The sequence below is a fragment of the Novosphingobium sp. JCM 18896 genome (assembly GCF_025938095.1).
Lineage (GTDB): Bacteria > Pseudomonadota > Alphaproteobacteria > Sphingomonadales > Sphingomonadaceae > Novosphingobium.
This window is the reverse complement of sequence record NZ_JAPCZF010000001.1, coordinates 902,792-1,014,103: the sequence shown is the minus strand read 5'-3', so window position 1 is coordinate 1,014,103 and position 111,312 is coordinate 902,792. Positions and strand designations below refer to the sequence as shown.

108 protein-coding genes, 1 tRNA gene and 1 pseudogene (2 of these 110 only partly in view) are annotated in these 111,312 nt (G+C 67.2%); 58 read left to right on the top strand and 52 right to left on the bottom strand.

Annotated elements, in window-relative coordinates; all coding sequences use genetic code 11:
• On the bottom strand, window positions 1-377 hold the 5' portion of the coding sequence (gene rsmI / locus OLX23_RS04885) for a 16S rRNA (cytidine(1402)-2'-O)-methyltransferase (RefSeq protein WP_264443437.1). It extends 451 nt beyond the left edge of the window; 377 of the gene's 828 nt are visible here — the first part of the coding sequence; its start codon is at window positions 375-377; the stop codon falls past the left edge of the window.
• 39 nt (window positions 378-416) lie between these two features.
• Here rsmI and OLX23_RS04880 point away from each other — a divergent pair, with 39 nt between their 5' ends.
• From OLX23_RS04880 to OLX23_RS04830, 11 genes are all read left to right on the top strand, one after another.
• Window positions 417-1,583 carry a penicillin-binding protein activator gene (locus OLX23_RS04880; protein WP_264443436.1) on the top strand — a complete coding sequence of 389 codons (1,167 nt, stop codon included), beginning with the start codon at window positions 417-419 and terminating at the stop codon, window positions 1,581-1,583.
• A 221-nt stretch (window positions 1,584-1,804) separates the two neighbouring features.
• The gene (parE, locus tag OLX23_RS04875; RefSeq protein ID WP_264443435.1) at window positions 1,805-3,820 is read left to right on the top strand and encodes a DNA topoisomerase IV subunit B; all 2,016 of its coding nucleotides are present in this window, start codon (window positions 1,805-1,807) and stop codon (window positions 3,818-3,820) included.
• A gap of 25 nt (window positions 3,821-3,845) precedes the next feature.
• Window positions 3,846-5,102: a class A beta-lactamase-related serine hydrolase gene (locus tag OLX23_RS04870; protein WP_264443434.1), complete on the top strand. Its 1,257-nt coding sequence runs from the start codon at window positions 3,846-3,848 to the stop codon at window positions 5,100-5,102.
• An 89-nt stretch (window positions 5,103-5,191) separates the two neighbouring features.
• The gene (locus tag OLX23_RS04865; RefSeq protein ID WP_264443432.1) at window positions 5,192-6,040 is read left to right on the top strand and encodes an AAA family ATPase; all 849 of its coding nucleotides are present in this window, start codon (window positions 5,192-5,194) and stop codon (window positions 6,038-6,040) included.
• Window positions 6,041-6,044: 4 nt separating this feature from the next.
• The gene (gene bla / locus OLX23_RS04860) at window positions 6,045-6,890 is read left to right on the top strand and encodes a subclass B3 metallo-beta-lactamase (protein WP_264443431.1); all 846 of its coding nucleotides are present in this window, start codon (window positions 6,045-6,047) and stop codon (window positions 6,888-6,890) included.
• The gene (locus OLX23_RS04855) at window positions 6,887-7,315 is read left to right on the top strand and encodes a GFA family protein (protein ID WP_264443429.1); all 429 of its coding nucleotides are present in this window, start codon (window positions 6,887-6,889) and stop codon (window positions 7,313-7,315) included. Before bla ends, OLX23_RS04855 begins: the two co-directional genes overlap by 4 nt.
• Entirely contained in the window at window positions 7,312-7,740 is a 429-nt protein-coding gene (locus OLX23_RS04850) for a GFA family protein (RefSeq protein WP_264443428.1), read from the top strand. Before OLX23_RS04855 ends, OLX23_RS04850 begins: the two co-directional genes overlap by 4 nt.
• A gap of 4 nt (window positions 7,741-7,744) precedes the next feature.
• Window positions 7,745-8,926, top strand: coding sequence for a vWA domain-containing protein (locus tag OLX23_RS04845; RefSeq protein WP_264443427.1), 1,182 nt, complete (start codon window positions 7,745-7,747; stop codon window positions 8,924-8,926).
• A gap of 17 nt (window positions 8,927-8,943) precedes the next feature.
• Window positions 8,944-10,182, top strand: a complete 1,239-nt coding sequence (locus OLX23_RS04840) for an MFS transporter (protein ID WP_264443426.1) — start codon at window positions 8,944-8,946, stop codon at window positions 10,180-10,182.
• Between the two features lie 46 nt (window positions 10,183-10,228).
• On the top strand, window positions 10,229-11,029 hold the full coding sequence (gene ygiD / locus OLX23_RS04835; protein ID WP_264443424.1) for a 4,5-DOPA dioxygenase extradiol: 801 nt from the start codon (window positions 10,229-10,231) through the stop codon (window positions 11,027-11,029).
• A 38-nt stretch (window positions 11,030-11,067) separates the two neighbouring features.
• On the top strand, window positions 11,068-11,871 hold the full coding sequence (locus tag OLX23_RS04830) for a lipid II flippase Amj family protein (protein ID WP_264443423.1): 804 nt from the start codon (window positions 11,068-11,070) through the stop codon (window positions 11,869-11,871).
• A gap of 130 nt (window positions 11,872-12,001) precedes the next feature.
• On the opposite strand, the gene OLX23_RS04825 is transcribed toward OLX23_RS04830, so the two are convergent.
• Genes OLX23_RS04825 through OLX23_RS04815 form a run of 3 tightly spaced genes read right to left on the bottom strand, consistent with a single transcriptional unit; the run spans window position 12,002 to window position 14,056 of the window.
• Window positions 12,002-13,204, bottom strand: a complete 1,203-nt coding sequence (locus OLX23_RS04825) for a DUF1343 domain-containing protein (protein WP_264443422.1) — start codon at window positions 13,202-13,204, stop codon at window positions 12,002-12,004.
• Entirely contained in the window at window positions 13,201-13,746 is a 546-nt protein-coding gene (locus OLX23_RS04820; RefSeq protein ID WP_264443421.1) for a DOMON-like domain-containing protein, read from the bottom strand. The genes OLX23_RS04825 and OLX23_RS04820 overlap by 4 nt, the downstream gene beginning before the upstream one ends.
• 7 nt (window positions 13,747-13,753) lie before the next feature.
• Window positions 13,754-14,056 (bottom strand): GIY-YIG nuclease family protein, encoded by a 303-nt coding sequence (locus tag OLX23_RS04815; protein WP_264443420.1) that lies wholly within the window; start codon window positions 14,054-14,056, stop codon window positions 13,754-13,756.
• Between the two features lie 258 nt (window positions 14,057-14,314).
• Here OLX23_RS04815 and tyrS point away from each other — a divergent pair, with 258 nt between their 5' ends.
• The 5 genes from tyrS (at window position 14,315) to OLX23_RS04790 (ending at window position 18,990) form a co-directional block, all read left to right on the top strand.
• Window positions 14,315-15,544 (top strand): tyrosine--tRNA ligase, encoded by a 1,230-nt coding sequence (tyrS, locus tag OLX23_RS04810; protein WP_264443419.1) that lies wholly within the window; start codon window positions 14,315-14,317, stop codon window positions 15,542-15,544.
• Between the two features lie 106 nt (window positions 15,545-15,650).
• A complete protein-coding gene (locus OLX23_RS04805; protein ID WP_264443418.1) occupies window positions 15,651-15,989 on the top strand; it encodes a PilZ domain-containing protein in 339 nt (112 codons plus the stop codon).
• A gap of 104 nt (window positions 15,990-16,093) precedes the next feature.
• Window positions 16,094-17,362: an MFS transporter gene (locus OLX23_RS04800; RefSeq protein ID WP_264443417.1), complete on the top strand. Its 1,269-nt coding sequence runs from the start codon at window positions 16,094-16,096 to the stop codon at window positions 17,360-17,362.
• Complete coding sequence (cysK, locus tag OLX23_RS04795; protein WP_264443416.1) at window positions 17,359-18,276, top strand: cysteine synthase A; 918 nt, start codon at window positions 17,359-17,361, stop codon at window positions 18,274-18,276. The genes OLX23_RS04800 and cysK overlap by 4 nt, the downstream gene beginning before the upstream one ends.
• Before the next feature lie 12 nt (window positions 18,277-18,288).
• A complete protein-coding gene (locus OLX23_RS04790; RefSeq protein ID WP_264443415.1) occupies window positions 18,289-18,990 on the top strand; it encodes a dienelactone hydrolase family protein in 702 nt (233 codons plus the stop codon).
• A 43-nt stretch (window positions 18,991-19,033) separates the two neighbouring features.
• Here OLX23_RS04790 and OLX23_RS04785 read toward each other — a convergent pair whose 3' ends face one another.
• From OLX23_RS04785 to OLX23_RS04765, 5 genes are all read right to left on the bottom strand, one after another.
• Window positions 19,034-19,312 (bottom strand): hypothetical protein, encoded by a 279-nt coding sequence (locus tag OLX23_RS04785; protein WP_264443414.1) that lies wholly within the window; start codon window positions 19,310-19,312, stop codon window positions 19,034-19,036.
• 177 nt (window positions 19,313-19,489) lie between these two features.
• Entirely contained in the window at window positions 19,490-21,139 is a 1,650-nt protein-coding gene (locus tag OLX23_RS04780; protein WP_264443412.1) for a hypothetical protein, read from the bottom strand.
• A gap of 16 nt (window positions 21,140-21,155) precedes the next feature.
• Window positions 21,156-22,958 (bottom strand): acyl-CoA dehydrogenase C-terminal domain-containing protein, encoded by a 1,803-nt coding sequence (locus OLX23_RS04775; protein WP_264443411.1) that lies wholly within the window; start codon window positions 22,956-22,958, stop codon window positions 21,156-21,158.
• 13 nt (window positions 22,959-22,971) lie between these two features.
• Window positions 22,972-23,355: a phosphoribosyl-AMP cyclohydrolase gene (gene hisI, locus OLX23_RS04770; protein WP_264443410.1), complete on the bottom strand. Its 384-nt coding sequence runs from the start codon at window positions 23,353-23,355 to the stop codon at window positions 22,972-22,974.
• 373 nt (window positions 23,356-23,728) lie between these two features.
• On the bottom strand, window positions 23,729-24,469 hold the full coding sequence (locus tag OLX23_RS04765) for a ComF family protein (RefSeq protein ID WP_264443409.1): 741 nt from the start codon (window positions 24,467-24,469) through the stop codon (window positions 23,729-23,731).
• A gap of 47 nt (window positions 24,470-24,516) precedes the next feature.
• Between OLX23_RS04765 and OLX23_RS04760 the strand changes: the two genes are divergently transcribed.
• A complete protein-coding gene (locus OLX23_RS04760) occupies window positions 24,517-25,260 on the top strand; it encodes a class I SAM-dependent methyltransferase (RefSeq protein WP_264443408.1) in 744 nt (247 codons plus the stop codon).
• On the opposite strand, the gene ppdK is transcribed toward OLX23_RS04760, so the two are convergent.
• From ppdK to OLX23_RS04745, 3 genes are all read right to left on the bottom strand, one after another.
• Window positions 25,257-27,920 carry a pyruvate, phosphate dikinase gene (gene ppdK / locus OLX23_RS04755; protein WP_264443406.1) on the bottom strand — a complete coding sequence of 888 codons (2,664 nt, stop codon included), beginning with the start codon at window positions 27,918-27,920 and terminating at the stop codon, window positions 25,257-25,259. The genes OLX23_RS04760 and ppdK overlap by 4 nt on opposite strands.
• A gap of 143 nt (window positions 27,921-28,063) precedes the next feature.
• On the bottom strand, window positions 28,064-30,160 hold the full coding sequence (glyS, locus tag OLX23_RS04750) for a glycine--tRNA ligase subunit beta (RefSeq protein ID WP_264443405.1): 2,097 nt from the start codon (window positions 30,158-30,160) through the stop codon (window positions 28,064-28,066).
• Complete coding sequence (locus tag OLX23_RS04745; protein ID WP_264443404.1) at window positions 30,157-31,071, bottom strand: glycine--tRNA ligase subunit alpha; 915 nt, start codon at window positions 31,069-31,071, stop codon at window positions 30,157-30,159. The genes glyS and OLX23_RS04745 overlap by 4 nt, the downstream gene beginning before the upstream one ends.
• 123 nt (window positions 31,072-31,194) lie before the next feature.
• Here OLX23_RS04745 and OLX23_RS04740 point away from each other — a divergent pair, with 123 nt between their 5' ends.
• The 6 genes and pseudogenes from OLX23_RS04740 to ychF all read left to right on the top strand — a co-directional run bounded on the left by OLX23_RS04740 (window position 31,195) and on the right by ychF (window position 36,788).
• Complete coding sequence (locus OLX23_RS04740) at window positions 31,195-32,142, top strand: TraB/GumN family protein (RefSeq protein WP_264443402.1); 948 nt, start codon at window positions 31,195-31,197, stop codon at window positions 32,140-32,142.
• Between the two features lies 1 nt (window position 32,143).
• The gene (locus OLX23_RS04735) at window positions 32,144-33,010 is read left to right on the top strand and encodes a TraB/GumN family protein (RefSeq protein ID WP_264443401.1); all 867 of its coding nucleotides are present in this window, start codon (window positions 32,144-32,146) and stop codon (window positions 33,008-33,010) included.
• 120 nt (window positions 33,011-33,130) lie between these two features.
• Entirely contained in the window at window positions 33,131-33,745 is a 615-nt protein-coding gene (locus tag OLX23_RS04730) for a 50S ribosomal protein L25/general stress protein Ctc (protein ID WP_264443399.1), read from the top strand.
• 52 nt (window positions 33,746-33,797) lie between these two features.
• Complete coding sequence (gene pth / locus OLX23_RS04725) at window positions 33,798-34,367, top strand: aminoacyl-tRNA hydrolase (protein ID WP_264443398.1); 570 nt, start codon at window positions 33,798-33,800, stop codon at window positions 34,365-34,367.
• A gap of 84 nt (window positions 34,368-34,451) precedes the next feature.
• A pseudogene (locus OLX23_RS04720) lies at window positions 34,452-35,099 on the top strand (SDR family NAD(P)-dependent oxidoreductase); the annotation flags it as partial.
• 588 nt (window positions 35,100-35,687) lie between these two features.
• Window positions 35,688-36,788 (top strand): redox-regulated ATPase YchF, encoded by a 1,101-nt coding sequence (ychF, locus tag OLX23_RS04715; RefSeq protein WP_264443737.1) that lies wholly within the window; start codon window positions 35,688-35,690, stop codon window positions 36,786-36,788.
• 146 nt (window positions 36,789-36,934) lie between these two features.
• Here ychF and OLX23_RS04710 read toward each other — a convergent pair whose 3' ends face one another.
• Window positions 36,935-37,333, bottom strand: coding sequence for a MerR family DNA-binding protein (locus OLX23_RS04710; protein ID WP_264443397.1), 399 nt, complete (start codon window positions 37,331-37,333; stop codon window positions 36,935-36,937).
• 45 nt (window positions 37,334-37,378) lie between these two features.
• On the opposite strand from OLX23_RS04710, the gene OLX23_RS04705 reads away from it, so the two are divergent.
• From OLX23_RS04705 to OLX23_RS04695, 3 genes are all read left to right on the top strand, one after another.
• Window positions 37,379-38,131, top strand: a complete 753-nt coding sequence (locus OLX23_RS04705; protein ID WP_264443396.1) for a glutaredoxin — start codon at window positions 37,379-37,381, stop codon at window positions 38,129-38,131.
• A 16-nt stretch (window positions 38,132-38,147) separates the two neighbouring features.
• Window positions 38,148-39,449, top strand: a complete 1,302-nt coding sequence (locus tag OLX23_RS04700; protein WP_264443395.1) for a hypothetical protein — start codon at window positions 38,148-38,150, stop codon at window positions 39,447-39,449.
• 186 nt (window positions 39,450-39,635) lie between these two features.
• Complete coding sequence (locus tag OLX23_RS04695; protein ID WP_264443394.1) at window positions 39,636-40,562, top strand: hypothetical protein; 927 nt, start codon at window positions 39,636-39,638, stop codon at window positions 40,560-40,562.
• Here OLX23_RS04695 and OLX23_RS04690 read toward each other — a convergent pair.
• Together OLX23_RS04690 and mutL are read right to left on the bottom strand one after the other, a co-directional pair.
• A complete protein-coding gene (locus OLX23_RS04690) occupies window positions 40,508-40,975 on the bottom strand; it encodes a hypothetical protein (RefSeq protein WP_264443393.1) in 468 nt (155 codons plus the stop codon). The genes OLX23_RS04695 and OLX23_RS04690 overlap by 55 nt on opposite strands.
• 68 nt (window positions 40,976-41,043) lie before the next feature.
• Window positions 41,044-42,900 (bottom strand): DNA mismatch repair endonuclease MutL, encoded by a 1,857-nt coding sequence (gene mutL, locus OLX23_RS04685; RefSeq protein WP_264443392.1) that lies wholly within the window; start codon window positions 42,898-42,900, stop codon window positions 41,044-41,046.
• A gap of 187 nt (window positions 42,901-43,087) precedes the next feature.
• Between mutL and OLX23_RS04680 the strand changes: the two genes are divergently transcribed.
• The 6 genes from OLX23_RS04680 to OLX23_RS04655 all read left to right on the top strand — a co-directional run bounded on the left by OLX23_RS04680 (window position 43,088) and on the right by OLX23_RS04655 (window position 49,095).
• A complete protein-coding gene (locus OLX23_RS04680; protein ID WP_319641292.1) occupies window positions 43,088-44,134 on the top strand; it encodes a rod shape-determining protein in 1,047 nt (348 codons plus the stop codon).
• A gap of 24 nt (window positions 44,135-44,158) precedes the next feature.
• Complete coding sequence (mreC, locus tag OLX23_RS04675; RefSeq protein ID WP_264443389.1) at window positions 44,159-45,067, top strand: rod shape-determining protein MreC; 909 nt, start codon at window positions 44,159-44,161, stop codon at window positions 45,065-45,067.
• Entirely contained in the window at window positions 45,067-45,624 is a 558-nt protein-coding gene (gene mreD, locus OLX23_RS04670) for a rod shape-determining protein MreD (protein ID WP_264443388.1), read from the top strand. The genes mreC and mreD overlap by 1 nt, the downstream gene beginning before the upstream one ends.
• Window positions 45,621-47,711 carry a penicillin-binding protein 2 gene (gene mrdA / locus OLX23_RS04665; protein ID WP_264443387.1) on the top strand — a complete coding sequence of 697 codons (2,091 nt, stop codon included), beginning with the start codon at window positions 45,621-45,623 and terminating at the stop codon, window positions 47,709-47,711. The genes mreD and mrdA overlap by 4 nt, the downstream gene beginning before the upstream one ends.
• Window positions 47,708-48,820 (top strand): rod shape-determining protein RodA, encoded by a 1,113-nt coding sequence (gene rodA / locus OLX23_RS04660; RefSeq protein ID WP_264443386.1) that lies wholly within the window; start codon window positions 47,708-47,710, stop codon window positions 48,818-48,820. Before mrdA ends, rodA begins: the two co-directional genes overlap by 4 nt.
• Before the next feature lie 199 nt (window positions 48,821-49,019).
• Window positions 49,020-49,095: transfer RNA gene (locus tag OLX23_RS04655), tRNA-Lys, on the top strand.
• Between the two features lie 28 nt (window positions 49,096-49,123).
• Here the strand turns inward: OLX23_RS04655 and OLX23_RS04650 are convergent.
• Window positions 49,124-49,264 (bottom strand): hypothetical protein, encoded by a 141-nt coding sequence (locus OLX23_RS04650; RefSeq protein WP_264443385.1) that lies wholly within the window; start codon window positions 49,262-49,264, stop codon window positions 49,124-49,126.
• A gap of 83 nt (window positions 49,265-49,347) precedes the next feature.
• Window positions 49,348-50,529 (bottom strand): acyl-CoA dehydrogenase family protein, encoded by a 1,182-nt coding sequence (locus OLX23_RS04645; protein WP_264443383.1) that lies wholly within the window; start codon window positions 50,527-50,529, stop codon window positions 49,348-49,350.
• Window positions 50,530-50,638: 109 nt separating this feature from the next.
• Between OLX23_RS04645 and OLX23_RS04640 the strand changes: the two genes are divergently transcribed.
• Window positions 50,639-51,622, top strand: a complete 984-nt coding sequence (locus OLX23_RS04640) for a phosphotransferase family protein (protein WP_264443382.1) — start codon at window positions 50,639-50,641, stop codon at window positions 51,620-51,622.
• An 11-nt stretch (window positions 51,623-51,633) separates the two neighbouring features.
• On the top strand, window positions 51,634-52,803 hold the full coding sequence (locus OLX23_RS04635; protein ID WP_264443380.1) for a hypothetical protein: 1,170 nt from the start codon (window positions 51,634-51,636) through the stop codon (window positions 52,801-52,803).
• 4 nt (window positions 52,804-52,807) lie between these two features.
• Here the strand turns inward: OLX23_RS04635 and OLX23_RS04630 are convergent, their stop codons facing one another.
• The gene (locus OLX23_RS04630; RefSeq protein WP_264443379.1) at window positions 52,808-53,890 is read right to left on the bottom strand and encodes an NAD-dependent epimerase/dehydratase family protein; all 1,083 of its coding nucleotides are present in this window, start codon (window positions 53,888-53,890) and stop codon (window positions 52,808-52,810) included.
• 143 nt (window positions 53,891-54,033) lie between these two features.
• Between OLX23_RS04630 and OLX23_RS04625 the strand changes: the two genes are divergently transcribed.
• Entirely contained in the window at window positions 54,034-54,429 is a 396-nt protein-coding gene (locus OLX23_RS04625) for an MAPEG family protein (RefSeq protein WP_264443378.1), read from the top strand.
• A 110-nt stretch (window positions 54,430-54,539) separates the two neighbouring features.
• Here the strand turns inward: OLX23_RS04625 and OLX23_RS04620 are convergent, their stop codons facing one another.
• The 6 genes from OLX23_RS04620 to OLX23_RS04595 form a co-directional block, all read right to left on the bottom strand.
• Entirely contained in the window at window positions 54,540-56,072 is a 1,533-nt protein-coding gene (locus OLX23_RS04620) for an AMP-binding protein (protein ID WP_264443377.1), read from the bottom strand.
• Window positions 56,073-56,076: 4 nt separating this feature from the next.
• Window positions 56,077-56,763: a TetR/AcrR family transcriptional regulator gene (locus OLX23_RS04615; protein ID WP_264443375.1), complete on the bottom strand. Its 687-nt coding sequence runs from the start codon at window positions 56,761-56,763 to the stop codon at window positions 56,077-56,079.
• An 8-nt stretch (window positions 56,764-56,771) separates the two neighbouring features.
• Window positions 56,772-57,566 carry a helix-turn-helix domain-containing protein gene (locus OLX23_RS04610; RefSeq protein WP_264443374.1) on the bottom strand — a complete coding sequence of 265 codons (795 nt, stop codon included), beginning with the start codon at window positions 57,564-57,566 and terminating at the stop codon, window positions 56,772-56,774.
• 83 nt (window positions 57,567-57,649) lie between these two features.
• On the bottom strand, window positions 57,650-58,636 hold the full coding sequence (locus tag OLX23_RS04605; protein WP_264443372.1) for a cyclase family protein: 987 nt from the start codon (window positions 58,634-58,636) through the stop codon (window positions 57,650-57,652).
• Complete coding sequence (locus OLX23_RS04600) at window positions 58,636-59,409, bottom strand: SDR family NAD(P)-dependent oxidoreductase (RefSeq protein ID WP_264443371.1); 774 nt, start codon at window positions 59,407-59,409, stop codon at window positions 58,636-58,638. The genes OLX23_RS04605 and OLX23_RS04600 overlap by 1 nt, the downstream gene beginning before the upstream one ends.
• A 16-nt stretch (window positions 59,410-59,425) precedes the next feature.
• On the bottom strand, window positions 59,426-59,830 hold the full coding sequence (locus OLX23_RS04595) for a nuclear transport factor 2 family protein (protein ID WP_264443370.1): 405 nt from the start codon (window positions 59,828-59,830) through the stop codon (window positions 59,426-59,428).
• Window positions 59,831-59,967: 137 nt separating this feature from the next.
• Between OLX23_RS04595 and OLX23_RS04590 the strand changes: the two genes are divergently transcribed.
• From OLX23_RS04590 to OLX23_RS04560, 7 genes are all read left to right on the top strand, one after another.
• Window positions 59,968-60,345, top strand: coding sequence for a nuclear transport factor 2 family protein (locus OLX23_RS04590; protein WP_264443369.1), 378 nt, complete (start codon window positions 59,968-59,970; stop codon window positions 60,343-60,345).
• Window positions 60,346-60,351: 6 nt separating this feature from the next.
• On the top strand, window positions 60,352-61,152 hold the full coding sequence (locus OLX23_RS04585) for a sugar phosphate isomerase/epimerase family protein (RefSeq protein WP_264443368.1): 801 nt from the start codon (window positions 60,352-60,354) through the stop codon (window positions 61,150-61,152).
• Window positions 61,149-62,027 carry an SMP-30/gluconolactonase/LRE family protein gene (locus tag OLX23_RS04580; protein WP_264443366.1) on the top strand — a complete coding sequence of 293 codons (879 nt, stop codon included), beginning with the start codon at window positions 61,149-61,151 and terminating at the stop codon, window positions 62,025-62,027. Before OLX23_RS04585 ends, OLX23_RS04580 begins: the two co-directional genes overlap by 4 nt.
• Before the next feature lie 162 nt (window positions 62,028-62,189).
• Window positions 62,190-63,149 (top strand): acyl-CoA dehydrogenase family protein, encoded by a 960-nt coding sequence (locus OLX23_RS04575; protein ID WP_264443365.1) that lies wholly within the window; start codon window positions 62,190-62,192, stop codon window positions 63,147-63,149.
• 1 nt (window position 63,150) lies between these two features.
• Window positions 63,151-64,329: an acyl-CoA dehydrogenase family protein gene (locus tag OLX23_RS04570; RefSeq protein ID WP_264443364.1), complete on the top strand. Its 1,179-nt coding sequence runs from the start codon at window positions 63,151-63,153 to the stop codon at window positions 64,327-64,329.
• Complete coding sequence (locus tag OLX23_RS04565) at window positions 64,329-65,399, top strand: Gfo/Idh/MocA family protein (protein ID WP_264443363.1); 1,071 nt, start codon at window positions 64,329-64,331, stop codon at window positions 65,397-65,399. The genes OLX23_RS04570 and OLX23_RS04565 overlap by 1 nt, the downstream gene beginning before the upstream one ends.
• Window positions 65,400-65,406: 7 nt before the next feature.
• Entirely contained in the window at window positions 65,407-67,062 is a 1,656-nt protein-coding gene (locus OLX23_RS04560) for an AMP-binding protein (protein ID WP_264443362.1), read from the top strand.
• A gap of 35 nt (window positions 67,063-67,097) precedes the next feature.
• Here OLX23_RS04560 and OLX23_RS04555 read toward each other — a convergent pair whose 3' ends face one another.
• The gene (locus OLX23_RS04555; protein WP_264443361.1) at window positions 67,098-67,835 is read right to left on the bottom strand and encodes an SDR family NAD(P)-dependent oxidoreductase; all 738 of its coding nucleotides are present in this window, start codon (window positions 67,833-67,835) and stop codon (window positions 67,098-67,100) included.
• Between the two features lie 298 nt (window positions 67,836-68,133).
• Between OLX23_RS04555 and OLX23_RS04550 the strand changes: the two genes are divergently transcribed.
• Window positions 68,134-70,665, top strand: coding sequence for a TonB-dependent receptor (locus OLX23_RS04550; protein WP_264443360.1), 2,532 nt, complete (start codon window positions 68,134-68,136; stop codon window positions 70,663-70,665).
• 229 nt (window positions 70,666-70,894) lie between these two features.
• Here OLX23_RS04550 and OLX23_RS04545 read toward each other — a convergent pair whose 3' ends face one another.
• From OLX23_RS04545 to OLX23_RS04525, 5 genes are all read right to left on the bottom strand, one after another.
• Complete coding sequence (locus OLX23_RS04545) at window positions 70,895-71,788, bottom strand: alpha/beta fold hydrolase (protein WP_264443359.1); 894 nt, start codon at window positions 71,786-71,788, stop codon at window positions 70,895-70,897.
• A gap of 1 nt (window position 71,789) precedes the next feature.
• Window positions 71,790-73,283, bottom strand: a complete 1,494-nt coding sequence (locus OLX23_RS04540) for a flavin-containing monooxygenase (protein ID WP_264443358.1) — start codon at window positions 73,281-73,283, stop codon at window positions 71,790-71,792.
• 4 nt (window positions 73,284-73,287) lie between these two features.
• A complete protein-coding gene (locus OLX23_RS04535) occupies window positions 73,288-74,283 on the bottom strand; it encodes a Rieske 2Fe-2S domain-containing protein (RefSeq protein ID WP_264443357.1) in 996 nt (331 codons plus the stop codon).
• A gap of 99 nt (window positions 74,284-74,382) precedes the next feature.
• Window positions 74,383-75,609: an acyl-CoA dehydrogenase family protein gene (locus OLX23_RS04530; RefSeq protein ID WP_264443356.1), complete on the bottom strand. Its 1,227-nt coding sequence runs from the start codon at window positions 75,607-75,609 to the stop codon at window positions 74,383-74,385.
• Window positions 75,606-76,724, bottom strand: a complete 1,119-nt coding sequence (locus tag OLX23_RS04525; RefSeq protein WP_264443354.1) for an acyl-CoA dehydrogenase family protein — start codon at window positions 76,722-76,724, stop codon at window positions 75,606-75,608. The genes OLX23_RS04530 and OLX23_RS04525 overlap by 4 nt, the downstream gene beginning before the upstream one ends.
• Before the next feature lie 105 nt (window positions 76,725-76,829).
• Here OLX23_RS04525 and OLX23_RS04520 point away from each other — a divergent pair, with 105 nt between their 5' ends.
• Both OLX23_RS04520 and OLX23_RS04515 read left to right on the top strand, forming a co-directional pair.
• Window positions 76,830-77,687, top strand: coding sequence for an amidohydrolase family protein (locus OLX23_RS04520; protein ID WP_264443353.1), 858 nt, complete (start codon window positions 76,830-76,832; stop codon window positions 77,685-77,687).
• Window positions 77,688-77,955: 268 nt separating this feature from the next.
• Entirely contained in the window at window positions 77,956-78,417 is a 462-nt protein-coding gene (locus tag OLX23_RS04515) for a hypothetical protein (RefSeq protein WP_264443352.1), read from the top strand.
• Between the two features lie 119 nt (window positions 78,418-78,536).
• On the opposite strand, the gene OLX23_RS04510 is transcribed toward OLX23_RS04515, so the two are convergent.
• The 12 genes from OLX23_RS04510 to OLX23_RS04455 form a co-directional block, all read right to left on the bottom strand.
• Window positions 78,537-78,941: a hypothetical protein gene (locus tag OLX23_RS04510; protein WP_264443351.1), complete on the bottom strand. Its 405-nt coding sequence runs from the start codon at window positions 78,939-78,941 to the stop codon at window positions 78,537-78,539.
• Complete coding sequence (locus OLX23_RS04505) at window positions 78,938-79,966, bottom strand: phosphotransferase family protein (RefSeq protein WP_264443350.1); 1,029 nt, start codon at window positions 79,964-79,966, stop codon at window positions 78,938-78,940. Before OLX23_RS04505 ends, OLX23_RS04510 begins: the two co-directional genes overlap by 4 nt.
• A gap of 108 nt (window positions 79,967-80,074) precedes the next feature.
• On the bottom strand, window positions 80,075-80,812 hold the full coding sequence (locus OLX23_RS04500) for a TetR/AcrR family transcriptional regulator (protein ID WP_264443349.1): 738 nt from the start codon (window positions 80,810-80,812) through the stop codon (window positions 80,075-80,077).
• Window positions 80,813-80,951: 139 nt separating this feature from the next.
• The gene (locus OLX23_RS04495; RefSeq protein WP_264443348.1) at window positions 80,952-82,979 is read right to left on the bottom strand and encodes an FAD-dependent oxidoreductase; all 2,028 of its coding nucleotides are present in this window, start codon (window positions 82,977-82,979) and stop codon (window positions 80,952-80,954) included.
• Between the two features lie 22 nt (window positions 82,980-83,001).
• Window positions 83,002-83,790: an SDR family NAD(P)-dependent oxidoreductase gene (locus OLX23_RS04490; protein ID WP_264443347.1), complete on the bottom strand. Its 789-nt coding sequence runs from the start codon at window positions 83,788-83,790 to the stop codon at window positions 83,002-83,004.
• A gap of 2 nt (window positions 83,791-83,792) precedes the next feature.
• Complete coding sequence (locus OLX23_RS04485; protein ID WP_264443346.1) at window positions 83,793-84,929, bottom strand: thiolase family protein; 1,137 nt, start codon at window positions 84,927-84,929, stop codon at window positions 83,793-83,795.
• Window positions 84,926-85,357 carry a Zn-ribbon domain-containing OB-fold protein gene (locus tag OLX23_RS04480; RefSeq protein ID WP_264443345.1) on the bottom strand — a complete coding sequence of 144 codons (432 nt, stop codon included), beginning with the start codon at window positions 85,355-85,357 and terminating at the stop codon, window positions 84,926-84,928. The genes OLX23_RS04485 and OLX23_RS04480 overlap by 4 nt, the downstream gene beginning before the upstream one ends.
• A gap of 299 nt (window positions 85,358-85,656) precedes the next feature.
• The gene (locus OLX23_RS04475; protein ID WP_264443344.1) at window positions 85,657-87,351 is read right to left on the bottom strand and encodes an FAD-binding protein; all 1,695 of its coding nucleotides are present in this window, start codon (window positions 87,349-87,351) and stop codon (window positions 85,657-85,659) included.
• Between the two features lie 47 nt (window positions 87,352-87,398).
• Window positions 87,399-88,283, bottom strand: a complete 885-nt coding sequence (locus OLX23_RS04470; protein ID WP_264443343.1) for a crotonase/enoyl-CoA hydratase family protein — start codon at window positions 88,281-88,283, stop codon at window positions 87,399-87,401.
• Window positions 88,284-88,286: 3 nt separating this feature from the next.
• The gene (locus OLX23_RS04465; protein WP_264443342.1) at window positions 88,287-89,987 is read right to left on the bottom strand and encodes a class I adenylate-forming enzyme family protein; all 1,701 of its coding nucleotides are present in this window, start codon (window positions 89,985-89,987) and stop codon (window positions 88,287-88,289) included.
• Window positions 89,988-90,059: 72 nt separating this feature from the next.
• Complete coding sequence (locus OLX23_RS04460) at window positions 90,060-90,842, bottom strand: phytanoyl-CoA dioxygenase family protein (RefSeq protein ID WP_264443341.1); 783 nt, start codon at window positions 90,840-90,842, stop codon at window positions 90,060-90,062.
• 5 nt (window positions 90,843-90,847) lie between these two features.
• On the bottom strand, window positions 90,848-91,894 hold the full coding sequence (locus tag OLX23_RS04455; protein WP_264443340.1) for a cyclase family protein: 1,047 nt from the start codon (window positions 91,892-91,894) through the stop codon (window positions 90,848-90,850).
• Between the two features lie 66 nt (window positions 91,895-91,960).
• On the opposite strand from OLX23_RS04455, the gene OLX23_RS04450 reads away from it, so the two are divergent.
• Window positions 91,961-92,296 carry a hypothetical protein gene (locus tag OLX23_RS04450; protein WP_264443338.1) on the top strand — a complete coding sequence of 112 codons (336 nt, stop codon included), beginning with the start codon at window positions 91,961-91,963 and terminating at the stop codon, window positions 92,294-92,296.
• A gap of 7 nt (window positions 92,297-92,303) precedes the next feature.
• Here OLX23_RS04450 and OLX23_RS04445 read toward each other — a convergent pair whose 3' ends face one another.
• The gene (locus tag OLX23_RS04445) at window positions 92,304-93,608 is read right to left on the bottom strand and encodes an MFS transporter (RefSeq protein WP_264443337.1); all 1,305 of its coding nucleotides are present in this window, start codon (window positions 93,606-93,608) and stop codon (window positions 92,304-92,306) included.
• Between the two features lie 134 nt (window positions 93,609-93,742).
• Here OLX23_RS04445 and OLX23_RS04440 point away from each other — a divergent pair, with 134 nt between their 5' ends.
• The 10 genes from OLX23_RS04440 to OLX23_RS04395 all read left to right on the top strand — a co-directional run bounded on the left by OLX23_RS04440 (window position 93,743) and on the right by OLX23_RS04395 (window position 102,583).
• Window positions 93,743-94,843: an epoxide hydrolase family protein gene (locus OLX23_RS04440; RefSeq protein WP_264443336.1), complete on the top strand. Its 1,101-nt coding sequence runs from the start codon at window positions 93,743-93,745 to the stop codon at window positions 94,841-94,843.
• Window positions 94,844-94,975: 132 nt separating this feature from the next.
• Window positions 94,976-96,358 carry an aromatic ring-hydroxylating oxygenase subunit alpha gene (locus OLX23_RS04435; RefSeq protein WP_264443335.1) on the top strand — a complete coding sequence of 461 codons (1,383 nt, stop codon included), beginning with the start codon at window positions 94,976-94,978 and terminating at the stop codon, window positions 96,356-96,358.
• 80 nt (window positions 96,359-96,438) lie between these two features.
• Complete coding sequence (locus OLX23_RS04430) at window positions 96,439-97,248, top strand: enoyl-CoA hydratase/isomerase family protein (protein WP_264443334.1); 810 nt, start codon at window positions 96,439-96,441, stop codon at window positions 97,246-97,248.
• A gap of 1 nt (window position 97,249) precedes the next feature.
• Window positions 97,250-97,768, top strand: a complete 519-nt coding sequence (locus OLX23_RS04425) for a cupin domain-containing protein (protein ID WP_264443333.1) — start codon at window positions 97,250-97,252, stop codon at window positions 97,766-97,768.
• A gap of 28 nt (window positions 97,769-97,796) precedes the next feature.
• Window positions 97,797-98,654: an enoyl-CoA hydratase gene (locus OLX23_RS04420; RefSeq protein WP_264443332.1), complete on the top strand. Its 858-nt coding sequence runs from the start codon at window positions 97,797-97,799 to the stop codon at window positions 98,652-98,654.
• 2 nt (window positions 98,655-98,656) lie between these two features.
• On the top strand, window positions 98,657-99,490 hold the full coding sequence (locus OLX23_RS04415) for an SDR family oxidoreductase (RefSeq protein ID WP_264443331.1): 834 nt from the start codon (window positions 98,657-98,659) through the stop codon (window positions 99,488-99,490).
• Window positions 99,490-100,293 carry a coniferyl-alcohol dehydrogenase gene (locus OLX23_RS04410; RefSeq protein WP_264443330.1) on the top strand — a complete coding sequence of 268 codons (804 nt, stop codon included), beginning with the start codon at window positions 99,490-99,492 and terminating at the stop codon, window positions 100,291-100,293. Before OLX23_RS04415 ends, OLX23_RS04410 begins: the two co-directional genes overlap by 1 nt.
• A gap of 9 nt (window positions 100,294-100,302) precedes the next feature.
• A complete protein-coding gene (locus tag OLX23_RS04405; RefSeq protein ID WP_264443329.1) occupies window positions 100,303-100,737 on the top strand; it encodes a nuclear transport factor 2 family protein in 435 nt (144 codons plus the stop codon).
• Window positions 100,734-101,150, top strand: coding sequence for a GFA family protein (locus tag OLX23_RS04400; protein ID WP_264443328.1), 417 nt, complete (start codon window positions 100,734-100,736; stop codon window positions 101,148-101,150). Before OLX23_RS04405 ends, OLX23_RS04400 begins: the two co-directional genes overlap by 4 nt.
• Window positions 101,147-102,583, top strand: coding sequence for an aminoglycoside phosphotransferase family protein (locus tag OLX23_RS04395; protein ID WP_264443327.1), 1,437 nt, complete (start codon window positions 101,147-101,149; stop codon window positions 102,581-102,583). The genes OLX23_RS04400 and OLX23_RS04395 overlap by 4 nt, the downstream gene beginning before the upstream one ends.
• An 8-nt stretch (window positions 102,584-102,591) precedes the next feature.
• Here the strand turns inward: OLX23_RS04395 and OLX23_RS04390 are convergent, their stop codons facing one another.
• The 6 genes from OLX23_RS04390 to OLX23_RS04365 are packed head-to-tail and all read right to left on the bottom strand — an operon-like array spanning window position 102,592 to window position 106,978.
• A complete protein-coding gene (locus OLX23_RS04390) occupies window positions 102,592-102,936 on the bottom strand; it encodes a nuclear transport factor 2 family protein (protein WP_264443325.1) in 345 nt (114 codons plus the stop codon).
• Window positions 102,933-104,057 carry a hypothetical protein gene (locus OLX23_RS04385; RefSeq protein WP_264443324.1) on the bottom strand — a complete coding sequence of 375 codons (1,125 nt, stop codon included), beginning with the start codon at window positions 104,055-104,057 and terminating at the stop codon, window positions 102,933-102,935. Before OLX23_RS04385 ends, OLX23_RS04390 begins: the two co-directional genes overlap by 4 nt.
• A 1-nt stretch (window position 104,058) precedes the next feature.
• Complete coding sequence (locus OLX23_RS04380) at window positions 104,059-105,306, bottom strand: cytochrome P450 (RefSeq protein ID WP_264443323.1); 1,248 nt, start codon at window positions 105,304-105,306, stop codon at window positions 104,059-104,061.
• 14 nt (window positions 105,307-105,320) lie between these two features.
• Window positions 105,321-105,749, bottom strand: a complete 429-nt coding sequence (locus OLX23_RS04375; protein ID WP_264443322.1) for a DUF3237 domain-containing protein — start codon at window positions 105,747-105,749, stop codon at window positions 105,321-105,323.
• Window positions 105,750-105,764: 15 nt separating this feature from the next.
• The gene (locus OLX23_RS04370) at window positions 105,765-106,544 is read right to left on the bottom strand and encodes an SDR family NAD(P)-dependent oxidoreductase (protein WP_264443321.1); all 780 of its coding nucleotides are present in this window, start codon (window positions 106,542-106,544) and stop codon (window positions 105,765-105,767) included.
• 14 nt (window positions 106,545-106,558) lie between these two features.
• Window positions 106,559-106,978, bottom strand: coding sequence for a nuclear transport factor 2 family protein (locus OLX23_RS04365; protein WP_264443320.1), 420 nt, complete (start codon window positions 106,976-106,978; stop codon window positions 106,559-106,561).
• A gap of 136 nt (window positions 106,979-107,114) precedes the next feature.
• Here OLX23_RS04365 and OLX23_RS04360 point away from each other — a divergent pair, with 136 nt between their 5' ends.
• Complete coding sequence (locus tag OLX23_RS04360) at window positions 107,115-107,903, top strand: IclR family transcriptional regulator (RefSeq protein WP_264443319.1); 789 nt, start codon at window positions 107,115-107,117, stop codon at window positions 107,901-107,903.
• Between the two features lie 155 nt (window positions 107,904-108,058).
• On the opposite strand, the gene OLX23_RS04355 is transcribed toward OLX23_RS04360, so the two are convergent.
• From OLX23_RS04355 to OLX23_RS04345, 3 genes are all read right to left on the bottom strand, one after another.
• On the bottom strand, window positions 108,059-109,267 hold the full coding sequence (locus OLX23_RS04355) for an LLM class flavin-dependent oxidoreductase (RefSeq protein ID WP_264443317.1): 1,209 nt from the start codon (window positions 109,265-109,267) through the stop codon (window positions 108,059-108,061).
• Window positions 109,268-109,356: 89 nt separating this feature from the next.
• Complete coding sequence (locus OLX23_RS04350; RefSeq protein ID WP_264443316.1) at window positions 109,357-110,526, bottom strand: epoxide hydrolase family protein; 1,170 nt, start codon at window positions 110,524-110,526, stop codon at window positions 109,357-109,359.
• The gene (locus tag OLX23_RS04345) at window positions 110,523-111,020 is read right to left on the bottom strand and encodes a GbsR/MarR family transcriptional regulator (RefSeq protein ID WP_264443315.1); all 498 of its coding nucleotides are present in this window, start codon (window positions 111,018-111,020) and stop codon (window positions 110,523-110,525) included. Before OLX23_RS04345 ends, OLX23_RS04350 begins: the two co-directional genes overlap by 4 nt.
• Before the next feature lie 70 nt (window positions 111,021-111,090).
• Here OLX23_RS04345 and OLX23_RS04340 point away from each other — a divergent pair, with 70 nt between their 5' ends.
• Window positions 111,091-111,312, top strand: partial view of a sulfotransferase family protein gene (locus OLX23_RS04340; RefSeq protein ID WP_264443314.1) — the 5' portion only. The gene runs 957 nt beyond the window's last position; only the first 222 of its 1,179 coding nucleotides appear in the window; it begins with the start codon at window positions 111,091-111,093; its stop codon lies beyond the right edge, outside the window.

Genomic DNA, 111,312 nt, shown 5'->3' with positions numbered 1-111,312 from the left:
GACAGGGTCAGCGCGACGATCACCGCGCTCGGCCCCGGCAGACTGGTCACGGCGATGCCACGCTCGCGCGCGGTCCGCACCAGGCGATAGCCGGGATCGGAGATCAGCGGCGTGCCGGCATCACTGACCAGCGCGACGGGTTCTTCGGCCAGCAGCGCCAGCAGCCGCTCGCGATCGGCCTCGCTGGCGTGATCGTCGTAGCGGATCATCTTCTTCTTGATACCGAGGTGATTCAGCAGCTTGCCGGTCACCCGCGTATCCTCACAGGCTATCGCAGCTACGCCTCGGAGTATCTCCGTGCCCCGGAGCGTTACGTCGCCGAGATTGCCAATCGGCGTCGCGACAATATAGAGACCGGGCAACAGCGGATGTTCCATCGGGCCCTCATGGAGCATGCGAGCGGGGAGCGGCAAGCAATGTTGAGTAGCGCAACGAACCGGCGCCGGTTCATCACCCTGGCGGCGCCTGCGCTTGGAGCCGTGCTGCTAGCGGGCTGTAAGGTCATACCGAAAGGCCCCGTCGATACGCCGCCGCCGCCCGAGCAGGGACCCAGCTCTAGCCTGCCGACCGATTCGGCGCGTCATCGCGTCGCGCTGCTCGTGCCGCTCGCCGGGCCGAACGGTGCCGTCGGCCAGTCGATCGCCAATGCCGCGACGATGGCGCTACTCGATACCAATGCGCAGAACCTGCGCATCACCACCTACGACACCTCGGCCGGGGTGGCGAGCGTGACCGCCCAGGCCGTCGCCGACGGCAACAAGCTGATTCTCGGTCCGCTGCTGTCGGACGACATTCCCGCCGTCGCCGCCACCGCGCGCGCCGCGCGCATTCCCGTGATCTCGTTCTCCAACGACGAGGGCGCGGCGGGCCGCGACGTCTTCATCATGGGCAGCGTGCCCAGCGCTTCGATCGCGCGCACCGTCGAATTCGCGAAAGGCCGCGGGGTCAACCGCTTCGCCGCGCTCGTGCCCAGCGGCGAATACGGCGAGCGTGCCTCGGCCGCGCTGTTCGCTTCGGTTCGCGCCGCCGGCGGTGCCGTCGCCGCGACCGAGAGCTACGATCGCTCGAACACTTCGGTGGTCAGCGCCGCGCGCCGGCTCAAGACCAAGGGGGGCTACGATGCCGTCCTGATCGCCGATGGCGGCCGCTTCGCCGTCCAGGCGGCGGGCCAGCTCAAGACTGCCAGCGCCGCGACGCCGCGCCTGCTCGGCACCGATCTGTGGAGCGGCGAGACCGTGGTCGCGACAACTCCGGCCCTGCGCGGGGCGTGGTTCGCGTCGGTATCCGACGGGCGCTTCCGCCAGTTCTCGGCCAGCTATAAGACGCGGTTCGGCGCCGCGCCTTATCGCATCGCCACGCTCGGCTACGACGCCGTGCTGCTGACCCTGCGCATCGCGCGCGACTGGCGGACGGGCAGCCCCTTCCCGATGACGCGCCTGACCGACAGCGGCGGCTTCATCGGCCTCGATGGCGCCTTCCGCTTCCGCCCCAGCGGCGTGGTCGAACGCGCGCTCGAAGTGCGCGAGGTCCAGGCTGCCGGTGTCGTGCCCGTGAGTCCCGCCCCGGCGCGCTTCGGGGAGTAAGCATTCCAGGTCCTCCCCCATCGGGGGAGGTGGCAGCCCGCAGGGCTGACGGAGGGGGAGCGCGGCCGGCCGCGAACCTCTCGCTTGCCCGCATCCCCTCCACCACCCGCTGCGCGGGCGGTCCCCCTCCCCCGGAAGGGGAGGATCGGGCGCCAAGACGCTGACGATAACCTATGCCTCCGTCTTGCGCCCGGAATCGCGCGTGTTCTATAGGCGTTCGCATGTCCGACGACCTGTTCGAAAAGCTGCCCGCCGCCGTCGGCGGTGAGACCTACGACGGCTCCGCGATCGAAGTGCTCGAGGGGCTCGAGCCCGTCCGCCGCCGCCCCGGCATGTACATCGGCGGTACCGACGAACGCGCGCTGCACCACCTCGCCGCCGAAGTGCTCGACAACGCGATGGACGAGGCCGTCGCCGGCCACGCCAACCGCATCGAATTCGTGCTCGAGGAAGCCGAGGGCGCGGCCGGACGGCTGACGATCATCGACAACGGCCGCGGCATCCCGGTCGACGAACATCCCAAGTTCCCGGGCAAGTCGGCGCTCGAGGTGATCCTCACCACCCTGCACTCGGGCGGCAAGTTCTCGGGCAAGGCCTATGCCACCTCGGGCGGCCTCCACGGCGTCGGCGTCTCGGTGGTCAACGCGCTGTCGGTCAACACGCGGATCGAGGTCGCGCGCAACAAGGAGCTGTTCGCGCAGGAATTTTCGCGCGGCCTGCCGACCGGCCCGCTGCAGAAGCTGGGCGGCACGCCCAACCGCCGCGGCACGTCGGTGGCCTTTACCCCCGATCCCGAGATTTTCGGCGAGGACGCGAAGTTCAAGCCGGCGCGGCTGTTCAAGCTCGTCCGCTCGAAGGCCTATCTGTTCGCCGGGGTCGAGATCCGCTGGAAATGCGCGCCCTCGCTCGCCAGCGACGACGTGCCGGCCGAAGCCGTGTTCCAGTTCCCCGGCGGCCTCGCCGATCACCTGACCGAGCAGGTCGGCGAGCGCGAATGCGTGACCGCCAAGTTCTTCTCGGGCAGCCAGGACTTTGCGCCGAACGACAAGGGCGAGGAACAAGGCCGCGTCGAATGGGCGATCGCCTGGCCGCTGTGGTCCGACGGCTCCTATTCCTGGTACTGCAACACGATCCCGACCCCCGACGGCGGCACCCACGAACAGGGCCTGCGCGCCGCTCTGACCAAGGGTATCCGCGCTTTCGGCGATCTGATCGGCCAGAAGAAGGCCAAGGACATTGCCCCCGAGGACGTCGTCACGGGCAGCGAGATCATGCTCTCGGTCTTCATCCGCGACCCGCAGTTCCAGAGCCAGACCAAGGACCGCCTGACCTCGCCCGAGGCCGCGCGCCTGGTCGAGAACGCGGTGCGCGATCACTTCGACCATTTCCTCTCGGACAATCTCGATCGCGGCAAGGCACTGCTCGGCCACGTCATGGAGCGCATGGACGAGCGCCTGCGCCGCAAGGCGGAGCGCGACGTCAAGCGCAAGACCGCGACCAATGCCAAGAAGCTGCGCCTGCCGGGCAAGCTGACCGACTGCTCGGGCGAGACCGACGCCGAGACCGAGCTGTTCATCGTCGAGGGTGACTCGGCCGGCGGCTCGGCCAAGCAGGCGCGCGACCGCAAGACCCAGGCGATCCTGCCGATCCGCGGCAAGATCCTCAACGTCGCCAGCGCCACGGCCGACAAGATCCGCGCCAACAGCGAGATCGCCGACCTGCTGCTCGCGCTCGGCTGCGGCAGTCGCAAGGACTGCAACCCCGACCTGCTGCGCTACGACCGCATCGTCATCATGACCGACGCCGACGTCGACGGAGCGCATATCGCCACCCTGCTGATGACCTTCTTCTTCCAGGAGATGCCCGAGGTCGTCCGCCGCGGGCACCTCTATCTCGCGCAACCGCCGCTCTATCGCCTGACCGCGGGCTCGACCTCGGCCTATGCCCGCGACGACGCGCACCGCGCCGAGCTCGAGGCGTCGAAGCTGTTCAAGGGCAAGAAGGTCGAAGTCTCGCGCTTCAAGGGCCTCGGCGAGATGAACCCGCAGCAGCTCCGCGAGACGACGATGAGCCCGGCGAGCCGCGGCCTGATCCGCATCACCCTGCCCCCCGAATACGAGGACCGCGCACAGGTGAAGGACCTCGTCGACCGCCTGATGGGCCGCAATCCCGAGCACCGCTTCCAGTTCATCCAGAACCGCGCGAGCGAGATCGATCCCGAGTTGATCGACGCCTGAGGCTCCGGCCGAGAGGGAGATTCCGATGCGCCTGCTGATCGCCGCTGCGCTTGCCATGATCGGAACCGCTGCTCAGGCGCAGATGCCCGAGCAGCGTGTCGCCGACATCCTCGCCACGCTCCAGGCCAAGACGGATCCGGTCGCGGTCTTCGCGCCGCCTTTCGTCGCCGCTGTGCCACCCGCGCAGCTCGCCGTACTGGTCGCACAACTGGAGCGTGAGAACGGCCGCTTGCTCGGCACGGAGGACTTCCGCTCGGAAAGCCCGACGCGGGGGCAGTTCAACCTGCGGTTCGAGCGCGCGACGGCCGTGGCGATCTTTTCGATCGAGGCTGCCGCGCCCTACCGCGTGACGGGCCTGCGCATCGGCGCGGTATCGCCTCTGGGCGATAGCGCCGCGCGCATCGCCGCGGACTTTGCTGCCCTGCCCGGGCGCAGCGGCTTTGTCGTGCAACGGCTTGGCCAGACCGCGCCGATCGCGGCTTCCAACGCCGACGCGCAATTCGCCGTTGGTTCAACCTTCAAGCTCTGGGTCCTCGACGCCCTTGTCGAGGAGATCGCCGCGGGTCGGCATCGCTGGGACGAAGTCGTCCGGCTGAATGCGCGCAGCCTGCCGAGCGGGATCACTCAGGACTGGCCGCCCGACGCGCCGGTCACGGTGGAGACGCTCACCACGCTGATGATTTCGATGAGCGACAATACGGCCACCGATACGCTGATCCGGCTGATCGGGCGCGAACGCGTGGCCGCGCGGGTACGCGCCAGCGGCCACGCTGATCCGTCGCGCATGCTGCCGCTGCTCACCACCGCGGAGGCCTTCGCGCTCAAGTTCTCGCCGGCCTCCCGCGAAGCCTATGCCCGCGCCGACGATGCGGGCCAGGCGCGCATCCTCGCCTCGCTCGATACCGACAGGCTGCTGGCCACGGCTGACCTGACCGCGCTCGACGGCTTGCCCACCGCGATAGACTCGATCGAATGGTTCGCTTCGCCCGAAGACGTCGCGCGCGTGCTCGATGGCCTGCGCCGACGTCGCGATCCGCGCGTGCTGCAGATTCTCGGCGTCGCGCCGACCATGGCCAAGGACCTGCGCGAGCGTTTCGCCTATGTCGGTTACAAGGGCGGCTCGGAAGCCGGCGTGGTCTCGCTGTCCTGGCTCGTGCAGCGCAAGTCGGGCGACTGGATCGTCGTCGCGGCAAGCTGGAACGATCCGGCCGCGGCCGTCGATACTCAGCGACTGGCCGGATTGGCCGAAAGGCTGCTGAGGCTCGCCGCATCGGCGGATTGAAGCCGGCAGCCCCTCCCATTTCCGCGCTTGACCTTGCTGCGCCGCACAACCTAACCCGGCTGAGCAACCGAATTCGACAGGATACCGAAATGCAGCGTTTCGAAGGCACCAGCTCCTATGTCGCCACCGACGACCTCAAGGTCGCGGTCAATGCCGCGGTGACGCTGCGCCGCCCGCTGCTGGTCAAGGGCGAGCCGGGCACGGGCAAGACCGTGCTGGCGATCGAGATCGCCAAGGCCGCCAACGCGCCGCTGATCGAATGGAACGTCAAGTCGACCACCAAGGCGCAGCAGGGCCTCTACGAATACGATGCGGTCGCCCGCCTGCGCGACGGCCAACTCGGCGACGAGCGCGTCCACGACATCAAGAACTACATCAAGAAGGGCAAGCTGTGGGAGGCCTTCACCTCGCCCCAGCTCCCCGTCCTGCTGATCGACGAGATCGACAAGGCCGACATCGAGTTCCCGAACGACCTGTTGCAGGAGCTCGATCGCATGAGCTTCGACGTCTACGAGACGGGCGAGCGCATCGCCGCCAAGGAGCGTCCGATCGTCGTCATCACCTCGAACAACGAGAAGGAACTGCCCGACGCTTTCCTGCGCCGCTGTTTCTTCCACTACATCAAGTTCCCCGACCGCGAGGTCATGCAGTCGATCATCGACGTGCACTTCCCCGGCATTCAGAAGGCGCTCGTCGCCAAGGCGATGGACGTGTTCTACGAGGTGCGCGACGTCCCCGGGCTCAAGAAGAAGCCCTCGACCAGCGAACTGCTCGACTGGCTGAAGCTGCTGCTCAACGAGGACATGCCGCTCGACGTGCTGCAGAACCGCGACCCGACCAAGGCGATCCCGCCGCTGCACGGCGCGCTGCTCAAGAACGAGCAGGACATCATGCTGTTCGAACGCCTGGCCTTCATGGCGCGGCGCCAGGGCAACTGACGCCATGCGCCGGCTGCTGCTCTGCGCCGCGGCGTTTCTCGGGATCGGCGCCTCGCCGTCCGACATCCCCGCCGAATGGGCGCGGCCGACGCGGCCGTTCCATGTCGTCGGGCCGATCTATTACGTTGGCACCGAAGGCATCGCCGCCTATCTGGTGCAGACGCGCGCCGGCCTGGTCCTGATCGACGGTGGCATCGAGGAAGCCGTGCCTGCGGTCGAGCGGTCGATCGCCGAGCTCGGCTTCCGGCTCAAGGACGTGAAGCTGATCCTCGCGACCCACGCGCACTACGACCACGTCGCTGCGATCGCCGGGCTCAAGCGGGACACCGGCGCGGCCTTCCTGTCGAGCCCCGGCGACCGCCGCGCCTATGAAACCGGCACGCCGCCGAGCGAGACCAATTACGGCGTCATCCGCTTTCCCGCGGTGAAGGTCGACCGCGTGGTCGCCGATGGCCGGCCGGTGACTCTGGGCGGCGTGAGCCTGACGCCGGTGTTCACCTATGGCCACACGCCGGGCTGCACGAGCTGGTCGCTGCGTGTGACCGACGTCGAGAAGCCGCTCGACGTGCTGGTGCTCTGCTCGATCACCGTCGCGGGCAACAAGCTCGTCGGCAACAAGGGCTATCCGGGCATCGTCGGTGACTATCGTCGCACCTTTGCCAAGCTGCGTCGCGTGCGCGCCGACGTCGTCCTGCCCGGCCATTCGGACACCACCGACGTGATCGGCCGCGCGCGGCGCCGCGATGTCGGCGAGGCGAATGCCTTCGTCGATCCCGCGCTGCTGCCGCGTCTGGTCGACGAGGCCGAGACGGCCTTCAATGCCACGCTCAAGAAGGAGCAGGGGCAGTGAGCTATACCGGCCATTGCGCCTGCGGGGCGGTGACCGTGGCGCTTGCGGGCGAGCCCTTCGGCGTCGGCCAGTGCTGGTGCCGCCAGTGCCAGCGGATCGCCGCGGGCAGCGCCTCGAACAATGCGATCTTCCGCGCCGATCAGGTGACCACGACGGGCGACCTTACCGTCCACACCTATCCGGCCGAGAGCGGCAACATGTCGATCCAGTCGTTCTGCGCCGCTTGCGGCACGCCGGTGTTCGGTGGCAGCTCGGCATTGGCCGCGGTGGTCGCGGTCAAGCTCGGCATCCTCGAGCAGCCGCACGACCTGCGGCCCGGCATGGTCATGTGGACCAGCGAGGCACCGGCCTGGGCCGTGATCGACCCCGCCCTGCCCCAGTTCCCCAAGTCGCCGCCGATGCCGGCACCCGCGGAGGCGTCATGACCTATACCGGACGCTGCGCCTGCGGGGCGGTAACGCTCGCCATTGCCGGCGCGCCGATCACCGCGCGCCAGTGCTGGTGCCGCCAGTGTCAGCAGATTGCCGCGGGCGGCCCCACGCACAATGCCATGTTCGCGACCCAGGACGTGACGATCGCCGGCGATCTCTCGGGGCACGAATATGTCGCGGCGAGCGGCAACACGATCACCCAGTCGTTCTGCACGGCCTGCGGCACCCCGGTCATGGGGCAAAGCTCGGCGCGCCCGCAGTTCCGCGTGATCCGCCTCGGCACGCTCGACACGCCGCACGACATCAAGCCGCTGATGGCGATCTGGACCGAGGACGCGCCCGTCTGGGCGGTGATCGATCCCACGCTCGAGCAATTCCCGCGACAACCGCCGCCGCCCTCCACTCCCAACCCGAGCTGAGCCCATGTTCTTCAACTTCATCGACGAGCTGCGCGCCGCCGGCATCAAGGCGAGCTTCAAGGAACACCTGACCCTGCTCGAAGCGCTCGACAAGGACGTGATCGAGCAGACGCCCGAGGCGTTTTACTATCTGAGCCGCGCCACCTTCGTGAAGGAAGAGGGGCTGCTCGACCGCTTCGACCAGGTCTTCGCCAAGGTCTTCAAGGGCGTGATGACCGACTACGGCCAGCAGCCGGTCGAGATCCCCGAGGACTGGCTCAAGCAGGTCGCCGAGCGCTTCTTCTCCAAGGAGGAGATGGAGGCGATCAAGGCGCTGGGCGACTGGGACGAGATCATGGAGACGCTGAAGAAGCGGATCGAGGAACAGGAAAAGCGCCATTCGGGCGGCAACAAGTGGGTCGGCACCAACGGCACTTCACCGTTCGGCCATGCCGGCTACAATCCCGAGGGCGTGCGCATCGGCGGCGAAGGCAAGCACGGCCGCGCGATCAAGGTCTGGGAAAAGCGCGACTTCAAGAACCTCGACAACACGGTCGAGCTGGGCACGCGCAACATCAAGGTCGCGCTGCGCCGGCTGCGCCGCTTCGCGCGCGAGGGTTCGGCCGAGGAACTCGATCTCGACGCGACGATCGAGGGCACGGCCAAGCAGGGCTGGCTCGACATCCGCATGCGGCCCGAGCGGCACAATGCGGTCAAGGTGCTGCTGTTCCTCGACGTCGGTGGCTCGATGGATCCGCATATCAAGCTGGTCGAGGAACTGTTCAGCGCGGCCAACACCGAGTTCAAGAACCTCGAGTTCTTCTACTTCCACAACTGCCTCTACGAGTCGGTGTGGAAGGACAACCGTCGCCGCTATTCCGAGCGCACGCCGACCTGGGACGTGCTCCACAAGTACGGCCACGACTACAAGGTCATCTTCGTCGGCGACGCGGCGATGAGCCCTTACGAGATCAGCCATGCCGGCGGATCGGTCGAGCATTTCAACGAGGAAGCCGGCGCGACCTGGTTGCAGCGCGTCATGCACATCTACCCGGCGACCGTCTGGCTCAACCCGGTGCCCGAACGGCAATGGGAATACTCGAATTCGACCAAGCTGATCCGCCAGATCATGGGCGATTCGATGTATCCGCTGACGCTCGACGGGCTCGACGACGCGATGCGCGAGCTCACGCGCAAGAAGCATTGAGCACGGGCGCGCCGTCGATGCGGCGCGCCGTCGCCGCCGCGACCCTGGGCAATGCGCTCGAGTTCTACGATTTCGTCGCCTTCGCCTTCTTCGCCGTGCAGATCGGCAAGGCCTTCTTTCCCTCGGGCGATCCGTTCCTCAGCCTGATGGGCTCGCTGGCGACCTTCGGCGCGGGCTTCGTCAGCCGGCCGCTCGGCGCCTGGGTGCTCGGCGGCTATGCCGATCGGCACGGACGCAAGCCGGCGATGCTGGCCTCGATGCTGCTGATGGGAGGCGGTATCGCCCTGCTCGCGCTGACACCCTCCTACCAGGCGATCGGTCTGGCCGCGCCGGTCCTCGCCGTGATCGCGCGGCTGATCCAGGGCTTCGCGCTCGGCGGAGAGATCGGCTCGGCGACGACCTATCTGGTCGAAGCGGCCGACGAGCACCGACGCGGCCTGGTGATCAGTCTCCAGGGGGCAAGCCAGGCGGTCGCGGCGCTGACCGCCGCCTTGGTCGGGCTCGCGCTGAGCCTCGTCCTTAGCGAAGCCGCGCTCGCCGCCTATGGCTGGCGGATCGCGCTGTTGCTCGGTACGGTGATCGTGCCTTTCGCGCTGATCGTCCGCCGAGCCCTGCCCGAGACTCTGCGGCAGGTGCCGATTGCCGCGTCCGAGGCTCCCGCCTCTCATCGGCGCACGGTGCTCTGCGGCCTGGCGATGATCGGCGCGGGCACGACGGGAACCTACGTGTTCACCTATATGGCGACCTTCGGCCAGAACACCTTGAAGTTCCCGCCCAGCGTCGCGCTGACCGTGCAGGCGCTGATCGGGCTGATGCAAGTGATCGCCACCCTGCTCGGCGGTTGGCTCAGCGATCGGTTCGGTCGCCGCCCGATGCTGATCTGGCCGGCGAGCGCCTTCGTCTGCGCGGTGGTGCCCTGCTTCGCCTGGATCGATGCCGCGCGCGACGCTACAACCTTCGTCACCGCCATGGTCCTGCTCGCTTCGCTTAGCTTCCTCACCCAGGCATCGATCTATGCGACGATCAGCGAAGGGCTGCCGACAAGGATCCGCGCGCGTGGCTTCGCCCTGATCTATGCCCTGCCCGTCGCGCTGATCGGCGGGGCGACGCAGCTCGTCGTCACCTGGTTGCTCGAGGTGACGGGCACGCCGATGGCGCTGGCCTGGTATCTGACCGGGACTTCGCTGATCGGCCTCGTCGCGATGATCCTCGTGCCCGAGACCGCGCCGGTGCGCCGCAGCTTCTCGCGCGCATAGATTTGCTGTCATTGCACGCGGTGCCAGCGCTGCCCATCTCGCAGGCATGACCACGACCCTGCCCGTTCTCTTCCTCGGCCACGGCTCGCCGATGACCGTGATCACCGATGGCCCCGAGCGCCGCGCCTGGCAGGCGTTGGGCCGCGCGTTGCCGCGCCCGCGCGCCATCCTCGCCGTCACCGCGCATTGGGAGACGCAAGGGCGCACCCATGTCACCGCCGGCGCCCAGCCGCGCACGATCCACGACTTCGGCGGCTTCCCTCAGGCGCTCTACGGCATCCGCTATCCGGCGCCCGGCTCGCCCGATCTGGTCGCGCGCGTGACCGACCTGCTCGGCGCTGACCGCGTCACGCCCGACAAGACCTGGGGCTTCGATCACGGCGCCTGGGGTGTGGTCCAGCCGATGTTCCCTGCGGCCGATATTCCGATGGTGGCGATGAGCCTCGATCGCACGCTTTCGCCCACCGAGCACCTCGCCCTCGGTCGCAAGCTCGCGCCGCTGCGCGACGAGGGTGTATTGATCGTCGCCAGCGGCAACGTGATCCACAACCTCGCGCTCTGGCGCCAGGCGGCGGGCACTCTGCCCGACTGGGCGAGCGAATTCCGCGACCGCAGCAATGCCGCGATCCTGTCCAGCGACGACGCGGCGCTGATGAACTTCGCTTCCGACGACCGCAACGCCGCGCTCGCGATCAACAGCGGCGAGCACTACCTGCCGCTGCTCTATGCGCTCGGGGCCAGACGCGAGGGTGACGGCACCGCCTTGTTCAACGACACGCTCGACGGCGCGCTGTCGATGACCTCGGTGCTGATCGGCGATACATCGTTGTTGGCAGACGTAGTGTGATGCTGGCGGAGCGAGCCGCGGCGCGGTAAGCCCGCGGCATGGACGCCCAGTTGCTCATCATCTGCCTGCTCACCGCGGGCATCAACCTGATCGGCACCCTCGCCTATGCCGCGCGCATCGCTGGCGTGCGGACGCGGCGCATCGCGATGAGCTTCGCGCTGTTCAACATCCTCGTGCTGGTGTCGCGCACGTCGAACTCGTTCCTCGGCCCCTTCCTCGCCAAGCGGATCGAGACGCGGATTTCCGACGGCGGCGGCGAGGCGTTGCTCTGGGATTTTCGCCTGATCCTGTTCTCGGCGACGATCGCCGTCGCGCTCGGCATTGCGCTGGTGCCCACGGGGCAACGGATGTTCGCGCGCGCGATCGGCTATTTCCAGAACACCCGTTCGACGGGCAAGATGATCCTGCGCACGGCTTCGCCCGCGGGTCTGCGCGCGATCCGCCAGGCGATCCGCGTGCCGAGCTCGACGCAACTGCGCGAACTGGCCAAGCCGCGCGGCGTGGGCTGGGGCGTGCTGCTGGCCAACTGCATGGCCCAGGCGCTGATCACCGTCGGCGTGCTCGCCTCGCTCTATGCCGGCTATCTCAATCCCGAATTCCGCGTCACCGCCTCACAGCTCTCGGCCGTGATCAACGGCTTCGCGACGATCCTGCTGTTCGCGCTGATCGACCCGCAGCTGTCGGTCATGACCGACGACGTCGTCGAAGGCCGGGTCAGCGAGCCGCTGTTCCGCCGCACGATCGTGTGGATCTCGTTCAGCCGGCTTGCCGGCACGCTATTGGCGCAGGTGTTCTTCGTGCCTTCGGCACAGGCCGTCGCCTGGATCGCCAACCACGTTTGAGTATCTGTTGCGTGCTGCAATCTCTCCGTCGCCCCTGCGAAGGCAGGGACCTAACTGACCGTGCCTTCAGCAGAGCGAGAGCTTGGCTGGGCCCCTGGCGCAGGGGCGACGGAAAAAGTAGGGCTCGGGCTCAGTACAGCAAAAGCGGCCGGATCTCCTCAGCCCACTGGGCCTCGTCCTTACCCGCCAGCGCATCGAGATCGCCCGGCAAGGCCGCCCGATCGTCGACCCATTCGCGCAGAGCCGGACCGCCGTTGATCACGTCGATGGCCAGCCGCTCAAATTCGTACTCGTAGGGGAAGTCGCGCCAGATCGGATAGTCGGGCGCGAGGTTGCGGATTGCCTTGAAGGCCAGCGCCTGCAATCGCCAGGGGCGGAAGGCCTGGTGATCGTAGAAGCCACCTTCCGCATGGATCATAAGGCCGTTGCACAAGGTCTTGGCATGCTTGTGGAACGTCGGCTCGAACCAGCATTCCCGGATCGCCGCGCCGGCCAGCCAGTCGGGTGCCACACGCTGCATCTCGGCGAGCACGGCCTTGGCATCGACATCGGGCGCGCCGAACAGAACTTCGAGCGGACGCGTCGTGCCGCGGCCTTCGCTCAGGGTCGTGCCTTCGAGCATGACCGTGCCGGCATAGGCACGCGCCATGTTGAGATTGGCGGCGTTGGGGCTCGGGTTGATCCACAGCCGCTCCTCGGGCCAGCCGAAGCCGGGAGCCGTGTCGGGCTGCCAGCCTTCCATCGCAATCACGCGGTAGTCGACATCGAGCTTGAAGTGATCGACGAACCAGCGCCCCATCTCGCCCAAGGTCAGCCCGTGACGCATCGGCATCGGCCCGGCGCCGACGAAGCTCTCCTGTCCCGGCAGCAGGGTCGTGCCCTCGATCGGCCGCCCGGCGGGATTGGGCCGGTCGAGCACCCAGACCGCCTTGCCCGTGCCGCTGGCGGCTTCGAGCAGGTAGAGCAAGGTCGTGACGAAGGTGTAGATACGGCAGCCGAGATCCTGGAGGTCGAACAGGAACACGTCGGCGGTGTCCATCATCGCCGCGCTGGGGCGGCGGACCTCGCCGTAGAGGCTGAACACGGGAATCCCGTAGACCGGATCGATCTCGTCGCCGGTCTCGACCATGTTGTCCTGCTTATCGCCCTTGAGCCCGTGCTGCGGACCGAAGGCTGCGGTCAGCCTGACGCCCGGACAGACCGCCAGAGCGTCGAGCGAATGGACCAGCCCCTCGGTCAGCGAGGCGGGATGCGCGATCAGCGCGACGCGCTTGCCGGCAAGCGGCTTGCGCAGGTTCGGGTCCGCCAGCAGGCAATCGATACCGGATTTCATGCGTCTGCGGGTGCCGCAAGCGGCAGAGCGAAGCAAGCCGGGTTGTGAAAATCGGGTGCGCCCGGCGCGTGGGCGATCGCCCAGAACGACTTGGTGCCGTCCTTCTCCTCGATCACGGCCGAGATCCCGGCCCGGTCGCTGCCTTCGAGCAGCGCGGGATCTAGGAGCGCGGTCAGCACGAACAGGAACTGCCCACCCTCACTGGTGACCTCGGGGGGGGGTACGTCCGCGTCGGTCCGGCCGTCGCGATAGTTTTCAAAGTGATAGGCGGCCCAACGCTCGGAGGGCGAGAAGTTGAACTCGCGGTAGCCGGGGCCGTCACGGTCCTTTAGAAACAGTTCGCCGCAAGTCGTCTGCCACAAGTCGTCGCCGCGGCCTTTGCCCGCGAAGGCCGGCACGGCCAGCGCCTCCACCCCCTTGATCACCCAGCGCAGCACGAAGACGCCCTTGCGCGTCTCGAGCCAGCGCACGTCGATGCTCTGCACGCCGCGCGGCGGATGATCGGGATGGGGGACCAGGGAAACCGTCTGATGGACCAGCATGCGTGTTCTATTCCGTTTGAGTGGGATCGCCGCGCTTCCCCTTCGCCAGAACGGAGATTCGCGCCCAATCGCCTCGGATTAACGCGATTTTCTTCGCGCGCGACCATCCCTTGATCTGCTTTTCCGCAGATTTGGCTTCATCGCGCGTCACGAATTCCTGCGACCACACATATTGAACCGGCTGATGATCGGCAGTGAAGCCGGGGAGCGTGCCCGCCTTGTGCTCGGCGATGCGGCGTTCGAGATCATCGGTGTGACCGACGTAGAAATACCCGCCGCGGCAGTGGAGCATATAGGCCCAGAAGGTCATGGACCGAAACTACGGCCGGTTCCGCCAGCGACAATCTCGGGATGGCCCGGAATGGACGCATCTCGCGGAAGACCTGGGCTTACGGCAAGGTTCAGGGCAGCCCTTCGACAAGCTCAGGGTGAGCGGGTTTATAAGGAACACTTTCTCTTCCACCGCTTACCCTGAGCTTGTCGAAGGGCTGCTTTTTCTCCCGCGCACCACCGCGTTCCCAAGCGCGCTTCGCCGTGCTAGGCGCGCGCTTCCCGAAACGAGGCCATCATGACGCAATTCCAGTCCGACCTGCTCCGCCTGCTCGAAGAGCGCGGTTACATCCACCAGCAGACCGATGCCGCGGGCCTCGATGCGCTGGCGGCCAAGCAGATCGTGCCCGGCTATATCGGCTTCGACGCGACGGCACCCTCGCTGCATATCGGCAGCCTCGTGCAGATCATGATGCTGCGTCGGCTCCAGCAGACCGGGCACAAGCCGATCGTGCTGATGGGCGGCGGCACCACGCGGATCGGCGATCCGACGGGGCGCGACGAGAGCCGCAAGATGCTCAACGATGAGACGATCGAGGCCAACATCGCCTCGATCCGCACGATCTTCTCGCGCCTACTCAAGTTCGGTGACGGCCCGACCGACGCGGTCATGGTCAACAACCACGACTGGCTGGGCAAGCTCGGCTACATCGAGCTGCTCCAGGAAGTGGGCACGCATTTCACGGTCAACCGGATGCTGACCTTCGATTCGGTCAAGCTGCGGCTCGAGCGCGAGCAGCCGATGACTTTCCTCGAATTCAACTACATGATCCTCCAGGGCTACGATTTCCGCCACCTCGCGAAGACCGCCGGCGCGCGGCTGCAGATGGGTGGATCGGACCAGTGGGGTAACATCGTCAACGGCGTCGAACTCGGCCGCCGCATGGACCAGACCGAACTGTTCGGCCTGACCACGCCGTTGCTGACCACGGCCGATGGTGCCAAGATGGGCAAGACCGCCGCGGGTGCGGTCTGGCTCAACGAGGATTCGCTGCCGGCCTGGGACTTCTGGCAGTACTGGCGCAATTGCGACGATCGCGACGTCGGCAAGTTCTTGCGGCTGTTCACCGACCTGCCGATCGACGAGGTCGTGCGTCTCGAAGCCCTCCAGGGCAGCGAGATCAACGCGGCCAAGGTCGTGCTCGCCAACGAGATCACGCGGCTGTGTCGCGGCGAGGAAGCGGCAAAGACCGCCGAAGCGACCGCCTCGGCGACCTTCGCGGGCGGTGGGATCGGCGAAAACCTCCCCGAATTCACCGTTCCGGCCGAAGGCGTTACGATCGTCGATGCGTTGGTCGGTATCGGGTTTGCGGCGAGCCGTGGCGAAGCCAAGCGCCTGGTCGCGGGTGGCGGTGCCAAGCTCGAAGGGGTCGCCATCTCCGATGAAAATCACATGATTTCAGGTGATTGTGGGGAAATTCGACTGTCTTCGGGCAAGAAAAAGCACGGCGTCCTGCGCTCGGCATAACGGCAAAAAGCGGCAAATTCCTGCCGGCAGGTCTTTGCCGGTTTACCCAATCTTTGCCTTTCCCCTTCATAGAGGTCCCTCGATCACTTCAAGGGATTAGTACGAGATGGGCGCAGGAGCTCAGCTTTCCGTCACCGACATGCGCCGCGCGATGCGGCATCCGGTCGAACAGCCGGTCATCGGTGAACATCGCCAACTCGGCGACGTGCATCTGCACATCGCGAACATTTCGGCGCACGGTTTCATGGCGACGGGGCAGAGCCCGCTGACGCGCGGCGATCGCGTGGTCATCCGCCTGCCCGTCATCGGCCGGATCGAGGCTCACCTGATCTGGTTGACCGAAGAGCGCGCTGGCTTCCAGTTCGAGCGGATCATCCGCCTCGACGACTTCACCAAGCTGATCGACGCGCTGCAGCCCAACCCGCGCCTGCGCGCGGCGCGCTGAAGCGCACACCGATCGGGCGGAGCGCCCAATCGTAAAGCAATCCTTCTAGGACTGATTGGTTCTTCTTATTGGCAAGACCCCGTGCCCGCTGTCATGCGGGCGCGGTGACTGCGCCCACCTCCCCCCTGCAAATCCGCGACTACCGGTTCTTCTGGCTGACGCGTTTCGCCTCCGTCCTGGCGACTTCGTCGATGGTCGTCGTCATCGGCTACCAGCTCTACGACCTCGCGCGCGGCACCTACGGGATGTCGATCGCCGATGCCGCCTTCCTGCTGGGAGCGCTAGGTCTCGCGCAATTCGTCCCGCTGGCGCTGCTGACCCCGATCGCGGGTGTCGCCGCTGACCGCTTCGATCGCCGCTATGTCGGCGCGGTCGCGCTCGGTATCGACTTGCTGATCGCCGTCCTGCTCGCGCTGACCACGGCTTTCGGCCTGCTGAGCCTGCCGCTGCTTTTCGTCATGGCCGCGATGCACGGTTCCGCGCGGGTCTTCGTCGGTCCGGCGATCAGTTCGATCGCACCCAACATCGTCCCTCCCGAACTGATCCCGCGCGCGATCGCGTTCAATTCGATCGCGATGCAGGCAGGGACGATCGTCGGCCCGGCGATGGGCGGCTTTCTGTTCGCCTCGCACCCGGCCGCGCCCTATTGCGTCTCGGCGACCTTGCTCGCCTGCGCCTGCGTGCTTCTGTCGATGATCCGGCGCCTGCCGCCCGCCGCGAGCAACCGCGGGGTCAATCCGTTCCGCCAGATCCTCGACGGCTTCCGCTTCGTCTGGAACGAGCGCTTCCTGCTCGGTTGCGTCACGCTCGATCTGTTCGCCGTGCTGCTCGGTGGCGCCACGGCATTGCTGCCGGTCTTCGCGCGCGACATCCTCCATGTCGGCCCTGAAGGCCTCGGCCAGATGCGCGCCGCCCCTGCCGCCGGCGCCGCGCTTGTCGCGCTATGGCTGTCGTGGAAGCCGCTGTCGCGCAATGTCGGCGCCAAGATGCTCTGGGCCGTCGCTGCCTATGGCGCGGCGACCGTGGCGTTCGGCCTGTCGCGCTGGTTCCCGCTCTCGCTGCTGTGCCTCGCGGCCTATGGCGCGGCCGACATGGTTTCGGTCTTCGTGCGCTCGAGCCTGGTCCAGCTCAACACACCCGACGCGGTGCGCGGGCGCGTCTCGGCGATCTCGGGCCTGGCCATTTCGGCATCGAACGAACTCGGCGAAATGCAGTCGGGTGTCGCCGCGGCGCTGCTCGGTGCGACGGGAGCGGTTGTCTTCGGCGGAGTCGGTGCGATAGTGATCACACTCGCATGGGCCTTCCTCTTTCCAGAGCTGGCCCGGGCCCGAACTTTCGCACCCCAATATCGCCAAAGGGACCCCGCACCATGAAGGCAGACTCCATCCTCGCCACGATCGGCAACACCCCGCACGTGCGCCTTTCGCGCCTGTTCCCCGACCACGAGGTCTGGGTGAAGTGCGAGCGCGCCAATCCCGGCGGCTCGATCAAGGACCGCATCGGCCTGGCGATGATCGAGGCGGCGGAGAAAGACGGCAGCCTCAAGCCCGGCGGCACCATCGTCGAGCCGACCTCGGGCAACACCGGCATCGGCCTCGCCATGGCGGCCGCGGTCAAGGGCTACAAGCTGATCCTCGTCATGCCCGAATCGATGTCGATCGAGCGTCGCCGGCTGATGCTCGCCTATGGCGCGAGCTTCGACCTGACACCGCGCGAAAAGGGGATGAAGGGCGCGATCGAGCGCGCCAAGGAAATCATTGAGCAGACCCCGGGTTCCTGGATGCCGCAGCAGTTCGATAATCCTGCGAACATCGACGTGCATGTGCGCACCACAGCTCAGGAAATTCTTGCGGACTTCGCCGGCAGCCCAATCGACGTCCTGATCACCGGCGTCGGCACCGGCGGGCACCTGACCGCCTGCGCGGAAGTGCTCAAGGGAAAGTGGTCGGACCTCAAGGCCTATGCGGTCGAGCCGACGCTCTCGCCGGTGATCTCGGGCGGACAGCCCGGCCCCCACCCGATCCAGGGCATCGGTGCGGGCTTCATCCCGTCGAACCTGCACACCCAGGCGATCGACGGCGCGATCCAGGTCGATCCGGCCGAGGCCAAGGAAATGGCCCGCCGTTGCGCGCGCGAGGAAGGCATGCTCGTCGGCATCAGTTCGGGCGCGACCCTGCAGGCGATCAAGCAGAAGCTCGAGGAACTGCCCAAGGGTAGCCGGGTCCTAGGCTTCAACTACGACACCGGCGAGCGCTATCTCTCAGTGCCGGATTTCCTGCCTGAATAAGGACTTGTCGGCATGACTTCGCTCGAACGCGTAGACTATGCCCATGGTCAGACCGCGCTGACCGGATGGTTGGCGCGGCCCGTTGCAGCGCCGCGTGCGGCGATCGTCCTTTACCCGACGATCGCCAATGTCACCCCGGCCGCCGAGCGCCGCGCGCGGATGCTGGCCGAACTCGGCTATCTTGTGCTGATCGCCGACTTTTACGGCGTGGCCGAGGGCGACTGGCCGGCCCTCGCCAAGGACCTGCGCGCCGACACCGATCGCTATCGCGCGCGCCTCGCCGCCGCGGTGGCGACCTTGTCGGCGTATCCCGCGGCGGCGGGCCTGGCGCTGGGCGCAGTCGGCTATTGCATGGGCGGTCAGGCGGCGCTCGAAATGGCGCGCGACGGTCAGGACCTGCGCGTCGCCGCAACCTTCCACGGCTTGCTCGAAACCGGCCGGCCAGCCGAGCCCGGCGCGATCAGGCCGCGGCTATTGGTCTGCCATGGCGACGCCGATCCGATGGTGCCGCGTGCGCAGGTTATGGCCTTTTGGGAGGAAATGGACCGCGCGGACGCCAACTGGCACTTCCACGCCTACAGCGGGGTCAAGCACGGCTTCACCGATCCGGGCAGCGATGCGCGCGGCATTCCGGCTATCGCCTACGATGCCAGCGCCGATCGCCAGTCGTGGGCAGCGATGACCGCGCTGTTCGACGAGGTATTCGCGGACTGATCCCTGGAGCGAAGGACCAGCCCGCGAAACCGGAGCCGCGCAATCAGCGATTGGGCGTCGTAGAATCGGGCTTGCCGTCGCCGTTGGTGTCGTAGCGATCGGGCTTGCCGTCGGCATTGGTGTCCCAAGCGTCGGGCGTGCCGTTCGAATCGCGATCCCAGGCGTCGGGCTTGCCATCGGCATTGGTGTCGAGCGTGGCGGCGGGCTGCGACGTCGCGCTATGGGTGTGGTCGGGGCTGCTTGCCGGTTCGACCGCCTGGGCGACACCCGCGGTCAGCGGCAGAGCGAGCGCCGCGGCGAAAAGCTTGATGAACGATGGCATCGGAAGGTCCCTTCTTGATCCCCGCGTCGCGCTTCTCGCGCAGCGGAGCCGGATTGCCATGCAGCTTGCGATGGTGCGTGGGTCTGGCGGGGCGCGTCGGAAGTCGGGCTCGGCTCGCCCGCAAGGCTGCCCGCTTCGTCGTCAGAGCCTACGAATCGTGGACGGCGATGCCGTCGATCAGGCGAGCCGCGCACGCACGGCCTGGGCGAGCTCGAAGTAGCCCTGGCGGCTCATGTGGAATCCATCGTCGAACAGCCAATCGATGTGGGTTTCGACGTTGACGTCGATATAGTCCATTCGATCAAGGACTTGTGACTGATCGATGAGGAACTGGTTGTAGATTTCGCGCAGGCGCTTCTCGTTGGGATTGGCCTCTAGCTTGCGCGTGTTCTCGAGCAGCACGATCACCCTGCAGTCCGCAGGCGTCATCTCGACGAGCCGCGCCAGCGATAGCCGCACCAGTTCCTGTCGCTGCTCGTGGGTGAACTCGACGAAGCCGAAATTGCGCACGAACCAGAGCCCGCGATCGGACGCGAGGATCTCGCGCACCGCATCCTCGTCGAGCCGCACGGTCAGCCCGTCGCGTCCGCGGAAGTAGTTGATCTCCATCATGCGGTAGAGCGAGACGATCACCGCATCAGCCTGCGCCAGGGCATCGCGCAGCTCGATCAGGTCCTCGAAATCGAAGGCCGGGATCTCGCCGCGCAGGGGGCTCGCGGCGACGGCTTCGCTGTCGTCGAGCAGGATAAAGGGATCGTCGAGCCGCTTGATGATCCCACGGTGCTCGCGGTTGGTGAACTCGCGCGAGCGCCCGCCGCAATAGGTCGAGAGCTGGAGCATGTCGCAGCCGCCGATCAGCACGATCTCGCGATCGCGTAGATGGTCGGCGCTTCGTACCGCCGAGCCGAATTCGATCCAGTCGACCCGCGGATATGCCGCCAGGCCATTGGCCACCGGTGCCGCAATTTCAATCTCGGGTTTCTTCAGGTATTCATAGACATATTGCTCAATCCCCATGTTCATTATTCGACACGAGAACACGAAGTGCTCGAGCCGGTATGTCTTGAGCGTGGCGAGGGTCATGAAGAAGCCGACGACGCCGTAGTCGCCGTACTTGTCCGATGCGCGAACCACGCCGGCCTTGAAGCCGAACCGGCTCAGCTCCGCGACGAATTCGGCGCGTGCTTCCGCGCCGGGCAGGCGCCGTTTGGTGAAGTTGAGCTGGTTCGAACGGTTGATCATTTCGACCACGCGATCGAGGTGCTCCTCGACCGCATAGTCGATCTCGATGCGGATTTCGCTCTGGCGGAGGAAGTCCTCGTTGCCCGCCGCGTGGTTCTGGCGGCGATCGAAGCGATCGGAGAGCGCGCGATATTGGGCAAGGCGCGTCAGGTCCGGGTCGGGCTTGCCCCGAAGATGCGGGCTATCGAGCGCCGCCCGCAGTTCGTCGGGGCTGGCCAGGCATTGCAGGCCCGGGCAGCCAAAGGCGGCCTCGGCGCGCACCGAAGCATTGTCGTCGATGAAGATGACATTCTCGGCACGCAGCTGCAGCGCTTCGACCAGTTCGGCGATGGCGCGTCCTTTGGCCGCAAAGCTGACGCTGGGCAGAACGAAATAATCCCATATATCCAAAGCTCTGAGCTGCATTTCTACAGCGCTTTTTTCGTTCTTCGAGCAGATCGACGAAACGATCCCGCGCGAGGCCAGCAGGCGCACGAGCTCGGAATTGGCGGCGATCGGGGTGATCGCCTCCTCCGAGAGCGTGCCCTGCCAGAACGTGTCGTCGAGATCCCAGACGACGAGCTTGACCTCGTGGGCGATGGTCATCGGCGTGGTCGGACCTTCACGCGGTTTCGAAAGCCTCCGCCGGCAGCGCCATCAGCGCCTCGGCCCCCGCCTCGATCTTGCGACGCAGCGCGCCGGCATCGGGAGCGTAGCGCTCGGCGAAATAGCGCGCGGTGGTCAGTTTGGCCTCGTAGAAGGCCGTATCCGAGGTGCCCGCGGCCAGGGATTCTGTCGAAGCCTTGGCCATGCGTAGCCACATCAGGCCCAGCGCGACGATCCCGGTCAGCTGCATGTACGGCGTCGCGCCGGCGCCGGCGTTGTTGGGATTGGCCATGGCGTTCTGCAGGAACCACATGGTTGCGGCCTTGAGCTCGCCATTGGCCTTCTCGATCCGCGTGGCCACGTCGGCCAGCTTCTCGTTCTCCTTGGCGCTCGCGCATTCGGCATCGACTAGCGCGAAGAAGGCCTGGATCGCGCGGCCGCCCTTGAGCGCCAGCTTGCGGCCGACGAGGTCCATCGCCTGGACGCCGTTGGCGCCTTCGTAGATCATAGCGATGCGCGCATCGCGGACGAACTGCTCCATGCCGTTCTCGACGATATAGCCGTGTCCACCCCAGATCTGCTGCATGTCGACCGCCGTGGCGAAGCCGCGGTCGGTGCCATAGCCCTTGATCACGGGGGTCAGCAGACCGACGAGATCGTCGGCCGCGTCGCGTTCCTCCTCGCTCGGCGCCTGGTGCGCGACGTCGACGAGCAGGCCGCACCAAAGCGCCAGCGCGCGCATGCCCTCGGTGAAGGCTTTGGCGTCCATCAGCATGCGGCGCACGTCGGGATGGACCAGCAGCGTATCGGCCGGAGCGCCGGGTTCGGCGGGTCCGGTCAGCGCGCGGCCCTGGCGGCGTTCGCGCGCGTACTGGGCGCCGTTCTGATAGGCGGCCTCGGCCTGGGCCAGGCCCTGGATGCCGACGCCGAGCCGCGCCGCGTTCATCATGATGAACATCGCGGCGAGGCCCTTGTTCTCCTCACCGACCAGCCAGCCCGTCGCGCCGTCGTAATTCATCACGCAAGTGGCGTTGCCGTGGATGCCCATCTTGTGCTCGATCGCGCCGCACGAGACCGCGTTTCGCGCGCCGAGCGAACCATCGTCGCCGACGAGGAACTTGGGCACGACGAACAGCGAGATGCCCTTGGTCCCGCCGGGCGCGTCGGGCAGCCGCGCGAGCACCAGGTGGATGATGTTGTCGGTCAGGTCGTGCTCACCCGCCGAGATGAAAATCTTGGTGCCGGTCACCGCGAAGGAGCCGTCGGCCTGCGGTTCGGCCTTGGTACGGATCAGGCCCAGGTCGGTGCCGCACTGCGGCTCGGTCAGGTTCATCGTCCCGAGCCACTCGTTGGCGATCATCTTGGGCAGGTATTTGGCCTGCAGCTCGGGCGAGCCCTTGGCGAGCAGCGCCGAGACCGCGCCGTTGGTCAGCCCCGGATACATCGCGAAGGCCTGGTTGGCGGCCGACATGTATTCCTCGAGCGCGAAGCCGAGGACGTGCGGCATGCCCTGCCCGCCGAATTCCTCGGGTGCCGAAAGCGTGCCCCAGCCCGCCTCGCGGAACTGGCCATGCGCGGCCTTGAAGCCCTGCGGCGTCGTCACCGAACCATCGGCGGCGCGGGTGCAGCCCTCGGCATCGCCGCTGGCGTTGAGCGGCGCGAGCACCTCGGCGGCGAACTTACCCGATTCCTCGATCACCGCATCGACGATGTCGGGCGTGACATTGGCGAAGCCGGGAAGATTGCCGTAGCCCTCGAGCTTGAGCACTTCGTTGATGATGAACCGGGTGTCGCGCGTCGGCGCCTTGTAGCTCGGCATTCTGGGCCTCTCCTCAGCCTGCGATCGGGGCGAGTTCGTCGCCTTCGAGTTTGCGATAGAAACAGCTCGTGGCGCCGGTGTGGCAGGCCGGGCCCTCGGGCTTGACCAGCATGACCAGCGCGTCCTGGTCGCAGTCGACGCGGGTTTCCTGCACGCGCAGGAAATGGCCCGAGGTTTCGCCCTTGAGCCAGAGCTTGCCGCGCGAGCGCGAGTGGAAGTGCGCGAGGCCGGTCTCGCGGGTCTTCGCCAGGGCTTCTGCATCCATATAGGCGACCATCAGGATCTCCTGCGTGGTCGAATCGACCGCGATCGCGATCAGCAGGCCCTGGGCGTCGAAGCGGGGCAGGAAGGCGGTGCCCTTCTCGCGATCGCTGGTCGGGGCGGAAGTGGTCGTCATAATCGTGATGATCCTAGGTGAAAGCGGCGCTCGCGCAAACTTGTTGCACGATAACCACAGATGGAGACCAAAATCCATCAACCAAGGCCGAAGGGCTTTCATTTCCGCGCGGTTCCGAGGAAAACGCTCGGGCAGGCCGCGAGGTCTGCAAACCGGAATACGGTGCGGAACAAAGCGCCATGGTTCGGGGATAGGCTAACGCCCGCGCAAGCCTGGGCGAGCCGAATGAGGGATCGGGCGAACTGGCCATAGGGGGTGGCCGGCGAACTGCGAAAGCAGCGTCCACTAGTTTCGTCACGAGGACGCCCGGAGTTTCGGCTCCGGGCGTTTTCGTTTGTGCTTTCGGCCCATTCAGGATGGGCTGGATTGCCGTTCAGCCCGTGGGCAGCGCCTCATCCAATACCCGCGCGAAGCAGGCCACGATCACGGTTTCCGCGCCCGCGCGTTTGAGTGCCGAGACGCAGGCCTCGCTGGTCGCGCCGCTGGTCAGCACGTCGTCGACGAGCACGACTTTCGCGCCGCTCAGCGAGGCTCTGCGCCTGGGATTGACCGCGATCGCGCCCGAGAGCGCCCGTCCACGCGCCTTGGCGCCGAGCCCGCCGAGCGTGGGCGTCGCCTTGCGGCGTTCGAGCAGGTCCACTGCCAGCCTGGCTCCGCGCAACCGGGCGATCTCGCCGGCGAGGAGTGCCGCCTGGTTGAACCCGCGTTGCCACAGCCGCCAGCGGTGCAAGGGTACGGGCACGACGAGCCAGTCGGGCTCGACCATGCTCAACTTGGCGGCCATCAGCCGCGCCATCATCGGCGCGAGCGCGATGCGCTGGCCGTGCTTGAAGGCGAGCACGAGTCGCCGCGAGGCCGCGTTATAGAGGGTGCCTGCGGCGACGCCGTCGTGTTTCGGCGGCTGTGCCAGGCACGGTGCGCAGACCGCTCCGGCGGTGATGCTGTCGCCCATTGGCCGCTGACACAGCCCGCAGGCCGGCTCGCCGGGGATCACCAGTTCGCCCCAGCAGGCGGCGCAGAGCCCGGTCTGCGCGCCGATGCCCTCGCCGCAGAGCGGACAGCGCGGCGGGAAGACCAGATCGGTTACCGGGACCAGGGCTTGGGCGAACCGCATGACGTCAGAGACTAGCCAAGCTGACGCCAGCGCGCCATGGGGCGGTGATGGCCTCCCCGCCCCGGATCTTCGCCCCTGCCCGCCGTCTCGCCGCTCGCCGTCGCATGCTTGCGCTGCAGCAGGTACCCGACGCGCCGCGCTATCTGATGGCCGATATGGTCGACGACGTGCTCGACCGGCTCTCGTTCCTGCGAGTCGAGCCGCGCAAAGCATTGGTGATCGGCGATTTTACCGGCATGCTCGCGGTCGGGCTCGGCCCCGGCACCGAAAGCGTCGAGCCCGCGCGTGGCTTCGACGAAGAGCGACCCTTCGCTTCCGGAGGCTTCGACCTGATCGCCAGCCTCGGCACGCTCGACACGGTCAACGACCTGCCCGGCGCGCTGATTCACTTGCGCGGCGCGCTTGCGCCCGGCGGGCTGATGATCGCGAGCTTCATGGCCGCCGGGAGCCTGCCCGTGCTGCGTGAGGCGATGCTCGCGGCCGATGGGGACCGCCCGGCCCCGCGGATCCATCCGCAAGTCGACGTACGCGCCGGCGGGCAATTGCTTCAGCGCACGGGCTTCGCCGATCCGGTGATCGACAGCCGTTCGCTCGACGTGCGGTTCTCCTCGCTCGAGCGGCTGATCGGGGACCTGCGGGCGCAAGGACTGTCGAACGTGCTCGACCGTGCCGGCCCGCCGCTGGGCAAGGCCGCGCTGGCCCGGGCACGAACCGCCTTCGCCGCGGCGGGCGAAGACGGTCGTACTACCGAGCGTTTCGAGATTTTGACGCTAAGTGGCTGGAAGCGTTAGCCCAAAGCCGCCTGTGCCGCGGCCAGGCGGGCGATCGGCACGCGGTAGGGCGAGGCACTGACGTAGTCGAGCTTCTGTGCTTCGCAGAAAGCGATCGACGCCGGGTCGCCGCCGTGTTCGCCGCAGATGCCGAGCTTGATGTCGGGGCGCGTCGCGCGGCCGCGTTCGGCGGCGAGGCTGACGAGCTGGCCGACGCCGTCGACATCGAGGCTGACGAAGGGATCGCGCGGATAGATGCCCTGCTCGACATAGGGGCTCAGGAAACGCGCCGCGTCATCGCGCGAAACGCCCAGAGTAGTCTGCGTCAAGTCGTTGGTTCCGAACGAGAAGAACCGCGCCTCCTCGGCGATCTCGCCGGCCATCAGCGCGGCGCGCGGCAGCTCGATCATCGTGCCGACCAGATATTCGAGCGTCGCGCCCTTCTCGGCGAAGACCTTGGCGGCGGTGCGATCGACCAGCGCGCGCAGGATTTCGAGTTCACGCTTGGTCGCGACCAGCGGGATCATCACTTCGGGGACCACGGCTTCCCCGCTCGCCGCCGCGACGTCGCAGGCGGCCTCGAAGATCGCGCGCGCCTGCATCTCGTAGATCTCGGGGAAAGTGATGCCGAGGCGGCAGCCGCGATGGCCGAGCATCGGGTTGAACTCGTGGAGCTCGCCCGCGCGGCGCTTGAGCGTCTCGACGCCGATGCCGATCGTCTCCGACAGCTCGGCGAATTCGGCGTCGCCGTGCGGCAGGAACTCGTGCAGCGGCGGGTCGAGCAGGCGGATGGTGACGGGCAGCCCGGCCATGACCTCGAAGATCGCGCGGAAGTCGGCGCGCTGCTCGGGCAGCAGCTTGTCGAGCGCCGAGCGGCGGCCGGCCTCGTCCTCGGCGAGGATCATCTGGCGCACGGCCGAGATGCGGCCGGCGTCGAAGAACATGTGCTCGGTGCGGCACAGGCCGACGCCCTCGGCGCCGAACTGGCGTGCCATACGGCAGTCGTTGGGCGTCTCGGCATTGGCGCGCACCTTCATCCGGCGGTGCTGGTCGGCCCAGCCCATCAGGGTGCCGAAATCGCCGACGAGTTCGGGCTCGATCGTCGGCACCTGGCCGGCCATGATGTCGCCGGTGGCGCCGTCGAGCGTGATGACGTCGCCTTCCTTGAGGCTGCGGTTGCCGATCTTGAGCGTGCGGCTGCCCATGTCGATCGAGATCGCCGAGGCACCCGAGACGCAGGGGCGGCCCATGCCGCGCGCCACCACGGCGGCGTGGCTGGTCATGCCGCCGCGCGCGGTCAGCACGCCCTTGGCGGCGTGCATGCCGTGGATGTCCTCGGGGCTGGTCTCGACGCGGACGAGGATCACCGCCTCGCCGAGTTCGGCGCGGTGCTCGGCGGTGTCGGCATCGAGCACGATCGCGCCCGAGGCTGCGCCCGGCGAGGCCGGCAGGCCCTTGCCCAGCACGTCGCGCGGGGCCTTGGGGTCGAGCGTCGGGTGGAGCAGCTGGTCGAGCGCCATCGGATCGATCCGGCGCACTGCGGTCGCCTCGTCGATCAGGCCCTCGCCGACCATCTCGACCGCCATGCGCAGCGCCGCCTTGGCCGTGCGCTTGCCCGAGCGGGTCTGCAGCATCCACAGGTGCCCGCGCTCGACGGTGAACTCGATGTCCTGCATGTCGCGGTAGTGCTTCTCGAGCAGGTCGAACACGCGCGCGAGTTCGCCATAGGCCTCGGGCATCGCCTCTTCCATCGACAGCGGCTTGGCGTTCGCCTTCTCGCGCGCGTCCTTGGTCAGGTACTGTGGCGTGCGGATGCCGGCGACGACGTCCTCGCCCTGGGCGTTGACCAGCCATTCGCCGTAATAGGCGCGCTCGCCCGTCGCCGGATCGCGCGTGAACGCCACACCCGTTGCCGAGGTGTCGCCCATGTTGCCGAAGACCATGGCCTGGACGTTGACCGCGGTGCCCCAGTCGCCGGGAATGTCGTTGAGACGGCGATAGACCTTGGCGCGGTCCGAATCCCACGAATCGAACACGGCTTGGATCGCGCCCCAGAGCTGTTCGGTCACGTCCTGCGGGAATGGGCGGCCCAGCTCCTTGGCGACGATGTCCTTGTACTCGCCGACGAGCGCGCGCCAGTGATCGGCTTCCATCTCAACATCGGTGTAGAAGCCATTGTCTTCCTTGACCGTTTCGAGCGCATCCTCGAACAGATGATGGGCGATGCCGAGCACCACATCCGAATACATCTGGATGAAGCGGCGGTACGAATCCCAGGCGAAGCGATCGTCGCCCGAGGTCTTGGCCAGACCTTCGACCGTGGCGTCGTTGAGGCCGAGGTTGAGCACGGTGTCCATCATGCCGGGCATCGACACGCGCGCGCCCGAGCGGACCGAGACGAGCAGCGGGTCGGCGGGATCGCCGAACTTCTTGCCGACCGAAGCCTCGATATGGGTCAGCGCCGTGGCGACGTCGCCGCGCAGCGCTTCCGAAAAGTCGGCGCCCGAGGCGAGATAAGCGACGCATTCCTCGGTGGTGATGGTGAAGCCCGGGGGCACCGGCAGGCCGATCCCGGCCATCTCGGCGAGATTGGCGCCCTTGCCGCCGACGATCGTCTTGTCGCGGGTGCGGGCGTCATCGTGGTTCGCACCACCGCCGAAGGTGTAGACCTGCTTGCTCATCGTCGCTTTCCTCACTGGCACTTGGGCCGAATTGGCGCTTGGGGGACGCAGGTGTCGTATGACACCCCATCCTGAGGGGTAGCCTCTAAAGGCTGGGAATCTCCCGGTAATCTCTCAACTGCGATAGGGTGGCGTGCTGGCCGTCACCCTTCGATCTTCGAGAAGTCGGCCACGCCGTGCACGGCCTGGCGGAACCGCGCGAGCAGGTCGAGCCGCGACCGACGCTTGATCTCGTCGCTGTCGTTGACCGTCACGCTATCAAAGAACGAGTCGATCGGCGCGCGCAAAGTCGCGAGCGCGGCCATGGCCGTCGCAAAATCCTCGGCATCCACCGCAGCGGCGGCCTGCGGACCGGCCGCGTCGAGCGCGTCGATTAGCGCCTTTTCGGCGGGTTCGGGCGTATAGGACAGGTCCTGCGCATGGCGCTGGGCCATCTTGGCGGCGATGACGGGCGCGAGATCGGGATCGTCGACCTGGGCCAGCGGATCTTCCTCGCCGGTCCGCGCGATCTCGCCCTCGCTGCCGTGCCAGTCCTCCTTCTTGAGGATATTGGCGGCGCGCTTGTAGCCGGCGAGCAGGTTGGTGCCGTCGTCGGTGCCGACGAACGCCTGCAGCGCATGGACGCGCGCGAGCAGCCGGACGAGATCGTCCTCCCCGCCCAGTGCGAAGACCGCGTCGATCAGGTCGTGGCGGACGCCGGCTTCCTTCTGCTGAACCTTGAGGCGGTCGGCGAAGAAGTCGAGGAGTTCGCCCTCGCCCGCGCTCATGCGCAGGCCGTTTTCGGTGATCAGGCGAATGATGCCCAGCGCCGCGCGGCGCAGCGCGAAGGGATCCTTCGAGCCCGTGGGCTTCTCGTCGATTCCGAAGAAGCTCTGGAGCGTATCGAACTTGTCCGCCAAGCTGACCGCGACCGTCAAAGACGCGGTCGGCACGTCATCGCCCTGCCCGACCGGCTTGTAGTGATCGCAGATGGCATCGGCGACGGCATCAGGTAAACCTTCGGCGCGAGCGTAATAGCCGCCCATAAGGCCTTGAAGTTCGGGAAACTCGCCGACCATTTCGGTGACGAGATCGGCCTTGGCGAGACGCGCGGCCTGTTCGGCCTGATCGGCGTCGGCGCCCTTTACCACACCCTCTTCGACCAGCCAGCGCGCCAGCTTGGCGACGCGCTCGACCTTGTCGGCGACCGTACCGAGCTTTTCGTGGAAGGTGATGCGTTCGAGCTTCTTCGCCTGATCGGCGAGCGCGACCTTGCGGTCCTGCTGCCAGAAGAAGCGCGCGTCGGAGAGGCGTGCGGCGAGGACCTTGCGGTTGCCGTCGACGATCGCCGCACCGCCGTCGCTGGCCTCGATATTGGCCGTGCAGACGAAGGCATTGGCAAGCTTGCCATCCTTCTCGCAGACGAAATATTTCTGGTTTGTGCGGGCGGTTAGCTGGATGACCTCGGGCGGAACCTCAAGAAACTCTTCGTCGAAGCGCCCGAGCAGCGGCACCGGCCATTCGGTCAGGCCGGCGTTCTCGATGACTAGCCCTTCGTCCTCCACCAGGGTCAGGCCCGTGACGCTCGCCGCCTCGGCGGCCTTCGCGCGAACGATGTCCTGGCGTTCCTCGTGGTCGACGAGGACGTGGCAGGCGCGCAGCTTGTCGGCATAGTCGTGCGCGCCGCCGATGGTGATCTCGCCCGGGTGATGGAAGCGGTGGCCCTTGGTGGCATAGCCGGAGACGATGTCGCCGACCGCGGTCTCGACGAGGTCCTCACCGAGGATCGCGACGATGCCCGAGAGCGGACGCACCCAGCGCAGGCTCTCGGTGGAGATCGAGGCGGCGCCCCAGCGCTGCGATTTGGGCCAGGGGAAGGCGCGGACGATCGCCGGGATCGCCTCGGCCAGCACGTCCTTAGTGGCGCGGCCGGGTTTTTCGGTGACGGCGAAATAGATGCCGTCGCGCTCGGTGAGCTGGTCCTGGGTCAGGCCGGTCTTGCGCAGGAAGCCTTCGAGCGCCTGCGGCGGTGCCGAGGTCTTGGGACCCTTGAGCTCTTCGCTGACGGCCTCGGTGGCGAGCGGCAGGTCGCGCGCGATCAGCGCGAGCCGGCGCGGCGTCGACCAGACCGTGATCGCGCCCGGCTTGAGCCCGGCGGCGGCGAGCTGTTCGCGGAACAGCTTCTCGAGGCTGGCGCGCGCGCCGGCCTGCATTCGTGCGGGGATCTCTTCCGAGCGCAGTTCGAGGAGGAAATCGCTCATACCGTCCACCCCGGGAACTTCTCGGCCCATTCGGCCTGGTTCTTCTCGATCCACGCCTGGCAGGCGCCCTTGGCCAGATCGCGTACGCGGCCGATGTAGCTGGCGCGCTCCTGCACAGAGATCACGCCGCGCGCCTGGAGCAGGTTGAACAGGTGGCTGGCCTCAATCGCCTGGTCGTAGGCCGCGAGCGGGATCTGCGCTTCGATGCAGCGCTTGGCCTCGGCCTCGGCGTGCTGGAAGCCCTTGAAAAGCTGTTCGGTATCAGCAACTTCGAAGTTGTACTTCGAGAGTTCCTGCTCGTTTTTGAGGAACACGTCGCCATAGGACACGCCGGCGTCGTTGAACCGCAGGTCGTAGACGTTGTCGACGCCCTGGATGTACATCGCCAGGCGTTCGAGGCCATAGGTTAGTTCGCCCGCGACGGGCTTGCAGTCGAAACCGCCGACCTGCTGGAAATAGGTGAACTGGGTCACCTCCATGCCGTCGCACCAGACTTCCCAGCCGAGGCCCCAGGCGCCTAGAGTGGGGCTTTCCCAGTCGTCCTCGACGAAGCGGATGTCGTGCGCCAGCGGATCGACGCCGATCGCCGCCAGGCTCTGCAGGTAGAGTTCCTGCAGGTTCTCGGGGTTCGGCTTGAGGATCACCTGGTACTGGTAATAGTGCTGCAGCCGGTTCGGATTTTCGCCGTAGCGACCGTCGGTCGGCCGGCGCGAAGGCTGGACGTAGGCGGCCTTCCACGGCTCGGGGCCGAGCGCGCGCAGGGTCGTCGCGGGGTGGAAGGTGCCGGCACCCATGCGCATGTCATAGGGCTGCAGGATCAGGCAGCCCTGCGCGTTCCAGAACGAGTGGAGGCGCAGGATCATCTCCTGGAAGGAAAGCGGTTTCGAACCGGTCAGAGATGGGGCGGACATGGCTCGGGCCTTTGGCGCACGGGGCATGCAGGGTCAACAGGAGTCGGATCACCGGGAAAACGGACTGTAGATTCTGGCAGGCCGTTCATCGACGGGTGAGAATCCGCTGCCTATACCAAGGCCATGCAATCGCTCTTCCGTCGGCTCGCCTGCCTGTTCCTCGCGATCGTCTCGGCGCTGTCGGTCACGGCATCGGCCCAGCCAGCCGCGACCGTGGCCGCTTCTCCCCCTGCCCCGGTTCCTTCCCCGAGTCCGGCCCCCACGGCGGAGAAGATCGCCCCGGCGCTGTGGAAGCTGTCCGACGAGGATACGACGATCTGGCTGTTCGGCACGATCCACGCGCTGCCCGAAGGCATCGACTGGTTCCACGGGCCCGTGCGCGAGGCCTTCGACGGCTCGCAGGAACTGGTCACCGAGATCACCGAGGCCGATCCCACCGAAATGCAGCGGCTCGTGCTCGAGCACGCGGTGCTGCCGCAGGGCCAGTCGCTGCGCGGCCTGCTGACCCCGGCGCAGAAGGCGGCCTACGAGAAGCAGCTCGGCGGGCTCGGCCTGCCGCTCCAGGCTTTCGACGGCTACGAGCCCTGGTATGCGGCCGTGGCGCTCTCGACCCTGCCGCTGATGCGCACGGGCTACGATCCCAAGTTCGGGGTCGAGCAGGTGCTCGACGCGCAGGCCAAGGCGCTCGGCCGCAAGCACACGGGGCTCGAGACCCCGGCCTTCCAGATCGGCCTGTTCGATTCGCTGCCGCTGGACGCGCAGAAGCGCTATTTCGCCGACGTCGTCGAGCAGCTGCCGACCGTGGCCGAGCAGCTCGGCCAGATGGTCACCGCCTGGCGCCGCGGCGATGCCGAGACGCTCGCGAAGCTGATGAACGACGAAGAGGACGATCCAGCGCTGATCGAGATGCTGCTGGTCAACCGCAACAAGGCCTGGGCGCAATGGGTCAAGCAGCGGCTCGATACGCCGGGCACGGTCTTCGTCGCGGTCGGCGCCGGGCACCTCGCCGGGCCGGGCAGCCTGCAGGAGCAGCTTGCCGCGCAGGGCCTCAAGACCACCCGCGTGCAGTGACATGCGCGTGCGCGGCCTGATCGCCGTCGCCCTGGCGGCGCTGCTCGCGGCATGCGCCGCCGAGCCCGAGCCGGCCAATCCGGCGCTCTGGCGCGTGGACGGCGTCCATGGTGAGCGCGGCTATCTGTTCGGCACGATCCACGCGCTCGAACGCCCCGTGCTCTGGCGCTCGGGCAAGGTCGATGCGGCGCTGCGCGACAGCGATCGGATCGTCGTCGAGGTCGGAAATCTCGCCGATCAGGCGGCGCTACAGAAGACCTTCGCCGCCATGTCCAAGAGTCCGGGCCTGCCGCCGGTCTCGGCGCGGATCGACCCGGCGCTGCGCCCGCGGCTTGCCGCGCTGATGAGCAAGGTCGGCGCGCGCGAGGCGAGCTTCACCGGTGTCGAGACCTGGGCCGTGGCGCTGTCGCTCGCGCGCGCCAGCCAGGGGCGCGACGATGCCGGCAACGGGATCGACCGCGCGGTCCTCGCCGCGGCCGAACATCGCCCGGTGGTCGAGCTCGAAGGCGCCGCCGCGCAACTCGGCCTGTTCGATGCCCTGCCCGAAGCGGAGCAGCGCGATCTGCTGAACGCCGTCCTGCGCGACGAAGGCGCGATCGACAACGAGAGCGGCGACCTCGCTGCGGCCTGGCGCAAGGGCGACATGGCCACGATCGAGCGTGAGACCGGCAAGGGCCTGCTCGCCGATCCCGAGCTGCGCGCGGCGCTGTTCACCGCGCGCAACCGCGCCTGGAGCGAACGTCTCGTCGCCATGCTGGGCCAGGGGCAACACCCCTTCGTCGCGCTCGGTGCGGCGCATATGGCGGGGACCGAGGGGCTGCCGGCCCTGCTCGCGGCGCGAGGCTATACGATCACGCGTGTGCAATAGCCGCTGCGGCCTTGCATTTCCGGGACTTTGCCGCTAACCGCGCCCGCTTCCCGTCATGGTCATCCCTGGAGGCGTGACGGCGAAGCATGTGCAATCCAGTGTTTTCGAAAGGCAAGTACCATGAGCGATACGCTTAACCTGCCGGCAGAGACGCGCGAACGGGCTGGCAAGGGAGCCTCCCGTGACCTGCGTCGTTCTGGCCGTGTCCCCGCCGTTGTCTATGGCAACAACGAAGAGCCCCTCTCGATCCACGTCGAGGAGAAGGAACTGGTCCGTCAGCTCGGCACCGGTCACTTCTTCAACTCGATCGTCGAGGTCGAAGTCGGCGGCAAGAAGGTGCGGACCCTGCCCAAGGACGTCGCGTTCCACCCCGTGACCGATCGCCCGCTGCACGCGGATTTCCTGCGCGTTTCGAAGAACGCCAAGGTCCACGTCAACGTGCCCGTGGTCTTCATCAACGAAGAGAAGTCGCCGGGCCTCAAGAAGGGCGGCGTGCTCAACATCGTCCACCATAGCCTCGACCTCGTCGTCGAAGCCGACAAGATCCCCGATGACATCCAGATCGACGTCACCGGCCTGGACGTGGGCGATTCGATCCACATCAACAACATCAAGCTGCCCGCCGGTGCCACCGACGGCAGCCACGAAGCGGACCTGACGATCGCGACGATCGTTGCTCCTTCGGCGCTGAAGAGCGAAGAAGGCGACAACGAGACGCCGGCCGCCGACGCTTGAGAATACCCGTCGTCCCGGTGAAAGCCGGGACGACGACTTTCCGGGGATTTCGATGCAGCTCTGGGTCGGCCTCGGCAATCCCGGTCCGCAATATGCGATGAACCGGCACAACATCGGCTTCATGGCGCTCGACACGATCGCCGAAGTCCACGATTTCGGCCCGGTCCAGAAGAAGTTCCTGGGCTGGCTGCAGGAAGGCCGCATCGCCGGCCAGAAGATACTCCTGCTCAAACCCGCCACCTTCATGAACGAGAGCGGCCGCTCGGTCGGCGAGGCGCTGCGCTTCTACAAGCTCGGCCTCGACGCGCTGACCGTGTTCCACGACGAGCTCGATCTCGCGCCGTTCAAGGTCAAGATCAAGCAGGGCGGCGGCACCGCCGGACACAACGGCCTGCGCTCGATCGACCAGCATCTGGGCGCCGATTTCCGCCGCGTGCGCATCGGCATCGGCCATCCCGGCCACAAGGACCGCGTCACCGGTCACGTCCTCGGCAACTACGCCAAGAGCGAGATGGACGACCTCGCCGACATGCTCGGCGCGATCTCGGCCGAGAGCGAATGGCTGGCCAAGGGCGACGACACGCGCTTCATGAACGACGTCGCGCTGCGGCTGCAGGACTGACGCGAACACTTCGTTACAGTCGCCTAGCTCGACTATCCCCGGCATCGGTATATCCTCCGCGCGTCATCGCAGGAGGTTCAGGCCATGCCCGAGATCACCCGTCGCTCGCTTCTGGCCGGTAGCGGCGCCCTCGCCGCCGCGGCTGCGGTTCCCGGCTCCGCCCAAGGCACCAAGCCGCTCGCGGGCAAGAGCTTCCTCGTCACCGGTACCTCGTCGGGCTTCGGAAACGTCGGGGCGCTGCTTTATGCGCGGCTCGGCGCGCGCGTCTTCGCGACGATGCGCAACCTGCCGCGGCCCGAGGGCGAGGCGCTGCTCAAGGTGGCGCGCGACGAGAAGCTCGATCTCCAGGTCCTGCCGCTCGACGTCCTGTCCGAGGACTCGGTCAACGCCGCGGTCGCCGAGGCCGAGAAGCGCAACGGCGGGCCGCTCGACGCGCTGGTCAACAACGCCGGCATTAACATCGCCGGCCCGGTCGAGGTGCAGGACCTCGAAGCGACCAAGCTGACCTTCGATACCAACGTCTTCGGCCTGCAGCGGACGATGCGCGCGGTGCTGCCCGGCATGCGCCGCCGCAAGTCGGGCCTGATCTTCAACGTCTCGTCGCAGCAGGGGCGGATCATCATGCCCGCGGGCGGGCTCTATTCGTCGACCAAGTTCGCGGTCGAGGCGATGAGCGAGCAGATCGCCTACGAACTCGCGCCGCACGGCATCGAAGTCGTGATCATAGAGCCCGGCGGCTTTCCCACGGGCATCGGCCGGAACCGTGCGCGCTATACTGCGGCGCTGGCAGCGCGGGCCGACGACAAGCACAAGGCCGGCTATCCCGAACTGGTCGCGCAGATGAGCCGGATGCCCGGTGGTGGGGCCGCTCCCGCAGCCCTGCCCCCCCGGCCTGCCCGATCCGATCGAGGTGCCCAGGGCCATTGCCGAGATCGCCGCCCTGCCTGCGGGTACGCGCCCGCTGCGCCGTCCGGTCCATCCGGGCAACAAGCCGCAGCTCGAGATCAACCGCGTCTCGGCCGAGACCCAGCGCGGCCTGCTCGAGAAGAGCCCCTACGCGGCCTGGGGCAAGGCCGTGCTGGATTGACGTTTCTTCATCCTCCCCGGCACGGGGAGGTGGCATTCGCGGAGCGAATGACGGAGGGGGCTCTCCGGGCGGGACGACGTGTTTGCCGGAGAGCCCCCTCCACCATCCCCGCTTGCGCGGGGACGGTCCCCCTCCCCGTACCGGGGAGGATGCAAGGTGTTACGCCTCCCCCGCTGGCCTTTTCCCCCGCACCCCGGTATGGGCGCGCGCTCAAGCATCATTCGGAGCATATCATGGGTTTTCGTTGCGGGATCGTGGGCCTGCCCAACGTCGGCAAGTCGACGCTGTTCAACGCGCTGACCGAGACGCAGGCGGCGCAGGCGGCGAACTATCCGTTCTGCACGATCGAGCCCAACGTCGGCCAGGTCGGCGTGCCCGATCCACGGCTCGACAAGCTGGCCGAGATCGCCGGCAGCCAGAAGATCATCCCCACCCAGCTCGGTTTCGTCGACATCGCCGGCCTCGTGCGCGGCGCCTCGAAGGGTGAAGGCCTGGGCAACCAGTTCCTCGGCAACATCCGCGAGGTCGACGCGATCGTCCACGTCCTGCGCTGCTTCGAGAACGACGACATCCAGCACGTCGACAACAAGGTCGATCCGATTTCCGACGCCGAGACGGTCGAGACCGAGCTGATGCTGTCGGACCTCGAAAGCCTCGAGAAGCGCGTCCCCGCGGCGCAGAAGAAGGCGGCGCAGGGCGACAAGGAATCGAAGGTGATCGCCTCGGTGCTCGGCCAGGCGCTCGACCTGCTGCGCGACGGCAAGCCCGCGCGGCTGACCCAGCCCAAGGACGACGATGAAGCCCGCGTCTTCGCCCAGGCGCAGCTGCTGACCTCGAAGCCCGTGCTTTACGTCTGCAATGTCGAGGAAGAGAGCGCCGCCGAGGGCAACGCCTTCTCGGCCAAGGTGTTCGAGAAGGCCAAGGCCGAAGGCGCCAACGCGGTGATCGTCTCGGCGGCGATCGAGGCCGAACTGGTCGGCATGGATCCCGAAGAGCGCATGGTCTTCCTTGAGGAGCTGGGTCTGCACGAGACCGGCCTCGCGCGCATCATCCGCTCGGGCTACGATCTGCTCCATCTGCTGACCTTCTTCACCGTCGGCCCCAAGGAAGCGCGCGCCTGGACCGTGCACAAGGGCGCCAAGGCCCCCGAGGCCGCGGGCGAGATCCACTCGGACATGCAGCGCGGGTTCATCCGCGCCGAGACGATCGCCTATGACGACTACGTCGCGCTGAACGGCGAGAGCGGCGCCAAGGATGCCGGCAAGCTGCGCCAGGAAGGCAAGGAGTACGTCGTCCAGGACGGCGACTGCCTGCACTTCAAGTTCAACGTCTGAGGCGAGCGTCTGATCTGGAGGGAGCTTGCCGGAGCGCTGGCTTTTGAGCGGGGGCGGGGTACGGGGTGCAAGTCAGGGCACCGGCAAGCACTCGATAAACCCGCTTATCGTACGCCGGTTCCTGAACGCTCCATTTTGGCGGCGATTTAGCGCTCGAAGGCCTCGATGATCGGGCACGGGCCCTCGTCGGACTTGGCGCACTCGCGGGCCAGGCTTTCTAGCGAGCGGCGCGCGGCCTCGAGTTCGGCGATCCGCGCGTCCAGTTCGACGATCCGCGCGCGCGCCATCGCCCGCGCCTTCGGCCGGTCGTTGCTGCGATCGAGGTCCATCAGTTCGCGGATTTCCTCGAGCGTGAAGCCCGCGCGCTGAGCGCCGCGGATGAAGCGTAGCCGGCGCACTTCGTCGTCGCCATAGTGACGCCGCCCTGGCGGGCTCGCGACCGAGCCGGGGCGCGGATCGAACAGCAGGCCCTTGCGCTGGTAGAAGCGGACGGTCTCCACCCCCACCCCGGCGCCGCGCGCCAGTTCCGAAATGGTGAGCGCCATTGCTTGACTCCGTACCGTGGTACGGAAGCTATAGGTTGATTCGTCATGGAACGCCAAGCATCCAAGCCCAAGGCCACGATCTACCGCATGGTCATGGACAAGCACGTCTGTCCCTGGGGAATCCGGGCGCTGCACCTGCTGCGCAGCAGTGGCTACGCGGTCGAGGACCGCTGGCTGACCACGCGCGAGGAGACCGACGCGTTCAAGGCCGAGCACGGCGTCAAGACGACGCCGCAGGTGTTCATCGACGGCCAGCGGATCGGCGGTCACGACGATCTGCGTCGTCATCTCGGCCTCAAGGTCCGCGATCCGCAGGCGACCAGCTACGTGCCGGTGATCGCGGTCTTTGCCACAGCCGCGGGCCTCGCGCTCGCCGCCAGCACCGCGGTGCTCGGCACGCCGCTGACGGTCGTGGCCGGCGAATGGTTCGTCGCTTTCGCGATGATGATCCTGGCCATGCTCAAGCTGCAGGACGTCGACAGCTTCGCGACGATGTTCCTCGGCTACGACCTGCTGGCGCGGCGCTGGCTGCCCTATGCCTGGCTTTACCCGTTCCTCGAATGGTCGGCGGGCGCGCTGATGGCGGCGCACTGGCTCGATCTGGTGTCGATCCCGATCGCGCTGTTCATCGGTACGGTCGGCGCGGTCTCGGTGTTCTGGGCCGTCTATGTCCAGAAGCGCGACATCAAATGTGCCTGCGTCGGTGGATCGAGCCGGGTGCCGCTGGGCTTCGTCTCGCTGGCCGAGAACCTGGGCATGGTGGCCATGGCCGCCTGGATGCTCGGCAAATATCTTTGAAACAATGGAGACTATGATGAAACTGGCTGTCCGTTCGCTCGCCGCGAGCACCCTGGCGATCGCCATGGCTCCGGCCGCATGGGCGCAGGACCACGATCACGGTGCGACGGATCACGCCGCCATGGGCCACACGATGCCGGCTGCCGATGGCGAGGAGATGGCCGAGGCGATGCCGAGCGGCCCGAGCGCGGGTTCGGGCACGGCGCTTCTGCCCGCCAATGAATCGATGCGCGGGCTGCACCTGCCGACGGGCGACTGGATGGTCATGGCGCACGGCTTCGTCTCGGGTCAGTATACCGATCACTCGGGGCCGCGCGGCGACGACAAGGCCTATGTCACCTCGATGCTGATGGTCACCGGCGAGCGCGAGACCAGCTTCGGCCGCGTTCTGCTCAAGTCGATGCTGAGCCTCGAGCCGGCGATGGACGCGCGCGGCTACCCCAATCTCTTCGCCACCGGCGAGACCGCGCGCGGGCTGCCGCTGGTCGATCGCCAGCATCCGCACGACCTGTTCATGGAACTGGCCGCGCGCGTCGACTTCGACTTGGGCGGCGACGACAAGCTGTTCCTTTACGGCGGCCCGGTCGGCGAACCCGCGCTTGGCCCCAGCGCCTTCATGATGCGCGGCTCGGCCCGCTACAATCCCGAGCCGCCGATCACACACCACTGGTTCGATTCGACGCATATCACCTATGGCGTCGTCACCGCCGGCTATTCCTCGCCGCTGTTCCAGCTCGAGGCCTCGGCCTTCCGCGGGGCGGAACCCGACGAACGTCGCTGGGGGATCGAGACGCCCAAGCTCGACAGCTGGTCGGTCCGCGCGACCTTGAGCCCCTCGCCCGCCTGGACCCTGCAGACGAGCTATGGCCAGATCAAGGAACCCGAGGAACTGCACCCGGGCGAGGACGAGCACCGCGTCACCGCCTCGGCGCACTACAATGACGGCAAGGGCTTCGCGGCGATGCTGGCCTTCAGCAACAAGGATCGCCGGCCCAATAACGGTTCAGGGGGCGGTTCGCTCTCGGCCTGGCAGGCCGAGGCGAACTGGGACCTCGACGATCGCAACACGCTGTTCGGCCGGTTCGAGAACGTCGCCAACGACGAGTTCTTCCCCGATCACGCCGATCCGCTGCACGACCAGGTGTTTCGCGTCAGCAAGTTCCAGCTCGGCTACGCCCGGCGTGTGCCGCTGGGGCCGTTCGAACTCGCGCTCGGCGGCTCAGCGGCGCTCTATGCCAAGCCCGATGCGCTCGACGTCGCCTACGGCAAGAATCCCTGGGGCTATACCTTGTTCGCGCGCTTCATCCTCGGGCGCTGATCGGCAACACTAAGATAGATTCCATAAACACTGGAGAAACGGGCGGGCGATAGACTGGCGGGCAGAAGGACGTTGCGAGCCTTGAAGCGGGATGAGACCATAGCCGATCCTTCCCCCCCGTCGGCGCCACCTGCTCCCCAGGACTCGCAGCGCCGGGCGCTGCCGCCCCCGGACGCGATCGCCGCGATGGTCCGCGAGATCGAGTCCGGCCTTGCGGCGGGCCTGCTCGCCGACCACCCGATCGACGCCTATCTGGCGCCTTTCGCCGCGCTGCCCGCCGGCTCGCAGTATCACGCGGTTCCGGCCGAAGCGCGGGCGACCTGCGCGACGATCGAGGCCGCAGGTGGGATGGAGGCGGTCGAGGCCTATCACCGCCTCGTCCTGCTCCATCTGATCGCGCGCGCGGTTGTCGACGGTCCGCCCGCGCCGATGCGCCTGACCTCCGAGGCGCGCGGCGTGCTCGACGATTATCTCGCGCGCGTGGTCGCCGACCTGGGCAAAGGCCGGAAGGGCTTCTTCCGCCACGGCCATGACCCTTTCGCCAAGGACTTCGCGGTCTGCCGCGGCCGCCTGCTGCCCTGCGGGGTCGAGGTGCTCGATCCGCTCGGCGGGATTCCGCGCAGCCTGGCGTTCAAGGGCGGGGCCGGTCAGGCGCTGACCATGGCGCGGATGGCCTGGCGGCTCGGCGGGGTGAAGGCCGTCTGGGGGCTCCATTTCGACCGGCGCCTGGTCAAGGACTTCAACGCCCAGGGCTATGCCGAGCTCTACCTGCGCGTCGCGGACCTGCTCGAAGCCAACCCCGAAATCCGAGGGATCAGTAGCTGGTCGTGGTGGCACGATCCACAGGTGGCCCGGATCAGCCCCGAACTGTCGTTCATCGGCGCCATTCCCGAAAGCGGCGGGGCCTTCGTCATGCGTGTCGGCGAGGACGCCTATGCCACCGCCGACGCCCTGCGCTTCGCGCCGCAGCGCAAGGCGTTGTACGAGGCGGGCCAGTACCGGCCCTGCTTCCACATGCTCGCCTGGGCGCGGCAGGACGTGCTGGCCTGGGCCAAGGCCTATCGCGCGGCGGCTTCGGCCGGTTCCGAGCAACGCAGCATGCCCGCCGCCTGATAGACGATCCGCTCGAAGCTGTCGCGGATCGTCAGGCGATCGGGGTCGCGTTCCAGCTGCGCCGACTGCTGCCGGCCGACGTATTTCTCGTGGATGTTCCCGGCGATCACCGGGCTGCCGCTGTCCGACGCGAGGATCGCCGGCTCGCCATTGAGCTGGAACACCGCCTTGTCGCTGCCGATGACGGCGAGTGGAAAGGCGCCGGGATTGGGATCGGTGAAGAAACCGCAGCCATGCTCCGAGAGGTTGAACAGCCGCCGCACGTTGGGATCGACCACGCCCATTTCGAGCGGTTGGATCGGCGGTTTGCGCTTCTGCACGGCTTCGACCTCGGCGACGGCGCGTGCGTCCGAAGCGGCCTTCTCCGCGGGCGTCTGCCCGCCGCAGGCGCCGAGCAGCGCGAGCGGCATCACGATCAAAGCTAAGCGACCTTTGTTCACGAGTGGACAATGCGCGACGTCGAGCCGTTGTTCCCACACGGTTACTTGCGGCCGAACAGCTTCTCGATGTCGCCGTGTGCCAGCTTGACCCAGGTCGGGCGGCCGTGGTTGCATTGGCCCGATCGCGGCGTGCGCTCCATTTCGCGCAGCAATGCGTTCATCTCGATCACCGACAGCACGCGGCCGGCGCGGACCGAGCCGTGGCAGGCCATCGTCGCCAGGACGTGTTCGAGCCGCTCACCAAGCAGCAGCGCGTCCCCGTTCTGCGCGAGATCGTCGGCCACGTCGCGGACCAGCGCCTGGACGTCGCTCTTGCCCAAGGCCGTCGGCACCGCACGCACGAGCATCGCGGCCGGTCCGAAGCGTTCGACGGCGAGACCCAGCGCGGCGAGGTCCTCGGCCTTTTCCTCGAGCCGGTCGCAGGCGGGCTCCTCGAGATCGACGACTTCGGGCAGCAGCAGAGCCTGGCTCGCGGCGACCGCGCCCTGGGCTCCCGCCGCGCGCAGCCGTTCGAGCACGAGGCGCTCGTGCGCCGCGTGTTGGTCGACGATCACCAGGCCATCCTCAGCCTCGGCAACGATATAGGTGCCAGCCACCTGCCCGCGCGCGACGCCGAGCGGATAGGCTACGGCCTCTTCGGGGATCGCTTCGGCTTCCTCGGCGCGCGCCGAGGGCGGCGCCATCACGGCCTGCTCGTAGCTGCGCCAGCTCTGCCCGACCTCGCTGACGCGCGCTGGCGTTGCGCGATCGAAGCTCGTGAACAGGCTTCCCAGCGGCGCCGGCACAGGTGTCAGCGGAACGTAGGCAGCAGGCGCTGCGACGGGCTCGACCTGCCAGTTGGCCATGGCCCCGGCCGCGGGGCTCTGCGCCGAGCGCTGGCCGGCGCTGTCGAGCGCGTGGCGCAGCGCGCCGACGATGAAGCCGCGCACGAAGGCGGAATCGCGGAAGCGCACCTCGGTCTTGGCCGGGTGGACGTTGACGTCGACCTCTTCGGGCGGAAGCTCGAGGAACAGCGCGAGCACGGCGTGGCGGTCGCGCGCGAGCATGTCGGCATAGGCGCCGCGCACCGCGCCGATCAGCAGCCGGTCCTTCACCGGCCGGCCGTTGACGAACAGGTACTGGTGATCGGCAACGCCGCGATTGTAGGTGGGTAGGCCCGCCACCCCCGTGAGCCGAGCGGACCCGCGCTCGGCATCGATCACCACGCCGTCGTCGGCAAGCTCGCGCGCGACGAGGCGGGAGACGCGCGCGGCAAGCGCCCCATCCCCGCCTTCGCCGGCCTGGACCTGGAGCACGCGGCGGCCGTCGTGTTCGAGCGTGAAGCCGACATCGGGTCGCGCCATGGCGAGTCGGCGGACGACGTCGAGGCAGGCGGCATATTCGGCGCGCGGCGTGCGCAGGAACTTGCGTCGCACCGGCACCTTGCCGAACAGGTCCTCCACCCGGATGCGGGTGCCCGGCGGCAGCGCGGCGGGGCCGTCCTCGGCGACCTGACCGTGGTCGACCACGCGCTTCCAGCCTTCCTGACCGCGTGGCCGCGATTCGATCGACAGGCGTGCGACGCTGGCGATCGAGGGCAGCGCCTCGCCGCGGAAGCCGAGCGTGGCGACCAGTTCGATATGCTCGTCTGGCAGTTTCGAGGTGGCGTGGCGTTCGAGCGCGAGCGCGATTTCCGCGGGACCCATGCCGCAACCGTCGTCGGTCACCTCGATCAGATCGAGCCCGCCGGCGGCGAGCCGGACCGAGATGTTGATCGAGCCCGCGTCGATGGCGTTTTCGACCAGTTCCTTGAGCGCCGAGGCTGGGCGTTCGACCACTTCGCCGGCGGCGATCCGGTTGACGAGTTCCTCGGGCAGGCGTCGGATTACCGGGGAGATTCTTGGGGAGCTTTCGAGCACTTCCACTGCATAGCGACGAAGCGCCGGAAATTCGAGACTGGGGTCCGAAAGCTATCCCCCGATTGCGCCACAAAATTTTGGCCTTTCGCCAAATGCTGCGCTAGGAAGCCGCCTTCCACGCTCACCAGCCGGCCTGCATGCCGCCGCGAGCTTCGCGGTAAGTGCCCGGTAAGTCACGGATATTTTGATGCCCTCGATGATGTCGCGATTCTTCAAGTTCGGCTCGCAGAACATGGCGATCGATCTCGGCACGGCGAACACGCTGGTCTATGTGCAAGACCGCGGCGTCGTCCTGAACGAGCCGTCGGTCGTCGCGATCGAAACGATCAACGGCATCAAGAAGGTGAAGGCCGTCGGCGACGACGCCAAGATGATGATGGGCAAGACGCCCGACAACATCGAGGCGATCCGTCCGTTGCGCGACGGCGTCATCGCCGACATCGAAATCGCGGAAGAGATGATCAAGCACTTCATCCGCAAGGTGCACGGTAAGAAGAGCCTGTTCCGCTATCCCGAGATCGTGATCTGCGTGCCCTCGGGTTCGACCTCGGTCGAGCGTCGCGCCATCCGCGACGCCGCCTCGAACGCCGGCGCAAGCCAAGTCTACCTGATCCTCGAGCCGATGGCCGCAGCGATCGGCGCCGACATGCCGGTGACCGAGCCGGTTGGCTCGATGGTCGTCGACATCGGCGGCGGTACCACCGAAGTCGCCGTGCTGTCGCTGCGCGGCCTCGCCTATACCACCTCGGTCCGCGTCGGCGGCGACAAGATGGACGAGGCGATCGTCTCCTACGTCCGTCGTCACCACAACCTGCTGATCGGCGAATCGACCGCAGAGCGGATCAAGAAGGACTATGCCATCGCCATGGTCCCGACCGACGGCGTCGGCGAGACGATCCACATCAAGGGCCGCGACCTCGTCAACGGCGTGCCCAAGGAAATCACGATCACCCAGGCGAACATCGCCGAAGCCCTGTCCGAACCGATCGGCGCGATCATCGAGGGCGTGCGTATCGCGCTCGAGAACACCGCGCCCGAACTCGCGGCCGACATCGTCGATCAGGGTATCGTTCTGACCGGCGGCGGCGCGCTGATCCAGGGGCTCGACGAGTACCTGCGCGAAGAGACCGGCCTGCCCGTTTCGATCGCCGAGGACCCGCTGTCCTGCGTCGCGCTGGGTACCGGCCGCGCCATGGAAGACCCCGTCTATCGCGGCGTCTTGATGACGGCTTAAGCTGCCAGGAGGGAGAAAAGCTCCATGGCGCCGCCGCCTAACCGGCGCTCCGGATATTCCCGCAGGGCGCAATACGGTACGTTTTTCGGCTACATTGCCGGGATCGTCGGTGCGCTCGTCGGCGGCGGATTCCTGATCGTTTCCATCTTCAATCCCGACGCTTTCGCCGGCCTGCGCGGTGCGGCGGCCGATGCCGCCGAGCCCGGCGGTAAGGTCGTGGCCGTGGGTCGGCGCGAGACTCAGAGCTTCTTCGACGTCGTGCGCGGCTATGCCGTCGCAGGCGTGCGCAATGCCAAGCTCGAACGCGAACTGGCCGAGGCCAAGATCCGCCTCGTCGAGGCCCAGGCCATCGCCGAGGAGAACACGCGGCTCAAGGGCCTGCTTGGTCTTGCCCAGCAGGATCCTGCGCCGGTGGTGACGACGCAACTGGTCGCGGCGACCGGCGGATCGACGCGTCGCTTCGCCACGCTGGGCGCCGGTAGCGGCCGCGGCGTGGTCGTCGGCATGCCCGTGCGCTCGCAGCTCGGGCTGGTCGGTCGCGTCCTCGAGGTCGGCTCCTCGACCGCACGCGTCCTGCTCGTCACCGATACCGAGAGTGTGGTGCCCGTGCGCCGCGCCCAGGATGGCGTCGCGGCCTTCGCACAGGGGCTCGGCGACGGCCGGCTGCAGTTGCGCCTGATCAATCTCGGCATCAATCCGCTGAAACCCGGCGACGTCTTCGTCACGTCGGGCTCGGGCGGGCTCTATCGTCCGGGCATCGCCCTCGCGGCGGTGACCAGCGTTACGCGCGACGGCGCCATCGCGCGGGTCCTGGCCGATCCCGCGGCAACCGAATTCGTCGTGGTCGACCGCGTCTGGGCGCAGCAGGCCGAGCCGGTCGCCACGGCCTCCGGAACGGCAGTCGCGCCCCCGGCAGCACCCGGCCCGCGCTGATGCCGTCGCGTCTGGTCCACGCCGTGCAGATCCGCTTCCAGCGGCGCATCAATCGTGCGCCCTCGCCGCTCGTCGCGCGCAGCGTTCCTTGGCTGTCGATCATGCTGGCCTCGGTTCTGCCGACCTGGCTGTTCCTCGCCTCGGCGCCCTATGTGCCGCCGTTCGGCTTTCTGACCCTGCTTGCCTGGCGCCAGCTGCGTCCGGGGCTTCTGCCCGTCTGGGCCGGGCTGCCGCTCGGCTTCTTCGACGATCTCTACAGCGGTCAGCCGCTGGGCAGCGCGATCCTGCTCTGGTCGATCGCGATGATCGTGCTCGAACTGATCGAGCTGCGTTTCCCCTGGCGCAATTTCGCGCTCGAATGGGCCGTCGCGACCGCGCTGATCGTGGTCTACATCGTTGCGGCATTGGGCGCGGCCAATGCCGGCGGTGGCAGTGCCCATATTGCCTTCCTCGCTCCGCAGATCATTCTCGCGGTGCTGGTCTATCCCTTCGTCGGCCGCGTGGTCGCCGGGCTCGACCGTTTCCGGCTGATTCCCTTCCTGGACATGAGCCGATGAACTGGAAGGCCATCTGGCGCATGCCGACGACCAGCCCGGCGCTGTTGCGGCAGAGCTTCGAGCGCCGCGTCGTCGTGCTCGGTGCGGTCCAGGGGGGCTTGGGCGTGTTGCTGGCGAGCCGCCTCGCCTACCTGTCGGTGGCGCAGAACGAGAAGTACCAGCTCGAGGCCGAGAGCAACCGCGTCAACCTGACGCTGATTCCGCCGCGTCGCGGATGGGTGCTCGATCGCAACGGCGCCCCCCTCGCCTCCAACCGCGCCGATTTCCGCGTCGACGTCATTCCCGAGCGCCTGGTCGACGCTGACAAGACCGTGAACCAGCTCGGCCAGTTGCTCCAGCTGACTGCGATCGAGGTTCAGGACCTCAAGGACAAGCTCGACAAGGCGCACGGCTTCCAGCCGGTCGAGGTCAAGTCCGGGCTCGACTGGGAGCGTTTCGCCGCGGTTTCGGTCCGCTTGCCCGACCTGCCCGGCGTGGTTCCGCAACGCGGGTTTTCGCGCTTTTACCCGACCGGACCTTCGGTCGGCCACCTGATCGGCTATGTCGGCCCGGCTTCGGCCGAGGAATACGAGAAGGACAAGAACCCGCTGCTCGTCACCCCCGGCTACAAGGTCGGCAAGGATGGGCTCGAAAAGCACTACGAGACCTTGCTGCGCGGGCAGCCGGGGGCGCGTCGGGTCGAAGTGACGGCTTCGGGCCGGGTGGTGCGCGATCTCGACACGCGTGAGGACGTCCCGGGCAAGCCGCTGCACCTGACCATCAACGGTCCGCTGCAGGACTATGCGGCGCGGCGGCTCGGCCTCGAATCGGGCGCCGTGGTGGTGATGGACTGCTGGACCGGCGATCTGCTGGCGATGGTGTCGATGCCCAGCTTCGATCCCAACAGCTTCGCCGACGGCATCGGTCGCATCGAATGGAAGATGCTGTCCGACGACGATCACGTGCCCTTGCGCAACAAGGTGCTGCGCGGCCTGTTTCCGCCGGGATCGACGGTCAAGCCGATGGTGGCGCTGGCCTTTCTCGAGGCCGGGCTCAGCCCCGACGACGCGACCAATTGCGGTGGTGGCCTGCGCGTCGGCAACCGCGTGTTCCACTGCTGGAACCACGGCGGCCACGGCAGGGTCGACATGGCCAAGGGCATCTATCAGTCCTGCGACGTCTATTTCTATCACTTCGCCCAGCAGATCGGCATGGACAAGATCGCGGCGATGGCCAAGCGACTGGGTCTCGGCCAGGAATTCCCGCTGCCGGTCGCCGGCCAGTCCTATGGCACGGTTCCCGATCCGGCCTGGAAGATGAAGAAGTACGGCAAGGAATGGGCCGTCTTCGATACGGTCAACGCGACGATCGGGCAGGGCTACATGCTGGTCAATCCGCTGCAACAGGCGGTCATGGCCTCGCGCATCGCCAGCGGGCTGGAAATCATGCCCCGCCTGATCCACGGCGGCAACCAGCCACAGGCCAAGTCGATGGGCTTCAGCCAGGAGCATCTCGACATCGTTCACGCCGCAATGAACGAGGTGGTCAACGGCCGCGGTACGGCAGGTCGCGCCAAGCTGCCGGTCCCCGGCGTGGAGATGGCGGGCAAGACCGGCACCGCGCAGGTCGTCGGACTCAACATCGGCCGCGGCAAGGGCGGCCTGTGGAAGCACCGCGACCACGGCCACTTCATCTGCTTCGCCCCGTTCGACAAGCCGCGCTATGCCGCAGCCGTGGTGATCCAGCACGGCGGCGGTTCGGGCGCGGCCTATCCGGTGGCGCGCGACGTCATGACCTATCTGTTCGATCCCGGTAAGGCGATGGACGTCCTGCTCGAGATGGAAAAGGGCTGGGGCGGTACCCCGCAGGAGCGCATGGCCGCGAAATACGCGTTCTATGCCTCTCAATACGGCGTGAGTGCGCCGGTGGTCTCGCCGCAGGCGCAGGAAAGCGCGGTCGCCGCGGCGGACGAGCCGGTAGCGCCGCGCTCGCAGCCCGAGGTGCGCGAGGCGCAGGCCCCCGCGCCCGAGCCGGTGGTCGAGGTCAGCCCGCCGCCTGCCCCTGCCGCATCGCCCACGCCGGCACCGACGATCGTCCTGCCGCAATGAGCCGTTCGATCGTCCCTGCCACCGTGGCACGCCAGCCCTGGCAGGTGATCCTGCCGCTGACCGCGCTGGTGCTGTTCGGATCGGCGGTGCTCTATTCGGCCGCCGGCGGACATCTCCAGCCGTGGGCGCTGACCCACGTCATCCGCTTCGTGCTGTTCCTCGCCATGGCCGTGGTCATGTCGCGCTTCTCGCGCGAGCTGTTCAAGCTCGGGTCCTATCCGATCTACTTCGCCGTTCTGATCCTGCTGGTGCTGGTCGAGATGCTCGGCGCGATCGGCGGCGGCAGCCAGCGATGGCTCAATCTGGGTTTCATGACCTTGCAGCCGTCGGAGCTGATGAAACCGGCGATCGTGCTGGTGCTGGCGCGGTTCTTCGATGCCTTGCCCGCACCGATGACTTCGAGCTGGCGCGGCCTCGTCCCCGCGGGCGGCCTGATCGCGGTGCCGGCGGCCTTCGTCATCATCCAGCCCGATCTCGGCACCGCGCTGGCGATCTGTTTCGGCGGTTTCGTCGTGATGTTCCTGGCAGGCCTGCCGCTGCGCTGGTTCGTTGCCGGCGGCCTGGCCGGCATGATCATCGCGCCCCTCGCCTATTTCTTCGGCTTGCACGACTATCAGCGCAAGCGCGTGCTGATCTTCATGGACCCGGAGAGCGATCCGCTCGGCTCGGGTTACCACATCACCCAGTCGAAGATCGCGATCGGCTCGGGCGGTATTTTCGGCAAGGGATTCGGTAACGGCTCGCAGAGCCATCTCGAATACCTGCCCGAGGCGCACACAGATTTCGTCTTCGCGACGATGGCCGAGGAATGGGGGCTGGTCGGCGGCCTGTTCGTGCTGCTGGTTTTCTTCCTGGTCTTGCGCTGGGGTCTCGGCGTCGCCCGCAAGGCACCCGATCGATTCTCGCAGCTCCTCGCCGCGGGCATGGTCGCGACGATCTTCTTCTATGCGATGATCAACACGATGATGGTCATGGGCCTGGCCCCCGTCGTCGGTATTCCGCTGCCCTTCATGAGCCACGGCGGCTCGTCGATGATGACCAACATGATCTGCGTGGGCACGCTGATGGCGATCGACCGCTGGCGCGTGCGCCCGTCAGGCCTTTCCTGAGGCACCACCAGGCCGCCAAGGCCAACCGATTCGTCTGCGATTCGGCGTAAAAACACGATATTTTGATTTATTTTCAGATACTTGAAAAAAATTCGAAGAACCCCCTTTCCAGCCGCCGAACAATCGCTATTAGGAGCGCTCCCGAGCGAACGGGTCCGAGCAATCGGCCTGATCGATCGAGTGTCGGAAACGGCAGTGTGGACGCATAGCTCAGTTGGTAGAGCAGCTGACTCTTAATCAGCGGGTCCTTGGTTCGAGCCCAAGTGCGTCCACCACCTTCCCTAAAAATCGCTGAATGGACGGTCAGTGGACCGCGGGCGGATCGCTCGCAGGAAAGCTTTCGTCCAAGGCCTCGTCGAGCGCTTCGTCGAGGTGTTCCTTGCGCTTGCGTTCGGCTTCTTCGGCTGCGGGTGTCGGCTTCTCGGGTGTGTCGGGTGCGGTCACGGCTTGTCCTCCGGGCGATCGTCGATCGCCGGAGGATGCCTTGCCGTCTGGCCGAAAGCCAGCCTGCCAAAGTATGATGGGCCTCAGGCCTTCTTGACGATGTTGCTGGGCACTAGGGTGGGCTGCCCGTGGAGCAGTTGGTTGGCGATGATCGCATAGTGGATCTCGCTCGCGCCCTCGGCGACGCACTGGGCGCGGGCGTCGCGCATGTAGCGGTTGACCCCGGTCGAATCCATGATGCCGCTGCCGCCCCAGAGCTGGAGCAGCTTCACGCAGACGTCGAACATGGTCTCGCAGACGAAGGTCTTGCAGACGTTCGACTGCGCCGGCGCCATCGCACCCGCCTCGAAGGCGCGGACCGTGTCGTAGAGCAGCGCGCGCGCCGCGACGATCTTGGCGTGGCTCTCGGCCAGCCAGTAGGCGATCGGCTGCAATTCGGACATGTCGCGGCCGTAGAGCCGGCGCTGCTTCACGTAGTCGAGCGTCTTGTCGAACAGGCCCTGTGCGCAGCCGACCGAGACCGCGCAATGCGCGAGCAGGTTGGCGGTGTTCGCGGCGCGGTGCGAGAAGCCGCCGCTGAGCAGGTCGCCGAGGATGTCGTCGGGCGCGAGATGGACGTTGTCGAACGAGATCGGCCCGGTGTTGGTGCCGCGCCAGCCGAGCTTGTGCTCGTAGGGCGCGACCTGGAAACCCGCGTCCTCGGCCTCGACGATGACGCAGCCATAGCCCTCGTTGCCGTCGCGGTCCTTCGTCTTGCACATGACGAGGTAGGTCTGGGCCGAGCCCTGGGTGCAGAACAGCTTGGCGCCGTCGAGCCGCCAGCCCTCGCTCTGCGTATCGGGCACGGCCTTGGTCAGGTGTGCGGCGATGTTGGCCGCCCCGCCGGGCTCGCTCTGCGAATAGGCCATCAGCCGCTCGCCGGCCGCCGCCTTGGGCAGGATGCGCTGTTTCTGTTCCTCGGTGCCGAGGATTTCGACCGTCTTCGGGCAGAGCACTATCTGCACGGTCAGCATGCCGGCGAAGGCCGGGCTGGCCTTGGCGATCTCCTCGCTGACCAGGCAGACCGAGACCAGGTCCGCCCCGACGCCGCCGTATGCCTCGCTGGTATAGAGACCGTAGAGTCCGAGTTCGGCCGCCTTGGCGACGAGCTCGTCTGGCGTGCGCTCCTCCATGTCGATGCGGTTGGCGACGGGTTCTACTTCCTTGCGTGCGAAGGTCTCTGCCATGTCGCGCAGTGCGCGCTGATCGTCATTCAGCCAGTCCATCGAATCCCGTTCCTCGATCGTCGTATCGTCGACACGGTATAAAATGAATCATGACAAGTGCAATTCATTGCGTGTAGACAGCTCGTCCCATCGCTCGCATGGAAATGCCATGATCGCCGACCTCGACCAGACGACCCGCGTGCTGCAAGCCATGTTGCCGCAAGGCACGACGATAATCGGCGTGAAGCCGCTGACCACGGGCTTTTCCAACGAGACCTATCTGATCGAGGGTGCCGACCTGATCCTGCGGCTGCCGCCCTCGGCCGGGGCGATGCTCGACGGCCACGACGTGATCGCCCAGGCGGCGATCTACAGCGAACTCGGCCAGGCGCCCGGTGCCCCGCCCGTGCCGCAGATCGTGCTGGCGAGCGAGGATACCCACGCGCTCGGCGTGCCGTTCTTCGTGATGGAGCGCGTCGCCGGCGAATCGATCCACGACCTCGATCTCCAGCCCTGGTTCGTCGAGGGCAGCGACGCGTTCCGCAGCGACATCGCCCACCGCTGGGTCTCGGCCTTCGGCTCGCTGGCGAGGCTGCAGCCGCTCGACGTGCTTGGCGCCCCCGTCTCGCCCGAGGACGATGCGCGTACCTGGCGCGCCTTCGCGGCGGCGGCGAACGCCCCTGCCCTCGTCGCACAGTACGACCGCCTGCTGGCGCGGCCGGCTCCGCGAAGCGGCGCGCCGGCGGTGGTTCACGGCGATACCAAGCTGTCGAACCTGATGTGGCAGGACGGCAAGGTCAGCGCCGTGCTCGACTGGGAGATGGCGCTGAACGGCGAGCCGCTCGCCGATCTCGGCTACATGCTCTACGGCTTCGCCTGCCCTTATCACGGCGCGACGACGCCGCAGAAGCAGCCGGGCATGCCCGATCGCGCGCAGGTCATCGCCTGGTGGGAGGAAGCCTCGGGACGCTCGGCCGAGGGCGTGTTCTGGCACGAGATCGCGCAGATCGGAAAGATCACCGCGATCATCGCCGAGGGCACCAACATGTGGCTGACCGGCCGCAGCGAGGATCCCAAGCTCGCCTACTTCGCGAAGAATCTCGATTACTATCTCGGCGTCATGACGGCGATGCTCGACGGCGGCGACTTCTGAGAGGCCTTTCCATGATCCCGACTATCGCGCCGCTGACGCCGACGGACGAATTCCTCAATCACCAGATCGTCAACACCCACGCCACGGTGGCTTCGGCCGATCGGGCCTGGACCGAGAAGGTCTGGTTCATGCTCGCGCGCAAGGACGGCTCGCTCGCCGCGAGCTTCGGCCTGGGCAAGTATACCAACCGCAACGTGCTCGACGGTTTCGCCGGCGTGCAGAGGGGCACCCAGCAGCGCACCGTGCGCGCGAGCCGGGTGCTGCGGCCGCAGCTCGAGGAGACCTCGGTCGGCCCGCTCAGCTATGAGGTGATCGAGCCGTTCAAGGCGATCCGCATAGCCCTGGCCCCCAATGCCGCGCAGCCGATCGCCTTCGACCTGGTCTTCACCGCGACGATGCCGGCCTTCTTCGAGAAGCGGGATACCGTCTTCGCCGCCGGTCGCGCAGCCTCCGACGTGATCCGCTATCATCAGGCCGGCACGATCACGGGCTGGATCGAGATCGAGGGCGAGCGCATCTCCGTGGCGCCCGAGGACTGGTTCGGCTTCCGCGACCATTCGTGGGGCGTGCGCGAGCATGTCGGCAAGGATCCGAGCGACCTCGTTCCCGGCAACATCGGTGCAACCGGCGGCAGCAAGGCCGGCCAGCCCTATCACTTCAACTGGCTGGTCTCGCAGATCGATCGCCCCGACGGCACGAGCTACGACCTCGCCTACTATTTCCGCGATTTCGGCGGAGAGGGCCCGCCCGAGTTCTTCAGCGGCTACATCAACGAGAGCGACGGCACCCAGATCCCGATCCTCCATCTCTATCCCGAGATCGCCTATCGTCAGGGTGACAAGGCGGCGATGCACGGGAGGATAACCGCGATCGTCGCGGGCAAGGGCAAGTCGGTCGAAGAGCGTGTCTTCGAGATTGAGGCGATCGATCCCGAAATGGGCTTCCGCCTGCTGCCCGGCATGTACGGGCCGTGGAAGGACCAGATTCACGGCAGCTTCAAGGGCGAGGATTTCCTCGACGGCGAGTGCATCGACGACGTCAATGCATCCGAAAAGACCGCCGAGAACTATCGCTGGCAGATCCGCGATCGCCCCGTCCGCATTCGCGAGGGAGCGAACAGCGGCTTTGGCGACATGGAGAGCATCATCATCGGCGAATATCCGGGGGTGACCTTGGTCTGAGCCTTCAGGCTGGTGGCAGGAGCCGCCTTGCCTGCATTTCGGCCAGCCAGCCGCAGACTACGTCCTCGCTGTCGCGGCAGGCGGCGAAGCCGGCCTGGCGCAGCTTGATCGTGCTCAGCAGCGTCGGCAGCCGGATTGCGGTCGCGTCCTTCTGCAGCAGGACGTCGGCATAATGATGGCTCTCGCCGAGGAACCGCGCGAGGTTCAACGCGCGCAGGCCTTCGCGCGCGACGACCCGGTCCCAGATATCGGCGCGCTCGATCAGATAGGCGGCGAGGCTCAACGGTTCGTCGGGACCGGTCTCGACGCCGAGCGTGCGGGCGATCGCTGGCCACGCGGTGCGCCAGGCGAAGACGTCGCCGTTGGTCACGTTGAAGGTCTCGTGGCGCGCCGCGGGGGCTTCCGCCGCCCAGGCGAAGGCCTCGGCGAGCAGCCCGGCATCGACCAGTTCGCCGATCTGCGGCACGCCGCCGGGATAGGCGAAGCTCTTGCTCTCCTCGCGGCGGATCGCGGCATAGGCGCCGATCGCCAGCAGCGGGTTCATCACCGCGCCCCAGGCGCCGCCGACGATCACGCCGGGGCGGAACACGGTCCAGCCCAGGTCATGCGCCCGCGCCCAGTCGCGCAGCAGCTCTTCCTGCAGCCAGTAGAAGTTCGGATGCTCGACCCGCGGTTCTCGCTCGCGCGCGGGCAGGCGCGGCGCGATACCGGCGTGCGCGCCATAGGCCTTGGCACCTTGCAGCAAGGTGACGTGTCGCAGCCCGCGAGCGCTGACTAGGGAGTCGAGCAGGTTGCCCAGCATCGCCCGGTTGAGTTCCATCTGCGCGGGATCGCGCCATCCGACGACGAGACCAGGCTGCTCGGACACCGCTGCGTAGACGACATGGGTGACCTCCGTCAGTTCGCCTGCGGCCGCGCGGCAGGCCGTCGCATCGGTCAGGTCGAGTGCCAGATGGCGCGCGTGGCCCAGCCCGTCGGGTATGCGTCGCGACAGCGCGATCACGCGCCAGTCGGGCAAGGCACCAAAATGCGCGAGGCAGGCCTCGCCGATCACGCCGGTTGCACCGACGACGAGCATCGTCTTCATTGCACCAGCTTGATCGCGGGCCGCATCATGGCAAGCTGCGGCGCGCCATATCGCGGGGACGGTCTATGCCGGCGAAAAGGGGCAAACACGCGCGATTGCGCTAACGACAGGGCTTCGATCGCAAGACCGACGGAGGGGGAACGATGCACACCGAAATTCTGATCCTGGCCTGGGGAGCCGTGCTGCTCTTCGTCCACATCTTCGCCGCGGGGCACGTCAAGACGCGCCAATACGGCACCAAGTGGAACACCGGCGCGCGCGACGAAGCGCTGCCGCCGATGGATCCGATCGTCGGACGCATGGTCCGTGCCCAGGCGAACTACCAGGAGACCTTTCCGATCGCGATCGTGGCGTTGCTCGGCGTCGTGGCCGCTGGGCGGACCGGCGACATGACCGCGCTCGGCGGTTGGATATGGCTCGGCGCGCGCGTGGTCTATCTGCCGCTCTATGCCTTGGGCGTGCCGGTGGTGCGCTCGCTGGTGTTCCTGGTCAGCGTCGTCGGGCTGGCGATGGTGCTCTGGCCGCTGCTCGGCGGCTGATCCCAGACCCGCTCACCCTGAGCTTGTCGACGGGTGCCGGCGCAGCGTTGCGCCGGGTGCTTCGACAGGCTCAGCACGAGCGGGCTGATTGAGCAGGGCGCGAGGCCCTGTCAGTTCTTCCAATACTGGTCGCGCAGCGCCTTCTTGTAGAGCTTGCCCGTGGGCAGTCGCGGCAGCGCGTCGGTGAAATCGACCGTGCGCGGCGTCAACTGGCGGCCGAGCCTTTCGCGCACGAAGTCTCGGATTTCCTCGGCTAGTTCGGCCGACGGTGCCACGCCCTCGGCGGGTTCGACCACGGCCTTGACCTCTTCGCCCAGTTCCTCGTTGGGCACGCCGATCACCGCGACGTCGGCGATCTTGGGGTGCAGCGCCAGGGCATCCTCGATCTGCTGCGGGTAGATGTTCACCCCGCCCGAGATGATCATGAAGGCCTTGCGATCGGTCAGGTAGAGGTAGCCTTCCGCGTCGAGATAGCCGACGTCGCCGACCGTCGCCCATTCGGGGTGCTGTGGGTGTGAGGCGCCGACGGTCTTGCCGTCGTCCTTGTGGTAGGTGAAGCGCGTAACGGTCTGCGCCTCGCCATAGATGATCCCCGGCTCGCCGGGCGGCAGTTCGCGGCCTTGCTCGTCGCAAATGTGGAAGGGCTTGCCCTGCGATCGGCCGACCGATCCCGGATGGTCGAGCCAGTCGCGGCTGCCGATCTTGGCGAATCCGGCCATCTCGGTCGACGAATAGAACTCCTCGATGATCGGGCCCCACCAGGCGATCATCTGGCGTTTGACCTCGACCGGGCACGGCGCCGCGGCATGGATCGCGCTGCGCTGGCTCGACAGGTCGTATTTTGCACGGATCGCGGGATCGAGCTTGAGCATGCGCACGAACATCGTCGGTACCCACAGCGAGTGCGTGACCTTGTGGCGATCGATCAGGTCGAGCGCGGCCTCGGCATCGAATTTGTCCATCATCACCACGGTGCCGCCGGCCTGGGTGACGCCGGTGACGTAGCCGGCGGGTGCCGAGTGATAGAGTGGTGCGGGCGAAAGGTAGATGCTGTCGCCGTCGATGCCGAACATGCCGACTGTCGCCTTCATGCCGGGATTGCCGTCCTTGGCGGAAAGATCGGCGAGCGGCCGCTTGATACCCTTGGGCTTGCCCGTGGTGCCCGACGAATAGAGCATGAAAGTGCCCAGCGGCTCCTCGGCCAAAGGCTCGGCCCGATGGCGTGCGATTGCCGTGTCGTAGTCATTGAAACCCGGCAGCGCGCCGCCGACCGAGAGCTTGACCTCGCAGCGTGAGGCAAGCCGGCCAAGCTCTTCCGACTGGTCGAGCGCGGCCGAGACGATCAGCACGCGTGCATCGCAGTCGTCGACGATATAGGCGGCCTCGGCCGCGGGCAGGAAGCGGTTGATCGGGGTGATGTAGAGCCCCGAACGCATGCCCGCCCAGATCACCTCGAAGAAGGCCAGGTGGTTCTCGAGATAGAGCGCGACGTGATCGCCGCGGCGCAGGCCATGCGCGTGGAGCAGCTGCGCGAGCTGGTTCGAACGGTCGTCGAGCGCCTTGTAGGTCAGGCTTTCGCCCGTGGCAGGGCGGACGACCGCCAGCTTGTCGGGCTGCGTCCGGGCATGGGTGCCGATGTACAAGCGGCTATTCCTTCGTTGCTGCGCTGCTGGGGCGGCGATGGGCGATGACCACGGCCAGGATCTCGGCCTCGGCCGCGATCAGGTTGCGGACATAGGTGCGCTGGTCGTGCTCGGTGAAACCGCCGGTGATGATGCGGAACTGCGGATTGGTGACCACGGTGGCGACGCGCTCGAGCCCGGTCAGCAGCACGCAGGCGATATCGGCATCCTCGCGTAGTCCCGAACCGATCTGATCGGCCAGCAGCCTGATCAGCGGCAGTGTCACGTCGTTGCGGTAGCGCAGGATCCTGAGGTCGCTGGCATCGGCCATGGCATTGCGCATGTGGAGCAGTCGCGCGTGCCGGTCCCAGAAGTCGTAGTGCGCGGTGAGGAAGGCCAAGCAGCATTCGTGCAGCGTTTCGTCGGGCCAGCGCCGGCGCAGGCGCGCGAGATAGGCTTCCTCGGCCGTGTCCATCACGCGCGAGAGAGCGGCAAGCACGAGCTCGCCCATGTCGGGGAAGTAGAGGTAGACGTTGGGCGGCCGGACCTGGGCTTCCTTGGCGACGCCGCTGACGGTCACTGGCGGACCGTCGTGATCGGCGAGCAGTTGGAGCATCGCCGAGATGATCCGCTCGCGCGTTTCCTGCCCCTTGCGGCCGAGCTTCTGACCGATCTGGTTGTGGCTGATCGAGGACTGTGCGGCAGTGGCCATCCAGGCGCTCAGTTCACCATCGAGCGCACGAAGGGCGCGGCCAGGACCTGCTCCTCGCCCAGGCAGTGCCCAACCCCGTGTTCGAGCGTGGCGAGCAGTGCGTCGGGATTGACCGTCGCGGTGGTCGGATAGACGACGCCGAGTGCGAGCCGGCGCTCGCCCAGGCCCTCGGGCAGCAGCATGGCGGTGACGCGGCTGTCCTTGGTGAAGCCCGAATCGCCGGTGACATGACCGAGCTCGCCGCAACGCGCGACGATCTCGTTGAAGTCGGCCAGGTTGAAGCGGTCTTCGGGCGGGGCTTCGGCGTTGAGGCGCCAGAGCATCCGGCTCGCCTGTTCGAGCCCCAGCGAGGACAGCAGCAGCAGGCCGACCGGGCTGGCAGACAGCGGCACGCTGGCGCCGCAGTCGAGCGCACCACTGGCCAGGTCGGCGCCCTGCACCCAGCGGAACAGCTGGACGTGAGTACCGACCACGCCAAACAGGCCGACGCCGGCGCGCGAGGTCTGCGCGAGGCGATCCATGTAGTCGAACAGTCGGCCGCTGGCGATCGGCTCGGGTTGCGCGGCGAAACCAAAGGCGGCGAGCCGCGGCGTCGGCGCATAGGAGCGCGAGGCCGGGTCCTTGTAGAGCAACCCCAGCTCGACCAGCGCGCCGAGCAGTTCGGACGTGCTCGACTGCGGCCGATCATAGCGACGGACGATGTCCATCACCGTCGCGCGCCGGTTCTCGGAAGCGAAGAATTCGAACACTTCGATCACCCGCTTGGCGATCTTGGTCTTATTGGAATCGAGGGCGATGGTCATATGTATCTCCTCACGCGTGTTGCATTAATTCGCAAGCGGCGCGAGTCGTCAATCGAAAAATTAATTCGATTTCTTTTTTCGGGTCATATTGTGGCGATCGGTGTGACCGGCGAGCCCACGGCACCGGGCAGGTTGAGCGGCGGCGCGGTCAGCAGGAAATGGCTGCGGCCGCGCTCGGCCAGCGCCGTCCCGAGCGCGCCGAACCACCAGAATTCGCCGAGATGGACGCCGAGTTTGACCAGGCAATGCGCGTGCAGCGGCATCATCGCCGTGCCGGCGCAGCGGTTCAGCCCGTCGATCTTCTCGACCATCGAATTGTCCGCGCAGATCGCCGCGATCCCCGAGCGGTCGATCCAGTCGAGCAGCGCGCCATCGCTGCCGTCGAGCCCCGGGCAGGCCGCGAGTTCGGCGTCGGACACTTCTGCGCCGTCGCGCAGCAGCAGGTCGGCGTAGCCGGTGTGGATGCAGAGGAAGTCACCCTCGCCCGCTTCCGCGCCCTGCGCGTCCATCGCGCGCATCAGCGCGTCGTAGCCGACCTTCTCCGGGGATCGCCGCAGGTCTACGAGCACGCCGCGCCCCTGGACGCCGGTCTCGGCCAGCTTTTCGATGCCGAGCGCCAGCGCCGCGGGTGCCCGCCCTTCGCCCGGCAGGACGAAGTCGCGATCGATGCGATAGCCGTTGTAGAAGACATGCTCGGCCTCGCCGTCGTCGTCGGCGTCGAAGCGGGTGCCGTAGTGGCTGAGCCCGTCCCACTGCGTCGAATATTGCAGGCCGAGCAGAACCTGGTCGTCGTTGACCACGTCGATCGGGCCGCCGGCGGGCATCCAGTCGTACATCGTGCGGCCGTCGGCGCTGATCGTCGGCGAGAGCACCGGCGGATTGCGCCCGGCGAAGACCTGCTTCTTCGGATGGTCGAGCGGCAGGCTCAGCGGAAAGGCCAGGCCCTCGGTCACGCTCGCGACCGCGGCGAGGCGGCGCGCGGGGGTGATCAAGTTCATCCGGCCGATCTGGTCGTCGTCGCCGAACTGGCCCCAGTTCGAGCCTTCGGGCCGCTTGAGCCAGCGGCGCATCAGCGCAGCTTTCGCTGGCGGATACGGTCGGGCGCGTTGGGCTGGCCGGTGTGCGCCGTCATGCCGCCGTCGGCCGCGACGATCGCGCCGGTCATGTAGGAGGCGTCGTCCGAAGCGAGGAAGGCGGCGACGGCCGCCATCTCGTCGGGCCGGCCCGAGCGGCCGAGCGCGATGCGATCGAACCAGAAGGCGCGGTCGATCGGATCGGCGATCGCGGCGGCGGCCATCTCGGTCTCGATCAGTCCCGGGCACAGCGCGTTGACGCGAATATGGTCGCGCCCGCAGTCGAGCGCGAGCGAGCGCGTGTAGTTCACCACTGCGCCCTTCGAGGCGTTGTAGGCGCCCATCGCATAGTCGCCGACGAGGCCCGAGATCGAGGCCACGTTGACGATCGCGCCGCCACCCTGGCCGCGCATCACCGGGATCGCCGCCTTGCAGAACAGGAACACCGCCTTGGTGTTGATCGCGAAGACCTTGTCCCAGGCATCCTCGCTCATGTCGGGTGTCTCGGCGAGCGCGCCGATGCCGGCATTGTTGACCAGCACATCGAGCCGGCCCCAGCGCTCGATCACCGCGGCGACGGCGGCCTCGACCTCGGCGGCCTGGGTCGCGTCGGTACGGCGATAGACGATGCTTTCGCTCTGCTTGGCCGGCGGATCGAGATCGGCGACGAGCACCTTTGCGCCCTCCGCCACGAGCCGCGCGACGATCGCCGCGCCGATGCCGCGCGCGCCACCGGTGACGATCGCGACCTTGCCTTCGAACCGCATCATGGCATTCCTCTCCCTATCAGTCGTCTAGTCCGGGCGTTACGAGCGCACCGGTGGCCGGCGGCTCGAACGCGCCGGCGCGGTCGATGTATTCGTCGAGCCTTGTGATCAGCCCGTTTTCTATGCGTACGACGATGCAGGCCGGCCAGGCCTTGCGCTGGCCCGACGGCGTGGTCGCGGTCATTACATGCTGCTGGACGAAACCCGTGGGCGTGGCCTGGCGGCGCACGTCGACGAAATCGCGCGCCGGGAAGCCATCGACCAGCCCCCGGTATTGCGCGCGCATCGCGGCTTTGTCGTGCGCCAGGCAATCGAAACCGTGCCATATCTTCGCATCGTCGGAGAGGCAGGCGAGCGCGGCCTCGACCTTGCCCGCGGCCAGCGCGGCGAACATGCGGTCTATCACGGAACCCTGGTCGCTCATGCCGATCCCTCCCTCGTCTCCGCCTTTGCCTCTCGCATCCAAAAAATGGAATAGGCTTTATGCAATCTTATAATCTCGATACCTGCTGAGGCGACGATTCGATGGGCCGCAGGACGACCCCGGCAGAGGAGCCGAGCTTGAACGAAGATCTGACCACGGCGGTGTTGGCGGCAGAGAAGTGTCGCTGCGATGCCATGCTGGCGAACGACAATGCGGCGCTGGCCGATCTGCTCGATCCACGGCTGCACTTCGCCCATGCCACCGGCGCGGTCGACGATCGGGCGGCCTATCTCGCCAAGATGGCGGCGGGGCGGATCGTCTATGTCGGCATCGCCTGGGACGAGGCGCAGGTGACCGCGCTCGCGCCCGATGCAGCGCTGCTCACGGGCCGGATGACCACCGACGTGCGCGTCGAGGGTGTCGACAAGCGGCTCAACAATCGCGTGACGACGGTCTGGGCGAAGGCCGGCGACTGGCGCCTCGTCGCCTTCCAATCGACCCCGCTCGCGGGCTGACCACGCATGCATCCGGCGATCTCGATCAACACGCTGTGCCTGCCGCCCGCGCCGCTCGGCGAACAGGTGGAACGGATCGCGCGGATCGGTGCGGGCGGGATCAGCCCCGAACTCGACCAGGTGCTCGCCTTCGGCGTGGCCGAGAGCGCGCGGGCCTTTCGCGAGGCCGGGCTCGCCGTCGCGACGCTGACCCATCGTGCCTTCGGCTATGCCACCCCGGCCGAGACCGACGCCGCGCGCGAACGCCTGCTCCGCACCATCGGCATAGCGCGGGATGTCGGCGCTGCGACGGTGATCATGACCACAGGCGGTCGCGGCGACCTGAACTGGCCCACCGCCGCCGCGCGCTTTGCCGACGCGATGGCGCCTTGCGCAGAAGCCGCGAGGGCGGCGGGGCTACGGCTCGGTATCGAGCCGACCTCGCACCTCTATGCCGACGTTTCGATCGCACACCGTCTGGCCGATACCCTCGCGCTGGCGCGCGGTGCGGGCATCGCGGTGATGATCGACCTCTTTGCCTGCTGGACCGATGCCGACATCGAGGCGGTGATCGCCGAAGCCGGCGCGGACGTGGCGCTCGTCCAGGTCGCCGACTACGTCTACGGCGACCGCGGCCTGCCCTGTCGCGCGGTGCCCGGCGACGGCGCCGTACCGCTCGACCGGCTGATACCGGCGATCTCGCGCAGCGGTTTCACCGGATGGTACGATCTCGAGGTGATCGGCCCGCGTCTTGCCGCCGAGGGTGTCGAAGCCGGCTTGCGCCGCGCCGCCGAGCATGTCGGCCAGTTCCTGGAGACCGCCCGATGACCGAAGTCCGCACCGCCTTCGACGCCAACAACCACCTCGGCGAGACGCCCGCCTGGTCCGAGGCCGAACAGGCACTGTGGTGGATCAACTGCGAGCACGAGCCCGAACTGCACCGCTGGCACCCCGAATCGAACGAGCACCGCGTCTGGCCGATGCCGCGGCGGATCGGCGGCTTCGTGTTCAAGGCCGACGGCGGGCTGCTGGTGGCGCTGGCCGACGGGCTCTACGATTTCGACCCGGCGAGCGATGATCTTGCCTTCCGCGTGCCCTCGCCCTTCCCGTCGCATGTCCATCTTCATGAATGCGCCTGCGATCGCCAGGGGCGCTTCTGGATCGGCGGTTACGACACCCGGTTCATCGCCGAGCGGGTCTCGGCCGATGCTGCCTATTGCCGGCTCGATGGCGACAGGCTCGTGCCGGTGATCACCGGCGTGCACGTCGCCAACGGCCTCGCCTTCTCGCCCGACGGGCGGACAATGTACGCGGTCACTTCGCCGACACGCCAGGTCGAGGCGTTCGACCTCGATCCCGCGACGGGTAACCTGTCGAACCGTCGGCCTTTCGTCCTGCTCGGCGACGGCGAGGGTTTCGCCGACGGCGCCACGGTCGATTCGGCGGGGGGATACTGGATGGCCAATGTCGCGGCCGGTGCGCTGCGGCGCTATCGCCCCGACGGCACGCTCGACCGGACCGTGCCCCTCCCCTTCTCGAATCCGACCAAGCCGGCTTTCGGCGGACCCGACCGCGCGACGCTGTTCGTCACCTCGACGCAGATGGCGATGCCGCCGGTCACGCCGCCGACCGTCGCCAATGGCGCGGTCTTCGCGCTCGAACCCGGTGAACCCGGGCTTCCCGAAGTGCCTTTCGCGGGCTGAGCGCTGCGGCATTTCATCGTCCCGCCGATCCGATCGGGATAAAATAACCGTCGCCTGTTGCAATTATTTCCCGCCGCCTTAGGAGGGGTTTCGGGATTAATGCATGACATGTGGATCATTTTCACGATGATGAATTGGGGTTCGGGATGCGGGGGACGATGAATGTATCTCGCGCCTGACGGACACGAGGTCGAGATCGCCGAGGCGGCTGCCGCCTTTGTCGCTCAGGCCCTGCCGATCGCACGTCTGCACACGCCCGGCTCGGCGGATCTCGGCCAGGCCGCGCGCCAGCGCTTCGCTGAAATGGGCTGGTTCGCGCTGGCCGTGCCCGAGAGCGGTGGCGGCAGCGGCCTCTCGGCGGTCGAGCATGCGCTGTTCTTCCGCGAGGCGGGACGGCAGTGTGGCCCGGTCGACCTGCTGGCACAGTGCCTCGCCGCCAATCTGACCGGCGATGCCGACATCGTCTCGGGTGCGCGCGGCGTCGCGCTGCTCGTTGCCGATGGTGAGGCCTGGCGCCTGCTCGGCGCGGCCGACAGCGCCCTGGCGCTCCTCGTCACGCCCGACGAGGCCCTGCTCTATCCGCTGGCCGATGCTACTACGACATCGCGGCCGGCGCTCGATCCGGCCAATTCGCTCGCCGTCGTGAGTGCCTTGCCCGATCCCGTCGAGCGGCTCGCCGGCGACCACATCTGGCAGCTCGGCGAGCTCGGCACGGCGGCGATGCTGCTGGGCGTGGCCGAGGCAGCGCTCGACCTGATCGTCGACTATGCCAAAATCCGCGAGACCTTCGGTCGCAAGATCGGTTCGTGGCAGGCCGTGCGCCATCCCTGTGCCGACGTGGCCGTGCGGATCGAAGCGGCGCGCGCGCAGCTCTGGTACGCCGCCGCCGCGACCAAGGAAGGCCGCGCCGACGCCGCTACCCATCTCGACGTCGCCAAGCATCTCGCCAACAGCGCCGCGCTCGCCGCGACCGACACGACGATCCAGCTCCACGGCGGCATCGGCGTCACCGAGGAACACGACGCGCATCTGCTGCTCAAGCATGCGCTGGTGCTGTCGCGGCTGTTCGGCGCCAAGCGCGCGCTGCTCGGCCGCGTGCTCCACGCCGGACTGGAGGACTGACATGGACCTCCACTACACCGAAGCCGATCGCGATTTCCGCGCCCGCGCCCGCGAATGGCTGAAGGCCAACGTGCCGCAGACGCGCCGCCCTGCGCATGGCCAGGCCGGCGCGCAGTTCGATCGCGACTGGCAGCGCAAGCTCCACGACCATGGCTGGGCCGGCGTCGCCTGGCCGCAGGAATACGGCGGCCTCGGCCTGTCCGGCCTGCGTCAGGTGATCTGGTACGAGGAACTGGCGCGCGCCCACGCGCCGCACCATATCAACACGACCTATGTCGCGCTGATGCACGCCGGGCCGACGCTGATCGCGCGCGGCACGCCCGAGCAGAAGGCGTTCCACCTGCCGCGCATCCTTTCGGGCGAGTCCTTGTGGTGCCAGGGCTTCTCCGAGCCCAATGCCGGCTCGGACCTCGCCTCGATCAAGACCCGTGGGCGCATCGAGGGTGACCACATCGTCGTCAACGGTGCCAAGATGTGGACCACCGACGCGCAATATGGCGATTATCAGGAACTGCTGATCCGCACCGATCCCGCGAGCGAGCGCCACAAGGGGCTCACCTGGGTGATCTGCGACATGAAGACGCCCGGCATCGACATCAAGCCGATCCGCACCATGCTGCAGGACGATCACGTCTCGATGGTGTTCTACGACGAGGTGCGGATTCCGCTGGCGAATGTCGTCGGCGAGGTCGGCAAGGGCTGGTCGACCGCGCTTGCGACGCTCTCGTTCGAACGCGGCCTCGGCTTCATCGGCGATCAGCTCGAGCTCTACGAAAGGGTCAATCGCGCGATCGACCTGGCCGGCAAGACCCGGCTCGAGGACGGCCGCCTGGCGATCGGGGACGACGGCATCGCCCAGCGTCTGGCCGCGATCAAGGCCGACTGCATCGCCATCCGCGCGATGACCCTGGCCGATATCGCCGAGACCGACCGCACCGGCGAGCCCGGACCCAAGGGCTCGATGATGAAGCTGATGGTCACGACCACGCACAAGGCTTTGAGCGAAGTCGTCGGCGAGATCCTGGGCTGGTCCTTCCTCGAATTCGACGGCGATCGCATCGCCTATCCCTGGACCTACGACTATCTGTGGTCCTGGGTCTTCTCGATCTCGGGCGGGACCAACGAGATCCAGCGCGAGATCACCGCCGACCGCGTGCTCGGCCTGCCCAAGGCACGCTGATGCTGCGTTTCGGCTTCGCTGGCGCCAATGCCGAGCGCGGATGGGCGCGTGATGCGCACTTCCCCGCGCTGGCGGCCCTGCCCGAGATCGCGATCGCCGCGGTTTCGGCGCGCACGCAGGAGATCGCCGACCTTGCCGCCGAGACCTTCGGCGCGGACCAGGCCTATGCCGATTCCTGCGAGATGGCCCGCGATCCCGCGGTCGATGTCGTTGCGGTGACGGTCAAGGTGCCCGAGCACCGCGCGATCGTCCTGGCCGCGCTCGAAGCCGGCAAGCATGTCTACTGCGAATGGCCGCTGGCGCGCGATCTGGCGGAGGCCGAGGAACTGGCCGCGGCAGCACGCCAGGCGGGAACCCATGTCGCGATCGGTCTACAGGGCGCCAATGCGCTGGCCGTGCGCCATGCCGCCAAGCTGGTGCGCGAGGGCGCGATCGGTCGGCCGCTGAGCCTGCGCGTGGTCTCGTCGACCGCTGGTTGGGGTGCGGTGGCGCCCCCGCACTACGCCTACCTCCAGGACCGCCGCAATGGCGCGACCCTGGCGACGATTGCCGGCGGGCACACGCTTGCGATGGTCGAGGCCGTGGTCGGTGCCTATGCCGAAGTCACGGCGCGCAATTCGATCCTGCGCGACCGGGTCACGATCGCCGGGACCGGCGAGGAGGTCGCGCGGACCTGTGCCAATCACATGCTGATCCACGGACGCCACGCCAGCGGCTGCGTCTCCAGCGTCGAGATCACCGCGGGCGAGCACCTGCCGCTGCGCTTCGAACTACGCGGCAGCGAGGGTACGCTCGAGATCCGCGGGCAGCATCCGGGCGGCTACCAGTGCGGCGCACTGACCGTGACGACGTCGGCGGATGCCGAGCCTCAGCCCGCCTCCAGCCTGGCGGGGCTCGAAGGCGCGGCGATCAACGTCGGCCAGCTCCATGCGGATTTCGCGCGGGACATCCGCGAGGGCACGCGCACCGTGCCCGATTTCGACGTCGCGCTACGCTTGACGCGGCTGCTCGATGCGATCGACATGGCTTCGGCAGAAGGGCGCACGATCGCCCTCGCCGACGGAGAGTGAGGACGGCATGACCTGGACGATGCGGACCGACCCGAGCGGGCTCCAGACGCGCTGGTCGGACGAGCAGGCGCAAGCCTGGCGCGATGCCGGCGACTGGCGGAACGAAACGCTTGCCGATGTCGCACGCGCGGCGGTGGCCGCCGATCCCGATCACATCCTGCTGATCGAGGGAGAGCGCCGGAGCACCCGCGCCGAGGCCTGGGATCAGGCGTTGCGGCTTGCGGGCTTTTTCCAGTCCAAGGGGCTCGAGCCCGGCGACGTCGTCTCGTTCCAGTTGCCCAACTGGACCGAGACCGCGGTGATCGCACTCGCCGCGCGGATCTGCGGGCTGATCGTCAACCCGATCCCGCCGATCTACCGCGAGAGCGAGCTCGCCTATATCCTCGCCGACTGTGGCGCGAAGCTGATCTTCGTGCCGGGGACCTTCCGTAAGTACGACCACCATGGCGCGGTCGAGGCGCTGCGCCCCTCGCTGCCCGCGCTGCGCGACGTGGTCGTCGTGCGCGATGCCGGGGACCTGACCTGGGAGCAGGCCCTCGCCGGCGATCCCGTCGATCCGGACAGCCTGCCCGTGGTCGATCCGGCGGCTGTGCTGATCGTCATGTACACCTCGGGCACCACCGGTCGGCCCAAGGGCGTGCTGCACACGCACTATTCCTACGGTCATCGCGCAAGGACCATGGGCGAGGCCTGGGGCATCGGCCCCGCCGACGTCGTGTTCATGCCCTCGCCCGTCACGCACATCACCGGCGCGCTCTGGGCTTTCGACATGCCCTGGCTGTTCGGCAACGCCTCGGTGCTGATCGACGTGTGGGCGGCCGAGGACGGCATCGACTGCATCGCGCGTAACGGCTGCACCGTCACCGGCGGCGCGACGCCGTTCCTCCAGCAGATGCTCGACGTGGCCCAGGACCGGCCCGAGGCGCTGGCGTCGCTGCGGCTGTTCTTCTGCGGTGGCACCACGGTATCGCCCGACCTGATCCGCCGCGCCAGCTCGGCCTTCCCCGACTGCCTGTTCTTCCGCTGCTACGGCTCGACCGAGATGCTGACCGCGACGCTCGGCATCCGCGACCGCGCCCAGGCCCGGCTCGGCGCCGAGACCGACGGCGAGATCGTCGCCCCGGTCGAGATGCGCATCGTCGATGCCGTGACCGACGCGCCGCTGCCCGATGGCGAGGAAGGCGAGATCTTGGCGTGCGGCCCGGGCCTTTTCGTCGGCTATCTGCACCCCTCGGACAACGAGGGCGCCTTCCTCGACGACGGTTTCTTCCGCATGGGTGATCTCGGCCGCATCGCCGAGGAACGTTACATCGTCATCACTGGGCGCAAGAAGGACATCATCATCCGCTCGGGCGAGAACATCAGCCCCAAGGAGGTCGAGGACCTGCTGGCCGAGCACCCTGCCGTGGCAGAGGTTGCGATCGTCGCGATGCCGAGCGCGGTGACGGGCGAGAAAGGCTGCGCCTTCATCATCCCGCGCGCCGGGCAGACGATCGACCTTGCCGAGATCCGTCGCTTCCTCGACCGAGCGGGCTTGGCCCGGCAGAAGTTCCCCGAGCACGTCGTCCTGGTCGACGACCTGCCGCGCGTCCCCTCGGGCAAGGTGAAGAAGGATGTGCTACGCCTGCGCGCGAAGGAGATCGCAGCGGCGGAGCTGAGCTGAATCGCAATCCTCCCCGGTACGGGGAGGATGATCAGTCACCGCCAGGAAAATCCGCCGTCCACCGGCAGCTCCGTTCCCGTGGTGAAGCCCGAATCCTCGGTCGAGAAGAACAGCGCCGCGCGCGCTACGTCGCCGGGCTCGCCGAGGCGCTTGAGCGCGACGCGATCCTCGGCCCGGGCGGTGTGCTCGGCGTTCTCCCAGAGGTAGCGCGTCATCTCGGTCTTGATCACCCCCGGGCAGATCGAATTCGCGCGGATGTTCGGGCCGAGGTCGAAGGCGATCGCCTTGGTGAACATGGCGAGGCCGGCCTTGCTTGCCGAATAGCCCGCGGTTCCAGCCATCGGCATCAGGGCCGAGACCGAGGCGATGTTGACGATCGTCGCGCGTTCCGGGGCCTGGAGGAACGGCAGCGCCGCCTTCACCACGTTGAACGGGCCGCTGAGGTTGACCGCGAGCATGCGATCCCAGCTCTCGGGCGAAAGATCGGCGAAAGGCACGATGTCGAGAATGCCCGCGGCGTTGACCACACCGTCGAGACCGCCCAGCGCTTCGCCGGCAGCCGCAACCACACGATCCACTTCGGCGCGATCGGCGACGTCGCAGCCATGGGCGCTGGCGCCGAGCTCGGCTGCGATTTCCGCCGCGCCCGCGGCATTACGATCGAGCAATGCCAGCGCGGCCCCCTCGGCCGCGAAGAGTCGCGCGATCTCTCGCCCCATGCCGCTCGCCGCCCCGGTCACTAGTATCTTGCGTCCCGTCAGTTTGGCGCTCACCCGCCCTCTCCCGATCTGTATCCTCACGCCCTGCGGCGCTTTCCCGAATGGCTATACACGGAAATCAACCGGAAAATAGAAAAATGCATCATGGATGGCGCATTGCAATTGACTCGCTTTCGGCGATGCCTAAAAGCGTTTTGACATTGGTGTATTTCAATAATCCGAGTGCGGATCGGCGTCGGGCCTGGCGGTTCGGCGAATGCCTCCGTTCGTCGGTGTCACGGGATATCGGCGTGCGGTTCCAAGGCCCCTGCCCGTCCCGCGCCGATGGCCGGAAAGACAGGGAGAGGGTAACATGAAAAGCCACACGAACATGCGCAGCCGACTGCTGCTTTCGACCACCTTGGCCGCAATCGCCGCCATCCCGGCCCAGGCCTGGGCGCAGAGCGAGACCACCGGGCTCGAGGATATCGTCGTCACCGCGCAGAAGCGCGAGCAGGTCGCGCAGGACGTGCCGATCGCGCTGACCGCGCTCAGCGCCGACACGATCCAGGCTAACCGCGTCGTCTCGGTCAACGATCTCACCGGCCTCGCCCCCGGTCTGCTGTCGCGCCAGAACGCCGGCGCGCTGGGTTCGCCTTCCTTCTCCATGCGCGGCGTCTTCGCCAGCGCCTCGGCACCGAGCCAGGATCGTCAGATCTCGGTCTATCTCGACGGCGTCTACATCGGCGGTACGCGCGGTTCGGTCTTCGATCTGCCCGATACCCAGCGCATCGAGGTGCTGCGCGGTCCGCAGGGTACGCTGTTCGGCCGCAACGCCACGGCCGGCGCGATCAGCGTCGTGACGCGCGACCCGAAGGGTGAGCTGGCCTGGCGCCAGGAAGTCACCGTCGGGAACTACGATCAGCTGCGCGTGCGCACGACGATCGACACGCCGCAGATCGGGCCGTTCTCCGCGTTCTTCACCTATGTCCACGACGAGCGCCGCGGCGACGTGCGCAACCTCGGCGCGGGCACGACTTTCGACTACACCAGCCCCTTCACCAACCAGCAGCTCAAGCGCTCGCCCGAATGGCTCGGCGGCCGCAATTTCGAGAACTTCTTCGCCGCGGTGAAGTTCGAGCCGAGCGACACCTTCTCGGCGACCTACAAGTTCGATTCGACCAGCGGCGACGTCTATCCCGAAGCGCGCGCGCCCGTGGCGATCAATGGCGCCTCGTTCACCGGCAACATGCTGGCCCAGATCCTCGCTGCGCAGCCGGCGGGTGGCGGTCGCTTCGGCCCGGTCGTGCTCAACCCGGGCAACCAGCGCCCCGACGCGACCAACAACGCCTGGAGCCAGGTCGGCTTCCAGAAGTCGTCGGGGCATAACCTGACGATCAACCTGCAGCTGACCGACGATCTCTCGTTCAAGAACATCACCGCCTACCGCAAGTCGGAGGTCTGGGGCCCCTCGACGATCGCGGGCCTCAGCGGGCTCGAGTTCACCGCCGGTTCGGTCGTGCCCTATGCGACCTTCGCGGGCATCAGCGCGCTGTCGGGTGCCGGCGTCAACGTCGCCAATCCGGCCAACGCCGCGCTGGTCCAGGCGACGATCGCCAACATTGCCGCGCAGCTCGGGCCGGCCGTGGCGGGACGTCCCTACTTCGCCGGCTATGAAGGCAATTCCTACGGCAAGGGCCATCAGTGGAGCAACGAGGCCCAGCTCAACTACCGTTCGGACTTCGCCGACCTGACCGTGGGTGCGCTGTGGTATCACTCGAAGGAGCTCAACAGCGGCCTGCCCGGCATGGCGCCGAACTTCGCCTTCGCGATCACGCCGCAACTGTTGCCGCTGGGCAATGTCCAGGACGGCACCTCGATCGCGACGTCGCTCGCGGCCTATATCCAGGGCGAATTCCACCTGTCCGACAAGTTCGACATCGTCGCCGGTGGCCGCATCACGCGCGACAAGAAGCGCGGTGACCTGGTTCGTGGCGGCGTGTTCTCGGGCAGCCGCACGGGCACCGGTGAGATCGTCAGCGGCACCGGCACGGGTGCGCTCACCTCGTTCCCGTTCAATTTCGAGAAGACCAAGCCGACCTTCTCGGTGGGCCTCAACTACAAGCCGAACGACGACGTCCTGGCCTATGCCAAGATTTCCTCGGCCTTCCTGTCGGGTGGTGCGGTCGGCCAGATCAGCTTCGAGCCCGAGACCGTGCTGTCGCAGGAAGTGGGCCTCAAGTCCGAATGGCTCGACCGACGCCTGCGTGTGAACCTGGCGCTCTGGCACGCCAAGTACAAGAACGTGCAGTCGGCGCAGAGCGGCTCGGTGGTGACCTTCAACGGCGTCAACCAGGCGGCTCTGGGCGTGGTCGTCATCAGCAACGGCGAGGTCAACGCCAAGGGCTTCGAGCTCGAGGTCAATGCCGCGCCCGCCGATGGCCTGACCTTCGGTGGCTCGGTCGGCTACACCGACGCCAACCTCAAGAACCCGAGCCCGCTGGTGGCCCAGGGGCGGCCTTACAAGCTGACCGGCGTCGCACCGTGGATCGCCTCGCTCAACGGCCAGTACGTCACGCCGCCGCTGTTCGACGATGCGACGATGTTCTTCCGGCTCGACGCCACCTACCAGGGCAAGTACCGGACGATCCCGTTCACCGACGTGGCGAGCGTGACCCCGGCCTTCGCGCCTTATGAATTCACCGAGGCGCGCTGGATCCTCAACGGCCGCGTCGCGCTGCGTGACTTCAATGTCGGTCCGGCCAAGGGCGAGATTGGCCTGTGGGGGCGCAACCTGACGAACAACCGCTCTGCGCAGTATTTCCTGCAATTCGGCGATTTCGAAGCCAATGCCTCCTACCAGCAGGCCCGGACCTGGGGCGTGGACTTCATCCTCGATTTCTGAGCTTCCCCCGCAGAAGGAAGCGCGCCCGGGTCGAAAGGCCCGGGCGTTGTTTTTGGGGGCGGAGAGCCCTCCCCTAATCGTCATCCTCACCCCATTATCGTCATCCCCGCGAAGGCGGGGATCCATCTCCAGTCCCGCCACCGAACTCTGCCGTAGCGGTCGTGGAGGTCGTGGGAGATGGATCCCCGCTTTCGCGGGGATGACGGGTTTGTGTTTTAGCGTGGAACGCTCAGGCGGCGCGAGCGCAGTTCGCGAGCACGTTGGCGGCGAAGAGGTCGAGCAGGTCGCCCGGCAAGTCGTGCCCCATGCCGCCCACTTCGAGCAGCCAGGCCCCGGGAATGCTCTGCGCGAGATCGAGCCCGGCCTCGCGCCGGATCAGCGGATCGTCGGCACCGTGAACGACGAGCGTCGGCACCGCGAGTTCACGCAAGGCCGGCCGGCGATCGGCCGACCCACGCGCCGCCGCGAGCTGGCGAGCCGGGCCGGCGGGGTTGTAGGCACGATCCGCGGACAGGCCGGCGAACGTGCGCAGCTCGTCCTCGGGCGCTCGATAGAGCGGGCTTCCCAGAGCGCGATTGAGCTTCACCTGGTGCGTGAGAAAGGCCTCGCGGTCGCGCGCCGGATCGGGCGCTGGTTGCGACAGGATCGCCATGGCCTCGGGCTGCGAGGGCGGCAGGTCGATATTGCCGCTCTGCGTCATGAACAGCGCCAGCGAGCGCACGCGCGCAGGGTGTTCGATCGCCAGGACCTGCGCGATCATGCCGCCGAGCGAGACCCCGAGGACATGCACTTCACCCAGGCCCAGCGCGTCGAGCAGGCCGATCGTGTCGGCCGCCATGTCGGACAGCGTATAGGGCAGCACCGGCTCTTCGCCCGCCTGCCGCGCGGCCACCGCGGCGGCGATGTCAGGCAGGCCGAGATGGTCCATGTGGCTCGACAGGCCGATGTCGCGATTGTCGAAGCGCAGGGTGCGGAAGCCGGCGCGCTCGAACCTTTCGATCAGTCCCGGAGACCAGCGGATCAGCTGCGCGCCGACCCCGTGGATCATCAGCAGGACCGGGCCGTCGGCCGGCCCGGAAATCTCGTATTCGATCGTGATGCCGTTGGCCTGGACCCGCGCCATCCTATCTCGGCCGCTCGATGAAATCGCTCCATTGCACGTCGGCGAGTTGCTCCTGCAGTTCGGACAGAGTGCTGGTGTCGAGCGTCGGCGTACCCGTCTTGTCGAGGTACCACGACTGGCAGCCGCCGTTGCCCCAGACCGAATCCTTGGCCTTTGCCCGGATCCCGTCGAGCCAGGCGCGCGCCGGTTCCTCGCGCGGTGCGATCTGGACCTGCTGCTCGACGATGCGGTCGATCAGCTGGAGGATATAGTCGACCTGCGCCTCGGCGATGCCGACCACCGATGAGGTACCGCCGGGCGAATAGGGCCCGTTGATCATGAGAAAGTTGGGCATGTGCGGGATCATGATCGAGCGATAGGACAGCGGCAGGTCGCGCCAGACCTCGTCGAGCGATACCCCGCCCTCGCCCATCACCTGCATCGGCCGTAGATAGGCGTGCGCGTCGAAGCCCGTCGCCAGCGCCAGCACGTCGAGTTCGTGCAGCTTGCCGCTCTCGGTGACCACGCCCTCGCGCACGACGTGGGCGATCGGATCGACCACCACGTCGACGCTCGGGTGCTGGACCGCCTCGTAGAAACCGTCCGAGAAGACGAGCCGCTTGCAGCCGACGGCATAGTCGGGCGTCAGCTTGGCGCGCAGTTCGGGATCGCGGATGCCGGCGAGCGCATCGTGGCAGACCTGGTCGCGCGCGGCGCGCCCCTCGACCGTGCTGGTCGCCGCCTTGCCGCGGGCTTCGGTTTCGCTGCGAAGCTGGCGATAATAGTCGTCCCAACGCCGCTTGGAGAGCCAGAAGCGGAGCTTGGTCCACCACGAATTGGGCGTGTCCTTGACCGGAAACACCCATTGCGCGGTGCGCTGGAACAGCGACAGCCGCTCGACCTTGCCCGCCAGTGCGGTTACGATCTGCGTCGCGCTCGATCCGGTGCCGATCACGCCGACGCGCTTGCCCGCGAGTTCGACCGACTGGTCCCAGCGCGCGGTGTGGAACAGCGCGCCGGCAAAGCTGTCGAGCCCTTCGATTTCGGGCATGACCGGGCGGTGGAGCCGGCCCGTGGCGGCGATCACCACGTCCGCGATCAGGACCTCGCCGTCGCGCGTGGTCACCTGCCACAGGCCATCGCCGAACTCGGCCGAAAGCACTTCGGCGTAGTAACGGATCAGCGGCAGCACGCCGTAGTGGTTCGCGATGCCACGGTAATAGGCCCAGATATCCGCGCCCTTGGCGTAGCGCGAGTTCCACCACGGATTGCGCGCGAACGAATAGGAATAGAGATGCGCGGCGACGTCGCAGGCGACGCCCGGATAGACGTTGTCGCGCCAGGTGCCGCCCATACGCCCGGCTTTCTCGAGGATCACGATGTCGTGATAGCCGCGCTCGAGCAGCTTGATCGCCATGAGCACGCCCGAGATGCCGGCACCGATGATCACGAAGCGGGTATCCTTGCCGCGCGGCGCGGCATGTTCGCGGATCTCGCTCGGCATGGCCTGGGTCATGCCGTCATGCCGCCACGCTCTCGGGCTCGGGATCGTCGAACTGGTAGAACCGCGCGTACTGGCGGCGATAGGCGAGCAGCGGACCGTCGCCCTTGACCAGCATAGGCTGCTCCTGGAAGCGCTTGGCGTTCCAGATCGGAATGTCCTGGGTCACCTGCTTGACCAGGTCGCGGATACGCGCGGCGGTGACGCGCGCCTTGCCTTCGGAGATGTTCGGTGGGGTGAACATCTGCCAGCGCATATGGGTGTGCTCGGCATCGATCGGCGTGACCTGCTGCGCCTGCACGACGTGGCAGACGTCGATGTATTCGACCATCGACTGGCCGGGCCCGACCGCGGTGGTGTCGATCTTGCCGGTCATCGGCCCACGCGGCGTGTTCATCTCGGCGACGACGGTGTTGCGCCGCGTCCAGCCGTCGATCTTGAACTCGCCCTTGGGCGCGAAGGGCACTCCGTGGACCGCGTTGAAGTGCGCGTGGTCCTGGCCGTTCTCGGTGATTTCCTGGACGTGGATGTCGATCACCCAGTCGTAGGTCGAATGGAGCACCCAGTCGCCGTCGGGGCATTCGGGCAGGCGCACGACGTCCCACTTCGGCGCGACCTTCTTCGGATGGTACCAGACGTAGATCACGCCGTCGCTCTCGCTGACGGGCCAGGTCGGCAGGCAGCCGCGCTTGGCCTGGGGCGGGATCACGTCGGTATAGGGAATGTCGGTAACGCGGCCCTGGCCGTCGAACGACCAGTGGTGGAAGCCGCAGCGCAGGTCGTTGCCGACGACCTCGCTGGCGACGCCGAGATGGGCGCCGAGATGCGGGCAGAACGGATCGACCACGTTGGCCTTGCCGTCATGGCCGCGCCAGAGGACGAATTCGGTGCCGAAATAGCGCAGCGTCTTGATCTCGCCCGGCGCGATTTCGCCCGAGGTCGCCACGGCGAACCAGCCGAAGGGGATCGGCAGCTTGGCAAAGCCGCGATCGAGGGGAGAAGTGGCTGCGTCCATCGTCAACTCCTGGCTCCGACTCATAATGAATCAGGCAAATGTCATTCTATCGTGAGCATGCCGCGAGGTCAAAACGTGGCGACGATGTCCAAGCTCGGATCATCGCCCGTTGGGAATCTCACGGAAGGGCACGGTCTTGTCGACGCGCACGTCGCCCGGAAGGCCCAGCACGCGTTCGGCGATGATGTTCTTCATGATCTCGTCGGTGCCGCCGCCCAGGCGCAGCCCCGGCGCCCAGAGGAAGCGGTGCTGGAAGGCGCCGCCCAGCAGCGCCTCGTCGGGATCGTCCATCAACCCCGCATGGTCGAGCACGTCGAGCGCCTTGTCGGTCAGGGTCTGCGCGAGGTTCGACCAGAGCAGCTTGCCGGCCGAGCCCTCGGGCCCCGGCGCCGCGCCCTTCGACAGCGAGGTCAAGGTGCGGAACGACAGCAGCCGGATCGCCTCGGCATCGACGTAGAGATCGGCCAGCCATTCGCGGAAGGCGGGATCCTCCAGCGCCGTGCCGTCCCACGAGGCGACTTGGCCCGCCAGCTTCATCACGTCGCGCCAGTTGAGCCCGGTACCCGAACCTAGCGCGGCGCGCTCGTTCATCAGGGTCGAGATGATGACCTTCCAGCCGCCGCCGAGTTCGCCCACGCGCTGGCTGTCGGGAATGCGCACGTCGGTGAGGAAGACCTCGTTGAGCTCGTTGTCGCCCGACATCATGCGGATCGGCCGGACTTCGACGCCGGGCGTCTTCATGTCGAGCCAGAACACGGTCAGGCCCTTGTGCTTGGGCACGTCGGGATCGGTGCGCGCGACGAGCATGCCGTAGTCGGCGATCTGCGCGCCGCTGTTCCACACCTTCTGGCCGTTTATGACCCACTCGTCGCCGTCCTTCACGGCGGCGCAGCGCACGCCGGCCGAGTCCGACCCGCTCGCGGGTTCGGAGAACAGCTGGCACCAGATCTCCTCACCGCGCACCGCGGGAGGAACGCGCGCGAGCGAGGCCGCGTCCTTGTTGTGCTCCATCAGCGCGGGCAGCAGCATGTGCAGCCCGGTCATGAAATAGGTGAACTGCAGGCCCGCGCGGTTCTCTTCCTGGTTGAAGATCGCCTCCTCGATCGCGCTGCCGCCGGCCCCGCCCTGCTCCTTCGGCCAGGACAGGCAAGCATAGCCGGCATCGGCCTTGGTCGCCTGCCACTGACGCGCGACCTCCTTGTGCGCCGGGTGCCAGTTGCGGCGTTCCTCGGGCGAGAGCCGGCTCAGATCGGGCGCATTGGCGGCGATCCAGGCGCGGACCGTGGCGCGGTAGGCAGCCTCTTCGGGGGTGTCGTCGAAGTTCATGCTGCGGTCTCCAGAGCAAGCTTCAACTCGAGCCGGTCGGCGACCCGGCGCTTCCAGTCGCGCGGTGCACCGAGGATCAGCCCGAGATGCCGCGCGCGGCGGTAGAAGAAGTGACAGTCGGCCTCCCAGGTGAAGCCGATGCCGCCGTGGGTCTGGATGTTCTCGCGCGAGGCCAGCAGGTAGGCGCCCGATCCCGCGACCCGCGCCGCGGCGGCGGCCAGTGGCAGTTCGGGCGCACCGGTCGAGAGCGCCCAGGCGCCGTAATAGGCATTGGCCCGCGCCACCTCGTTGCGCACGAAGACGTCGGCGAGCTTGTGCTTGATCGCCTGGTACGAGCCGATCGGCCGGCCGAAGGCATAGCGTTCGAGCGCATAGTCGCGCGCCATCTCGAGGCAGCGATCGGCCCCGCCGAGCTGTTCGAAGGCCAGCAGCACGGCGGCCCTGTCCTGTACCTGCGCGAGCAGGCCGAGCCCGCCGACGAGCGGCTCTGCGGGGGCATCGCGGAACACGATCTCGGCCGCACCGCGCGTGGGATCGATCGTCGAGACAAGGCGGCGTTCGACGCCGGCGCCGGTGAGGTCGACGAGGTAGAGTCCCGGCCCCTCGTCCGACGAGGCCAGGACCACGGCGCGATCCGCCGCCATGCCGTCGGTGACGGGGAGCTTCGTGCCGGTCAGCCTGCCGCCGGCGAAGCGCGTCGCCACGCGATCGGGCACGAGCACGCCCGGACCTTCGGAAACGGCCAAGGTGCCGATCAGCGCGCCCATGGCCACCTGCGGCAGCAGTTCGCTCTTCTGCGCGTCCGAGCCGCCGAGCAGCAGCGCCTCGGCGAAAAGGTAGACGGTCGAGGCGAAAGGCACCGGTGCGACCGCGCGGCCGAGCTCTTCGGCCAGAGCACAGAGCTCGACGTGGCCCATGCCGATGCCGCCATATTCCTCGGGGATCGCGGCGCCGCACCAGCCCTGCTCGCCAATCCGCTGCCAAAGCGCGCGGTCGTAACCCGCGTCGGGATTCTCCAGCGCCGTACGCACCACGCTCAAGGGCGATACGGCGGAGAGGAAGCGGCGTGCTTCGTCCTTCAAAGCTTTCTGATCGTCGGTATAGTCGAAATTCACGCGTCCATTCTCCCGGCGATACAGCGCACCGCCCACTCGGCTTTACAATACTCCACGCCTGTTGCAATACCGCTGCCAGCGAAGATACCAGAGGAAAGCCGAACAGTGCCACGTCCCCGCGATATTCCCGTGATCGACACGCTGATCGGCTTCCGCGACACGCATCAGATGGGTGTCGCATCGCTCAAGACCGAGTGGAAGACGCACCCGGCCGAATACATGTTCAAGGTGATTCCCGACGAGATCGGCGAAGGCGACGATCGCCTCGCCTCGATCGCCGAGACCCTGGCGCAGATGGACCAGCACAACGTCCGCGTCGGCGTGATCCACATGTCCGACGACCGCGCCGAGGAAGCGCTGCGCCGCCATGCCGACCGCTTCGTCGCGATCCGCCCGGTCGATCCCAACAAGGGCATGGATGCGGTCCGCCTGATCCAGCGCGAATACGACGCCGGACTGCTGCGCGGCGTGTCGTTCTTCCCCTCGGGCCAGAACCCGCCGGTGCCGATCAACGACAAGAAGGCCTATCCGATCTATGCCAAGTGCATCGAACTGGACCTGCCGATCTTCATCAACGTCGGCGTGCCCGGCCCGCGCGTGCCGATGATGCCGCAATGGGTCGGCCACCTCGACGAGGTCGCCTACGATCTGCCCGAGCTCAAGGTGGTCATGCGCCACGGCGCTGAGCCTGACGAGGACCTGGCGGTCAAGCTGCTGCTCAAGTGGCCGAACCTCTACTACTCGACCAGCGCCTTCGCGCCGAAATACTGGCCCGAGGCGATCATCAAGTTCGCCAACTCGCGCGGCGCCGACAAGGTGCTCTACGGCGGCTATTTCCCTATGGGCCTCGAACTCTCGCGCATCTTCGCCGAGATGGACGCGGTGCCGTTCAAGGACGAGGTCTGGGGGAAGTTCCTCTACGATAACGCGGCGAAGCTGCTGAAGCTGCCGGCGCGAGGGTAGATAGCTGTTACTATTGGCTGAGGAATCGTTAGGCTCACATGCTCGCAAATTTCTAGTCGGCCGGTAGTCAGGGCCATGATCGATGTGGAAGAATGACCGGAGTTTCAGTCTGCAGAACGCGCTGCAGCGGTGGCGTAACGTGTTGGCCAACGACCTCTCTCGGCTCGGCCATTCCGCGATCATGGGCCGAAAATTTTCTGGCGGTAGACAATTCGTTTTCGCGCGCACGAGGAAGTCGCCGTTAACGGTCTTGCGTTAGTGAAAGCCCATGAGGAAAGCTCCATTTGTCGCTTTAAAAGCAATAGGCTCAATCTTGCTCGCGGCATCAGCCGCTGGATGCGTGCGTTGGAAGCCGGAAGCCAATGGTCCGCTCAAGCTAACACGAGCTTGCCCTTTAAAGATTGCGCCAACTGTAACGGAATACGGGCAAGCCGGCGTGTATGCGATGTATCACTATGTTGTTCAGGGAGCCTCCAGCAAGGAGATAGAGGTCTTCAAGGATGAAAGCATCCATGTCCGCCCCTTTGCCGTCGCCAATATAATCATGAACTTGAACGGAAAGGACACTATGTTTGTGCGTGGGGGTAAGGCCATGAGGACTCAGCAGCAGATTGATGACGAATTCAAGGTAGCTTGCGGTGCCGGTTCTGAGCATGTGTATCTGACAAACGTGTTCTATCAGCCGTATGATCCCGCTAACCCCGACCCAAAAGAGGTACGGGTGCGTTAACTCGCTCGCTGATCCATTGTGGGATAGTTTGCCGCTGACAAGGAAGAGGCGGATTCAACATAGGTTACGGGGGTGAATACACCAGAAAAATCATTCCTTTCAGCGTCTTTCGAAACGTCCTACCCCCGCGGCGCGCGCGCCATTTCGAAGTCCCGCAAAGCGCGCCAGATGGCCTGGTCGAGCTCGCGGGCCTCGATGTCGTCCTCAAGCTCGACCCTTGCATGAAGCTCGACCAGCAGCGTCCGCAACCGGCTGTTCTCGGCATCCAGTTCGCTGATCCGCAAGCCTGGATCCTTCGAGGCCGCGGCTGCCGCCAGTCCGCCCTGCCCGAGCAGCTCGCGGATGTGCGCGTTCTCGGCGACGCGGATCGCGACGGCGTCGTCGCCGGCGCGGCCGACGATCGCGATCAGCGACTGCGCCATGCGCGCGGCGTCAGCGGCGAAAGCGTCGTTCAGTTGCGGCGCGACCTGGTCGCGCAGCGCGTCGATCACGCCTTCGAGGACGGTGGCTCCGGTCAGCTTCATGCCCCCACACTCCCCATCGCGCCCAGGCGTTCCATACGTTCGAGCATTTCCTTGCGGTGGAAGTGGTTGGCGCGCAGCGCGGTCAGCGCGACGATCATCTCGCGGCTCGTGCCGTCCTCGAAGCTCGCCTCGGCCGTGGTCCAGAGCCCACAGGCCTTGACCGTGGCGAAGAGCCGCCACCAGTCGAGCGCCGCGCGGTCGAGGGTCAGGCCGCTCGCCTGTTCCCAGAGCGCAAGGCCTTCGTCGAGCGGCAGGTGCTTTTCGACCGACCACATCGGGTTGAGCGCCCAGGCCACGTCCTCGAGCGGATCGCCGACGTGGCACATCTCCCAGTCGAGTACCGCGCTGATCGTGCCGTCGGGCACGAACAGGAAGTTGCCGCAGCGGTAGTCGCCGTGGACGATCGCCGGTTTGGCGGCGGCGGGTGGCGGATTGCGCCGCAACCAGCGGATGACGCCGCGCACGATCGGCTCGACCACGGCCTCGCCCGCATCGAGCGCCGCTTCCCAATGATCGAGTTCGCGTTGCCAGTAGGCGCCGTCGGCCTCGCCGCCGCGCAGGCCCGTGAGCCCGAGCGCGCGGTGGTCCTGCGCCGCCAGGGTGCCCAGATGCCGCCAGAAGTTGCGGCCGACCGTCTCGCCCTGGCCTTCATAGGGATCGTTCGAATGGAAGAAGTGGCCGGGCTTGCCGGGCATCAGGTCCATGATGAAGAACGGCCGGTCGAGCCATTGCGGGTCGAGCTCGAGCCAGTGCGCGGTCGGTACGGGCACGCCGCGCCCGGCGAGCGCCGAATAGACGTTGAATTCGAGATCGCGCTCGGCGTTGACCAGCCCGGCCTCGGGCGCGCGGCGCAGGATCAGGCGGCGTTCCTGGTCGCCCCGGTCATCCTGCCACCGCGCGCGGAAGCGGAAGGTCTCCTGGCTGGAGCCGCCGTGGATGCGGGCGAGATCGTCGATCTGGACGTTCTTGGCCGCGGGCATGCGGTGCCCGAGGTAGTCGGCGATGCGCGATTCCAGCGTGGTCATTCCTCGTCCCGGCGAATGCGTGATGTTTTAACGCGTTCTAGCCGGGATGGCCGGACGAGGGCAGTTCAAACGCCCCCGGCCGGTTATATCGTGGTCACGATTACGCGATCACGCCTTCTTCTTCGATGCCTTCTTGTCCGGCTTCGCGGCGCTCTCGATGCCACCGAAGCGGCCCTTGATGAACAGTTCGATCTTGGCCTCGATGTCGGCCTCGGTCGGCGTCGCCTGGGCCCAGCCGAAATAGATCATGACCGTGCGCTGGCCGAGCATCAGGTCGATGAACAGCTCGGCCGACTGGTCGTGATCGCCCTCGGGGATCAGGCCGTTCTCGGCGAGCTGGGTGAACAGCTGCGCGACGTTGCGCGTGAAGCGCGAGAAGATCGCCGTGGCGACCGAGCTCATCAGCTCGGGGAAACGCGCGGACTCGGCGATCATCAGGCGCATCAGCTCGATCGAGCGTTCGCGCAGCGCGACCTGCGACGAATAGTGCGCGGCCTTGCGCAGCGCCGAGACCAGGTCATCGCCGGGCTCGAACACGGGCTTGTCGATCTTGGCCGTGTCGCGCGCGAAGATCACCTCCTGGAAGATGGCCTCCTTGTCGCCGAAGTGCTGGTAGAGCGTGCGTGTGGCGACGCCGGCGACCTTGGCGATGTCGAGCAGGGTCGTCGCCGCATAGCCGCGGTTGACGAACATGTCGGTCGCGACTTCCATGACCTTGAGCTTGCGCCGTTCGAGCTCGTCCGCGGTCGGACGTCCAGCACGGTTGCGCTTGCGCTTCGGCGGTGCCTTGGCGCGGGTGGAAACGGCAGAAGCCTTCTTCGAAGGCGGGGCGACCTTGTCCAACATTCTACCTCGCTAACGGCGGAAAAGCGTGCTTGCGCTGGCGATAATGCAACGCGGCGGCGCGCAAATGATCAATTTTCGTGTTCGAGACAAGCCCCTCAATTGCATATTTTCATCGACTGCGTTGCATTTTCTGTGCCGATCACAAACGCCGGGCGAGATATGCGCTTTCGTGTATCGCATTGCCGTAGGATCGGGGGCTACGGGCGTCGCCGACGACCTGAACCTCGATGCCCGAACCGAGCAGCGCGCGCGACAGCGGATCGTGCGCGACACGGCCCGGCGCGAGGATCAGATGCGCGGCGGCAATAGTCTCGCTGCGACCATCGCCGTGGCGGACCACGATCGTGCCCTCCCCCACTTCGGTCAGTTCGACCTCGGTCTCGGGCGCGAGCCCGGCCTGTCCGGCCCAGAGCATGACGTAGCGCGCGCGCGAGCCGATGTAGGCGGCCGGCGCGAACTTGGCGCGGGGGTCGAGCAGGCGGACCTGGCGGCCCGATCGCGCGAGATCGAGCGCCAGCTCGATGCCTTCGGCCCCGCCCCAGACGACGATCGGCCCCTCGCCCAGCGGCCGGCCGCGTTCGCCGAGGACGCTGTCGATCGTCCGCGCGAAGCCACTGTCGAGCGCCGAGCCGAGGCCCGAGACCTCGGGCAGCGCGGCCTTGGCACCCGTTGCGACGACGACGACGTCGGGCTTCTCGGCCAGAATGCGTTCGACGGTCAGTTCCTCGCCGAGCCGCACCTCGACACCGCGCTTGGCGATCATCGTGCGGAACCACTCGGGCTGGTAGGCGATCTGTTCGACATTGCGCAGCGTGCGATAGTTGCCCGCCCAGTTGAGCACGCCGCCGAGCCGGTCGGACTTCTCGTAGACCGTGACCTTGTGGCCGATCTCGTGTGCGGTCAGCGCATATTCGAGACCGCCCGAGCCGCCGCCCGCGATCAGTACGCGCTTGGGGCGGTTGGTCGGGACCAGGCGGTATTCGCGGTCGCGGCCGAAAGCGGCGTTCTGCGCCGAGCCGGCGACGCCCTTGCCGAAGATGTTGCCTTGGAGCAGCGATGCTCCGGTGCGCGTCGACTTGCGGATCTCGTCCTCGCGGCCCTCGGCGATCTTGCGCGGGAAGTCGGGATCGTCGAGCGACTGGCGGCACGAGGCGAAGAAATCGGCGGCACCGTCGCCGATCATCGTGCGCATCTGGTCGGGCGTGTTGATGTTGCACGATCCCATCAGCGGCATGTCGATGTCGCGCGCCTTCAGGCCTTCGCGCATGCGCTCGATATAGGGCAGGGTCACGAGGTTGGGCACGTAGAAGCCGCCGCCGATGATCTCGCCCGAATTGACTTCGGGATCGCGGCTCTTGGCGGGAAGCATCGAGCCGAAGGTGCAGTCGAGCGCGTCGATGCCCAGTGCGTGCAGCCGCGGCGCATAGTGCTCGATGAAGTAGTCGAGGTCGTAGCCGCCGACGAAGTTCTCATCGCAGACCAGGCGCGGGATCAGCGGGAAGTCCTTGCCGCAGAGCTCCTGCGTGCGCTGGATGATCTGCTCGCAGAACAGGAAGCGGTCGGCATATTCGTCGTTGCGACCCTGGTTTTCGAGCAGCGACAAGGTCACGTGCGGCAGCGAGCCGTGGCAGAAGTGGAACGAGACGTAGTCGTAGCCCGCCTCCTTCGAGCGCCGCGCGGCCTGGGCATAGTCTTCGACCAGGCTCTTGTAGACCTCGGTCGGGACGACACCGGGCTGCTGGTTGCCGATCGGGTACTTGCCGGTCGGGCCCCAGGACACGGTGCCGGGGATCCAGCCCTTGCCGGGTTCGAGCGGGAACGAGGTGCCCGCGCCGACGATCAGCCCGCCATAGAACAGCTGGATGCCCGCGAGCGCGTTGTTGTTGTGGATCACCTCGACCAGTTCGCGCTGCGAGATGATGTAGGTGTCGTCGTAGAAGCCGAGCATGCGCTCGTTGATCAGTCCGTCCCAGCGAACGCAGGTCGCGCCGACGCAGACCGCGCCGAAGCCGCCGGCTGCCAGGGCCTCGTAGGCGCCCACGGCCTGGCGGGTGACGTAGCCGCGGTCGTCCGACATGTTCATCGTCGTCGGCGCGTGAACCATGCGGTTCTTGAAGGTCAGGCCGCGGGTCTGGAACGGCTGCAGCAGGGGATCTGTGGTGGTCACGAAAGGTCCTCTTACGCGCGGGTTATGCACCTTGCGCGCGGTCTACGGAAATGGTGGAGCCGGACACGAAGCTGGCCCGGTCGGAGGCGAGGAACAGCACCATGTTGGCGATCTCATCGGGCTGAGCGGGCCGGCCGGCGGCGAAGACCGCGAGCGTCTTGTCGCGGCCGCCCAGCTTGTCGTCGAACTGGTCGTAGACGGCCTGGGCCATCGCGGTGTCGGTGAAGCCCGGCAGCACGGCGTTGACGCGGATGTCGCCGCCCGCGCGCATGCATTCGAGCGCGGCGCTCCGCGTGAAGTGCGAGATCGCGGCCTTGCTCGCGCCGTAGGAGGCCATGCCCGGATTGCCCTTGAGCGAGGCGGTCGACGAGATGTTGACGATCGCGCCCTTGCCCGCGGGCCGCATGAAGCGCAGCGCCATGGCCATGCCGAACAGCGAGCCGTCGACGTTGACCGCGAAAGCCTCGCGGTAGGTCCGGCTCATGCCTTCTTCGATCCGGTCGAAGCGTGCGACGCCGGCGCTGTTGACCAACACGTCGATCCTGTCCCAGGTCTCGGCGATCCAATCGCCCAGCGCGGTCCAGGCATCCTCGTCGGTCACGTCGAGCGCGCGGGCCGTGGCCTCGCCGCCGTCGGCGCGGATCAGATCGGCAGTCTCTGCGGCGCCCGCTTCGTTGAAGTCGAGCGCCAGCACCGTTGCCCCTGCCGCGGCCAACGCGCGCGCCGAAGCCCGGCCGATGCCCGAAGCCGCGCCGGTGACGAGCGCGATCCGGTCCGTGAGGTCGATCCAGCCTTCCGCCAGTCCACTCATGACTATGCCTTCTCGAGGATGTGGACGCCGGCCGCAGCGCCGAAGCCGAGGACGTGCGACAGACCGATGCGCGCACCGGCGACCTGCCGTGCGCCGACCTCGCCGCGCAGCTGCTCGACGATCTCGACCATATTGGCGACGCCGGTGGCGCCGATCGGATGGCCCTTCGACAGCAGCCCGCCCGAGACGTTGACCGGGATGCGCCCGCCGAGCGCGGTGTCGCCGCTGTCGATCAGCCGCCCCGCCTCGCCTTCGCCGCAGAGGCCCAGGTTCTCGTAGTGGAGGATCTCGGCCGTGGCGAAGCAGTCATGGAGTTCGACGAGGTCGAGGTCCTGCGGGCCGAGCCCGGCCATCTCGTAGGCCTTGGCGGCGGCCAGGCGCGTCACGGAATTGCAGTCGAACATCACCGGATTGCGTGGCTCGTAGGGATCGGAGACGAGCATCGAGGCGCGCACGCGCACAGCGCGGCTCATGCCGATCTCGCGCGCCTTCTTCTCCGAGACGAGGACCAGCGCGGCGGCACCGTCGACGTTGGCCGAGCACATCAGCTTGGTCAGCGGCCAGGCGATCATCTCGCTGGCGAGCACTTCCTCGAGCGGCGTCTCCTTGCGGTAGGCGGCCTTGGGATTCATCGTCGCGTGGTGGTGGTTCTTGACCGCGACCTGGGCGAACTGTTCGAGCGTCGTGCCATAGGCCGCGGCGTGGACCATGCCTGCCTCGGCGAAGACCGCGGGCATCGATTCCGAACCGAACAGCCCTTCGGGCGGCGGACCTTCAAATGGCGCTCCGCCGAGCATGCCGCGCGGGTTCTTTTCCGAACCCACGGCGAGCACGGCGTCGTAGATCCCGCTCTTGATGCCGATGAAGGCCTCGCGCACCGCGGTCGCGCCCGAGGCGCAGGCGTTCGAGACGTTGATGCAGGGCACGCCCGTCTGGCCGATCTCTTTGAGCACCTTCTGGCCGAGCATCGACTGCGCGTTGAAGCACGACGAGGCATAGATCGCGCCGATATCCTTGATCGACAGGCCGGCGTCGTCGAGGGCGCCGAGTGAGGCCTCGGCGCCGAGCTGCCAGTAGGTCCGATCAGGATATCGGCCGAAGGCGATCATGTCGGCGCCGACGATGTAGACGTCGCTCATGCCTGGTTCTCCCGGGGCTGGAAGTGGAAGCCGACGTAGGGCACGCCCTCCTTGTCGTGCGCGCCGCCGGCATCGTCGAACACCAGCGCGACGGGCAGGCCGTGCCGCAGCGCATCCGCATCGACCCCGCGCAAGGTGCCTTTGAGCGTCAGCCCGTCGTCGAGATCGACGATCGCCGAGACGAAGGGCACGGCCACGCCCGGATAGGAGCGATGGACCACCGACCAGGTGTGCAGCCTGCCGGTCTCGACCGCGCGGAATTCGGCCGGCGGGGTCCGGCTCGCGCAGGCGCGGCAGGCCATCGTCCGCTCGGTCACCGCGGCGCCGCAGACGTCGCAGCGGAAGCCGGCGATCCAGGGGCGCGCATCGCCGCCGATGCGGATCACGGTATTGCCGGGCTTGGGTATAACGAGGCTATCTGTCGTCACGCGCTGACTCCTGCGGCGGGCAACTCTGTGATAGCGAAGCTGCTCGCCGAGTAAAGAATGAATAAGAGTCGTTGCAATAAATCGCGGTGACGGAGATTCGCTTTCCCGCACATCGATGCGTTGGTCACTCGACCTTCGCGCCAATACCCAACCGTCGCCACTGCGAAGGCAGGGGCCCAACCAAGCTCTCGTCCTGAAACGGAGGGCGCTTGGAGGCACGGTCAGTTGGGCCCCTGCCTTCGCAGGGGCGACGGTTACAAGATCAAGGGAGACGGCGCTCAGCCTGCTCCCGCTACTCCTTAGGCGATATTGCTCGCATTGGCCGCGTGCTTGGCGGCGATCCAGCCGAAGACGAAGCTCGGCCCGACGCTCGATCCCGCACCCGGATAGATCCGGCCCATGACCGAGGCCGTCGAGATGCCCGTGGCATAGAGCCCCGGAATCACCGAGCCGTCGTCGCGCAGTACGCGCGCGTTCTCGTCGGTGACGACGCCGCCATAGGTGCCGACGTCACCCGGCACCACCGGCGCCGCGTAGAACGGCCCGGTCTCGATCGGCCCCAGCGTGTGCGAGCCATCCTTGCGGTGGAAGTTGCCGAGGAAGTTGTCGTAGGCGCGATTGCCGCGACCGAATTCGCCGTCCACGCCCGCGCGGGCATCGGCGTTGAACCGGTCGATCGTCTGGCGCAGCACCTTGCGGTCGACGCCGATCTGGTCGGCCAGGTCCTCGATCGTGTCGGCCTGCTTGAAGAAGCCGGTTTCGAGCCAGGCCTTGGGCGGCGTGCCGCCGTGATAGTCGTTGCGGCCCTTCTGGTCGCCGATCCACCACGAGTGCACGGCGGGCACGACCTTGTCGCGCTTGAGCATGTTCTGGCAGAACTCCATGTAGGAACCGCCCTCGTTCATGTAGCGGACGCCCGACTGGTCGACGACGATCGAATGCGGCTTGGCATAATGCGTCTGGCCGCCGGCCAACTTGGCCAATGCGACGCCGTTGCCCTGGTTCTCCATGCCCGGCGGGATCGACATCTGGTTGCCGACCATCTCCTCCATCTGGCCGAGCGCTGCGCCGATCCTGTTCATCTCGAGGATCATTTCCCCCGTGCTGCCCGGTGTCGCGGCGGTCCACTTGGCCGAGGTGCCGGGCTGGTACTTGTCGCGCATTTCCTGGTTGTGGCTGAACCCGCCGGCGTTCACCAGCACGCCGAGATTGGCGCCCACCCGCCAGGGCTTGCCGTTCCTTTCGGTGATCACGCCCCGCACCGCGCCGCTTTCGTCCTGGATGAAGCCGCTGACCTTGCTGTCGACGCGCAGGTCGACCCCGGCCTTGAGGTTCGCCTGGAGCATCCGTCCCTGCAGCGCGCCGCCGGCGGTGACCCAGCGCTTGCCGGTCAGCTTCGCCGCGATCATGCGCATGCCGACCTTGAGCATGTCGCGCTTGCCCTTCCACGAATGCTTGGCGAGGCCGATCTCGAAGCCTTCGAACAGGCGCGCCGGGGTGTTGCCGAGGAAGTTGGGTTCGAGCTTGTCGCGCCATTCGCCGAGTTCGTTGCTGTCGAACAGGTCGGCGATCACCGTACGCCCCGCGACCGAGCCGCCCGGGCGATCGTCGTAGTAGTCGGGCCACCAGGGTGCGCGGCCCAGCTTGATGCCGTTGTCGACGAGGAAGTCGACCATCTTGGGGCCCTCGGTGACATAGGCGCTGCGCTTGGCCGGGGTCGTGCCCGGCGCGTCGAGCGACTGGCCCGCGGTCGCCTCCATGTAGGTCATCGACTTCTCGTAGGAGTCCTCGACCCCGGCTTCCTTCATGAAGCGGTTGTTCGGGATCCACATGACCCCGCCCGAGCGCGAGGTCGTGCCGCCGATCCGCGGCATCTTCTCGAGCACGACCACGCTCTTGCCCAGTGAGCGCATGAGCAGCGCCGAGACCATCGAGCCGCCGCCGCTGCCGACGCTGATGAAATCGAAAGTCTCGTCGAATTGCAGGTCGCTCATCGTACTGTCCTCATCCCTTCGGGCTCGTGCGGCCCGTCTTGTTTCGATCAGAAGTATTCGGGCTCGGTCCACCAGGGGTAGTAGTCGGGCATGTCGCTGGAGACCGTGCCCGGAAAGACCGGAGTTCGTTTGTCGAGGAAGGCGCGCACGCCTTCCAGCGCGTCGGGGCTGCGGCCGCGGGCATAGATGCCGCGGCTCTCGACCCGGTGCGCCTCCATCGGATGCGTCATGCCGAGCCCGCGCCACATCATCTGCCGGGTCAGTGCGATCGACACCGGTGCCGAATTCTCGGTCAGCTCGCGGGCCAGCTTGCGCGCCTCGGGAAGCAGGTCTTCGGGCGGCAGGACGCGGCTGACCAGACCCGCGGCCAGTGCTTCGTCGGCGCCGACCGAGCGGCCCGAATAGCACCATTCGAGCGCGCGCGAGATCCCGACGATGCGCGGCAGGAACCACGACGAGCCGACCTCGGGCACCATTCCGCGGCGCGCGAAGACGAAACCGAAACGCGCGGTCTCGCTGGCCAGGCGCACATCCATCGGCAGCGGCATCGTCGCGCCCATCCCGGCGCAGGGGCCGTTGATCGCGGCGATCAGCGGCTTGGTCATGGCATAGAGCCGCAGCGCCAGGATGCCGCCCGGCTCGCGCGCCCATTGCTGCTGATAGACGGTCTCACCCTCGGGAACCGTGCGGCTCGCGGCATCGGGCGCCTTGAAGGTCTCGTCGCCGCGCGACATGTCGGCGCCTGCGCAGAACACGCGCCCTTCGCCGGTCAGGATTACCGCGCGGACGTCGTCGTCGCGGTCGGCACGATCGAAGGCGGTGGTCAGTTCGCGCACCGCGTGTCCGTCGATCGCGTTGAGCTTTTCCGGGCGGGCCAGCGTGATCGTGGCGACGCCGGCGTCGATCTCGTAGCGGAGGGTTTCGAAGTCCATGGCTCAGGCCAACTCGCGCAGAGTCTTGAGGAACTTGCCGCGATCGACCTTGCCCGAGGCCGTGCGCGGCAATGAGTCGCGGGTCAGGAAGACGTCGCGCGGGACCTTGTAGATGGCGACCCGCTGCTTGGCGTGGGCCTTGATCTCGTCCTCGCTCGCCTCGGCGCCGGCTTCGAGCACGGCGGTCACGGCCAGACGTTCGCCCAGGCGTGCGTCGGGCAGGCCATAGGCGATGACCTCCCGCACCGCCGGATGATCGCCGACGACACGTTCTACCTCCGCGCAGTAGATGTTCTCGCCGCCCGAGATGATCATGTTCTTCTTGCGGTCGACAATCGTGTAGATGCCGTTCTCGTCGACCGTGGCGACGTCGCCCGAGGCGAGCCAGCCATCCTGCAGGGTCTCGGCCGTCGCCTCGGGATCGCCGACGTACTCGTTCATCAGCATCGGGCTCGAGACCCAGAGCTCGCCCGCCTCGCCCGGCGCCGCGATCGAGCCGTCGTCGCGGCGCAGTTCGATCTTCACGGTCGGCGCGGCCCAGCCGCAGGCTGCCGGATGGTCGAGGTAGAGGTTGCCGCTGATGTTGCAGGTCTGGGCGGTGGCCTCGGTCTGGCCATAGCCGTTGGCGAGCTGGCAATTCGGCATCCGCGCCTTGATCTCCTCGACCAGCGCCAGGTTTAGCGGCGCGGCGCCGTTGACCATGTAGCGGACGTTGGCGAGCATCTCGGGCGTCGCGCGGGGGCTGCGGAACATGTCGAACAGCATCGCCGGGACGAAGGACAGCCGCGTCATGCCGACATGCTCGATCATGTCGAAGGCGACGTCGGCGTTCCACTTGCCCATGATGTGGATCGTCGTCCCCAGGCTCAGCGCGCGCAGGATCGGCATGATCCCAGAAAGGTGGAACATCGGACCGAGGATCACCGCGGGCGTCGTCATCGCGCGGCGATCGGGCGGCAGCGTCTCGCCGCTCTCCTCCTCGTAGCGAATGTCCTGCAGGGTGCCCATGAAGGCCGCGACCGAGACCGAATGCGCGAGCGCGCCGTGGCTCAGCAGCGCACCCTTCGGGAAGCCCGTGGTGCCCGAGGTGAACAGGATGATCGCGCCCTGGCCCGGCGCGATGTCGGCGGGCGCGAAGTCGAGGCCCGGCTGCGGCGCCGACAGCGCGGCGAAGTCCGCATCGCGGGCGCGCAGCGGCACCTTGGGCTCGCCGATGACGATCCGCGGCCAGGCGGGATCGGGCTGCTCGGCGGTGATCACGTCGTCGCGTTCTGCATCGAGGATCGCCAGCGTGCAGCCGACCTTGTCGATCGCGCGCAGCATCTCCTCGGCCGCGCCGCGGCTGTTGACCAGCGCCGCCACTCCGCCGAGCGCGGTGATCGCCAGCAGCGAGATGATCCATTCGGGACGGTTGGCGGTGACCACGGCCACCGTCGTGCCCTGCCCCACGCTGTAGCGCTCGCGCAGTGTCTGGGCGAGCGCGGCGGCGCGCGCGAAACCCTCGGCATAGGTCAGGCGCGTGTCGCCGTGGACGATCATCAGCCGGTCGCCGTACTGCATGCCCTGGCGATAGAGACCGGCCAAGTTGCGCGGCGCGCCCCGGAACACCTCGTGCACCTGATCGCCGATCCGCTCGGGTACCAGCTCGAAGGCCTTGCCGGGGCCGATCAGCCGCGCGACCAGCGGATCTCGGATATTGCTCACTTCTCCCGGCACGACCGACTCCCGATTAATGCTTTACGCGCGATGCATATCTTCGCTGGCGAGATGTGCAAGTCAGGCGAGCTGCGGGAACATCGGATGGCGGAAAGGATCGCCGTCACGCAGATTGTCGTGCAGCCCCGGCACGTTCGGCGCGGCCGTCCGGCCCGGGCGCGCCTGATAGGTCGCGTCCTCGCCGAAGAAACGCAGGGTCAGCGTGCGGCGCCGTCCCTGCGGCCCCGGTGCGCCGCCGCCGTGGAGCACGCTCGGGTGGAACAGCACGACGTCGCCGGGCTCGGTCGCCCAGCCGTCGATGTTCCAGCTTGCGCGATCGGCCTGGACATCGGGCATGCGCGGCAGGTCGCCGGTCCTGTAGAATGGGTCGGTCGGATCGCCGGGCTTGAACGAGGTGCCGTTGTAGACCGGCCCGCGATGGCTGCCGAGGCAGTATTCGAGCGTCGCCGCGCGGCTGACGGGATCGAGGCTTATCCAGCAGACCGCATGATGTGCGCCGGCGACGGGCATGTAGGGCGTGTCCTGGTGCCACGGCGTGAAGTTCTCGGTCGCTTCCTTGTGGAAGATCTGCTCGTACATGTACCAGACCGGCCCGCCCCAGAGCTCGGCCAGCAGCGGCGCGATCGGCGAGCGGCGGAGCATGCCGTCATAGGCGGCATAGCTGGCCGGGTTCGACAGGTCCTGCCACGAGCGGTCATCGCCGCCCATTGTCGTGAAACCCGGGCCGCGGTTGTCGCGGGTCCATTCGTAGGCTTCGGTCGCATCGGCGATCTGCGCGGGCGAGAGCAGCCCGCGCAGGCAGGCAACGCCGTCGCGGTCCCAGGCGATCTTCAGTTCGTTCATGTCGATCATACCGTGCCCACCCCCGTCACCGGTGATCCCACCGCGCCCGGCAGTCGCAGCGGCGGCGCGGTGAACAGGAAGCGCGAGCGGCCGTTGGCGCGCAGCCAGTCGGCCAGATCGCTGAGCAGGAACATCTCGCCCAGTGGGATGCCCAGCTTGAACAGGCAGTGGTTGTGCAGCGGCACGCGCGAGCCGTGCGGCGTCTCGCGCTTGAAATCGGGCATGCATTCGACCGCCTCGTTGTCCGAGACCAGCGCCACCGCGCCGCTGTCGGTGATCCACTGCAGCAGGCGGTCGTCGAAGCCGTCGAGCCCCGAGCAGCGGTGCGGATCGACGGGTACCGAGACGTCGACATATTGCGCCAGCAGTGCGCGGTCGAAGCCCGTGCGGAAGCAGAGCACGTCGCCCTCCTCGACCTCGACCTTGTCCTCTTCGAGGATCCGCATGAGCCGGTCATAGCCGATCCGTTCGGCCTCGAGCCCGACGTGCGCGAACAGGTCGATCATCACGCCGCGCGCCTGCAGACCGGTCTCGGCCAGGGTCTCGATCCCGAGCCGTGCCGCGCCGTAGGGGCCGTCCTTGGCCGCGCGGTCGTGGAGGTAGTCGAACGGGCCGTGGACGTGATCGTGGGCGCGATAGCCGTTGTAGTAGGTCGCTTCCTCCTCGCCGCGACCGTCGTCGTAGAGGAAGCCCATGTGGCAGAGCGAATCCCACTGGGTCGAATATTGCAGGCTCAGCAGCGCGCGGTCGTCGCAGACCACGTCCTTCTGGCCCGGAAACATGCGGCCATAGGGATAGTTCATCGCCGGATCGTCGCCGCGCATCGAAAACGACATCTCGGGCGGGAAGCGGCGCGGGTTGATCTGCACGCGCGGGCAGTCGAGCGGCAAGGACAGGCAAAAGGCGATCCCCTCGCGCACCTCGGCGGCGGCGGCGCGGCGGCGTTCGGGGGTGATCAGGTTGAGCCGGCCGATCTGGTCGTCGGGGCCGAAATCGCCCCAGTTCGAACCTTCGGGGCGCTGCTGCCAGCGCTTGTCATCCGCCTCTATCATTGAATCTCTCCTGTTGCATTATTCATGCACGGCTTGCATGCCCGGGGCAAGAAGAGGATCGAATCGATGGCCCGTTTTACCTACGCCGTTCTCTCGCGCGCCGTTGCCGGCCGCGAGGAGGAGTTCGTCACCTGGTACCGCGATCGCCACTTCGCCGACGTCCTGCGCATGCCCGGCGTGGTTGGCGGCAAGCTGGTCAGCCTCGACTTCCAGCGGGTCTACGAACTCGACGACGCGCCGCAATGGACCCTGCTGACGCTCTACGAGCTCGAGGGCGACAATCCCGAAAGCGTGATCGATTCGATCCGCGCCGCCTCGGGCTCTGACGACATGCCAATGTCCGACGCGCTTACCAAGGCCGGCATGGTCCAGGCCGCCGGCCGGGTGATCGCTTCGAGCTAAGCGCCGGCTAGGCCGCCGCCGCGCGCATGCGATTGACCGCCGGCGCGGCGAGCAGGACGAACACGCCGGCGAGGGCATAGATCGGCAGGCCGAACAGCATCATCGCCTCGGCCACGCGCGTCTCGGCGCGCAGCACCTCGTTGGTCACCAGCGCGACCGCCGTCGGCCCCAGGCCGAAGCCGATCAGGTTGCCGACGAACTGGTACATCGCGATCAGCAGGCCACGCCCTTGCGGCGGCACCAGGTCGGGCAGCAGCGAATAGCAGGCCGCGCCGATAACCCCCGACAGGATCACCGAGATCGACAGCGCGACGACGATCCCGGGCACGAACTGCGGCTGCAGCAGCGGCAGCAGCACGATCATCTGCCCGACGAGCGCCACGGCGGTCAGCTTGAGGCGCCCCGTCCGCGGATCGCGCCGCGCCGCCCAGTCGCTGAGCGCGCCGCCGATCACCGCCGCGCCGATGCCGCCGATCAGCGAGATCGAGCCGAGCACCATGCCGGTCTCGGTCGGTGTCAGCCCGCTCTGGCGCATGAACACCGCCGGCCACCAGTTGCCGACGCCGTTGCCCGCAACCGCGATCACCACGAAGGCGGCGAAGAGCAGCAGGAACATCGCGCCATGCCGGCGGACGTGGGCGATCATGCCGAAGCTCTCGCCCATGCCCGTGGCGGCGGCGCTTTCGCGCGGCGGTTCCTGCACGAGCAGGAGCAAGGGCGTGGCGACCAGGCTGACCAGGCCCGCGCCAAACAGCGCGAGTTGCCAGGCCGCGAGTTGCCCGACCAGCGGCAGGACGGGCTGGTGATCGGCAAAGGCGTCGAGCAGCGCGCCGCCAACGAGGTTCGCCAGGGCGCCGCCGAACATCGAGGCGGCGAGCAGCAGCGCGGTCGGCTTGCCGCGCTGTTCGGTCGGGAACAGGTCGGCAACGATCGAGATCGCCGCAGGCGCCAGCACGGCCTGGAACGCGCCCAGCGTCATGCGCGCCGCGAAGAAGGTCCAGAAGTCGTGCGACAGCGCGCAGGCGAGGGTCGCCGCGCTCCAGCCGAGCATGCCCGCGATCAGCAGGTTGCGCCGGCTCCAGCGGTCGACGAGGTGGCCCAGCGGGATGCCGATCACCGAGAAGCAGATCGCGAAGGCCAGGCCGTAGAGCAACGAGACCTCGGTATCACTGAGCTGCATCGACGCCTTGATGCCGGGGATCAGCAACAGCAGAATCAGCCGGTCGAGCATGGCCATGGCCCAGACCAGCGCCAGGATCCAGACCGTGCGCCACGCACCCGGTCGCCGCACCGCAGCCTCGCTTGCCGGCATCGTGCTCTCCTTTTGTGTGTTCTCTTGCCCGAGCCTGCCATGGCTGCGATAAAATGCAACGCGATGTTTGCATTGTATCGAGGCGCTGATAGACCCGCGACCGGACTCGCCCACTCTGACCGGAAGATCGCAACGTGAAAAGACCGTTTCGTGTCGCCGTTCCGCAGGCCCGGCTCGACTGGATCGCCGGGCGCGTGGCCGATGCCGTGATCGGCTATGCCCCCGATGACGATGCCGATTGGAAATACGGCACCGATGCGCGCTATCTTGCCGAGTTCCGCGACCACTGGCGCGATCGCTACGACTGGTCGGCGGCCGAGGCGGCGTTCAACGCGCTGCCGCAATACATGGCCGAGATCGAAGGCATCGCGGTCCACTTCTACCACCTGCCCGTGACCACCGGTGAGCCGGGCTATCCGCTGATCCTCAGCCATGGCTGGCCGGGCTCGGTGCTCGAATTCCTCGAAGCGATGCCGTTACTGGCGGCGCGCGGCTACGACGTGGTCGTGCCTTCGCTCCCCGGTTACGGCTTTTCGGGCCGCCCGCCCCGCCCGATCGGTGCGCGCGACATCGCGCGGATGTGGCGGACCTTGATGGTCGATGTGCTCGGCTATCCGCGCTTCGGCGCGCAGGGCGGCGACTGGGGGGCTTCGGTCACCACCGCGCTCGCGCAGGATCACGCCGGCGTCGTCGGGGCCTTCCACCTCAACTATCTCGCGCACCGGCCCAGCGGCGAGATGTCGCCTGAGGAGGCCGACTGGTTCAAGGCGGCGCGGCGGCGGATGAACGACGTCGGTGCCTATTCGAAACAGATGACCACGCGGCCGCAGACGATCGGGCTCGCCCTCGCCGACACGCCGATCGGCTTCGCCTCCTGGGTGCTCGAGAAATACCGCGCCTGGTCGGACAACGACGGCGACATCGAGAGCGCCTTCTCGAAGGACCAGTTGATCACCGCCGTCATGACCTATCTGGTCAGCGACAACGTCCAGGCGTCGATGTGGCTCTACAACTCGATGACCGTGGCGCGACCGACCGATGGTGGTCCCATCGCGGTGCCGATGGGCTTTGCGCGGTTTCCGAAAGAGACCCCACCCCCGCCCCGCGCTGCGGCCGAGAAGCGGTTCAACATCGTGTCGTGGCAGGAGATGCCCAGCGGCGGTCACTTCGCCGCCTGGGAGGAACCCGAGCTTTTCGCCGCCGAGGTCGCGGGCTTTTTCGACCGCTGGCGCTGACCATATCGCCCGCACGCTGCCCCAGCCTTCTGGCGAAAAATAATTCACATGCCGAGATGCATTAATTAGCATCGGTCCGAAGACTGGCGATCCGCGAGGCCCGACTCGCGTCACGCCGGCAGGAGAGAAAAGATGACCCAGGATACCCAGGCCGCGCTTGCGAAGGTCCCGCATCGGGTGACCGAGCCCAAGCTTATCCCGGCCGAGCGCTACTACGACGAAGACTTCTTCAAGCAGGAGAACGAAAAGCTCTGGCCGCACGTCTGGCAGATGGCCTGCCGGCTCGAGGAAATCCCGCACATCGGCGACTACACCGAATACACGATCCTCGACAAATCGGTCATCGTCGTGCGCACCAAGGACGGGGTGAAGGCCTTCCACAACGCCTGCCGCCACCGCGGCGTGCAACTGGTCGAAGGTCCGGGCAATTGCGCCAAGACCGGCTTCATCTGCCCGTTCCATGGCTGGCGCTGGAACGCCGAGGGCAAGAACACCTTCGTCTTCGGCAAGGCCATCTTCGACGAGGCGCTGCTCGACCACGCGCTGATCGATCTGCCGCAGGTCCGCTGCGAGTTCTGGGCCGGCTGCGCCTTCATCAACTTCGACGACGACGCGCCGGGCCTGATCGAATCGCTGGGCCCCGTGGTCGACATCCTCGATGCGCGGCACGTCGATCGGCTGAAGATGGACTGGTGGTACGGCACGGTGCTGCCGACCAACTGGAAGCTCGCGATGGAGGCCTTCATGGAAGGCTATCACGTCATGCGCACGCACCCGCAGCTGCACGATCTGATGCCGGGCAATTCCTACGGTCCCGACGGCAACGAGCCGATCCCGACGCGGAACATGGATTCGCGGATGATGGTCAACAACATGATCGATTTCTACGCCCGGCTTTCCAGCGGCATGGCCGGCATGGTCCATCAGACCGAGGTCGACGTGATCGAGAAGCTGCGCGACATGGAGGTCCCCGAGGATCCGATGCACGCGCTCGGCGCCTTCTTCGCCAAGGCCCAGGCCGACATCACTGCCGACGGCCTCGCCCGCGGCGCACCGATGTTCGACATTCCCAAGGTCAACCAGGAGAAGCCGTTCCACGACGTGGAATTCATGTTCCCGCACTTCTTCCTGCTGCCCAGCTTCGCGGCGATGAGCTCGTACCGCATCCGCCCGCTGACCGCGGAGACCTGCCTGTTCGAGATCTGGTCGCTGGTCCTGCGCCCAGAGGGCGAGGACTACGACACGCCCAAGGCGCCGACGATGCTGCCTTACGATTCCGAACAGTTCCCCGAGATCCCGATGCAGGACTATTCGAACCTGCCGCGCCAGCAGCGCGGACTTCACGCCGGCGGCTTCACCCACATGCGGCTCAGCCACGAGCAGGAAGGCATGATCAGCAACTACCAGCGCCTCGTCGACGGCTATCTCGCCGGGCTCGACGCCGAGACGCTGCGCAAGGGACAGAACGCGGTCAACAGCGGCTATAACGCGCCGATCGTCGACATCGGCTTCTGAGGCCGGCGGATGGGGACTTGCGCGCGCCGTCGCGCCGGTCCCACAATCGCCCCACAACAAGCCATGGGAGCCGAAGAGAGATGACCGAAGAACCGCACATGCTCGTCGAGGTGGTCGAGGAGAACATCCTCGTCGCGACGTTCAACCGCCCCGACAAGCTCAATGCGATGAGCATCGACCTGATGACGATCCTCGACCAGGCGGTCGAGCGCTTCCGCGACACGCCCGAGCTGCGCGTTATGCTGATCAAGTCGCACGGCCGCTATTTCTCGGCCGGTGCCGACCTCAAGGCCAATGGGCCGCAGCGCGAGTTCCCGACCAAGGGTTCGCAGGTGCGCGACCAGCACCGCCGCGGTGCCAACCTGATGCGCCGCGTCTGGGATGAGATGGAATATATCGAGAAGCCGATCGTCGTCGCGCACCACGCGCGCTGCGTCGGCGGCAGCCTCGAGATGAGCCTGTCGTGCGACTTCCGCCTCGCCGCCGAGAGCGCGAGCTATGCCTTTCCCGAGGCCAAGTTCGGCGTGCTGCCCGCAACCAACGGCGTCAGCCGGCTCGTCCGCCTGATCGGTCCGCACTGGGCGCGGCTGCTGATCATGGCGAACATGCCGATCGACGCGCAGGAAGCGCGGATCGCCGGGCTCGTCCACAAGGTCTACCCCGACGCCAGCTTCGAGAGCGACGTCATGGGCTTCTGCCGCCACCTCGCGCAGCAGAACGCCGAGATGATCGGCACGGCCAAGGTCGCGATCGAGCTCGCCCACGATCTCGGCGCGCACCAGGCCGCGGCGGTCGAGCGTCTGGCCAACAGCTCGCTGATGCTGAGCCCCGAATACAAGGACCTGATGGTCAGCCACGTCTCCAATATCGGCAAAGGCAAAGGATACTGACATGGCCGAAGAGCAAGACACGTCGAAGTTCCAGATCTTCCGTGCGAAGGACGCGCCGGGGCTGATGGAAGCCAAGTGCATGACGGTCGAACCGTTCAGCGATACCCAGCGCGCCGGCATGGATAAGGCCATTGCCTCGGGCTATCTCGAGGGCGACGAGATCAAGGTGCTCAGCCAGGTCCCCGGCTTCGGCCTGACCCACGTCTGGTTCAAGCACGGCTATGCGCTGCCGCTGCACAGCCACGATTGCGATTGCCTCTACTACGTGATCGCCGGTTCGCTGATGATGGGCACCGAGGAGCTGGGGCCGCGCGACAGCTTCTTCATCCCCGCGGGCGTGCCCTACACCTACAAGCCCGGCCCCGAGGGGGTCGAGATCCTCGAATTCCGCCACGCCAACGCGTTCAACTTCGTCAACCTGGCGAAGGGCGCGGCCTTCTGGGATCGCGCGGCGGACACGGCGGCCAGCAAGCGCGAGGAATGGAAGACCGCCAAGCGCCCGTCGCTCAACAACGCCTGATCGCCCCAACACTCCCTGAAAGCCTGAAATGACCGAGACCCTGATCCGTTACGAAGACCCGGCGCCCGGCGTCGCCCGCATCGTCCTGGCCCGCGCGGACAAGCACAATGCGATCAACCCGGCGCTGATCTTCGCGATCAACGAAGCCTTCGATCGCGCGATCCGGGACGACAGCGTCAAGGTCATCATCCTGGCCGCCGATGGTCGCAACTTCTCTGCCGGGCACGACATCGCCGATACGGTCGAGCAGTACCAGCAGGCCATGCAGGACGGCGCCCCCGGCGTCTCGACCTGGAGCGGCTTCAACGAGCCGGGCGCGCATGGCTGGTACGCGGCCGAGAAGGAAGGCTACCTCGAAAGCGCGCGACGCGTGCGCAACGTCTCGAAACCGACGATCTGCGCGGTCCAGGGCAAGTGCATCGCCGGCGCGCTGATCTATGCCTGGGTCTGCGACCTGATCATCGCCGCCGACAACGCGGTGTTCTCGGACCCGGTGATCAACTTCGGCATGCCCGCGGTCGAGTGGCTGGGCCACCCTTGGGAACTCGGCGCGCGCAAGGCCAAGGAGTTCCTGTTCACCGCCGACAGCTGGAACGCCGAGGAAGCGCACCGGCTCGGCATGGTCAACCACGTCGTGCCGCTGGCCGAGCTCGAGGACTTCACCCTGGCCATGGCGCAGAAGATCGCGAGCAAGCCCGCCTTCGCGCTCAAGCTGGCCAAGGAGGCGGTCAACAAGACGCTCGACATACAGGGCCAGATGAACGCGATCGACCAGGCCTTCTCGCTCCACCACCTCGGCCACCAGCAGAACTTCCGCCTGTTTGGCTACGGCATGGACACGACCAGCCTGCCGGCTTTCGCCAGCGCACCGAAGAAGGAAGGCTGAACATGGCCGATCACATTGCCGGCAAGTCGATCATCGTCACTGGCGCGGGCTCTGGCTTCGGCAAGCTGACCGCCGAAAAGCTGGCGGCTGACGGCGCGAGGGTGACCTGCGTCGACGTCGACGGCCAGGCCGCCGAGGCCGTCGCCGTGGCGATCCGCGCCCAGGGCGGCGAGGCACAGGCGATCGCCGCCGACGTCACCTCGATCGAGGCCATGCGCGAGGCGGCGCAATCGGCGGTCCTCGCCTATGGTGCGATCGACGTCATGATCAACAACGCCGGCACCATGCCGCTGGCCTTCATCGCCGACCACGCCAGCGCCCTCCCCGCCTGGGAGCGCTGCATCGACATCAATTTCAAGGGCGTGATGCACGGCTCGATCGCGGTCTACGACCAGATGATGGCGCAGGGCCGCGGCCATGTGATCAACCTCTCGTCGATCTACGGCAACCGGCCGACCGCGGGCGCCGCGGTTTATGGCGCGACCAAGGCCGCGGTCGACTATTTCAGCCACGCCTTCCGCCAGGAAGCGCGCGGCAAGATCAAGGTCACGGTGATCAAGCCGACCGGCGTCGTGGCCACGGGCCTGGTCAAGACCGTGGTCAACTCGGCCGCCGGCGCGGGCATCGTCGGGCACCACATGGCGGGCTTCTACGAGGACTATGCCAAGCTCGCCTCGGGCGAGGCGCCCGAGCTCAGCGATCCCGAGAACATCGGCCACGCCTTCCTGACGCCCGAGCACATCGCCGATGCCATCGTCCACGCGGTCAACCAGCCCTGGGGCGTCTCGATCAGCGACATGACGATCCGCGCCTCGGGCGATCACTACGTCAACTGATGGATAGCGCCGCGGACTCGCTCGGCTATGCCGGCAAACGCGTCGTCGTCACCGGCTGCCGCTCGGGCATCGGCGCGGCGACGGCGCGGCTGCTGCTCGACGCCGGCGCCGAGGTGCATGGGATCGACTGGCAGGATAGCGACCTGCCGCTCGCCGCCTTCACCCGGCTCGACCTGCGCGATCCGGCGGCGATCGCCGAGGCGGTGAAGGCGATCGCCGGCCCGGTCGATGCGCTGTTCAATTGCGCCGGCCTGCCGCCGATGCAGCCGCCGCTCGACGTGCTCAAGGTCAACTTCATCGGCACGCGCATGCTGACCGAGGCGCTGCTCGATCGTATGCCTGCGGGCAGCGCGATCGTCTCGGTCGGTTCGGTCGGCGGCGCGCGCTGGCCGCAGCACCTGCCCGAACTGCGCGAGCTCGTCGCGACCGCGGATTTCGCCGCCGCGCTCGCCTGGTGCGAGACGCACGAGCTCGCCCAGGCCGACGCCTACGGCTTCTCCAAGGAGGCCATCGCGGTCTGGACAATGACCGCCTCGGCCCGGACCATAGCCCAGGGCGTGCGGATCAACTGCACGAGCCCGGGTTCGGTGCAGACGCCGATGCTCGCGGCGATCGAGCAGGTCACGCCGAGCGAGCGGATCGACGCCGTCGCCGCGCAGATCGGCCGCCGCTCGACGGCCGCGGAGCAGGCCTGGGTCCTGCTCATGCTCAACAGCCCGCGCGCGTCCTATCTCAACGGCGTCAACCTGCCCGCCGACGGCGGTTTCGCTGCCGCCAGCGCCGTCGCGGTGCGCCAAGCCTAGGGAGATCGCATGACCGAGATCGAGGAACTGATGGCGCGCGAGGAGATCAAGCTCCTAAAGGCCCGCCGCGACCGGGCCGTCGATACCAAGGACTGGGACCTCTACCTCTCGCTCCACGCGCCCGATCACGTCTCGCACAACGAGGGATACCCGCGCTGGGAAAGCGCGCAGGAGATGATCGAAAACGTCAGCCAGTTGCTCGGCCCGCAGACGAAGTCGGTCCATCATTCGCACACGCCCGAGATCACCTTCGAGAGTGACGAGAAGGCCAAGGGCATCTGGGCGATGGAAGACATGATCTTCGACACCGCGACCGACACGATGGTCGTCCACGGCTTCGGCCATTATCACGAGACCTACGAAAAGCGCGGCGAGCGCTGGCTGTTCACCAGTCGCCAGCTCAAGCGCACCCTGGTCAAGACTTTCGACGTGGCCGGCCGATGAGCGCCCCCGTCACCACGCTGACCGGTGGCTGCTATTGCGGCGCCGTGCGCTACGAGGCCGCGGGCGAGCCCAGGCTGCGGGCGCAGTGCCATTGCCGCGAGTGCCAGTACATCACCGGCGGCGGCCCCAACTACTTCATGATGATGCCGGTCGAAGGCTTCCGCTACGTCCGCGGCGAGCCGGCCAGCTTCACCCGCAGCGACATCGACAAGCCCGTCACGCGCCAGTTCTGCGGCACCTGTGGCACCCATTTGGCGACGCGGCTGCCCGATTTTCCCGCGCTCGTGCTCAAGGTCGGGGGGCTCGACGATCCCTCGGCTTTCGGCGGGCCACAGGCGGCGATCTATCTCGTCGATCGCCAGCCCTTCCATCCGGTGCCCGAAGGCCTCGCCCAATTCGAGCGCACGCCATGACCACGCGCAGCCCGCGCGAGCTGATCGAGATCTACTGGGAGCGCGTCTACAACAACGCCGAACCCGAGCTGATCCGCGAGGTCTGCGCCGATCCGATCGTGCGCCACGATCCCGGCGTGGTCACGCCGCTGAGCCACGATGAGCAGATCGTCCGCGTCCAGCGCAGCCTGGCGATGAAGCCGCTGTTCACCCATCGCGTGCTCCATGCCGACGACACCTTCGTGACCTCGGTCTGGAACATGGTCGATCGCGTCGGCCGCGGCATCGCGCTCTGCGGCATCGAGGTGTTCGAGGCGCACGACGGCCGCTTCACCCGCTGCTGGAATTCGAGTTACGAGAAGGGCCTGTGGGGCGAGGATGGCGACGAGTTCGATCCCGCCAGCCTGCCCTCGCCGGCCCTGGTTTCTGCTCCGGGCGAGATCAGCGCCGACTGGTTCCAGCGCGCGCTGGCCGCGGGCGGCGTGGTCGCGCCGCAGCGGCTCGCGATGGAGCCAGAGGTCACGCCAATCGGCCATGGCACCACGAGCGCCACGGTCCGTATCCGCGCGAGCTACAACAGCGGCCATGTCACGGCGCCGGCCAGCGCGATCTGCAAGATCGGCAAGTGGCCCGGCGGTGGCGGCAGCGCCGGCCCCTTCGCACGCGAACGCCAGGCCTATGCCCTGTTCGCGCAGCAGGACGAGTTTCGCGTGCCGCAGCTCTATTTCTCCGCGGGCGACGAGGCCGGGCTGAGCAACCTGTTGATCGAGAACGTCGCAGGCGTCGATCGCGACGACGGTTACTTCGCGACCTGCTCGATCGTCGAAGCCGGGGTAGCCGTTGCCGAACTGGCGCGGTTCCATCGGCACTACGTCGATGCCCCGCTGCCCGATTGGCTCTGCGACTATCGCAACCACCTGCCGAGCTATGTCCGCGGTGCGCAAGTGTTGCGCGACTGGATGGGGGATCGCCTGACGGCGGCGCAATTGGCGGCGATCGACCGGTTGGGCGATCGGGCTCTCGCCTGGCTCGATCAGCGACCGGCGCTGCGCACCTTGATCCACTGCGATCCGCGCATCGACAACATCATGTTCGAGCAAGGCCCCGAAGGCCTGCGCGCCTGCCTGCTCGACTGGCAGGGCGTGAGCAGCGGCGACCCGCAGAGCGATGTCGCCTACCTGCTGGCAACCAGCCTCACCACCGAGGACCGTCGCGCCTGCGAGCGCGCGCTGATCGGCGAGCATGCCATGCTGATGGCGGAGACCACGCCGGGCTACACCCTGCAGACGGCGCTCGAAGGCTATCGCCGCAATGTCGTTTCGGGTCTGTGGATGACCGTGGTCGCCGCGGCCTATGTCGAACACGACGATTACAACGAGAGGCTGATCGCCCTGCTTATCGATCGCACCGTGGCTACGGTCGAGGATTGGGACGGGCTCGCCGCGATCGGGTGAAGCCGCCTCTAGAGCGGCATCGTATAGACTTCGTTGTGCGCGATCAGGCCGTCCTTCAGCAGGACGAAGTCGAACCCGCGAAAACGCTTTCCGCCCATGTCGAGGAACCAGCGCGCGCAAAAGCCGCCTTCGACCGGCCACAGCGCGTCGGGCGCGTAGTGCCAGTCGGGCAGGTGCGGGAACAGGTTGCCGATATAGGCGGTCAGCGCGGCACGCCCGGTCAGCCCTCCGGCGTTCGCCCCGTCGACGTAGGAGCAATCCTCGGCATACATCGCGGCGATGCCGGGCACGTCCTTGTCGGTCCAGGCCTTCAGCCAGGCGATATTGAACCGTTCGAGGTCTTCCTGGGTCATGCGGCACCGTCCGCCATCGCGGCAAACCCTGCGGGCGCATAGGGGCCCAGCACGACCTGCTCGAGCACGCCGATCCCCTGCCGGCTGCCGTCGGTCACACGCACGACCTGCTGGGTGTGGAAGTTGGGCACCTGCAGCATGTCGAGCGCGGCCGGATCGAAGCTCTCGTGCCCCGTGGCCAGTTCGCCCTTCCAGAAGCCGTGGCCCCATTCGGGATGGCCATAGCCGATGCCCTTCATCTGGAACTTGAGGATCGGCTCGAACTGGATCGTGCGCACCGTGTCGTCATGACCGACGAGGTCGATCTCGGCGCCGCGCGCGAGCCGGGTGCCCGGGTGATAGGCGATGCGATGCCGCGCCGTGGCGAGCCGGTTCAGCCGGCCGTCCTCGACCGGGCCGCCGGGCTCGGCAGGGTAGAGCGGCGCGGTCAGCGCCTCGCGGATCAGCGGGCGGCCTTCGACATCGTCGTAGATGATCGCCTGGCTGACGTGATCGTCCCAGAACAGCGGCGCCCAGACGAAGAAGGCGCCGACCTTGCCCGCGGGCGGTGCGCCGCCGGTCTCCGGCTCACCCAGCTTGCGCGCGCCCCACGAGCGGTCCTTGACGCCGAGGCAGGTGTCCTCGCGGACCTGGATTTCGCCCTCGGGCGTGCGGATCGTGCCCGACCAGCGGCCGAACAGGTCGAACCGGGTGGCGTCCATCGTCCGCTTGGCGCCGCTCCACAAGGTCTGGCGGCTTTCCTCGATCGCGGCGGTGCGGGTCGAGAAGGTGAGGTCGCAGGACAGGCCGCTGTCGTTGTCCTCGAGCACCACGCGCGTGCGGCGCATGGGTTCGGGGAGTTCGATCCGAAACGGGCCGACCTGCATCTCGGTCCGCTCGGTGGGCGCGCGACGCGAGGCGTAGAAGCAGTGCTGCAGCTCACCCTTGCGCACCACGCTGAACGCGCAGTCGAGCACGCCGCGGTGCGGATAGAGCCCCATGGCGATCCCGAAATACCATTCGCCGTCGATCGAGAAACCGTTGAACCACGAGCGGTCGTAGGCGTTGCGATCAGTCGTCGCGACGTGCGCGACGGGCTCGGGAGTCTGGTGGATCGGGTAGTCGTCGAGCCGATTGAGCATGTCAGTTCATCACGTAGCGGATCGGCAGACGGATCGGGCCGTTGACGAAGGTCGCCGCGCTCATCTTGGGTTCGCCGTCGAGTTCGACGCTTTCGAGCCGCGGCAGCAGTTCCTCGAACAGGATCTTCATCTCCATCCGCGCCAGCGCCTGGCCCAGGCACAGATGGCCGCCGTTGCCGAAGGCGACGTGGCGGTTGGGCTTGCGATCGACGCGGAAGGCGTCGGGCTCGGCGAACATGCTTTCGTCGCGATTGGCCGAGGCATAGCAGAGCATCAGCCAATCGCCCTTGGCGATGGCCTGGCCGTTGACCTCGGTATCCTCGGTCGCGGTGCGCATGAAGTGCTTGACCGGCGAGGTCCAGCGGATCGCCTCCTCGATCATCGGCCCGATCAGCTTGGGATCGGCCTTGAGCTTGGCGAATTCCTCGGGATTCTGCGCCAGCGCCCACATCGCCCCGCCCGTCGAGGACGAGGTCGTGTCGTGGCCGGCCGTGGCGACGATGATGTAGTAGCCCATGGTGGTCAGCGGATCGAGCGGCTGCCCGTCGACCTTGGCATTGGCGATCAGTGAGGCGAGATCGTCGGTCGGATTGGCGCGGCGGTCCTCGGTCAGCTTGTTGAAATAGGCCATCATCCTGAACAGCGCCGAACGGTCGCGCTCCTGCGGCGGCGGCACGCCGTCGACCAGGTCGTCAGGATCGGCCGCGCCGAACAGCCCCTGGGTGAGCTGCAGCATCAGCGGCTCGTCCTCTTCGGGCAGGCCCAGGATCGCCATGATCACCAGCAGCGGATAGTGCAGCGCGATCTCGTTGACGAAGTCGCAGCGTCCACCCGATGCCGCCATGCGATCGACCGCGCGGCGCGCCAGCTCGCGAACGCGGCCTTCGAGCAGCTTGAGGTTGGCCGGCCGAAACCAGTGCGCGGTCATGTCGCGGTAGACCGGATGCTCGGGCGCATCCATCTGGATCAGTGACTTGACCGTCACCCCGCCGCTCTGCTGCAGGTTACGTTCGATCTCGGCCTGGGTGAACAGGATCGACTGCGGGCCGTTGGTGAACAGGTCGTTCTGGCGGCTGATCTCCATGACGTCGGCATGGCGCGTGACCACGCGGAAGCGATCGTAGCCCTCGGCCTCGACCGTTCCCAGCGGATCGTTGGCGCGCAACCACTTGTAGGCGTCGTAGATCCGCCCGTCCGAATAGGCGCGGATGTCGACCAGCAGGTCACGGATGTCGGGCGGAACGGCCATGGGATCTGTGTTCCTCAGCGCACTTCGTAGAATTCGTATTCGATCCGCGTGCCGTCTGGCCCCGGGATCAGCTTGCCCTTGCCCACGGCCTGCACCGCGTTGAGCCAAGCGTAGCGCTCGTCGCCGGTCTCGAAGACCGGGGCGACATAGGCGTGGAGGCCGTTAGCGCGGTCCGCCAGATTGAGGCGGCCCCCGTAACGGACATAGACCAGGGCATCGTCGTGGGTGCGCAGGGTCATGCGCACGTCGATCTCGCCAATCGTGCCGTTGACCGCCATCCAGTCTGCCGCGGCGGCACCGGCCAGGCTCGCGCGCAGGCGCTCGCCCGCGAATTCGGCCGAGCGCAGTTCGCCGATCGAGCGGTTGCCCGCAGGTCCGGCACCCACCGCCAGCGGCGGTGCGACCTGGACTACGGCGGTACCCAGCGGAACGAGTTCGAGCATCGCGACGTCTCCCTGTTACTTCGCGGCGAAGCGCACGCCGGCATCGAGCCGGATCGCCTGCGCGTTCATGTAGGTGTTGCGGCAGAGCTCGAGCGCGAGGCTGGCATATTCGTGTGGCTCGCCGAAGCGGTTGGGATAGGCGGTCATGGCGCTGAGCCGATCCTTGAGTGCCTGCGGCGCCTGGTTCATCAGCGGGGTCGAGAAGATGCCCGGCAGGATCGTGTTCACGCGGATGCCGAAGCGCGACAGGTCGCGCGCGATCGGCAGGGTCATGCCCGCGATCGCCGCCTTGCCCGCGGCATAGGCCGCCTGACCCATCTGTCCGTCCTGCGCCGCGACCGAGGCGGTGCAGACGATCGCGCCCCTTTCGCCGTCGATCGGATCGAGCGTGGCGCAGCCCGCGGCAAAGCGCGTGATCGTGGCGAAGGTGCCGACAGCATTGAGGTTTACCACGCGCGCGAACTCGGCCGTGGGGAACAGCTTCATCGCCCCGGTCTCGCGATCCTGGCTGACCGTGGTCTTGGCATTGCCGCCGCCAGCGCAGGAGACGAGCACGCGCTCCTGACCATGCGCCGCGCGCGCCTTGGCGAAGGCCGCGTCGAGGCTGTCGTCGGACAGCACGTCGGCTTGGCAGAACAGTGCGCCGGTCTCGGCCGCGGCCTTCTCGCCCGCCTCGGGGTTGAGGTCGAAGATCGCCACGCGGACGCCCGCCTCGCGCAGCGCCTTGACGGTCGCGAGGCCGAGGCCCGAGGCGCCGCCGGTCACCACCGCGGCTATGCTGGAATCGATCTTCATGCCCTGATCCTCTCTTAGTTCGTCGCGAGCAGCGGCGGGGTGCCCGAGCCGATCTTCTGCATCTGCACCTTGGTATGGGCGATCTTCCACCCGTCCGCGGTCCGCACGACGGTGCGGAAGTACCAGCCCATGTTCCAGGCGGCGTCCTCGGCGGCGATGAACAGATAGTTCTGGATCGTCTCGGCGCGATCTCCGTCGAGCGTGATCCGCATCGGTCCGCCCAGGTGGACGCCGTGCGGCGCCTTCGACAGCATGTCGCGCACCGCGTCGCGGCCCTTCAGCTCGCGGCGATAGACCTCGTAGACGGTGTCGTCGGTGAACAGGTCGAGCCATTCCTCGAAGTCGTTGACCTCGAGCCGCAGGCAGTACTCGTCGAGCACCCGGCGTACCGCCAGCTCGTCCGCCAGCCTCTGGAATTCCGCGTCGCTCGGCATCGCTTCCCCGTTCCTCCTCAGGTCGGCAGCGATGACAGAGGGGTTGGACCATTGCAATACATCAGGTTCATTTAGGTGGCGGTTCCGCCGCCACGATGCTTGCCCGGCGATCGCCGGAAAGCCTAGAGTGCCGGCGATGACCCTGATCGCCTCCCGCAGTCCGCGCAGCCCTTCGGCCCACGTTCGCGTCAAGCGGCCTGGCGACCGGCGCAGCCTGTCGCGCTCGGCGACGCGCGCGCTCGACGTGCTCGAGCTGTTCGGGCGCGAGTGCCGGCCGCTGCGTGCGGTCGAGATTTCGCAGACCTTGGGCACGCATCCCTCGACCACCAACCAGTTGCTCAAGACCATGCTCGATTCGGGGCACCTGGCCTTCGACGCGCGCGCCAAGACCTACCTGCCCTCGCCGCGGCTCGCCGAATTCGGCGCCTGGATCATGGCGAGCTACGGCGCCGACGGCCGGCTGCGCGACCTGATGGAGACGGTGCGCGCGGCGACGGGCATGACCGTGACGATCTCCACGCCCAACGACCTGTTCATGCAGTTGATCGACTGCGTCGTACCCGACGGCCAGCGCGGCGAACGAGGGCTCAGCGTCTCGGTGTTCGGTACCGCGATCGGCAGCGCCTATCTCGCCGCGCTCGACGACGACGAGGTCCTGCGGCTCGCCGAGCGCGCGCGGGTGCCTGCGGGCGATCTGCCCGCGGTGCTCCAGGACCTCGCGCAGATCCGCCTGGCGGGCTTCGCCGACGGCGCGACGGCGGGTTCGGACTATTGGTCGATGGCCATGCCGCTGCCGATGCGCGGGCTGCGCGTGCCGACCGTGCTGGGCCTCGCAGGAAGCACAGCGCAGGTGCGCGAGCGGCTTGGCGAATTGCATGCGATCATGCGCGAGGCCGTGGCGAACTGGGTGCCGGCGGGGGGGTAAAGGCCACATCCTCCCCGGTACGGGGAGGTGGCAGCCCGCAGGGCTGACGGAGGGGGCTATCCACCGGACGCCGTGTTCGCCGGAGAGCCCCCTCCACCCCGCCGCTTCGCGTCGCGGTCCCCCTCCCCGTTCCGGGGAGGATCAGAGGGCGATTGCTAAGCCTTCAGCAGCTCGTTCTTCTGCCACAGTGCGCCGGTCTCGGTCTGCTTTGCCGTCACTGCGATCTGCTGCTCGAGCCCCGCTGCCACGCGGTTCGCGCCGCGCTTCCTCAGCTCGGGGATCACCCTGGTTCCCAGCAGCTCGATCGACTTCATGATCGCGTCGTGCGGCAGGTAGCCGAAGTTGAGGTAGCAGAGCAGCTGGTCGACTCCGGCCTCTTCGTAGCGCAGCAGCTTCTGCAGGCATTCGTCGGGCGTGCCGACGATAACCATGTCCTCGCGGTCGAACTCCTCGATGTCGAACTCGCCGCGCGCGCGGCTTTCGAGCAGCGGGAAGGCCTGGGCCTGCTGCTCTGGCGTCAGATGCGCCATCTCCCACTTGAGGTGGAATTCGGCGATGCCCTTGTACCACCACCACATCGACTCCCAGAGCCGGTTGGTACCGAAGCTGTCGCGGCTCTCGGCGCAATGGACCAGGGTATAGACGCCGACCTTGTTGGTATGGACCCCGGTCAGCGGGGTCGCGGTCTTCTGCGCCTCGCGGTAGGAGTCGATCACGAGCTTGAGCTTGTCGAGCGGCTGCATGATCGAGAAGCACAGCAGGCCGCAGCCGTTTTCGCCCGCCATCGTCGCCGAGCTTTCGGTCGAGGCCGCCATCCAGGCCGGCGGGTGCGGGTACTGGTAGGGCTTGGGCGTGACCATCCGCTTGGGGAACTTCAGGTACTCGGAATCCTCCTCGTAGTATTCCTGCTCCCACATCCCGACGACGGTCTTGGCCGCGGCCTTCATCTTCTCCTTCGAGTTCGGGATGTCGACGCCGAAGGCGATCTGCTCCATCGGCGTCGAGCGGCCCATGCCCCAGATGGCGCGGCCGCGCGACAGCAGGTCGACCGTCGCGACCTTCTCGGCGATGCGCGCGGGGTGGATGAATTCGTGCGGCATGAGGCTGACGCCGAAGCCCAGCTTGATCCGATCGGTGATCTGCGACAGCGCGCCGAGCACGACCTCGTTGCACGGCATGTGGCTGCGGTTCTCGCGGAAATGATGCTCGACCAGCCAGACCGCCTCGAAGCCCAGCTTGTCGGCCAGGACGATCTGCTCGATATTGTCGCGATAGACCTGGCGCTCGGCCGAGCGCTGGCCCCAGGGATGCTCGCCCGCCCAGGGCTGGGGCACGTCGAATTCGTAAAGCAGGCCCAGTTCCATCGCCGAAATCCTCTCTTCGTGTCGTTTGCTGAGCGAAGGAATACCGGCGTGGATCGGCGCGCGGCAATCGCGGGCCGGCAAATCCGTATTTACGCAGGCGCGCGCAGTCCGCGGAAGAAGGTGCGAATGTCGGCGACCAGCAGATCGGGCACTTCCATCGGTGCGAAATGGCCGCCTTCGGGCAGCCGCGTCCAGTGCTGGAGGTTGTAGTAGCGCTCGGCCCATTTACGCGTCGGCACGGTCAGCTCGGCGGGGAGGATCGGTATCCCGACCGGCGCCTCGACCACGGGCATGCGGTCGTGCGACGGCGTCCAGGGATTGTGCGCGGCCTCGTAATAGTAGCGGGCCGAGGTGTGATAGCTCTCGGTCACCCAGTAGAGCATGACCGTGTCGATTAGTTCGTCCTTGGTGAAGCGGCGTTCGACCTCGCCCTGGGTATCGGCCCAGGATCGGCGCTTCTCGACGATCCAGGCGAGCAGGCCCGCGGGGGAATCGTTGAGGCCCACCGCGGGCGTCTGCGGCTTCGAGCGCTGGAGCATGAAATAGCCGACCTCCTCGGCCATCATGTGCGCGCTCTTCTGCAGCAGTTCGGCTTCCTCGGGCGCGAAGTCCGCGGGATCGGGCGGGCGCATCGCGGTCATGAAGTCGAGCGGCGCCGGCGTGTGCAGGTGGACCCCGATCACCCTGTCGGCGTGCTTGTGGCCGAGCTGCGCGGAGATGAAGGCGCCCCAGTCGCCGCCCTGCGTGGCGAAGCGATCGTAGCCGAGCCGCGTCATCAGCTCGACCCAGAGATCGGCCGTGGTCCAGAAGTTCTGGCCGGTCTTGGTCAGCGGGGTCGAGAAGCCGTAGCCGGGCAGCGAGGGCACGATGACGTCGAAGGCATCGGCCGGATCGCCGCCGTGCGCCGCGGGATCGGTCAGCGGGCCGATCACCTTGTGGAAGTCCCAGAAGGTCCAGGGCCAGCCATGATTGAGGAGCAAGGGCACCGGGTTCGGTCCCTTCCCCTTCACATGGATGAAATGGACCGGCACCCCGTCGATCGTGGTGCGGAACTGTGGGAAGGCGTTCATCATCGCCTCGCGTGCGCGCCAGTCGTAGCGCTCGCGCCAGTGCTCGGCGAGTTCGCGGACATAGGCGGCATTGGCGCCGTAGGCCCATTGGTCGTTGGCGAAATCGGCGGTCCAGCGCGTGCGCGCCAGGCGGTCGTGCAGGTCGTCGAGCACCGCCTGCGGCACGTCGATGCGGAACGGGTCGATCATGGGCTCGGCTCCTCCACCAGTCCTTCGCGGATCGCTTCCTCGGTCAGTTCGTCGATGCGGTGCCGGATCGTCGCTTCCATCTTGAGGAAGAACGAGGACAGGTGTTCGAGCCGGCGCAGCACCCGCCCCTCGGCCACGGCATCGGCCTGGTCCTGAACCAGATGGCCGAGATCGCCGAGCAAGGTCGCCTGGGCGACGAGGAAGCCCGAATAGCGTTCCGACGCACCATAGCGCACGCGCTTGCTGCCGCGTTCCTTGTGGAGGCTGGCGAGCCCGTATTTCACCAGTTCGCGCGCGGCGACGCTGGCGCTGCTCTTGGCCATGTCGAGGTCGGCGGCGATCGCATCGAGATCGACCGGCTCGGCGCTCAGCAGCAGGTAGCCGTAAAGCCGCGCGAGGGTGGGCTGCATGCCCCAGGGCGTCAGCCGCGCGGCGACGTCCTCGACGAAGCGCCGACGCGATGCATCCGAAGCGGGTTTTGACATATTCGGCATTTGTCGAATATCGTCGAAAGACAGCGGACCGGCAAGCCCCGAGTCCGCTCGAGAAAAACGGGAGAGAACAATGCTCGATGCGGCACAGATCATCGCCGAGGCCGAGGAGCGAGTCGGCGTGGCCGATACCGACGTCGGCGTGCGCGGCAATCTCGAGCGGCTGATCGCCGAGCTCGGCCGCGACTTTCCGATGTCGGACGAGGGCGAGGCCTATGTTCGCAACATGCTGCTCGTCGATACGGTCAACCGTCTCGAAGGCTTGCGCTGGCTGCGCGACTTTCCGGAAATCGCC

Bases quoted from the DNA above. Each gene is read 5' to 3' on its own strand.
- OLX23_RS04880 (WP_264443436.1), top strand. From the start codon at position 417: ATGTTGAGTAGCGCAACGAACCGGCGCCGGTTCATCACCCTGGCGGCG.
- parE (WP_264443435.1), top strand. From the start codon at position 1,805: ATGTCCGACGACCTGTTCGAAAAGCTGCCCGCCGCCGTCGGCGGTGAG.
- OLX23_RS04870 (WP_264443434.1), top strand. From the start codon at position 3,846: ATGCGCCTGCTGATCGCCGCTGCGCTTGCCATGATCGGAACCGCTGCT.
- OLX23_RS04865 (WP_264443432.1), top strand. From the start codon at position 5,192: ATGCAGCGTTTCGAAGGCACCAGCTCCTATGTCGCCACCGACGACCTC.
- bla (WP_264443431.1), top strand. From the start codon at position 6,045: ATGCGCCGGCTGCTGCTCTGCGCCGCGGCGTTTCTCGGGATCGGCGCC.
- OLX23_RS04850 (WP_264443428.1), top strand. From the start codon at position 7,312: ATGACCTATACCGGACGCTGCGCCTGCGGGGCGGTAACGCTCGCCATT.
- OLX23_RS04845 (WP_264443427.1), top strand. From the start codon at position 7,745: ATGTTCTTCAACTTCATCGACGAGCTGCGCGCCGCCGGCATCAAGGCG.
- OLX23_RS04840 (WP_264443426.1), top strand. From the start codon at position 8,944: ATGCGGCGCGCCGTCGCCGCCGCGACCCTGGGCAATGCGCTCGAGTTC.
- ygiD (WP_264443424.1), top strand. From the start codon at position 10,229: ATGACCACGACCCTGCCCGTTCTCTTCCTCGGCCACGGCTCGCCGATG.
- OLX23_RS04830 (WP_264443423.1), top strand. From the start codon at position 11,068: ATGGACGCCCAGTTGCTCATCATCTGCCTGCTCACCGCGGGCATCAAC.
- OLX23_RS04825 (WP_264443422.1), bottom strand. From the start codon at position 13,204: ATGAAATCCGGTATCGATTGCCTGCTGGCGGACCCGAACCTGCGCAAG.
- OLX23_RS04820 (WP_264443421.1), bottom strand. From the start codon at position 13,746: ATGCTGGTCCATCAGACGGTTTCCCTGGTCCCCCATCCCGATCATCCG.
- OLX23_RS04815 (WP_264443420.1), bottom strand. From the start codon at position 14,056: ATGACCTTCTGGGCCTATATGCTCCACTGCCGCGGCGGGTATTTCTAC.
- tyrS (WP_264443419.1), top strand. From the start codon at position 14,315: ATGACGCAATTCCAGTCCGACCTGCTCCGCCTGCTCGAAGAGCGCGGT.
- OLX23_RS04805 (WP_264443418.1), top strand. From the start codon at position 15,651: ATGGGCGCAGGAGCTCAGCTTTCCGTCACCGACATGCGCCGCGCGATG.
- cysK (WP_264443416.1), top strand. From the start codon at position 17,359: ATGAAGGCAGACTCCATCCTCGCCACGATCGGCAACACCCCGCACGTG.
- OLX23_RS04790 (WP_264443415.1), top strand. From the start codon at position 18,289: ATGACTTCGCTCGAACGCGTAGACTATGCCCATGGTCAGACCGCGCTG.
- OLX23_RS04785 (WP_264443414.1), bottom strand. From the start codon at position 19,312: ATGCCATCGTTCATCAAGCTTTTCGCCGCGGCGCTCGCTCTGCCGCTG.
- OLX23_RS04780 (WP_264443412.1), bottom strand. From the start codon at position 21,139: ATGACCATCGCCCACGAGGTCAAGCTCGTCGTCTGGGATCTCGACGAC.
- OLX23_RS04775 (WP_264443411.1), bottom strand. From the start codon at position 22,958: ATGCCGAGCTACAAGGCGCCGACGCGCGACACCCGGTTCATCATCAAC.
- hisI (WP_264443410.1), bottom strand. From the start codon at position 23,355: ATGACGACCACTTCCGCCCCGACCAGCGATCGCGAGAAGGGCACCGCC.
- OLX23_RS04765 (WP_264443409.1), bottom strand. From the start codon at position 24,469: ATGCGGTTCGCCCAAGCCCTGGTCCCGGTAACCGATCTGGTCTTCCCG.
- OLX23_RS04760 (WP_264443408.1), top strand. From the start codon at position 24,517: ATGGCCTCCCCGCCCCGGATCTTCGCCCCTGCCCGCCGTCTCGCCGCT.
- ppdK (WP_264443406.1), bottom strand. From the start codon at position 27,920: ATGAGCAAGCAGGTCTACACCTTCGGCGGTGGTGCGAACCACGATGAC.
- glyS (WP_264443405.1), bottom strand. From the start codon at position 30,160: ATGAGCGATTTCCTCCTCGAACTGCGCTCGGAAGAGATCCCCGCACGA.
- OLX23_RS04745 (WP_264443404.1), bottom strand. From the start codon at position 31,071: ATGTCCGCCCCATCTCTGACCGGTTCGAAACCGCTTTCCTTCCAGGAG.
- OLX23_RS04740 (WP_264443402.1), top strand. From the start codon at position 31,195: ATGCAATCGCTCTTCCGTCGGCTCGCCTGCCTGTTCCTCGCGATCGTC.
- OLX23_RS04735 (WP_264443401.1), top strand. From the start codon at position 32,144: ATGCGCGTGCGCGGCCTGATCGCCGTCGCCCTGGCGGCGCTGCTCGCG.
- OLX23_RS04730 (WP_264443399.1), top strand. From the start codon at position 33,131: ATGAGCGATACGCTTAACCTGCCGGCAGAGACGCGCGAACGGGCTGGC.
- pth (WP_264443398.1), top strand. From the start codon at position 33,798: ATGCAGCTCTGGGTCGGCCTCGGCAATCCCGGTCCGCAATATGCGATG.
- ychF (WP_264443737.1), top strand. From the start codon at position 35,688: ATGGGTTTTCGTTGCGGGATCGTGGGCCTGCCCAACGTCGGCAAGTCG.
- OLX23_RS04710 (WP_264443397.1), bottom strand. From the start codon at position 37,333: ATGGCGCTCACCATTTCGGAACTGGCGCGCGGCGCCGGGGTGGGGGTG.
- OLX23_RS04705 (WP_264443396.1), top strand. From the start codon at position 37,379: ATGGAACGCCAAGCATCCAAGCCCAAGGCCACGATCTACCGCATGGTC.
- OLX23_RS04700 (WP_264443395.1), top strand. From the start codon at position 38,148: ATGAAACTGGCTGTCCGTTCGCTCGCCGCGAGCACCCTGGCGATCGCC.
- OLX23_RS04695 (WP_264443394.1), top strand. From the start codon at position 39,636: ATGGTCCGCGAGATCGAGTCCGGCCTTGCGGCGGGCCTGCTCGCCGAC.
- OLX23_RS04680 (WP_319641292.1), top strand. From the start codon at position 43,088: ATGCCCTCGATGATGTCGCGATTCTTCAAGTTCGGCTCGCAGAACATG.
- mreC (WP_264443389.1), top strand. From the start codon at position 44,159: ATGGCGCCGCCGCCTAACCGGCGCTCCGGATATTCCCGCAGGGCGCAA.
- mreD (WP_264443388.1), top strand. From the start codon at position 45,067: ATGCCGTCGCGTCTGGTCCACGCCGTGCAGATCCGCTTCCAGCGGCGC.
- mrdA (WP_264443387.1), top strand. From the start codon at position 45,621: ATGAACTGGAAGGCCATCTGGCGCATGCCGACGACCAGCCCGGCGCTG.
- rodA (WP_264443386.1), top strand. From the start codon at position 47,708: ATGAGCCGTTCGATCGTCCCTGCCACCGTGGCACGCCAGCCCTGGCAG.
- OLX23_RS04645 (WP_264443383.1), bottom strand. From the start codon at position 50,529: ATGGACTGGCTGAATGACGATCAGCGCGCACTGCGCGACATGGCAGAG.
- OLX23_RS04640 (WP_264443382.1), top strand. From the start codon at position 50,639: ATGATCGCCGACCTCGACCAGACGACCCGCGTGCTGCAAGCCATGTTG.
- OLX23_RS04635 (WP_264443380.1), top strand. From the start codon at position 51,634: ATGATCCCGACTATCGCGCCGCTGACGCCGACGGACGAATTCCTCAAT.
- OLX23_RS04630 (WP_264443379.1), bottom strand. From the start codon at position 53,890: ATGAAGACGATGCTCGTCGTCGGTGCAACCGGCGTGATCGGCGAGGCC.
- OLX23_RS04625 (WP_264443378.1), top strand. From the start codon at position 54,034: ATGCACACCGAAATTCTGATCCTGGCCTGGGGAGCCGTGCTGCTCTTC.
- OLX23_RS04615 (WP_264443375.1), bottom strand. From the start codon at position 56,763: ATGGCCACTGCCGCACAGTCCTCGATCAGCCACAACCAGATCGGTCAG.
- OLX23_RS04610 (WP_264443374.1), bottom strand. From the start codon at position 57,566: ATGACCATCGCCCTCGATTCCAATAAGACCAAGATCGCCAAGCGGGTG.
- OLX23_RS04605 (WP_264443372.1), bottom strand. From the start codon at position 58,636: ATGCGCCGCTGGCTCAAGCGGCCCGAAGGCTCGAACTGGGGCCAGTTC.
- OLX23_RS04600 (WP_264443371.1), bottom strand. From the start codon at position 59,409: ATGATGCGGTTCGAAGGCAAGGTCGCGATCGTCACCGGTGGCGCGCGC.
- OLX23_RS04595 (WP_264443370.1), bottom strand. From the start codon at position 59,830: ATGAGCGACCAGGGTTCCGTGATAGACCGCATGTTCGCCGCGCTGGCC.
- OLX23_RS04585 (WP_264443368.1), top strand. From the start codon at position 60,352: ATGCATCCGGCGATCTCGATCAACACGCTGTGCCTGCCGCCCGCGCCG.
- OLX23_RS04580 (WP_264443366.1), top strand. From the start codon at position 61,149: ATGACCGAAGTCCGCACCGCCTTCGACGCCAACAACCACCTCGGCGAG.
- OLX23_RS04575 (WP_264443365.1), top strand. From the start codon at position 62,190: ATGTATCTCGCGCCTGACGGACACGAGGTCGAGATCGCCGAGGCGGCT.
- OLX23_RS04570 (WP_264443364.1), top strand. From the start codon at position 63,151: ATGGACCTCCACTACACCGAAGCCGATCGCGATTTCCGCGCCCGCGCC.
- OLX23_RS04565 (WP_264443363.1), top strand. From the start codon at position 64,329: ATGCTGCGTTTCGGCTTCGCTGGCGCCAATGCCGAGCGCGGATGGGCG.
- OLX23_RS04560 (WP_264443362.1), top strand. From the start codon at position 65,407: ATGACCTGGACGATGCGGACCGACCCGAGCGGGCTCCAGACGCGCTGG.
- OLX23_RS04550 (WP_264443360.1), top strand. From the start codon at position 68,134: ATGAAAAGCCACACGAACATGCGCAGCCGACTGCTGCTTTCGACCACC.
- OLX23_RS04545 (WP_264443359.1), bottom strand. From the start codon at position 71,788: ATGGCGCGGGTCCAGGCCAACGGCATCACGATCGAATACGAGATTTCC.
- OLX23_RS04540 (WP_264443358.1), bottom strand. From the start codon at position 73,283: ATGACCCAGGCCATGCCGAGCGAGATCCGCGAACATGCCGCGCCGCGC.
- OLX23_RS04535 (WP_264443357.1), bottom strand. From the start codon at position 74,283: ATGGACGCAGCCACTTCTCCCCTCGATCGCGGCTTTGCCAAGCTGCCG.
- OLX23_RS04530 (WP_264443356.1), bottom strand. From the start codon at position 75,609: ATGAACTTCGACGACACCCCCGAAGAGGCTGCCTACCGCGCCACGGTC.
- OLX23_RS04515 (WP_264443352.1), top strand. From the start codon at position 77,956: ATGAGGAAAGCTCCATTTGTCGCTTTAAAAGCAATAGGCTCAATCTTG.
- OLX23_RS04510 (WP_264443351.1), bottom strand. From the start codon at position 78,941: ATGAAGCTGACCGGAGCCACCGTCCTCGAAGGCGTGATCGACGCGCTG.
- OLX23_RS04505 (WP_264443350.1), bottom strand. From the start codon at position 79,966: ATGACCACGCTGGAATCGCGCATCGCCGACTACCTCGGGCACCGCATG.
- OLX23_RS04500 (WP_264443349.1), bottom strand. From the start codon at position 80,812: ATGTTGGACAAGGTCGCCCCGCCTTCGAAGAAGGCTTCTGCCGTTTCC.
- OLX23_RS04490 (WP_264443347.1), bottom strand. From the start codon at position 83,790: ATGAGTGGACTGGCGGAAGGCTGGATCGACCTCACGGACCGGATCGCG.
- OLX23_RS04485 (WP_264443346.1), bottom strand. From the start codon at position 84,929: ATGAGCGACGTCTACATCGTCGGCGCCGACATGATCGCCTTCGGCCGA.
- OLX23_RS04475 (WP_264443344.1), bottom strand. From the start codon at position 87,351: ATGAGCGACCTGCAATTCGACGAGACTTTCGATTTCATCAGCGTCGGC.
- OLX23_RS04470 (WP_264443343.1), bottom strand. From the start codon at position 88,283: ATGGACTTCGAAACCCTCCGCTACGAGATCGACGCCGGCGTCGCCACG.
- OLX23_RS04460 (WP_264443341.1), bottom strand. From the start codon at position 90,842: ATGAACGAACTGAAGATCGCCTGGGACCGCGACGGCGTTGCCTGCCTG.
- OLX23_RS04455 (WP_264443340.1), bottom strand. From the start codon at position 91,894: ATGATAGAGGCGGATGACAAGCGCTGGCAGCAGCGCCCCGAAGGTTCG.
- OLX23_RS04450 (WP_264443338.1), top strand. From the start codon at position 91,961: ATGGCCCGTTTTACCTACGCCGTTCTCTCGCGCGCCGTTGCCGGCCGC.
- OLX23_RS04445 (WP_264443337.1), bottom strand. From the start codon at position 93,608: ATGCCGGCAAGCGAGGCTGCGGTGCGGCGACCGGGTGCGTGGCGCACG.
- OLX23_RS04435 (WP_264443335.1), top strand. From the start codon at position 94,976: ATGACCCAGGATACCCAGGCCGCGCTTGCGAAGGTCCCGCATCGGGTG.
- OLX23_RS04430 (WP_264443334.1), top strand. From the start codon at position 96,439: ATGACCGAAGAACCGCACATGCTCGTCGAGGTGGTCGAGGAGAACATC.
- OLX23_RS04425 (WP_264443333.1), top strand. From the start codon at position 97,250: ATGGCCGAAGAGCAAGACACGTCGAAGTTCCAGATCTTCCGTGCGAAG.
- OLX23_RS04420 (WP_264443332.1), top strand. From the start codon at position 97,797: ATGACCGAGACCCTGATCCGTTACGAAGACCCGGCGCCCGGCGTCGCC.
- OLX23_RS04415 (WP_264443331.1), top strand. From the start codon at position 98,657: ATGGCCGATCACATTGCCGGCAAGTCGATCATCGTCACTGGCGCGGGC.
- OLX23_RS04410 (WP_264443330.1), top strand. From the start codon at position 99,490: ATGGATAGCGCCGCGGACTCGCTCGGCTATGCCGGCAAACGCGTCGTC.
- OLX23_RS04405 (WP_264443329.1), top strand. From the start codon at position 100,303: ATGACCGAGATCGAGGAACTGATGGCGCGCGAGGAGATCAAGCTCCTA.
- OLX23_RS04400 (WP_264443328.1), top strand. From the start codon at position 100,734: ATGAGCGCCCCCGTCACCACGCTGACCGGTGGCTGCTATTGCGGCGCC.
- OLX23_RS04395 (WP_264443327.1), top strand. From the start codon at position 101,147: ATGACCACGCGCAGCCCGCGCGAGCTGATCGAGATCTACTGGGAGCGC.
- OLX23_RS04390 (WP_264443325.1), bottom strand. From the start codon at position 102,936: ATGACCCAGGAAGACCTCGAACGGTTCAATATCGCCTGGCTGAAGGCC.
- OLX23_RS04385 (WP_264443324.1), bottom strand. From the start codon at position 104,057: ATGCTCAATCGGCTCGACGACTACCCGATCCACCAGACTCCCGAGCCC.
- OLX23_RS04380 (WP_264443323.1), bottom strand. From the start codon at position 105,306: ATGGCCGTTCCGCCCGACATCCGTGACCTGCTGGTCGACATCCGCGCC.
- OLX23_RS04375 (WP_264443322.1), bottom strand. From the start codon at position 105,749: ATGCTCGAACTCGTTCCGCTGGGTACCGCCGTAGTCCAGGTCGCACCG.
- OLX23_RS04370 (WP_264443321.1), bottom strand. From the start codon at position 106,544: ATGAAGATCGATTCCAGCATAGCCGCGGTGGTGACCGGCGGCGCCTCG.
- OLX23_RS04365 (WP_264443320.1), bottom strand. From the start codon at position 106,978: ATGCCGAGCGACGCGGAATTCCAGAGGCTGGCGGACGAGCTGGCGGTA.
- OLX23_RS04360 (WP_264443319.1), top strand. From the start codon at position 107,115: ATGACCCTGATCGCCTCCCGCAGTCCGCGCAGCCCTTCGGCCCACGTT.
- OLX23_RS04355 (WP_264443317.1), bottom strand. From the start codon at position 109,267: ATGGAACTGGGCCTGCTTTACGAATTCGACGTGCCCCAGCCCTGGGCG.
- OLX23_RS04350 (WP_264443316.1), bottom strand. From the start codon at position 110,526: ATGATCGACCCGTTCCGCATCGACGTGCCGCAGGCGGTGCTCGACGAC.
- OLX23_RS04345 (WP_264443315.1), bottom strand. From the start codon at position 111,020: ATGCCGAATATGTCAAAACCCGCTTCGGATGCATCGCGTCGGCGCTTC.